The organism is Pantoea sp. LMR881 (assembly GCF_027157825.1).
Taxonomy (GTDB): Bacteria; Pseudomonadota; Gammaproteobacteria; order Enterobacterales; family Enterobacteriaceae; genus Pantoea; species Pantoea haifensis.
The window spans coordinates 1-111,256 of sequence record NZ_JAPVOK010000001.1 but is presented as its reverse complement, the minus strand read 5'-3'; the positions used below and the strand labels follow the sequence as shown (position 1 = coordinate 111,256).

General features: G+C 50.3%; 121 protein-coding genes, 27 pseudogenes and 1 riboswitch (1 of these 149 cut by a window edge). Of the genes and pseudogenes, 77 read left to right on the top strand and 71 right to left on the bottom strand.

Annotation, left to right across the window (positions count from 1 at the left end; genetic code table 11):
* From O3W44_RS00720 to O3W44_RS00705, 4 genes are all read right to left on the bottom strand, one after another.
* Positions 1-656, bottom strand: partial view of a Gfo/Idh/MocA family protein gene (locus tag O3W44_RS00720; protein WP_269291592.1) — the 5' portion only. The gene continues 490 nt to the left of window position 1, outside the view; 656 of the gene's 1,146 nt are visible here — the first part of the coding sequence; the start codon lies at positions 654-656; its stop codon lies off the left edge, out of view.
* Between the two features lies 1 nt (position 657).
* Positions 658-1,722 (bottom strand): sugar phosphate isomerase/epimerase family protein, encoded by a 1,065-nt coding sequence (locus O3W44_RS00715; RefSeq protein ID WP_269291591.1) that lies wholly within the window; start codon positions 1,720-1,722, stop codon positions 658-660.
* Positions 1,723-1,747: 25 nt separating this feature from the next.
* Positions 1,748-2,977: an MFS transporter gene (locus O3W44_RS00710; protein ID WP_269291590.1), complete on the bottom strand. Its 1,230-nt coding sequence runs from the start codon at positions 2,975-2,977 to the stop codon at positions 1,748-1,750.
* 187 nt (positions 2,978-3,164) lie between these two features.
* Positions 3,165-4,058: a LysR family transcriptional regulator gene (locus tag O3W44_RS00705; protein WP_269291726.1), complete on the bottom strand. Its 894-nt coding sequence runs from the start codon at positions 4,056-4,058 to the stop codon at positions 3,165-3,167.
* 302 nt (positions 4,059-4,360) lie between these two features.
* Here O3W44_RS00705 and O3W44_RS00700 point away from each other — a divergent pair.
* Positions 4,361-4,755 (top strand): annotated as a pseudogene (locus O3W44_RS00700) ((R)-mandelonitrile lyase).
* Between the two features lie 53 nt (positions 4,756-4,808).
* On the opposite strand, the gene O3W44_RS00695 reads toward O3W44_RS00700, so the two are convergent.
* Complete coding sequence (locus O3W44_RS00695) at positions 4,809-5,693, bottom strand: LysR family transcriptional regulator (protein WP_269291589.1); 885 nt, start codon at positions 5,691-5,693, stop codon at positions 4,809-4,811.
* Positions 5,694-5,792: 99 nt separating this feature from the next.
* On the opposite strand from O3W44_RS00695, the gene O3W44_RS00690 reads away from it, so the two are divergent.
* On the top strand, positions 5,793-6,518 hold the full coding sequence (locus tag O3W44_RS00690) for an SDR family oxidoreductase (protein ID WP_269291587.1): 726 nt from the start codon (positions 5,793-5,795) through the stop codon (positions 6,516-6,518).
* Between the two features lie 18 nt (positions 6,519-6,536).
* Here the strand turns inward: O3W44_RS00690 and O3W44_RS00685 are convergent, their stop codons facing one another.
* On the bottom strand, positions 6,537-6,935 hold the full coding sequence (locus O3W44_RS00685) for a VOC family protein (protein ID WP_269291586.1): 399 nt from the start codon (positions 6,933-6,935) through the stop codon (positions 6,537-6,539).
* A gap of 120 nt (positions 6,936-7,055) precedes the next feature.
* Here O3W44_RS00685 and O3W44_RS00680 point away from each other — a divergent pair, with 120 nt between their 5' ends.
* The 3 genes from O3W44_RS00680 (at position 7,056) to O3W44_RS00670 (ending at position 9,839) form a co-directional block, all read left to right on the top strand.
* On the top strand, positions 7,056-8,276 hold the full coding sequence (locus tag O3W44_RS00680; protein ID WP_269291585.1) for a diguanylate phosphodiesterase: 1,221 nt from the start codon (positions 7,056-7,058) through the stop codon (positions 8,274-8,276).
* Positions 8,277-8,382: 106 nt separating this feature from the next.
* Positions 8,383-9,123, top strand: a complete 741-nt coding sequence (locus tag O3W44_RS00675; RefSeq protein ID WP_269291583.1) for a nitroreductase family protein — start codon at positions 8,383-8,385, stop codon at positions 9,121-9,123.
* 86 nt (positions 9,124-9,209) lie between these two features.
* Positions 9,210-9,839, top strand: coding sequence for an alanyl-tRNA editing protein (locus tag O3W44_RS00670; protein ID WP_269291582.1), 630 nt, complete (start codon positions 9,210-9,212; stop codon positions 9,837-9,839).
* Positions 9,840-9,885: 46 nt separating this feature from the next.
* On the opposite strand, the gene O3W44_RS00665 is transcribed toward O3W44_RS00670, so the two are convergent.
* The 10 genes and pseudogenes from O3W44_RS00665 to O3W44_RS00620 form a co-directional block, all read right to left on the bottom strand.
* Positions 9,886-11,412: a sodium:solute symporter family protein gene (locus O3W44_RS00665; RefSeq protein WP_269291581.1), complete on the bottom strand. Its 1,527-nt coding sequence runs from the start codon at positions 11,410-11,412 to the stop codon at positions 9,886-9,888.
* Positions 11,409-11,678, bottom strand: coding sequence for a hypothetical protein (locus tag O3W44_RS00660; protein ID WP_269291580.1), 270 nt, complete (start codon positions 11,676-11,678; stop codon positions 11,409-11,411). Before O3W44_RS00660 ends, O3W44_RS00665 begins: the two co-directional genes overlap by 4 nt.
* Before the next feature lie 170 nt (positions 11,679-11,848).
* Positions 11,849-12,712: a choline kinase family protein gene (locus O3W44_RS00655; protein ID WP_269291579.1), complete on the bottom strand. Its 864-nt coding sequence runs from the start codon at positions 12,710-12,712 to the stop codon at positions 11,849-11,851.
* Positions 12,713-12,782: 70 nt separating this feature from the next.
* Entirely contained in the window at positions 12,783-13,712 is a 930-nt protein-coding gene (locus O3W44_RS00650; RefSeq protein WP_269291577.1) for an aminoglycoside phosphotransferase family protein, read from the bottom strand.
* A 55-nt stretch (positions 13,713-13,767) separates the two neighbouring features.
* Positions 13,768-15,000 carry a M20 family metallo-hydrolase gene (locus tag O3W44_RS00645; protein WP_269291576.1) on the bottom strand — a complete coding sequence of 411 codons (1,233 nt, stop codon included), beginning with the start codon at positions 14,998-15,000 and terminating at the stop codon, positions 13,768-13,770.
* The gene (locus tag O3W44_RS00640) at positions 14,939-15,736 is read right to left on the bottom strand and encodes a DeoR/GlpR family DNA-binding transcription regulator (protein WP_269291575.1); all 798 of its coding nucleotides are present in this window, start codon (positions 15,734-15,736) and stop codon (positions 14,939-14,941) included. Before O3W44_RS00640 ends, O3W44_RS00645 begins: the two co-directional genes overlap by 62 nt.
* Positions 15,737-15,781: 45 nt before the next feature.
* Positions 15,782-17,212, bottom strand: coding sequence for an amidase (locus O3W44_RS00635; RefSeq protein WP_269291574.1), 1,431 nt, complete (start codon positions 17,210-17,212; stop codon positions 15,782-15,784).
* Positions 17,213-17,588: 376 nt separating this feature from the next.
* Positions 17,589-19,852 (bottom strand): annotated as a pseudogene (gene katE / locus O3W44_RS00630) (catalase HPII).
* A 287-nt stretch (positions 19,853-20,139) separates the two neighbouring features.
* Positions 20,140-21,696, bottom strand: a complete 1,557-nt coding sequence (locus tag O3W44_RS00625) for a UbiD family decarboxylase (RefSeq protein WP_269291573.1) — start codon at positions 21,694-21,696, stop codon at positions 20,140-20,142.
* An 11-nt stretch (positions 21,697-21,707) separates the two neighbouring features.
* Positions 21,708-22,109 (bottom strand): SRPBCC family protein, encoded by a 402-nt coding sequence (locus O3W44_RS00620; protein ID WP_269291572.1) that lies wholly within the window; start codon positions 22,107-22,109, stop codon positions 21,708-21,710.
* Positions 22,110-22,523: 414 nt separating this feature from the next.
* Between O3W44_RS00620 and O3W44_RS00615 the strand changes: the two genes are divergently transcribed.
* Entirely contained in the window at positions 22,524-22,688 is a 165-nt protein-coding gene (locus O3W44_RS00615; RefSeq protein WP_269291571.1) for a general stress protein, read from the top strand.
* Positions 22,689-22,893: 205 nt separating this feature from the next.
* Here O3W44_RS00615 and O3W44_RS00610 read toward each other — a convergent pair whose 3' ends face one another.
* The 3 genes and pseudogenes from O3W44_RS00610 to O3W44_RS00600 form a co-directional block, all read right to left on the bottom strand.
* Positions 22,894-23,625: a YoaK family protein gene (locus O3W44_RS00610; protein WP_269291570.1), complete on the bottom strand. Its 732-nt coding sequence runs from the start codon at positions 23,623-23,625 to the stop codon at positions 22,894-22,896.
* 262 nt (positions 23,626-23,887) lie between these two features.
* Positions 23,888-24,217, bottom strand: coding sequence for a DHCW motif cupin fold protein (locus O3W44_RS00605; RefSeq protein ID WP_269291569.1), 330 nt, complete (start codon positions 24,215-24,217; stop codon positions 23,888-23,890).
* Positions 24,217-24,917: pseudogene (locus O3W44_RS00600) on the bottom strand (aspartate/glutamate racemase family protein). The gene O3W44_RS00605 and the pseudogene O3W44_RS00600 overlap by 1 nt, the downstream one beginning before the upstream one ends.
* Before the next feature lie 528 nt (positions 24,918-25,445).
* On the opposite strand from O3W44_RS00600, the gene O3W44_RS00595 reads away from it, so the two are divergent.
* Positions 25,446-25,925, top strand: a complete 480-nt coding sequence (locus tag O3W44_RS00595; protein ID WP_269291568.1) for a (R)-mandelonitrile lyase — start codon at positions 25,446-25,448, stop codon at positions 25,923-25,925.
* Positions 25,903-26,649, top strand: a complete 747-nt coding sequence (locus tag O3W44_RS00590) for a carboxymuconolactone decarboxylase family protein (protein WP_269291567.1) — start codon at positions 25,903-25,905, stop codon at positions 26,647-26,649. The genes O3W44_RS00595 and O3W44_RS00590 overlap by 23 nt, the downstream gene beginning before the upstream one ends.
* Before the next feature lie 41 nt (positions 26,650-26,690).
* On the opposite strand, the gene O3W44_RS00585 is transcribed toward O3W44_RS00590, so the two are convergent.
* Both O3W44_RS00585 and O3W44_RS00580 read right to left on the bottom strand, forming a co-directional pair.
* Positions 26,691-27,704: an ABC transporter substrate-binding protein gene (locus O3W44_RS00585; protein ID WP_269291565.1), complete on the bottom strand. Its 1,014-nt coding sequence runs from the start codon at positions 27,702-27,704 to the stop codon at positions 26,691-26,693.
* Between the two features lie 10 nt (positions 27,705-27,714).
* Positions 27,715-29,825, bottom strand: a pseudogene (locus O3W44_RS00580) (TonB-dependent receptor).
* A 613-nt stretch (positions 29,826-30,438) separates the two neighbouring features.
* Here O3W44_RS00580 and O3W44_RS00575 point away from each other — a divergent pair.
* The 3 genes and pseudogenes from O3W44_RS00575 (at position 30,439) to O3W44_RS00565 (ending at position 31,760) form a co-directional block, all read left to right on the top strand.
* Positions 30,439-30,564, top strand: coding sequence for a hypothetical protein (locus tag O3W44_RS00575; protein ID WP_269291724.1), 126 nt, complete (start codon positions 30,439-30,441; stop codon positions 30,562-30,564).
* Positions 30,565-30,617: 53 nt separating this feature from the next.
* Positions 30,618-30,839 carry a hypothetical protein gene (locus O3W44_RS00570; RefSeq protein ID WP_269291564.1) on the top strand — a complete coding sequence of 74 codons (222 nt, stop codon included), beginning with the start codon at positions 30,618-30,620 and terminating at the stop codon, positions 30,837-30,839.
* A gap of 59 nt (positions 30,840-30,898) precedes the next feature.
* Positions 30,899-31,760: pseudogene (locus O3W44_RS00565) on the top strand (oxidoreductase).
* A gap of 201 nt (positions 31,761-31,961) precedes the next feature.
* Here the strand turns inward: O3W44_RS00565 and O3W44_RS00560 are convergent.
* The 5 genes and pseudogenes from O3W44_RS00560 to O3W44_RS00540 form a co-directional block, all read right to left on the bottom strand.
* Positions 31,962-32,309, bottom strand: a complete 348-nt coding sequence (locus O3W44_RS00560; RefSeq protein ID WP_269291563.1) for a hypothetical protein — start codon at positions 32,307-32,309, stop codon at positions 31,962-31,964.
* Between the two features lie 44 nt (positions 32,310-32,353).
* A complete protein-coding gene (locus O3W44_RS00555) occupies positions 32,354-32,521 on the bottom strand; it encodes a hypothetical protein (protein ID WP_269291562.1) in 168 nt (55 codons plus the stop codon).
* Between the two features lie 169 nt (positions 32,522-32,690).
* Positions 32,691-34,141 (bottom strand): annotated as a pseudogene (locus tag O3W44_RS00550) (sugar porter family MFS transporter).
* A gap of 162 nt (positions 34,142-34,303) precedes the next feature.
* Positions 34,304-34,975, bottom strand: coding sequence for a LysR substrate-binding domain-containing protein (locus O3W44_RS00545; RefSeq protein ID WP_269291723.1), 672 nt, complete (start codon positions 34,973-34,975; stop codon positions 34,304-34,306).
* Positions 34,976-35,014: 39 nt separating this feature from the next.
* A pseudogene (locus tag O3W44_RS00540) lies at positions 35,015-35,212 on the bottom strand (helix-turn-helix domain-containing protein); the annotation flags it as partial.
* 221 nt (positions 35,213-35,433) lie between these two features.
* Here O3W44_RS00540 and O3W44_RS00535 point away from each other — a divergent pair.
* The 4 genes and pseudogenes from O3W44_RS00535 to O3W44_RS00520 all read left to right on the top strand — a co-directional run bounded on the left by O3W44_RS00535 (position 35,434) and on the right by O3W44_RS00520 (position 39,396).
* Positions 35,434-36,158 (top strand): annotated as a pseudogene (locus tag O3W44_RS00535) (SDR family NAD(P)-dependent oxidoreductase).
* 64 nt (positions 36,159-36,222) lie between these two features.
* A pseudogene (locus tag O3W44_RS00530) lies at positions 36,223-37,520 on the top strand (MFS transporter).
* Positions 37,521-37,532: 12 nt separating this feature from the next.
* Positions 37,533-38,384, top strand: a complete 852-nt coding sequence (locus O3W44_RS00525) for a transketolase (RefSeq protein WP_269291561.1) — start codon at positions 37,533-37,535, stop codon at positions 38,382-38,384.
* Positions 38,377-39,396 (top strand): transketolase family protein, encoded by a 1,020-nt coding sequence (locus O3W44_RS00520; RefSeq protein ID WP_442954580.1) that lies wholly within the window; start codon positions 38,377-38,379, stop codon positions 39,394-39,396. The genes O3W44_RS00525 and O3W44_RS00520 overlap by 8 nt, the downstream gene beginning before the upstream one ends.
* Positions 39,397-40,025: 629 nt before the next feature.
* Here O3W44_RS00520 and O3W44_RS00515 read toward each other — a convergent pair.
* The 3 genes and pseudogenes from O3W44_RS00515 to O3W44_RS00505 all read right to left on the bottom strand — a co-directional run bounded on the left by O3W44_RS00515 (position 40,026) and on the right by O3W44_RS00505 (position 44,762).
* The gene (locus O3W44_RS00515; protein WP_269291560.1) at positions 40,026-40,997 is read right to left on the bottom strand and encodes a ParB family protein; all 972 of its coding nucleotides are present in this window, start codon (positions 40,995-40,997) and stop codon (positions 40,026-40,028) included.
* Positions 40,998-41,004: 7 nt separating this feature from the next.
* Positions 41,005-42,203: pseudogene (locus O3W44_RS00510) on the bottom strand (AAA family ATPase).
* A gap of 1,629 nt (positions 42,204-43,832) precedes the next feature.
* Positions 43,833-44,762, bottom strand: coding sequence for a RepB family plasmid replication initiator protein (locus tag O3W44_RS00505; RefSeq protein ID WP_269291559.1), 930 nt, complete (start codon positions 44,760-44,762; stop codon positions 43,833-43,835).
* A 443-nt stretch (positions 44,763-45,205) separates the two neighbouring features.
* Between O3W44_RS00505 and O3W44_RS00500 the strand changes: the two genes are divergently transcribed.
* Entirely contained in the window at positions 45,206-46,573 is a 1,368-nt protein-coding gene (locus tag O3W44_RS00500) for an aldehyde dehydrogenase family protein (protein WP_442954579.1), read from the top strand.
* Here O3W44_RS00500 and O3W44_RS24830 read toward each other — a convergent pair whose 3' ends face one another.
* The 4 genes from O3W44_RS24830 to O3W44_RS00485 form a co-directional block, all read right to left on the bottom strand.
* Positions 46,574-46,786, bottom strand: coding sequence for a hypothetical protein (locus tag O3W44_RS24830; protein ID WP_442954578.1), 213 nt, complete (start codon positions 46,784-46,786; stop codon positions 46,574-46,576).
* Positions 46,787-46,827: 41 nt separating this feature from the next.
* The gene (locus O3W44_RS00495; protein WP_442954577.1) at positions 46,828-47,754 is read right to left on the bottom strand and encodes an NAD(P)/FAD-dependent oxidoreductase; all 927 of its coding nucleotides are present in this window, start codon (positions 47,752-47,754) and stop codon (positions 46,828-46,830) included.
* A gap of 105 nt (positions 47,755-47,859) precedes the next feature.
* Entirely contained in the window at positions 47,860-49,092 is a 1,233-nt protein-coding gene (gene zigA, locus O3W44_RS00490; protein ID WP_269291558.1) for a zinc metallochaperone GTPase ZigA, read from the bottom strand.
* Between the two features lie 88 nt (positions 49,093-49,180).
* Complete coding sequence (locus tag O3W44_RS00485) at positions 49,181-49,729, bottom strand: helix-turn-helix domain-containing protein (RefSeq protein ID WP_269291557.1); 549 nt, start codon at positions 49,727-49,729, stop codon at positions 49,181-49,183.
* A gap of 137 nt (positions 49,730-49,866) precedes the next feature.
* Here O3W44_RS00485 and O3W44_RS00480 point away from each other — a divergent pair, with 137 nt between their 5' ends.
* The 14 genes and pseudogenes from O3W44_RS00480 (at position 49,867) to O3W44_RS00415 (ending at position 59,085) form a co-directional block, all read left to right on the top strand.
* Entirely contained in the window at positions 49,867-50,496 is a 630-nt protein-coding gene (locus tag O3W44_RS00480) for an AzlC family ABC transporter permease (RefSeq protein WP_269291720.1), read from the top strand.
* Complete coding sequence (locus O3W44_RS00475; protein ID WP_269291556.1) at positions 50,493-50,816, top strand: AzlD domain-containing protein; 324 nt, start codon at positions 50,493-50,495, stop codon at positions 50,814-50,816. The genes O3W44_RS00480 and O3W44_RS00475 overlap by 4 nt, the downstream gene beginning before the upstream one ends.
* Before the next feature lie 93 nt (positions 50,817-50,909).
* Positions 50,910-51,620 carry an alpha/beta hydrolase gene (locus tag O3W44_RS00470; RefSeq protein WP_269291555.1) on the top strand — a complete coding sequence of 237 codons (711 nt, stop codon included), beginning with the start codon at positions 50,910-50,912 and terminating at the stop codon, positions 51,618-51,620.
* Positions 51,621-51,634: 14 nt separating this feature from the next.
* A complete protein-coding gene (locus tag O3W44_RS00465) occupies positions 51,635-51,817 on the top strand; it encodes a hypothetical protein (protein WP_269291554.1) in 183 nt (60 codons plus the stop codon).
* A gap of 87 nt (positions 51,818-51,904) precedes the next feature.
* Positions 51,905-52,504 (top strand): TetR/AcrR family transcriptional regulator, encoded by a 600-nt coding sequence (locus O3W44_RS00460; RefSeq protein ID WP_269291553.1) that lies wholly within the window; start codon positions 51,905-51,907, stop codon positions 52,502-52,504.
* A gap of 57 nt (positions 52,505-52,561) precedes the next feature.
* Positions 52,562-53,464 carry an alpha/beta fold hydrolase gene (locus O3W44_RS00455; RefSeq protein ID WP_269291552.1) on the top strand — a complete coding sequence of 301 codons (903 nt, stop codon included), beginning with the start codon at positions 52,562-52,564 and terminating at the stop codon, positions 53,462-53,464.
* 86 nt (positions 53,465-53,550) lie between these two features.
* Positions 53,551-53,670, top strand: a riboswitch (TPP riboswitch).
* Between the two features lie 134 nt (positions 53,671-53,804).
* On the top strand, positions 53,805-54,734 hold the full coding sequence (locus O3W44_RS00450) for an FAD-dependent oxidoreductase (RefSeq protein ID WP_269291551.1): 930 nt from the start codon (positions 53,805-53,807) through the stop codon (positions 54,732-54,734).
* A complete protein-coding gene (gene thiS, locus O3W44_RS00445; protein WP_269291550.1) occupies positions 54,734-54,931 on the top strand; it encodes a sulfur carrier protein ThiS in 198 nt (65 codons plus the stop codon). Before O3W44_RS00450 ends, thiS begins: the two co-directional genes overlap by 1 nt.
* A 2-nt stretch (positions 54,932-54,933) precedes the next feature.
* Positions 54,934-55,692, top strand: a complete 759-nt coding sequence (locus O3W44_RS00440) for a thiazole synthase (RefSeq protein ID WP_269291549.1) — start codon at positions 54,934-54,936, stop codon at positions 55,690-55,692.
* A gap of 8 nt (positions 55,693-55,700) precedes the next feature.
* Positions 55,701-56,668, top strand: a pseudogene (locus tag O3W44_RS00435) (ThiF family adenylyltransferase).
* Position 56,669: 1 nt separating this feature from the next.
* Positions 56,670-57,401 carry an ABC transporter ATP-binding protein gene (locus tag O3W44_RS00430; protein WP_269291548.1) on the top strand — a complete coding sequence of 244 codons (732 nt, stop codon included), beginning with the start codon at positions 56,670-56,672 and terminating at the stop codon, positions 57,399-57,401.
* The gene (locus O3W44_RS00425) at positions 57,391-58,128 is read left to right on the top strand and encodes an ABC transporter permease (protein ID WP_269291547.1); all 738 of its coding nucleotides are present in this window, start codon (positions 57,391-57,393) and stop codon (positions 58,126-58,128) included. Before O3W44_RS00430 ends, O3W44_RS00425 begins: the two co-directional genes overlap by 11 nt.
* 10 nt (positions 58,129-58,138) lie before the next feature.
* Positions 58,139-58,315 (top strand): hypothetical protein, encoded by a 177-nt coding sequence (locus O3W44_RS00420; RefSeq protein ID WP_269291546.1) that lies wholly within the window; start codon positions 58,139-58,141, stop codon positions 58,313-58,315.
* Positions 58,312-59,085: an ABC transporter substrate-binding protein gene (locus O3W44_RS00415; RefSeq protein WP_269291545.1), complete on the top strand. Its 774-nt coding sequence runs from the start codon at positions 58,312-58,314 to the stop codon at positions 59,083-59,085. Before O3W44_RS00420 ends, O3W44_RS00415 begins: the two co-directional genes overlap by 4 nt.
* A 135-nt stretch (positions 59,086-59,220) precedes the next feature.
* On the opposite strand, the pseudogene O3W44_RS00410 reads toward O3W44_RS00415, so the two are convergent.
* Together O3W44_RS00410 and O3W44_RS00405 are read right to left on the bottom strand one after the other, a co-directional pair.
* A pseudogene (locus O3W44_RS00410) lies at positions 59,221-60,008 on the bottom strand (N-acetylmuramoyl-L-alanine amidase-like domain-containing protein); the annotation flags it as partial.
* A gap of 478 nt (positions 60,009-60,486) precedes the next feature.
* On the bottom strand, positions 60,487-60,900 hold the full coding sequence (locus O3W44_RS00405; protein WP_269291543.1) for an ASCH domain-containing protein: 414 nt from the start codon (positions 60,898-60,900) through the stop codon (positions 60,487-60,489).
* Positions 60,901-61,267: 367 nt separating this feature from the next.
* Here O3W44_RS00405 and O3W44_RS00400 point away from each other — a divergent pair, with 367 nt between their 5' ends.
* From O3W44_RS00400 to O3W44_RS00365, 8 genes and pseudogenes are all read left to right on the top strand, one after another.
* Positions 61,268-61,537, top strand: a complete 270-nt coding sequence (locus O3W44_RS00400; RefSeq protein WP_269291542.1) for a hypothetical protein — start codon at positions 61,268-61,270, stop codon at positions 61,535-61,537.
* Between the two features lie 137 nt (positions 61,538-61,674).
* Positions 61,675-62,259, top strand: a complete 585-nt coding sequence (locus tag O3W44_RS00395) for a flavin reductase family protein (protein ID WP_269291540.1) — start codon at positions 61,675-61,677, stop codon at positions 62,257-62,259.
* 13 nt (positions 62,260-62,272) lie between these two features.
* Entirely contained in the window at positions 62,273-63,289 is a 1,017-nt protein-coding gene (ahr, locus tag O3W44_RS00390) for an NADPH-dependent aldehyde reductase Ahr (protein ID WP_269291538.1), read from the top strand.
* A gap of 259 nt (positions 63,290-63,548) precedes the next feature.
* A pseudogene (locus O3W44_RS00385) lies at positions 63,549-64,033 on the top strand (Hcp family type VI secretion system effector).
* 79 nt (positions 64,034-64,112) lie between these two features.
* Positions 64,113-64,454 carry a polymorphic toxin type 44 domain-containing protein gene (locus tag O3W44_RS00380; RefSeq protein WP_269291537.1) on the top strand — a complete coding sequence of 114 codons (342 nt, stop codon included), beginning with the start codon at positions 64,113-64,115 and terminating at the stop codon, positions 64,452-64,454.
* The gene (locus O3W44_RS00375; protein ID WP_269291536.1) at positions 64,432-64,734 is read left to right on the top strand and encodes a hypothetical protein; all 303 of its coding nucleotides are present in this window, start codon (positions 64,432-64,434) and stop codon (positions 64,732-64,734) included. Before O3W44_RS00380 ends, O3W44_RS00375 begins: the two co-directional genes overlap by 23 nt.
* A gap of 148 nt (positions 64,735-64,882) precedes the next feature.
* Positions 64,883-64,981, top strand: a pseudogene (locus O3W44_RS00370) (cinnamyl alcohol dehydrogenase); the annotation flags it as partial.
* A gap of 113 nt (positions 64,982-65,094) precedes the next feature.
* Positions 65,095-65,613, top strand: coding sequence for a sterol desaturase family protein (locus O3W44_RS00365; protein WP_269291535.1), 519 nt, complete (start codon positions 65,095-65,097; stop codon positions 65,611-65,613).
* On the opposite strand, the gene crtB is transcribed toward O3W44_RS00365, so the two are convergent.
* From crtB to O3W44_RS00335, 7 genes are all read right to left on the bottom strand, one after another.
* The gene (crtB, locus tag O3W44_RS00360) at positions 65,567-66,496 is read right to left on the bottom strand and encodes a 15-cis-phytoene synthase CrtB (RefSeq protein ID WP_269291534.1); all 930 of its coding nucleotides are present in this window, start codon (positions 66,494-66,496) and stop codon (positions 65,567-65,569) included. The genes O3W44_RS00365 and crtB overlap by 47 nt on opposite strands.
* Positions 66,493-67,971, bottom strand: a complete 1,479-nt coding sequence (locus O3W44_RS00355; protein WP_269291533.1) for a phytoene desaturase — start codon at positions 67,969-67,971, stop codon at positions 66,493-66,495. The genes crtB and O3W44_RS00355 overlap by 4 nt, the downstream gene beginning before the upstream one ends.
* Positions 67,968-68,240, bottom strand: a complete 273-nt coding sequence (locus O3W44_RS24825; protein WP_442954576.1) for a lycopene cyclase family protein — start codon at positions 68,238-68,240, stop codon at positions 67,968-67,970. The genes O3W44_RS00355 and O3W44_RS24825 overlap by 4 nt, the downstream gene beginning before the upstream one ends.
* The gene (crtY, locus tag O3W44_RS00350; RefSeq protein WP_442954575.1) at positions 68,237-69,133 is read right to left on the bottom strand and encodes a lycopene beta-cyclase CrtY; all 897 of its coding nucleotides are present in this window, start codon (positions 69,131-69,133) and stop codon (positions 68,237-68,239) included. Before crtY ends, O3W44_RS24825 begins: the two co-directional genes overlap by 4 nt.
* On the bottom strand, positions 69,117-70,412 hold the full coding sequence (locus O3W44_RS00345; protein WP_269291532.1) for a glycosyltransferase: 1,296 nt from the start codon (positions 70,410-70,412) through the stop codon (positions 69,117-69,119). The genes crtY and O3W44_RS00345 overlap by 17 nt, the downstream gene beginning before the upstream one ends.
* Positions 70,413-70,421: 9 nt before the next feature.
* Positions 70,422-71,330 (bottom strand): polyprenyl synthetase family protein, encoded by a 909-nt coding sequence (locus tag O3W44_RS00340; protein ID WP_269291531.1) that lies wholly within the window; start codon positions 71,328-71,330, stop codon positions 70,422-70,424.
* Between the two features lie 228 nt (positions 71,331-71,558).
* Complete coding sequence (locus tag O3W44_RS00335) at positions 71,559-72,107, bottom strand: YtfJ family protein (protein ID WP_269291530.1); 549 nt, start codon at positions 72,105-72,107, stop codon at positions 71,559-71,561.
* Positions 72,108-72,257: 150 nt separating this feature from the next.
* Here O3W44_RS00335 and O3W44_RS00330 point away from each other — a divergent pair, with 150 nt between their 5' ends.
* Positions 72,258-72,488 (top strand): hypothetical protein, encoded by a 231-nt coding sequence (locus O3W44_RS00330; RefSeq protein WP_269291529.1) that lies wholly within the window; start codon positions 72,258-72,260, stop codon positions 72,486-72,488.
* A 40-nt stretch (positions 72,489-72,528) separates the two neighbouring features.
* Here the strand turns inward: O3W44_RS00330 and O3W44_RS00325 are convergent, their stop codons facing one another.
* The 3 genes and pseudogenes from O3W44_RS00325 to O3W44_RS00315 all read right to left on the bottom strand — a co-directional run bounded on the left by O3W44_RS00325 (position 72,529) and on the right by O3W44_RS00315 (position 75,563).
* The gene (locus tag O3W44_RS00325) at positions 72,529-73,221 is read right to left on the bottom strand and encodes a pirin family protein (RefSeq protein ID WP_269291528.1); all 693 of its coding nucleotides are present in this window, start codon (positions 73,219-73,221) and stop codon (positions 72,529-72,531) included.
* A 137-nt stretch (positions 73,222-73,358) separates the two neighbouring features.
* Positions 73,359-75,085, bottom strand: a pseudogene (locus tag O3W44_RS00320) (DUF2534 family protein).
* 64 nt (positions 75,086-75,149) lie between these two features.
* Entirely contained in the window at positions 75,150-75,563 is a 414-nt protein-coding gene (locus O3W44_RS00315; RefSeq protein ID WP_269291526.1) for a DUF2946 domain-containing protein, read from the bottom strand.
* A gap of 213 nt (positions 75,564-75,776) precedes the next feature.
* Here O3W44_RS00315 and O3W44_RS00310 point away from each other — a divergent pair, with 213 nt between their 5' ends.
* Positions 75,777-76,730, top strand: coding sequence for a D-2-hydroxyacid dehydrogenase (locus tag O3W44_RS00310; RefSeq protein ID WP_269291524.1), 954 nt, complete (start codon positions 75,777-75,779; stop codon positions 76,728-76,730).
* Here the strand turns inward: O3W44_RS00310 and O3W44_RS00305 are convergent.
* The 24 genes and pseudogenes from O3W44_RS00305 to O3W44_RS00195 all read right to left on the bottom strand — a co-directional run.
* Positions 76,719-77,060: pseudogene (locus O3W44_RS00305) on the bottom strand (glutaminase); the annotation flags it as partial. The gene O3W44_RS00310 and the pseudogene O3W44_RS00305 overlap by 12 nt on opposite strands.
* A gap of 38 nt (positions 77,061-77,098) precedes the next feature.
* Positions 77,099-78,379: a site-specific integrase gene (locus O3W44_RS00300; RefSeq protein WP_269291521.1), complete on the bottom strand. Its 1,281-nt coding sequence runs from the start codon at positions 78,377-78,379 to the stop codon at positions 77,099-77,101.
* A gap of 31 nt (positions 78,380-78,410) precedes the next feature.
* Positions 78,411-78,659, bottom strand: coding sequence for an excisionase family protein (gene xisR, locus O3W44_RS00295; protein WP_269291520.1), 249 nt, complete (start codon positions 78,657-78,659; stop codon positions 78,411-78,413).
* Between the two features lie 93 nt (positions 78,660-78,752).
* Positions 78,753-79,418 carry an MT-A70 family methyltransferase gene (locus O3W44_RS00290; protein ID WP_269291519.1) on the bottom strand — a complete coding sequence of 222 codons (666 nt, stop codon included), beginning with the start codon at positions 79,416-79,418 and terminating at the stop codon, positions 78,753-78,755.
* 46 nt (positions 79,419-79,464) lie between these two features.
* Positions 79,465-79,794, bottom strand: coding sequence for a hypothetical protein (locus tag O3W44_RS00285; protein WP_269291518.1), 330 nt, complete (start codon positions 79,792-79,794; stop codon positions 79,465-79,467).
* Positions 79,781-80,002 (bottom strand): hypothetical protein, encoded by a 222-nt coding sequence (locus O3W44_RS00280; RefSeq protein ID WP_269291516.1) that lies wholly within the window; start codon positions 80,000-80,002, stop codon positions 79,781-79,783. The genes O3W44_RS00285 and O3W44_RS00280 overlap by 14 nt, the downstream gene beginning before the upstream one ends.
* The gene (locus tag O3W44_RS00275) at positions 79,999-80,268 is read right to left on the bottom strand and encodes a DUF5405 family protein (protein WP_269291515.1); all 270 of its coding nucleotides are present in this window, start codon (positions 80,266-80,268) and stop codon (positions 79,999-80,001) included. The genes O3W44_RS00280 and O3W44_RS00275 overlap by 4 nt, the downstream gene beginning before the upstream one ends.
* Before the next feature lie 266 nt (positions 80,269-80,534).
* Positions 80,535-80,990, bottom strand: a complete 456-nt coding sequence (locus tag O3W44_RS00270) for a hypothetical protein (protein WP_269291513.1) — start codon at positions 80,988-80,990, stop codon at positions 80,535-80,537.
* Entirely contained in the window at positions 80,974-81,105 is a 132-nt protein-coding gene (locus tag O3W44_RS00265) for an anticodon nuclease activator Stp (RefSeq protein ID WP_269291511.1), read from the bottom strand. Before O3W44_RS00265 ends, O3W44_RS00270 begins: the two co-directional genes overlap by 17 nt.
* 47 nt (positions 81,106-81,152) lie before the next feature.
* A complete protein-coding gene (locus tag O3W44_RS00260; RefSeq protein WP_269291509.1) occupies positions 81,153-81,461 on the bottom strand; it encodes a hypothetical protein in 309 nt (102 codons plus the stop codon).
* Positions 81,462-81,483: 22 nt separating this feature from the next.
* A pseudogene (locus O3W44_RS00255) lies at positions 81,484-82,031 on the bottom strand (3'-5' exonuclease).
* Between the two features lie 8 nt (positions 82,032-82,039).
* Positions 82,040-82,516 carry a single-stranded DNA-binding protein gene (ssb, locus tag O3W44_RS00250; RefSeq protein WP_269291507.1) on the bottom strand — a complete coding sequence of 159 codons (477 nt, stop codon included), beginning with the start codon at positions 82,514-82,516 and terminating at the stop codon, positions 82,040-82,042.
* On the bottom strand, positions 82,517-83,236 hold the full coding sequence (locus tag O3W44_RS00245) for a Rad52/Rad22 family DNA repair protein (RefSeq protein WP_269291505.1): 720 nt from the start codon (positions 83,234-83,236) through the stop codon (positions 82,517-82,519).
* A gap of 2 nt (positions 83,237-83,238) precedes the next feature.
* A complete protein-coding gene (locus O3W44_RS00240; RefSeq protein ID WP_269291503.1) occupies positions 83,239-83,382 on the bottom strand; it encodes a hypothetical protein in 144 nt (47 codons plus the stop codon).
* Positions 83,372-83,560 carry a DUF5444 family protein gene (locus tag O3W44_RS00235; RefSeq protein ID WP_269291502.1) on the bottom strand — a complete coding sequence of 63 codons (189 nt, stop codon included), beginning with the start codon at positions 83,558-83,560 and terminating at the stop codon, positions 83,372-83,374. Before O3W44_RS00235 ends, O3W44_RS00240 begins: the two co-directional genes overlap by 11 nt.
* Positions 83,557-83,691 (bottom strand): protease FtsH-inhibitory lysogeny factor CIII, encoded by a 135-nt coding sequence (locus O3W44_RS00230; RefSeq protein ID WP_269291501.1) that lies wholly within the window; start codon positions 83,689-83,691, stop codon positions 83,557-83,559. The genes O3W44_RS00235 and O3W44_RS00230 overlap by 4 nt, the downstream gene beginning before the upstream one ends.
* A gap of 32 nt (positions 83,692-83,723) precedes the next feature.
* Complete coding sequence (locus tag O3W44_RS00225) at positions 83,724-84,725, bottom strand: hypothetical protein (protein ID WP_269291500.1); 1,002 nt, start codon at positions 84,723-84,725, stop codon at positions 83,724-83,726.
* Positions 84,726-84,866: 141 nt separating this feature from the next.
* Positions 84,867-85,088, bottom strand: coding sequence for a hypothetical protein (locus tag O3W44_RS00220; RefSeq protein WP_269291499.1), 222 nt, complete (start codon positions 85,086-85,088; stop codon positions 84,867-84,869).
* 20 nt (positions 85,089-85,108) lie between these two features.
* Complete coding sequence (locus O3W44_RS00215; RefSeq protein WP_269291498.1) at positions 85,109-85,354, bottom strand: hypothetical protein; 246 nt, start codon at positions 85,352-85,354, stop codon at positions 85,109-85,111.
* A gap of 118 nt (positions 85,355-85,472) precedes the next feature.
* Positions 85,473-86,714, bottom strand: coding sequence for a phosphoadenosine phosphosulfate reductase family protein (locus tag O3W44_RS00210; RefSeq protein ID WP_442954574.1), 1,242 nt, complete (start codon positions 86,712-86,714; stop codon positions 85,473-85,475).
* 141 nt (positions 86,715-86,855) lie between these two features.
* Positions 86,856-86,981, bottom strand: a complete 126-nt coding sequence (locus tag O3W44_RS24820; protein WP_442954587.1) for a transcriptional antitermination N peptide — start codon at positions 86,979-86,981, stop codon at positions 86,856-86,858.
* 43 nt (positions 86,982-87,024) lie between these two features.
* Entirely contained in the window at positions 87,025-87,246 is a 222-nt protein-coding gene (locus O3W44_RS00205) for a hypothetical protein (RefSeq protein ID WP_269291496.1), read from the bottom strand.
* 78 nt (positions 87,247-87,324) lie between these two features.
* Positions 87,325-87,651: a transcriptional antitermination N peptide gene (locus O3W44_RS00200; RefSeq protein WP_269291493.1), complete on the bottom strand. Its 327-nt coding sequence runs from the start codon at positions 87,649-87,651 to the stop codon at positions 87,325-87,327.
* Between the two features lie 383 nt (positions 87,652-88,034).
* A complete protein-coding gene (locus O3W44_RS00195; RefSeq protein ID WP_269291492.1) occupies positions 88,035-88,667 on the bottom strand; it encodes a LexA family protein in 633 nt (210 codons plus the stop codon).
* 100 nt (positions 88,668-88,767) lie between these two features.
* On the opposite strand from O3W44_RS00195, the gene O3W44_RS00190 reads away from it, so the two are divergent.
* The 24 genes and pseudogenes from O3W44_RS00190 (at position 88,768) to O3W44_RS00075 (ending at position 100,617) form a co-directional block, all read left to right on the top strand.
* On the top strand, positions 88,768-88,983 hold the full coding sequence (locus O3W44_RS00190) for a helix-turn-helix domain-containing protein (RefSeq protein ID WP_269291490.1): 216 nt from the start codon (positions 88,768-88,770) through the stop codon (positions 88,981-88,983).
* A 139-nt stretch (positions 88,984-89,122) separates the two neighbouring features.
* Positions 89,123-89,422, top strand: a complete 300-nt coding sequence (locus tag O3W44_RS00185) for a CII family transcriptional regulator (RefSeq protein ID WP_269291487.1) — start codon at positions 89,123-89,125, stop codon at positions 89,420-89,422.
* Between the two features lie 20 nt (positions 89,423-89,442).
* A complete protein-coding gene (locus O3W44_RS00180; protein WP_269291485.1) occupies positions 89,443-90,180 on the top strand; it encodes a GIY-YIG nuclease family protein in 738 nt (245 codons plus the stop codon).
* Complete coding sequence (locus tag O3W44_RS00175) at positions 90,181-91,107, top strand: replication protein (protein ID WP_442954573.1); 927 nt, start codon at positions 90,181-90,183, stop codon at positions 91,105-91,107.
* Positions 91,104-91,796 (top strand): replication protein P, encoded by a 693-nt coding sequence (locus O3W44_RS00170; RefSeq protein ID WP_269291483.1) that lies wholly within the window; start codon positions 91,104-91,106, stop codon positions 91,794-91,796. The genes O3W44_RS00175 and O3W44_RS00170 overlap by 4 nt, the downstream gene beginning before the upstream one ends.
* A 2-nt stretch (positions 91,797-91,798) precedes the next feature.
* A complete protein-coding gene (locus O3W44_RS00165) occupies positions 91,799-91,951 on the top strand; it encodes a hypothetical protein (RefSeq protein WP_269291482.1) in 153 nt (50 codons plus the stop codon).
* The gene (locus tag O3W44_RS00160; protein ID WP_269291481.1) at positions 91,948-92,154 is read left to right on the top strand and encodes a hypothetical protein; all 207 of its coding nucleotides are present in this window, start codon (positions 91,948-91,950) and stop codon (positions 92,152-92,154) included. Before O3W44_RS00165 ends, O3W44_RS00160 begins: the two co-directional genes overlap by 4 nt.
* Before the next feature lie 183 nt (positions 92,155-92,337).
* Positions 92,338-92,550: a hypothetical protein gene (locus tag O3W44_RS00155; protein WP_269291479.1), complete on the top strand. Its 213-nt coding sequence runs from the start codon at positions 92,338-92,340 to the stop codon at positions 92,548-92,550.
* Position 92,551: 1 nt separating this feature from the next.
* A complete protein-coding gene (locus O3W44_RS00150; RefSeq protein WP_269291478.1) occupies positions 92,552-92,749 on the top strand; it encodes a hypothetical protein in 198 nt (65 codons plus the stop codon).
* On the top strand, positions 92,749-93,012 hold the full coding sequence (locus O3W44_RS00145; RefSeq protein WP_269291477.1) for a hypothetical protein: 264 nt from the start codon (positions 92,749-92,751) through the stop codon (positions 93,010-93,012). The genes O3W44_RS00150 and O3W44_RS00145 overlap by 1 nt, the downstream gene beginning before the upstream one ends.
* 178 nt (positions 93,013-93,190) lie before the next feature.
* Positions 93,191-93,625 (top strand): recombination protein NinB, encoded by a 435-nt coding sequence (locus O3W44_RS00140; protein WP_269291476.1) that lies wholly within the window; start codon positions 93,191-93,193, stop codon positions 93,623-93,625.
* Positions 93,622-93,837, top strand: a complete 216-nt coding sequence (locus O3W44_RS00135; protein WP_269291475.1) for a hypothetical protein — start codon at positions 93,622-93,624, stop codon at positions 93,835-93,837. Before O3W44_RS00140 ends, O3W44_RS00135 begins: the two co-directional genes overlap by 4 nt.
* Entirely contained in the window at positions 93,821-94,009 is a 189-nt protein-coding gene (locus O3W44_RS00130; protein ID WP_269291474.1) for a NinE family protein, read from the top strand. Before O3W44_RS00135 ends, O3W44_RS00130 begins: the two co-directional genes overlap by 17 nt.
* On the top strand, positions 94,006-94,260 hold the full coding sequence (locus O3W44_RS00125; RefSeq protein WP_269291473.1) for a hypothetical protein: 255 nt from the start codon (positions 94,006-94,008) through the stop codon (positions 94,258-94,260). Before O3W44_RS00130 ends, O3W44_RS00125 begins: the two co-directional genes overlap by 4 nt.
* Positions 94,253-94,531 (top strand): hypothetical protein, encoded by a 279-nt coding sequence (locus O3W44_RS00120; protein WP_269291472.1) that lies wholly within the window; start codon positions 94,253-94,255, stop codon positions 94,529-94,531. The genes O3W44_RS00125 and O3W44_RS00120 overlap by 8 nt, the downstream gene beginning before the upstream one ends.
* A 79-nt stretch (positions 94,532-94,610) precedes the next feature.
* On the top strand, positions 94,611-95,219 hold the full coding sequence (locus O3W44_RS00115; RefSeq protein WP_442954572.1) for a recombination protein NinG: 609 nt from the start codon (positions 94,611-94,613) through the stop codon (positions 95,217-95,219).
* A gap of 276 nt (positions 95,220-95,495) precedes the next feature.
* Positions 95,496-96,305 (top strand): antitermination protein Q, encoded by an 810-nt coding sequence (locus O3W44_RS00110; protein ID WP_269291718.1) that lies wholly within the window; start codon positions 95,496-95,498, stop codon positions 96,303-96,305.
* A 346-nt stretch (positions 96,306-96,651) separates the two neighbouring features.
* Positions 96,652-96,828: a type II toxin-antitoxin system HicA family toxin gene (locus O3W44_RS00105; RefSeq protein WP_269291469.1), complete on the top strand. Its 177-nt coding sequence runs from the start codon at positions 96,652-96,654 to the stop codon at positions 96,826-96,828.
* Positions 96,829-96,876: 48 nt separating this feature from the next.
* Positions 96,877-97,285, top strand: a pseudogene (locus O3W44_RS00100) (type II toxin-antitoxin system HicB family antitoxin).
* A 154-nt stretch (positions 97,286-97,439) separates the two neighbouring features.
* Positions 97,440-97,682 carry a phage holin gene (locus O3W44_RS00095; RefSeq protein WP_269291467.1) on the top strand — a complete coding sequence of 81 codons (243 nt, stop codon included), beginning with the start codon at positions 97,440-97,442 and terminating at the stop codon, positions 97,680-97,682.
* A gap of 2 nt (positions 97,683-97,684) precedes the next feature.
* Positions 97,685-98,197, top strand: coding sequence for a lysozyme (locus O3W44_RS00090; RefSeq protein WP_269291465.1), 513 nt, complete (start codon positions 97,685-97,687; stop codon positions 98,195-98,197).
* Complete coding sequence (locus tag O3W44_RS00085; RefSeq protein WP_269291464.1) at positions 98,178-98,627, top strand: lysis protein; 450 nt, start codon at positions 98,178-98,180, stop codon at positions 98,625-98,627. The genes O3W44_RS00090 and O3W44_RS00085 overlap by 20 nt, the downstream gene beginning before the upstream one ends.
* Positions 98,628-98,848: 221 nt before the next feature.
* Positions 98,849-99,604, top strand: a complete 756-nt coding sequence (locus O3W44_RS00080) for a KilA-N domain-containing protein (protein ID WP_331283427.1) — start codon at positions 98,849-98,851, stop codon at positions 99,602-99,604.
* 200 nt (positions 99,605-99,804) lie between these two features.
* Complete coding sequence (locus tag O3W44_RS00075) at positions 99,805-100,617, top strand: cell envelope biogenesis protein OmpA (RefSeq protein WP_269291461.1); 813 nt, start codon at positions 99,805-99,807, stop codon at positions 100,615-100,617.
* A 640-nt stretch (positions 100,618-101,257) separates the two neighbouring features.
* Here O3W44_RS00075 and O3W44_RS00070 read toward each other — a convergent pair.
* Entirely contained in the window at positions 101,258-101,596 is a 339-nt protein-coding gene (locus O3W44_RS00070; RefSeq protein WP_269291458.1) for a hypothetical protein, read from the bottom strand.
* A 35-nt stretch (positions 101,597-101,631) separates the two neighbouring features.
* Between O3W44_RS00070 and O3W44_RS00065 the strand changes: the two genes are divergently transcribed.
* The 13 genes and pseudogenes from O3W44_RS00065 (at position 101,632) to O3W44_RS00010 (ending at position 111,022) form a co-directional block, all read left to right on the top strand.
* Complete coding sequence (locus O3W44_RS00065; RefSeq protein WP_269291456.1) at positions 101,632-102,210, top strand: terminase small subunit; 579 nt, start codon at positions 101,632-101,634, stop codon at positions 102,208-102,210.
* Positions 102,197-103,658 (top strand): annotated as a pseudogene (locus O3W44_RS00060) (phage terminase large subunit family protein). Before O3W44_RS00065 ends, O3W44_RS00060 begins: the two are co-directional and overlap by 14 nt.
* An 11-nt stretch (positions 103,659-103,669) precedes the next feature.
* A pseudogene (locus O3W44_RS00055) lies at positions 103,670-105,099 on the top strand (DUF1073 domain-containing protein).
* A gap of 37 nt (positions 105,100-105,136) precedes the next feature.
* Positions 105,137-106,031 (top strand): annotated as a pseudogene (locus O3W44_RS00050) (phage minor head protein).
* Positions 106,032-106,072: 41 nt separating this feature from the next.
* Positions 106,073-107,474: pseudogene (locus O3W44_RS00045) on the top strand (DUF2213 domain-containing protein).
* Between the two features lie 3 nt (positions 107,475-107,477).
* Positions 107,478-107,911, top strand: a pseudogene (locus tag O3W44_RS00040) (hypothetical protein).
* Positions 107,912-107,922: 11 nt separating this feature from the next.
* Positions 107,923-109,009, top strand: a pseudogene (locus O3W44_RS00035) (major capsid protein).
* A gap of 231 nt (positions 109,010-109,240) precedes the next feature.
* A complete protein-coding gene (locus O3W44_RS00030) occupies positions 109,241-109,396 on the top strand; it encodes a hypothetical protein (RefSeq protein WP_269291455.1) in 156 nt (51 codons plus the stop codon).
* 2 nt (positions 109,397-109,398) lie between these two features.
* Positions 109,399-109,470, top strand: a pseudogene (locus O3W44_RS24815) (DUF7370 family protein); the annotation flags it as partial.
* Positions 109,471-109,565: 95 nt separating this feature from the next.
* Positions 109,566-109,778: a DUF7370 family protein gene (locus O3W44_RS00025; protein WP_269291453.1), complete on the top strand. Its 213-nt coding sequence runs from the start codon at positions 109,566-109,568 to the stop codon at positions 109,776-109,778.
* Positions 109,779-109,942: 164 nt separating this feature from the next.
* Positions 109,943-110,300 (top strand): annotated as a pseudogene (locus tag O3W44_RS00020) (hypothetical protein).
* Positions 110,301-110,321: 21 nt separating this feature from the next.
* Positions 110,322-110,655, top strand: a pseudogene (locus O3W44_RS00015) (HK97 gp10 family phage protein); the annotation flags it as partial.
* A gap of 124 nt (positions 110,656-110,779) precedes the next feature.
* Complete coding sequence (locus O3W44_RS00010) at positions 110,780-111,022, top strand: hypothetical protein (RefSeq protein ID WP_269291452.1); 243 nt, start codon at positions 110,780-110,782, stop codon at positions 111,020-111,022.
* 53 nt (positions 111,023-111,075) lie between these two features.
* Here O3W44_RS00010 and O3W44_RS00005 read toward each other — a convergent pair.
* The coding region (locus tag O3W44_RS00005) for a hypothetical protein (RefSeq protein ID WP_269291451.1) at positions 111,076-111,256 on the bottom strand (181 nt) is incomplete at its 5' end.

The following is a 111,256-nucleotide window of genomic DNA, read 5'->3' as shown; positions in this document are numbered from 1 at the left end:
GTCGATGAGCCGGTAACGCTGGCTCGACGTGTTGGCCAGACAATTGAGAGATCGGCCATCACTTCCACGATTTTTCTGCCGGTAACAAACTGGATAGTGTCGCACCAGTGCGAGCCAATATCGGCCATTGCGCGTGATGCCCCGCCCCTGTTTGCCTCGACGCGCCAGTTGTAATCCGTCTCTTCCAGCATCCAGTCTTGCAAGTAGCTGCCCTGAACAGAAAAGATGCGCCCCACTTCACCTTGCCGCAGCATGCTTGCCGCCTGTTGCACCATCGCGAACTGGCGATAAACAAAGCTGACGCCGTGCACCACGCCAGTCCGCTCTGCCAGCGCCACCAGTTCATCCGCTTCCGCCATCGTCATACACAGCGGTTTTTCTGAGAACAGATGTTTACCCGCCAGCAAAACCTGGCGGTTGATTTCAGCGTGTAGATGGTTAGGGGTACAGTTATGCACGACATCCAGCTCCTCATGCTGCAAAAAGGACGCCACATCACTGTAGGCGTGGGGAACCGATAATTGCTGCGCATGCGCGCGTGCGGACTGTGGTGAGGAATCACAAATCGCGACCACCGCCACATTCCCCAGGCGACGCAGTGCTTCAATATGTGCCGGACCAATAAAGCCGGTCCCGATAACACCAACGTTAATCATCTCAGGCTCCTTTATCCAGACCGAGCTGTGCACGTATGCTGGCGTGCTGATCGCCCTGCACGGCAAAATCATCAAAGGCCCGATCGGCTACCGGAATGATGTGACGCTGAATAAATTCTGCACCTTCCCGTGCGCCCGTATCGCCGTCTTTCAGGCAGCACTCCCATTCCAGTACCGCCCAGCCCGCATAGTCATATTGCGTTAATTTGCTGAAAATGCCTTTGAAATCAATTTGCCCGTCACCAGGTGAACGAAAGCGCCCTGCCCGATCAATCCATGACTGATAGCCCCCGTAAACGCCGCTGCGCCCGTCAGGCAGGTATTCGGCATCTTTGACATGAAACGCTTTTATGCGGCTGTGATAGATATCAATGAACTGTAGATAATCGATGTGCTGTAAATGTAAGTGACTGGGATCAAACAGGATGTTACAGCGCGGATGATTTTTCACCTGTGCCAGAAAACGTTCGAAGGTCACGCCATCGTGCAGATCTTCGCCTGGATGAATTTCGTAGCATACATCCACCCCGTGCCGATCAAACTCATCCAGCACCGGCCCCCAGCGGCGCCCCAGCTCAGCAAAAGCTTCGCTAAACAGTTGTGCGTTATGAGGCGGCCACGGATAAAAATAGGGCCAGGCCAGCGAACCTGAAAACGTGGCGTGCGCTTGTAGTCCCAGGTTTGCCGACGCGGCAGCCGCCTGCCTGACCTTATTGATTGCCCATTCGCTGCGGCGGACATTATTGCCACGCACTTCAGCGGGCGCAAAACCATCAAAAGCTACATCATGCGCCGGATGTACCGCAATCAGTTGCCCTTCCAGATGCGTCGAAAGCTCGCTTATCACCAGGCCATGCTGTGACAGCAAACCGGCAATGTCATCACAATAGGTCTGACTTGTTGCCGCCTGCTCCACATCGAAAATGTGCGGATGATTGCAAGGAATTTGCAGGGCTTTATATCCTAAAGCTGCCGCCCATTGCGCTAATCCTTCCAGCGAATGAAAGGGAGCCTGCTGACCAATAAATTGCGACAGAAAAATACCCGGTCCTTTTAACGTTTTCACATTACCCTCCCGTTAGTAAAACTTCTCAGTCTCGGTATTTGAAAGAGAAGAAGAAAACGACAGCGATGACCGCTGCTGCAACAGCAGGGATCCACCAAAAAAGTGCCCAGCTTTGAGCTGAAACCTGACCAGCAACCAGATTATTGTAAAGTGCGCCAGAAATTTGCGAACCAAGCAGCATGCCAATGCCGTAGGTAAACATCACCACCATACTTTGTGCCTGACCTTTCACCTTTTCTCCGGCGATGCGATCGGTATAGATAAAACCCACCACAAAGAAGAAGTCATAACAGACACCGTGCAGCAAAATGCCGAGATAGATCAGGGTGCGTGTTTCATCATTCATACCCATAGCAAACAGTGCATAACGTACGAACCAGGCAAACATGCCGATCAGCAGCATGTATTTCACACCCAGGCGGCGAAACAGCAGCGGGATCACCAGCATGAAAAAGATCTCGGACATCTGTCCGAAGGACATAATGGTGCTGACATTTTGTACCCCCGCATCCGCTAACCATGACGCGGTAAAGGCGTAATAAGTGCCAAGTGGAATGGAAATCAGCGTGGCGCAGAGTGAAAAGACAAAGAAATGGCGCGTTTTTAACAGGGCAAAGGCGTCGGCGCAAAACAGGTCGCGCACTTTGAAGGGCAGTTCTTTTGCCGGTGCGGGCGTATGGGGTAGCGTCAGGCTATAGATGGCCAGCGCAACAGAACAAATCGCCGCCACAGTGAAAATTGACACACTGGCCGACACACCGGTGACACCAATAAAAATACCCGCCACGATCCAGCCGATGGTGCCAAATACCCGAACTATCGGAAAACTTTTTTCACTGCTTGCCAGACTGTGAAAAGCGATATTGTTAGTTAATGCCAGCGTTGGCATGTAACACAACGTGTAGCCAAACAGTAATGCAATCAATAGCGTGCCGTTTTCAGCAATCATGGCTTGCGGTACAAACCAAAGGATAACCGCACCCGCCAGATGCATCACTGCCAGGACCTTTTGTGACGGGAAGAAGCGATCCACCAGCATACCCAGCACAAAAGGGGACAGGATCGAAGCGATAGGTCCCGCTGAAAACGCATCACCAATCAGCAAAGACATGTTGTGCTGCGTCATTACCAGCCCGAGCGTAACGGACCAGCTTCCCCAGATAAAAAACTGCATAAACATCATGAGCGACAGGCGCGGAACAAGCATTCGCTGCTGTACCGCTGTACTTTGAGAACCTTGCGTTGTGGACACCATAATGGACCTCGCGGGGTTAAAGTAATCGATTACATTCATCACGATCGGAAAGTAATCGATTACAAAATAAGGTTCTCACGAGTTGATCACATTTCATTCACACCAAATGAGAGCCGCGTCGCTGTTCTGTTATCAGGTCATGACGCAGGTAACCCGAACAGGCAAAACCGACCACTGCAATGTTCTTTTAGCCTTTGTATCTCACCGCTTCGATCAGTTTTGCGAACGCGGCAGTGTGTTGTTTACGGCTGGGATAATAGAGATAGTAACCCGCAAACGGATCGCACCAGTCAACCAGTACCTGCATTAACCTGCCTTGCTCAACCAGATCTGTTACGCAGTCTTCCGGCACATAAGCCACGCCCATGCCAGACAACGCCGCTTCAATGCGCGAGGCAAGATGATTAAAAATGAGTTGTCCTTCTACTTTGACGCGAATTTCTTTGCCTTGCTTATTAAATTCCCAGCTATAAACGCCGCCCCGCGTCGGCAAACGCATGTTGATACAGTTGTGGTTTTGCAACTCGTAAGGCGTTTCGGGCACGCCATAACGGGCGAAATAATCAGGCGTTGCGACCACGGTCATGCGCCAGTCCGGGCCGATGCGCACTGCAACCATATCCTTTTCAACCTGCTCACCAAGTCTGACACCAGCATCGAACCGGCCGCTAACAATGTCTGTCAGCGTATTATCAACCGACAGCTCAACATTGACCTCAGGCCAGGCCTGCAAAAAGGGTTTAAGCAGCGGCCAGAGCGTTGAGGAGAGTGCATGCTCGCCCGCTGTAATACGAATATTACCGGAGGTCTTGCCGGTATTCTCCGACAGGTTAATGAGTTCTTTCTCGATATCTGAAAACAGGGGCGCGATGTTTTCAATCAGACGTTCACCCGCGTCGGTGGGCGCAACACTGCGCGTGGTGCGGGTGAGCAATCGCGTCTTTAAACGCTCTTCTAACGCTCTGATTGCATGGCTCAACGCAGATTGTGAAACGCCCAGCTTTGCTGCTGCGCGAGTAAAGCTCCGCTCCTTTGCCACCATCACCAAATAGATCAGATCGCTGAAATTCTCTTTTAGCATCTTTTCACTCATTAATATCTACCGTTACAGGCTGCCAGCAGGCTGCACGCCAACGTCATGTCTTTAAAAATAGCGTTGTTATAACGGTCTTTTTCTAAAATAACTTCACCTTTTGACGGAATACGCCTGATTCGATCCTTCTGCGTGATGTCAGCGTGCGCGTCAGTCTCTGTGCTGTTTGTCTGAGTTAACAGACTTTTATTAATGAACGCTACTCATAGAACTATTCTGCTTTATTACGCTGATAATCATTAAACAGGTTTGCTAAGGTTTAACGCATTACACGCAAACAGGAGTAAAAAATGAAAATTATCACCAACGGTTCTCAGCCTTCACGTAAAGGCCCGGACGAGTATTTTACCGGTACGGTACGACTTGATGCGCCTTTTCAGGCTACCGGGCCTGCGCGTGTCGGGGGGCGACGGTGACGTTTGAGCCAGGCGCACGCACCGCATGGCATACGCATCCGCTTGGCCAGACCCTGATTGTTATTCACGGGCAGGGCTGGATTCAGTGTGAAGGCGAAGAAATCCGCGTAATTAATCAGGGCGACATCGTCTGGATCCCGGAAGAGGTTAAACACTGGCATGGCGCAACCCCGGATACCGCCATGACGCACATTGCCATTGCAGAATCGCTGAATGGCAGCCCGGTAGACTGGATGGAAAAAGTCAGCGACGAGCAATATCAAAAATAGTCCCTGCCACTGACGCCGCGGTTATCGCTGCGTCAGAAAATGACGCTTTCGTTTCACATCCGGACATGATCAATCAACGCCCGAAGCTTTGGCGCAAGTTGCTTTCGGCTGGGAAAGTAGAGGTAAAAGCCCGCAAAGGTCGGTAACCAGCTATCCAGTAAAGACACAAGTTCACCACGATCAAGATAAGGCCGGAAGGTTTCTTCCATACCAAAGGTAATGCCTCCCCCTGCACAGGCGGTACGTATCATCACTCTCATGTCATTGGTCGTGAGCTGGGGGTTGACTGCCACATCAAACTCACGTCCCTGATCGGCGAACTCCCAGCGATAGGGTGACAGCCCAGGCATTTTGCGCCAGCCGATACAGCGATGATGGATTAGTTCGTTTGGATGCTGCGGTGTGCCATAGCGCGCCAGGTAAGCGGGAGCAGCCACAGCAATTTGCCGCTGGGGTGAAGACACGGGCACTGCAATCATATCCTGCGCGATGATCTCACCCAGCCGCACACCTGCGTCATAGCCTTGCGCCACAATATCAAACTCATCATCAGTGATAGTGATATCCAGTTCAATGTGGGGAAACTGCCCGATAAAGGATGCCAGCAATTCACCGTTCATGATCCGCTCCGCAATTGACGAAACCGCCAGCCGCAGTTGCCCGCGCGGTTCTCCCGACAGCTCAGTAATATCCACAACAGCGCGATTAAGCTGAGCAATCGCTGGAGCCACTTCTGCATACAGCCGCTCACCCGCTTCCGTCAGGCTGATACTGCGCGTCGTGCGGCGCATTAAGGCGATATTGAGCCTCTCTTCGAGTCGGCGCAGCGCCTGGCTGACCGCTGGCCGCGTCACACCTAATTTTTCTGCCGCGAGGCGGAAATTACGGGTTTCGGCTACCGTGACAAACACATCGAGCGCATTTTTATCCAGCTGCATTGGTTAGTTTCCGTTACCAGTACATTAATTATTGAGTGGGTTATCTTTAGAGTCTAACGCGCCTAAGATCGTTTTGAACATCTGAACAGGAGCGTATTTATGAATAACAAAGTGATTTTAATTACCGGCGCGTCGAGCGGTATCGGCGCAGGCATCGCACGGGAACTGGCAACGCCGGGTAACCGATTATTGTTAGGTGCACGGCGTGTAGAACGTTTGCAAACGCTGGCTGATGAGCTGCGTTTTAATGGCGCAGAAGTAGAAATTCAGTCACTCGACGTTACCCGGCGCGAGTCGGTCCAGCAGTTTGCCGATAACGCATTACAAAAATGGGGCCGCATCGACGTTATGATCAATAACGCGGGCATTATGCCGCTTTCACCGCTGAAATCGCTAAAAGTGGACGAGTGGGATCAGATGATCGATGTGAACATCAAAGGCGTGCTGTATGGTATTGCTGCGGTGTTGCCCACAATGCTGGCGCGGGAAACGGGCCACATCATCAATATTGCTTCGATTGGTGCGCTGGCCGTCACGCCTGGGGCTGCTGTGTATTGCGCCACCAAGTTTGCCGTCCGGGCAATCTCAGACGGATTACGTCAGGAAAACACCCAGTTGCGCGTAACCTGCGTACATCCTGGCGTGGTAGAAAGTGAACTCGCCAATACCATTACTGATAAAACGGCTGCGGACGCGATGGCAAGCTACCGTGCCATTGCGTTACAGCCCGATGCCATTGGCCGTGCGATCCGCTATGTCATAACACAACCGGATGATGTGGATGTCAATGAGATCGTGGTACGTCCCACCCGAACCACGCAGTAAAAGTCATCACTTGCGCTGTTATTCAGCATTACAAAACAGCGCAAGCTTGTTTCCCGCCGGATCGCGCAGATAAGCCACGTAGAAATGACAACTGTATCGCTCTCGCACGCCGGGAGCGCCTTCGTCTGTACCACCAGCGCATAAACCTGCCCGATAAGCTTCATCCACGAGTCGACGGCTTTTCACCCGAAACCCCGGCATCATGCCATTTGCGGGCACAGCCTCGTTGCCATCCCAGGGTCGCGCAATAAAAACAGCACCCGGCCCATTCACTCTGTCCGGGATGTCAGGAAGCGAGAAAACCAGCCTGCCGTCATCGTTCTCCTTTATATAACCGAGCGGCAGCAAGACGGCTTCATAAAAACGGCCAGAAAGATCAACATCATTTGCACCGATAAAGAGATAGCTCAGCATCATGATTCCTGTTTATTGGCGAAAATCTGACAATTACAGCACAAATTGAAAGCATAACCAGACAAACCTGTAATCGCTTCTGCTAATCTATGCCAGGTAAAGGTAGAGAATCCGAGACCCCCTATGCTGTCGACCCTGATTTACCGTAGCCGTCTGTCTGTAGAGGTTGCATTAGACGTGCTTGAGCAAGTCGTTGCCCGTGCAAAAGTTAATAATGAAAAGATTAACGTCACCGGCATTTTACTGTTCGATGGCGAACATTTTTTTCAAGTATTAGAAGGATCTGTTGAAAGCGTAAATGCGGTTTATGACCGTATCAGTAAGGATACCCGACATTATAACCTTGTCGAACTTTTACGCGATTACGCCCCTTCACGCCGGTTCGGTAATGCAGGGATGGAGCTGTTTGATCTCAGATGCTACGACAAAGCGTCAGTTTTGCAGGCTGTGCTGGCCAAGGGGACATCGCAATATGCTTTGACCTATGATGACCGGGTGCTGAAATTTATCCGCACCTTTGTCGCCGGTAATAATAAAGAGGCTTTTATTAATACAGGTTCATCAAGCCGCTGGGATTTAATTCAACAGCCCGCTGTTGCGCCTCAAAAATCGCGCTTTATGCAGAAAGATCAGGCGTGTCAGTTTGCATTGCAACCCATTGTTGATGTCGCCAACCGAGAGATTATCTCATTTGAAGCACTGATCCGTAGCGCAGAAGGTGGCTCTCCGGCCACCTACTTCGCTTCATTAAGCAAAGATCAACTCTACCAGGCGGATGTTGAATCAAAGCGCACCGCTTTCGCACTTGCTAAGCATATTGGTCTGGTTAATCAGACCCTTTCGGTTAATTTGCTTCCTATGTCGCTGGTCATGAACAAAGGAGCCGTTGATTTTTTACTTGAAGAGATTAAATTTCATGGGCTTGTGCCGGAACAGGTGGTGGTAGAAGTTACCGAAGATGAAGTGATATCCCGTTTTGATGAATTTGAGATTGCCATTAATCAGTTGCGTTCAGCTGGCATTGGACTTGCCATAGACGATTTTGGTGCAGGGTTTGCCGGGCTTTCATTACTGGCACAGTTCCAGCCTGAAAAAATTAAAATAGATCGCAATATAATCTGTGATGTTCATAAGAGCGGGCCGAAGCAGGCTATCGTTCAGGCAATGATTAAATGTTGCTCACTGCTGGAGATTTCTGTCATCGCTGAAGGTGTCGAGAAAATTGAAGAGTGGTTATGGCTTGAAGCCGCAGGTATACGCTATTTTCAGGGATTTTTATTTGCCCGGCCTCAGCTTAATGGTTTACCCGCCGTCAACTGGCCTGAAAAGAAAAAACGTGCGTAATGGATTATTACGATTGTCATGGCGCTATTTTCTCGTGACGGCATGTGATGTTAAACGCCTGAATTACAGTGTCGTATAGTCTCCAGCGTTTATAACTGGAGGCAAAATGAACCCTGTTTTTGATGTGCTTACAGCGCATAAAAGTGAACGTAGTTTTACCGCGCAGCCAATTGATGAAGCGGTCATCGATCGCATTATTACCTCAGCCTACCGCGCGCCCACTTCTGTTAATTCACAACAGGTTTCGGTGGTCGTAACACGCCATGCTGAAACGCGGGCACAGATCGCTGCTATTGCCGGTGGACAACCCTGGATAGCAAAAGCGCCGCTGTTTATTACCTTTGTGCTGGATATGCATAAATCGCGTCTGGCGATGTCGGCTATCGATAAAGAACAGATCGCCCAGCAGAGCATCGAAAGTATTGTTTCTGGCTCAACCGACGTCGGTATTGCCCTCGGCGCGGTCATGGCAGCAGCTCGCGCGGAAGGCCTGGGCATCGTGCCAATTGGCGGCATTCGACGTGATTCTGAAGCCATGATTAACCTGCTTAACCTGCCGGAATATACCTTCCCGGTCGTGGGTATCGCTATCGGTTATGTGGACGAACCGGCGCACCAAAAACCGCGCCTGCCAATGAGCACCTTCCGTCACGAAGAGACGTATCAGACTGCGGGTCTGGAAGAGAAAATTGCCGGTTACAATCACGAGATGGTGACGCACTGGCAAAATATCGGTCGCACTGATGGTGAAAGCTGGAGCGAAAGCGTCAGCGGCTATTATGAAAAGATTTACTTCCCGGATGTACTCTCTGCGCTGCTGAAGCAGGGATTCGGTAAAGATAAATAAGTTCAGTACGTTCCCACTGCGTAGACCTCGCGCAGTGGGAGATCCGCGCGTTAATCGCGTTCCGCAGATTCTTTTCAGGTGTGACAATGACCCTCAGGCGTTATCTGGACAGTGATGATTTAAAAATGAATACCGCGGTTATAGCCTGTGAACCCATTGAAGAGGGCCGTTACCATGTCTTACTGGAGGCGACCCTGTTTCACCCACAAGGCGGCGGACAGCCTGCGGATATTGGCACCATCGGTGATGCACAGGTTCTCAACGTTTTTCAGGATGAAAGCGGCATTGTTCATATAACCGATCGTCCTGTAAACAGAGGCATGGCCGCAATTGCTGTGGAAGCGGAAAACCGGCAGACGAATACGCGCATGCACTCTGCCGGGCATCTTATTGGCTATGTTGGTGAGCAGGCAGGATGGAAAGCGATTAAAGCCAATCATCGCCCCGGTGAAGGACGTGTGGTTTTTGACGCAGCGGATAACGGCACGCCGCTCACCGTCACAGACTTTAATGCACAAGTGAATCGCCTGGTAAACAGCAAACTTTTACGTCACCAGTATATGGAAGGCGAAACGCGAAAGGTAACCTGGGGCGATTTGCCGCCTTATGCATGCGGCGGCACACACGTTGCGTCAACCGAAGAAACCGGAACCGTAGAAATAACCGCAGTAAAATTAAAGAAAGGGGCGCTGTCTGTTTCTTATACGCTGAGCTAAGTGAAGCCTCCCCGTTATTCGGGGAGACTTAAACAGATCGCAGAGATTAATTTAATACGGGTTTTCCTGCAGGCTGCGCCGGACGCTCAGCTAGCGCAAATAACGCCTCTACCCGCGCTTTTTCCGCTGCATCGACCTTAATCATGACGCCACAGACGATGAAGACCAGTACGTTTCCTGCCAGTCCCACTATGCCGCTGGTAAGCGAACCCAGCGCCGGAATATCATCCGGATAAAAGACCGTAAGCACGATAGCAATCACAATACCGGTCAGCATGCCCGTCAGTGCGCCCTGTTTATTGCCGAATCGACTGAAAATGCCGAAGAACAGCGGGACGGCCAGTTGAATAATGCCCTGATAGGAAATTTGTGCCAGCAACTGCAAACGTGCGTAGTCAAAGGTCAGATAGGCCAGCAGCGCGGCAGCAATGATAAACACTGCCATGCCGGACTTCGCCAGCAGTGTCAGTTGGCGATCGCTGCGTGGTTTGCTCCAGGTGGCAAGATCGTTCGCGAATTGTGTACCACATACCTGAACACAGCCATCGACATGCCCAATACTGGCTGCCAACACAATCACTAATGCAAGCGCCAACAGCCACGGCCCACCTTGATCGAACAGCGCGGTAAAGAAACCGTTCTGCGGATTCGCCTGTACGCCAGGATCCTGACTTACCGCCGTCGCGAACAGCATCAAAATGGCGTAGAAACCGCCCACCAGCAAGATTGTCAGTAGCGTGCCTTTCTTCACCGAGCGAATACCGCTTGCCGTGTAAATACGCTGAAAGCTCATCGGCCAGCACATTGATCCCACCACACCGGTGAAAATCAGGCTGAACATATACCAGTTGCCATAATGGCTGCCTTCGGCGCCCGGAACCTGCAACATCGCTGGCGGTAAGCCTGAAAGCTGGCTGTAACCATGATCGCCGGTAAACAGTAAAATGATGCATACCAGCGCGCCCAGCCCATAAGCGATGATGCCCTGATACATATCGGTCATGATTAAGCCGCGCATTCCCATGCTGACCGTCCAGTACTGGCGTATCAGAATCAACAGAACGCCCGCCATCAAACAGGTCGTCACGCTCCAGCGACCAAAGCTGGCAAACTCTACCAGCAGTGCTAATGCCTGGATTCCCATAACTACCCACGGAAATACACAGATGATGCCAATAACAGAGGCCACGCGCTTCACGGCCGGGCTGTTGAAGCGCATCCCCAACAAATCAGGTTGAGTAGTCAGGTTGAAATGCTGTCCCCATTTCCAGGCACGACGGGCCATTAAATACATAGCCGTCACGCCGAGGGTAGAATAAACAGCCCCGTAAAATCCAATCACACCGCTTACCGATAAGGCAAAGAAAGCGGTGAACGTCGCACCCGGCCACCAGGAGTTGGTATAACTCATCGCGATATACCAGGGACCATAAGATCGCCCCCCTACAGCATAATCGGTAAATGAGGTGCTCTTACGGTTGGTAGCATATAAAACAGCAATCATAACCGCTAAAAATAAGCCGATCATGCCGAAGGTAATAAAATAGTGTGGTTCAGCAGCAGAGATATTCATGACTGTTCCTCATCTTCGGGTATTTCCCCAAATGCACACTCGGCGAGATACATCACCCAAAGACCAATGCCAAGAAAAACGGCAATTGATAACCAGTAAATAATAGGTAATGGCACGCCCATAATTAAATGTGTACTACCGCTGACGCTTAAATAAAGCGGCGGAAAAAGAGCAAAAAAGAGTAATACTGACAGATAAAGGGCAAAAACTTTATTTTTTAAACTGATTCTTGCGCGCATATTGTGCGCCATAATCATAGAGCTCATGGCCACCTCCAGACAGAGTTGATAGTAGGTTCGCACTCCCTTACCTGCTGAAACTCACCCCTTCCCTGTAATGAACGGGTATAAACGACATGCAACAATGACTCCCCAGTCACAATGTGGATACCGATAACCGTTTTATTTAAATAAAAATTAAATTCCCAGACGGGTCATTAAACCGCGCGTAACCAATTTTCCCAGTCAGGATGATTAAGCACGCTACGCGCCCGCATGGCTTTCCATGCACCATATTTGGAAAAATCGAATGCGATATCCGCCAACTTATGTTGTATGATTGCCCAGGTTGACCACTTCATATCGGCAAGATATTTATAAATTTGTATGCGGGCAAAACAGGCGTTATCGACTTTGCCAAAATAGTCTTCTAATAATTCGCGTTCAATTTCTGGCGTAAAAAACATTTCACCAAACCAGAGCGCCAGTTCATAACAGCGATCGTTATTCGATGCATATTCGAAATCCACTAAACGAATATCTTGATGTTGATTCAACATGAAATTGCCAGCCAGCGTATCATTCATGCAGGGAACCAAATCCAGACCACTCGCCTGTAACGCATTACGCGCACGCGCGCTCTGTTTATGTAACCAACCTGCATCAGCCGATAACGGTGCGCCAAGAGCGTTGACCTGTTCCCTGTGCTCATCAAGCATATCGAACACCGTCTTGGTTTGGGTAAGTAATGGCTGATCGTTAAAGCTCTTCAACGCTTTTAATGCGCAATAACGTATTTCACGTTGTTGAAAATCCTGATTAGAAGAAGCACGCCAGCCCTCCATAAATTCAAATATTTCCACACCCAGCTCGCGTAGATAAGCCACAACCTGAGCACCATAGCCTGTTGCCGCTGCTTTGAGACTGGCTTCATGTGCCGTATCCCGATTGATGAAACGCTCAGTGCCTTCACCAGGGATTTTGACAAAGTAGCTGACTGATGAGCCCGCGACTTCCACATGCCAGTTGGCATTTGAAATTCCCCGCTCACTGGGCGATACACAATATCGCACGCCTGCCATTCAGGCATGGCCGCAATGGCTTGCTCCAGCCGCTGCTCCTGCCAGGTCACAGCCTCTCCCGGACGCTTACTCATGCTGCACTCCCCGCCACAAGGGCTAACCATCGTTCAAGACGTGGATCGCGGGCGCTTTGGCGACAGCGCAACAGCGTCCACTGACCGACCTTTGCAAACTCCAGTCCCCGTGGGCTGGTATGACTGTTGTAATATCCCCACAGCGTCCAGTAATAGTCATCGATCAGCGCATATAAACGACAGCGTGCATAATCAACCTCGCTGCACTCGCCCCGCCAGGCCGTTATTGCTTCACGCCACTGATCGTCGAATGGCATGCGCTCATTCAGCAATACCGCAACATCGAACCAGGGATCACCCTGTGAGGCATAATCAAAGTCCAGCAATTGCCATTCACCGCGATCGCTGACCAGCCAGTTGCTGGCGATAGGATCGCCATGGATGAGTACCGGGGAGTTGGTTTGTGCCGTTAACGCTGCCCATGCCAGATCAACACATTCGGCCAGCCAAACCATTTCGTCCGGTAACGTGACGCCCGCTTTCTGACAACGCTGACGCAGCAGCTGCATATCATCCTGCCGCGTTTGCAAAGGCAACGTAACGGTATGCAGGCGATCAAGCATCTGCGTTAACCGACTAAAGTGTTGCGGCTGCATCAGCTGGTCTAGCGTTGCCCAGCGCCAGCTGTGATCCAGCGCGACATAAATCACTACGCCCTGCTCAATGTCCGCGTGCACCAGTTGCGGCGACAAGCCTTGCTCCGCAGCTGCACGTCCGGCGGCTACGCTACGCGCAACGTCAATCAATGCCCTTTGATCATCGTAAAGCACTTTGGCATACAGGTTCTGTGTGGCGCTTTTAACCTTAAATCCCGCCCATTCAGTCGCGACGCGATGTGGCGATGCCACACCCGGTGTGCCGGACTCTGTTGACCACGCGGTTGTGGGTTGCCACGCGCTGAGTACCTGCTGTAAGCGATCTATCATGACACCCCTCCCGCCGGAGCCGGTGGTTGCACACAGAGATCGGCCAGCAGCGCCATCAATAAATCCATCCCCGGTATAAGTCGTCTGAGGCGGTGAATTCTTGCTCGTTATGCGATATTCCCCGATGGCTTGGCACAAACAGCAAGCAACTTGGGCAGCGATAGCTCAGGCTGATGGCATCATGTCCGGCTACCGTGCGCATCGGCATGGCGCTTATGCCCCGTTGCGCCGCCTGTGCCAGAGCGCGTTGTGCCAGTGAAGGATCCATTTTCTGACGCGGTCTGAACTGAGAATGCGTTAAGCTGACATCGGTAGACGTTGACTGCGCAATAGCCTGAAGTACCTGAGCAAAGCGTTCCCCGGTGGCCTGTAACAGCACTTCATCTGCGGAGCGAAATTCAATAAAGAGTGTGGCTTCTCGCGTGACGACATTGGGCGAATTTGGCGCAGTTTCCAGGCGCCCTACTGAGGTATGCAGCGCCAGCCCCTGTTTATCTGCCTCTTCGCGCACAGCAATAATGGTTTTAGCCGCCGCCAGCAAAGCATCACGGCGACTCGCCATTAATGACGGACCGGTATGATTTTGCTCACCGCGAAAAGTCACCTGCCATTTAATTGCCGCCCAGGTTTCTGTTACTACCCCGAGCTGCGTCCGCTGCTGTTCCAGATGCGGACCCTGCTCAACATGGATTTCTACATAGGCCGCCAGCGGCAGTTCCGGCAGCGGTTTACCCCGGTATCCAATGCTGCTCAGTGCATCACCAAGCGTTATCCCTTCGGCATCCTGGCAGGCCAGCGCGGCTTCCAGCCTCATGGCACCGGTAAATACTGCGCTGCCAGTCAGGCTGGGTTGAAAGCGCGCGCCCTCTTCATTGGTCCAGTTGACCACGGCAAGATTAAGCTGTGCCTCATCAGGCCGCTGTTTCATCTGTCGCGCCAGGCTGGCAAGCGTAACAGCACCGGCAGTCACGCCAAATGCACCATCAAAACGACCGCCATCAGGCTGGCTGTCAAGATGGGAACCACACAGCAGCCAGGGCGCTCCGGGACGAAGCGTCAGTAAGCCAAAAATATTGCCGATTTCATCAACATGAACCGTAAAGCCTCGCTCACGCAGCCAGTGACAAAACGCATCGCGCATCGCGCCATCTTCGGCGCTGGCTGTCAGACGATGCAGTCCGCCACCCGCAGTTGCCCCGATGGCACTGCTTTGCGCAAACAACGCATCAAAGGCCTGATAATCGCCTGGCATCATCCGCGGCAGCACCGGGATGGAGGATATTGACATGGGCTTTCTCCAGACTTGTTATAAAATTTTCCGCTGGCAGCACGTTTGTGATCAACACATCAACGGCAGTAAACGGCAAGGTGTTTACAAACGTTCGCAGACCAAATTTTCCTTCATCGGCCAGAATGACGCTCTGGCGGCAGTGTAAGCTCAGCACCCGGCGCAATAACGCTTCAGGCTCTTCGTAATCCATAAAACCGTTTTGCAGATCGATTGCCCCAATCCCCATAAAGGCAATGTCGTAATGAAACTGTTGAGCAAATGCCAGCGTGTGCGGGCCAGTCAAGGCGTTATCGTTTCGCCGTACCCGACCAGGCGTTAATGTCACGGCGTTGTCACTCTGCTGCGTCAGCAGGTTGGCAATATCAAGTGAATTGGTGATCACTTTTAATCGTGAAAACTGCGTCAACTGATGGGCCAGCGCCAGCGTTGAGGTGCCGGTATCCAGAAACAACGCCATGCCCTCTTCAATTAACGTACTGGCAAGTTGAGCGATACGTCCTTTTGCGCGTGGTTTAATACGGCTGCGAATTTGCAGTGGCTGCTCTTCACTGGGGACCGGTAAGATGGCACCGCCATGTACGCGGCGCAGCACGCCCTGCTCTTCCAGATATTTTAAATCGCGGCGGATGGTCTCTTCAGACACCACAAAACGCTGTGCTAATCCGCTAACGCGAACGCGTTTGTCGCTGCTGATTACCCGTTTGATTTCATCCAGACGCGGCTGATTAATCATCTTTTTCTCTCACTATCTGCTGTAAACACCGCAGTATAACCATGCCTACGTAAGGACTGGCGGCAGATGCTGATCCCAGGGCATTAATGCTTCCAGCGCAGCGCAGAATTGCAGCACATCACCCTCGGCATAACGGCGTCCAACCACCTGTAATCCCACCGGTAAACCCTCGGGAGTGAAACCACAGGGTAAGGTGGCAGCGGGATTGCCGCTGAGATTGAAGGGCCAGGTAAAGGGTGTCCAGCGCGCCCACTCAACACCACTCTCTCCTTCCGGTTGATCAACGGGGGTATGTCGGTCTGCCGCGAAAGGTAAGATCGGTAAAGTGGGAGTAATTAACAGATCAACATCGTCAAACAGCGCATGCACCTGATTAGCAAAAGCAGCTCGCTGTTTCTGGGCAGCAAGATAATCGGCCAGACTGATGTTAGCCGAACGAGTAATCAGGTCAGCAAAACCGGGATCCAGTTGATCAAGCTGATTAGCCAGCGCCGCACCATAGGCAATACCACGTCCACCGGTCCATAACGTATTGAACGTTTCAAACGGGCTTTGCCACGTCAGCGTCTCGGTGCGAATTTCTACCGGTAAGGCGTGCGCGAGCAGATTTACTGCCTGTTTCACTCGCGAGGCGATGGCTGGTGAAACCGGTGTATCAAACAGGGTCGGGCTAAAATGTACACGTAGCGGTTTGAGCGGTTGGTTGCAGCGGGCCAGATAAGATTCGCCTTTGTCAGGGAGCGCCTGATGATCGCGTGCATCGGGTCCCGAAAGAATATCGAACAGCAGTGCGCTGTCCCGTACAGTGCGTGTCATCGGACCGGCATGACTCAGCATTTCAGTTGCGGACCAGGGCCAGGTTGGAATGCGGCCAAGAGAACCTTTTAAAGCGAAAATGCCACAGAAAGCGCCGGGAATACGCACCGAGCCGCCACCATCTGACCCCAGCGCGGCGGGTACCATGCGTGCGGCAACGCTAATAGCCGAGCCAGAGCTGGAGCCGCCACTGGTTAAGGTGGGGTTCCAGGGATTGCGTCCGTGACCGAAAAGACGCGAAAAACTTGAGCCGGTCCAGCCAAACTCCGTGGTTGCCGTTTTGCCTAAAATAATCCCGCCTGCCGCTTTTAACCGCGTTATCACCGGCGCATCGCTGTCGGGAATAACATCAACCGAGCTGAGCGAACCTTTTGTGGTGCGCAGACCTGCGGTTGAAAACAGATCCTTAATACCAAAAGGAACACCATGCAGTGGACCGCGTGAAATTCCCTGCGCAGTTTCACGATCGCAGGCTTCAGCTTCACAAAGCGCCGCGTCAGCATAAACATCACCAAAGGCATTAAGTGTGGGATTGTGGCTTTCAATGGAACGAAGACACCGCGTTACCAGCGCCACACTGGTGAGTTTTTGCTGCTTAATTAATCTTGCCGCAGTCACCAAATCAGGCATTAGCCCCGGTGTATTTTCGCTGTTACCCATTTTTTCTGCTCTGCTCTCGCTAAGTCATCTTGAAATGATATTGACGTTAGCGCAGAGAAGGCGCAAGACCGATTTTTGTTGTCAATGTGGGATATGTGGTTTTATTTAGCAAGGAGTGATAGGTTTTTGTGATAATCGCAGGCAGATTAAAATCTTTTCATAGCGTTTTAATGCAGCATGAAAAGTTATTGCTTTACCCCTGTCGCCTATAACTAACCTTTAGCTGACAGGTAGCAGGTTAAACCTGATCACGAGGAGGAATGCGCGTTCTGGCACGCGCGGTGCTTAGGGTGATAGTAAAATCGTATAAATAAAAAACAGCCAGGGATTTCAACCTGGCTGTTTGTACCTTCCGGTTTAAGGACGTGCAAGCGCATTACGCTGGTACAGAGAGGGCCTTTTGGCTGCGTGACCAGACGCGGTGTAACGCCATCGCAGCCAGGAAGTCATCCATAAAGGTACCTTCGGCTTTGCTGTCCTCAATCAGCCCTTCTTCTGCTTCATCATCCTCTAAGCCGAACTGCGCTTTAAAGCGGCGCGCATCCCCGCTGAGGCCAATAACTTTAAGGTGCTTATAGGCTTCAAGCAGGAAGTAGCGGGCATCTCCGCTTAACAACAGGGCATCAATATTGCCGTCGGGGACAATTACCGCATCGAAAGTAAGCGATGGCAAACCGCTGAACGTGGCATCAACAGGTAAAACAGAACCATCATCGGCACGCACTTGCCCCATATGGGCAGCCAGCAATTTTGCGTGAACGCCCTGCGCTCGCAATCCTTGCAGGATCACCAGCACATCTGCGGATTTAACGCCGTCACTTAACAGCAACGCAACCTGACGGCCTTTTATCTGGCCGCTGTTAACGGCATACAGGCTGAGGCTGGGATCTTTGCTCAAACCATTTACCTCTTTTGCCGGTGCCGTTTGCAGTTTTTCATCAGACAAGCCAATGCCGAGATTGTCCGCTACGCCCTGCGCGAGTGAGACATCAATATTTAACAGATGATCGACCACCCGTTCACGAATATAAGCACGGGCCACTTTACTCAGCTCGAATGAGAAAGCACCGATAATATGCTGTTGCTCGACGGGGGTCTGGCTCTGCCAGAACAGACGCGGATGTGAATAATATTCGCCAAATGACGGGCTGCGCTCACGCACTTTATGCCCCTCAATCCGCTCCTGATAGCTCTCGAAACCGCCACCTTTGGCTGCGGGTGGAGTTTCACGCGGCCAGTTGTCATTAATGGAATTCGGCTCGTAGTTAGCAGGATTGGTATCAATTTCCATCCGGTGCATGCCCTGACGCTGGAAATTATGGTACGGGCAAACGGGACGGTTAATGGGGATTTCGTGGAAGTTTGGCCCACCAAGACGGCTGATTTGCGTATCGGTATAGGAAAAGAGACGGCCCTGTAACAAGGGATCGTTGGTGAAATCGAGGCCGGGAACAATATGACCAGGATGGAATGCCACCTGCTCTGTTTCAGCAAAAAAGTTATCCGGATTACGGTTAAGCACCATTTTTCCCACTAACTGAACGGGAACTAACTCTTCGGGGATCAGTTTGGTGGCATCAAGGATATCGAAATCAAATTTGAATTCATCTTCTTCCGGGATCAGTTGCAGACCAAGTTCATACTCCGGATAGTCACCCGCTTCGATCGCTTCCCACAGGTCACGGCGATGGAAGTCGGGATCGCGTCCCGTTAGCTTCTGTGACTCATCCCAAAGCAGCGATGCTTTACCTGCCACCGGTTTCCAGTGAAAGCGTACAAAGGTCGCCTTACCCTCGGCATTGATCAGGCGGAATGTATGAATGCCAAAGCCTTCCATGGTGCGATAGCTACGGGGAATACCCCGATCTGACATCGCCCAGATGACGTTATGCAGCGTTTCCGGTTGCAGTGAAACATAGTCCCAGAAGGTGTCGTGCGCACTCTGTCCCTGTGGAATTTCGTTATGCGGTTCCGGTTTAACCGCATGGACAAAATCAGGAAATTTATGCGCGTCCTGGATAAAGAACACTGGCGTGTTGTTACCCACTAAATCGAACACGCCTTCATCGGTATAGAATTTGGTAGCGAAACCGCGAATATCACGCACGGTGTCCGCTGAGCCAGCCCCGCCCTGTACGGTCGAAAACCTGACAAACACCGGCGTAGTTTTCTCAGGATCGCTGAGAAAATCGGCTTTTGTCAGATCCTGAAGTGAACGGTATGGCTGAAAGTAACCATGCGCAGCTGAGCCACGCGCATGAACAATACGCTCCGGAATACGCTCATGGTCAAAATGCGTAATCTTTTCACGCATGATGAAATCTTCAAGCAGCGTCGGTCCACGTGTACCGGCACGAAGCGAATTTTGATCATTGGCAATACGCGTACCCTGATTGGTGGTCAGCGCAGCATTTTCACCATTTTTACGGTTCTGTTCGAGCTGGTCTAATTTCGCGTTATGAATAGCAGGTGATTTAAGACTGCCCGGTGCGGTAGGTTCTTTGCCTGGTGAGGTCGGATGCGAAGACGGGGTATGTGACCCGTCGCCTGGCGCCAAAGACCCCAGCCCCGGTTTGGCAGTTTCAGGGCCTTTATGAGGGGCGTTGTGGCTAAGTTCTTTTTATCTTTCTCTTTAGACATTGCTCATTGCTCCTGTAAATATCGCGATAACAGCCTAATAAATGTAGAACAATCTCCCGAGTACGCTGAAAATCAGCAGGGATTTACGTGCAGGGTTTGAGGCAGGACAAACAATGCGGCTGTCAGGTCACCATAAATCGTCATGAAAAGCGTTGGGGAAAAGCTGTTCGAAGCCGCACCCTGCGCAGTTTATCCATGAGCAGGCAGAGAGTTGATGTAATGCGGCAGGTAGGGTTATGAACACCGCCTGTCACAGCGGTGTATATATTTCATAACAAAAAATGGCTTTAACTGGCGTTTTTATTAAACAGTGAAGGTACCCAAAGGCTCGGATCCACTTCTTTGAAGCGGGCGCGAACAAAGTGTTCTTTTAAGTGGTAAGGCACCGTACAGTCAAAAATGGTTTTGGTCGTGGTGCCTTTTGCAGTGATACGTGGGTCATAAAACGGTGCCTGAGAAGGATCAAGCACGTGTCCGGCAATGCCGGGAACAAAAATAGTGTCTGAATCACCGATAAAACGGGTTTGCATCGCCCAGAGCACATCATCGGTATCGAACAAATCCACATCTTCATCGACCAAAATGACATTTTTCAGCTCGCGATAAACCGCAAGTGCAATTAGTGCAGCCTGACGCGTCATGCCATCATCACCGGCATTGCGTTTCGCAACCTGCAGCACGGCCAGAAATTTTCCGCCTCCCGCACTGTGGGCATAGACGTTTTTTACCAGGCCTGGCAGGGCATCATTGCACTGGATATGAATACTGGCTTCGGTAGGAATACCGGCAAGACTGACATGCTCTTCACCCGGCCCCACCAGGGTTTGCAAGACAGGCTGTTTGCGGGTAGTAATCGCTTTGACCTTTATTACCGGTAGCGAGGGGTTGGCTTCGCCGGTATAACCAGGAAATTCTGGCATAGCTTTGCCTGTGCCACTGTTTTGATCTTCCGCGACGCGGGTATGGGGCAGGATCTCACCTTCAATAACGATTTCAGCACGGGCAATTGCGCGCTGTTTTACGGTAAGGCAATCCACCAGTTCAACCGGCTGACCACGTAAACCGCCCGCGACACACAACTCGTTAAACCCAAAAGGCGTGACAGGCGCTTCGAATTCGGCACCAATATAAATCGCCGGATCCAGTCCCATGTTGATCGACACGGCTAAAGGTTTACCCGCAGCTTCGGCCTTTTGGCGGAAGGCGTCAATGTGGCGGCCCGGCGCAAAGAAAATCGACAATTCATCTTTGCTCTGTACGCACAAGCGATGAATTGTCACATCCGTGTTGTCCTGATTATCAGGATCGCTGCCGAGCACCAGCCCAAGACAAAAATAGGGACCGGCATCCTCCGTGGTGTTTGTAGGGGCAGGCAAAATTTTTCTTAAATCGAAGCCTTCATCATCAGCCCGATAAACCACTTCCTGGCAGGGAGCGTCTTGTGGCTTGACCATCACAGGCGGCGTCACGTTTTTCCGCGCTTCAGCCATTTGAATACCCAGCTCGCGCACCGGTGCGCCCAGCAAAGCACTGACACGTTCCCGACTCGCCATCATTCCCACTAAAACACGGGAATCTGGAAAGCCTTTAATAGTGTTGAAAGTCATGGCCGGGCCGGTTTGGGTGGGTCTCATTACCGTGCCGCCCGCACCGACATAGCGGTAAACACCGGCAAGCTCAGCGATGGGATCAACCTCGCGATCGGTTTCGATATACTGGCCCGGTAGCGTTTTAAGCAGCGCGATAGCCGATCGTAAATCGTTGACCGGGGGAACATTCCAGCCTTGCGGATGGGGCTCGCCGGGCTTGACGACACGGTAGTTTTCAGGACGTTTTTGTGGCATGACGCTTCTCCTCACGCTTTTTCAGCGTACAATTTCAGCTGATGAAGTACTTCGCCCCACCAGGTATTGCAAAAAGGTAAATGTGGATCCTGTTCTGACCACTCACCGTGGCTGAGTTTCACCAGCGTTTGGCCATCATCAAGATCGGAAAGGATAAATGTCAGCCTCTTACCCGCATGGCTGTCAGTTTCCTGCACCGAGGTCTGCTCAATTTTGCTGTCCGGCTCCAGTACTTCAGTGCGCCAGCTAAAGTGAGTTCCCGGTTTTGGATGAAGCGTCAGGATTTTTCCCAGAGCAATTTCTCCTTCAACCTCGCCGACATGCCATTTTGACATGGTGATGACATCAGCAAGAGCAAGGAAAACCATACTGCGCGGAGCAGCAATTTTAATGGCGTGGTGAAGCGTAATCATATTCGAGTCTCCTGAAAAAAGAGGCAACTGCGTAATAATGAATAAGTATTGCCTTAAATGAGGCGATCAAAGTATATAACCGACAGATGATTACGCCTGCCTTGTAACCTCTTTTTTTTAATATCATAAGCCATTATTTCTTACTGAAAAAAACAGAAATAAAAGCTGATTAAAACCTTTCACTTTTCATATAATTTTTCGTCAATTGATAAACAGCGGCACATAATGAAACATACAGTAATAACACTGCGTTAATAACCTGCGCTGTTCTCATCATTAAAAAACAGCGACAGCAAAAATAATTTTCGCGCTACGCTTGCACAGATAACACGCCTGGCTATTATTAATGCTGAACGACGCGCATAACTTAACGAAATAAGTTATGTAATTTAAAACTCTTGAGGAGAACATAATATGACTCAGCACAGAGGCGGTTCAGGTAATTTTGCAGATGACCGCGAGAAAGCAAGCTCAGCCGGTAAAAAAGGCGGCCAGCACAGCGGTGGCAACTTTAAAAATGACCGCGAAAAAGCGTCCGAAGCAGGGAAGAAAGGTGGCCAGAACAGTCGCCGCAGCTGACAGGCTATAAGGTAGATGCGCTTGTTATCGGAGGCAATGGATTGCCTCGCCCTGCCAGAAAACAGAAGCCTTTCTTTTCCCCTGCTTTCACGCTGTTAAACCTAAAATATGCTAATCCTTTTCTTTTTAATTATTCATTCAAATGAGCGACTTTCTGCACCCTATAAAAAATCGTGCAAAAAGCCGCACCGTGAAATAGTTCCTGTTAATACAGCCGTTTTCTCGCGGTTTGTAAGGTTATAGCGATAGCACTGAGCGCCACGACAGTGAGCAAAATACCTAAACCAATCATCGAGTAGAAACCAAAAGATTTAAAGAGCAGCAATCCGGCAATACAGCCGCTTAAAAATGAAAAAATAGTGGTCAGGTGAGTATGAAGCTGCTTCTGATAAAAACGCCGTTCGTCAGAATGAGAGCGGGAAATAAATGAAGTTACAAATGAACCAAATGCGATACCGGCATCAGTCAGCGTGCCGGTAATATGCGTAGAGCGAACGCGACCGTTAGAAAGCTGGGTTGATGTTGAGTTATGCACACCCATCAAATATCCCAGCAATACCAGTATTTCACCGTTGTAGCCAGGCGAGTAATATACCGTTTCAAAAAGGGAGGCTGCCGTAAGTGCCAGCCCTTCAACCAGGATGATTAGACAAAAAATTGTTCTGATTTTACGCTGCAGGCCTGCAATGACAGCGAAACGCGCTGTGGTACAACCTAATACAAACGCAGTTATCAGCACAGCCAAAAATAACAAGCTGTGCATATTAGAGCTGGATATTTCGCTGGAAATTTGAGAGGCATTACCCGTCATGTGGGACGGAAAAAAGCCAAATGCCCCCAGTGCCATTGCATTCAGGATCCCTGCCGTAGTGGCTAATACCAGCGCCAGATAACGGTCTTCGGTATGCGATCGGACTCGCTTCTTTTTTATCAGCACATTAATTCCTCATAACTGTCAGCGATAGGAAGGAAACAACAAATGTGTTGTATGGAAAATAAAGCATACAACCTGACAGAAGAATAGCGAGAGAACACAGATAATTCTGACAAATTAACACGTTGATTTCGATATATTTATAAATTACATTCAGCTAATTCATAGTAATGTAAATTCATAATGGACTTTAGTTTCCAGCTAATTTTTTTAATTAATTAAAAAGCGTGGCTTATTACGCTGAGCCACGCTTCAGGCGAGATCATCAGTCGACAATAAATAGTTTTGCACCGGTTGCGGTAGAAGAACGATGAGCTTCCGCGTTATCCGCTACTTGATAGCTGGTGCCCGGCGTAAGAACAAAAGTGCGGCCATCTTCGAGCTCCGTCTGCAGTTCGCCTTCAAGACAAAACAGAATATGCCCTTTAACACACCAGTGATCGGCAAGATAACCCGGCGAATAGTCAACAATACGCACGCGTATATCATTAAACTGCGCGGTACGCCACGTGGCACTGCCCTGTTCTCCTGGATGAATGTCGGGTTCAATGTCATTCCAGTGCGTTATGCCAAATGGCAAATTTTCTATGTTCATCAATGCTCCTGTTGCAGCGCCTGAGTTACTGCGTCCTGCGCATGAATTAATGTGGTATCAAACAGCGGGACGCTGGCATCACTGATCTCTACCAGTAAGGTGATTTCGGTGCAGCCCAGGATAATGGCCTCAGCGCCCTGCTCTTCGAGCTTCTGCATAATCTGCCGATAGCGTATACGCGATTCTGGTTTAACCTCCCCAGACACAACTCCTGATAAATAACATCGTGTACAAAGATACGATCCTGCTCGTCTGGCGTTATGACCTCAATGTTGAAATTATTTTGTAGCCGTCCACGATAAAAATCCTGCTCCATGGTAAAGCGCGTCGCCAGTAAACCCACTTTGCGCAAGCCCGCTTGCTGAATACGCTGCGCGGTCGCATCGGCGATATGCAGCAACGGAACCGTCACCGCATCCGTGATCTGCTGCGCCACTTTGTGCATGGTGTTCGTGCAAAGCACGATGAAACTGGCCCCTGCGCGCTGAAGGTTGCGTGCCGCGTCCGCCAAAATGGCTCCCGCTTTTTCCCACTCGCCCGATACCTGTAATTGCTCAATTTGTTGAAAATCGACGCTATACAGCACCAGCTTAGCCGAGTGCAATCCGCCTAAACGCTGCTTCACTTCCTGGTTAATGATGCGGTAATAGAGCGCAGTCGATTCCCACGACATACCGCCAATCAAGCCGATAACATTCACTTTTGCTCCTTATCGTTAAGCCGGGTTTATTGCTCTTGAGAATGAACAGGCTTTTCATTTTCAGCAACGATTTTTCTGTCACTAAAAGCGCAACGATGTGACTCACCATGCAAGGAAATGAATGCGTTGCAGGAAGCGGGTTGAGTTTAAAGTTTCTCAGCCTGCGCAGCAGCATTAGAGGGCTGAGAAAGCGCCGCATGCTGCCGGTTGCGCCATCCCTGTGCGTCACGGCCAGGTTTACTTGATCAATCCCGACGCTCTGCTCATTACTGGCTACTGAAACATCGTCAATCCGTTCGCTTACCTGACGAATGCGATTGATGATTTAGGGTATTTAAAAAACAGAAAAGCGTCTGTGAATTTTGCTCATAACGGCTATTAATCTGACGTAATTATCTCTTTGTCATTGTTCGCTATTCTGCAGACAGTTGTTTTACAAACCTGCTGAAAAAAATCATCGCCTTCCTCTGTCAGCCTGTTATCGACACAGCGTTATCTGTGGGATCCTTTACACACTAAGGTATTCATATGATGAAAAAAACTGGCTTTTTAGCAATTCTCCTGCCTCTGGTTTCTTTAACCTCATTTGCTCAGCAAGAAAACGTTTCTGTGTATATCGCGCCCGCCGGAAGCCAGAACGCAGTTTCCGGCCCCGCAGAAAATTTTACCGGGCGGGTTCGCGTGGATCCCTTGTTCCCGGCGGATAAGACCATCAATGCTTCCGGTGCTTATGTCACCTTCGAACCGGGCGCACGCTCAGCCTGGCATACCCACCCGGCAGGCCAGCGGCTTATTGTCACCACTGGCGTTGGCCTGACCCAGCAGGAAGGTCAGCCAGTACAGATTATTCGCGCCGGTGACGTTGTATCGTGCCCACCGGGCGTCAAACACTGGCATGGTGCGACACCTGGCAGTGCCATGACGCATCTGGCAATAACCGGCACTGTGGCAGGCAAATCGGTTGAATGGATGGAGAAAGTGACAGATGAACAATACCACGCGCATTAAACAATTCACGGCAGCATGCTTAATCATGGCCAGTTTCAGCCCGGCTTTATATGCCGCGCCGGTTAAAGAGGGAGCAACAAAGATGCAAAACAGATCCGAGACTTTATCTGAACGTCAGCAGTCCATTCCACTGATTGCGTCATATATGGCAACAAGCAGTATGGCAAAACTGAACAGCGCGCTTAATCAGGGGCTGGATGCCGGATTAACGGTGAACGAAGCCAAAGAAATTCTGGTTCAGCTTTATGCCTATACCGGTTTCCCTCGCAGTCTTAATGCACTGAATGAATTAATGAAGGTGGTTGAAGAACGTAAACAGCGCGGTATTCACGATGATCAGGGCAAGGAGCCGGTGAGTGCTGTTCCCGTCGGCGAAGAGTTGCGCCAGATCGGTATCGCGAACCAGACCAGAATATCTGGTGCGCCGGTGCAGGGGCCGCTTTTTGATTTTGCGCCCGTGATTAATCAGTTTCTTCAGACGCATTTATTTGGCGATATTTTTGCCCGAGACAACCTCGACTGGCAAAGCAGAGAACTGGCAACCGTGGGTGCATTAGCCGCTACACCGGGCGCAGAGGCACAGTTGTTGTCTCATCTGCGCGCCAGCCTGCGAGTCGGGTTGAGCAGTGCACAGCTGCGTCAGCTTGCGCAGTTACTTCTTGAAAATGGAGAAACGGATGCCGCTATGCGTGTTGAAAACGCCTTGCGGGATTTTCCAGCGTAAAACCCACCCGGCCTGGCGCATCACGCAACAGGCCAAACCGTTTATTCCGGCGGTTGTGCAGCGATAATGCGTTCAGCGTCTTTCTGGCTTAATGAAAAATCAAAAAACTGCTGATAGAAATCCTGCGTGGCTCGAATCATGTCCAGGGTTGGAAACAGTTCAGGATGCAGTTGCTTCGCTGCCCACTGAATTTGCAGCGCCGCTTCCGTCCCGTAACGATCCCATGGAAATACGCCAGCCGGGTTTTGCCAGACTCGATGCTGCTTTACCGCCCTGAGGCTGGCAAATAATGCCGCATAGGGGGAATCGGTCAGTGTTCCCGCGCCTGCTCCGACAATAATGATATCAGGATCCCACATGATCACATCTTCAGGCGACACTTCATGCATGTTGCCCTTGATCTGCCCGGCCACGTTTTGCCCGCCAGCCAGTGTAATCCAGGTATCAATGAGCGTGTCGCAACCATCAACCTTTAACGGATGGAGCGACTGAATATGCAAAACGCGCGGACGTTGCTCGTGACTCAGATGCGCCGTTTTTTGTGAAATAAATGCAATTTGCCGATCAAGGTAGTGGTTGTACGCTTGCGCGCGCGTCATCGCCGTTGAGGTACCGATAACTTCAGCCGTGGTTAACAACGATTGCTTCATACTGGCAAAATCATTAAATCCCATCATCAGGGCAGGAAGACCCGCCTGGCGATAAGCGGCTGCCTGCGGATCGTTTTTCGGGACGAAAACCGCATCCACATTGCGCGCCACCAAAGCCTCACTGGAAAAATCTTTACCGTGCACCTGTAAAGCCTGATTCAGAGAAGGCTGCACTTTAAACATCCAGGGCCGATCAGCGGCATGATTGACCGTGGCGACAATGCGATCGCCTGCCCCAAGCGTCATTAATAATGAGTGATGCGCATACCAGGCGTCTGCGATGCGCAACGCCGGTTTATCAATAACAACCTGATTTCCCGCATCGTCAGTCACTGTTTTCGCCAACGTGGTGAAGCTGGCGAGCGGCAGTGTCAGGCAGAGGGCGAGTAGTGATCTTTTGAACATACTATTCCTGTCAGAAGTTAAGCTGCATTGAGAGTTGCATCATGCGCGGCTCGCCAGGTTGAGCACTGGCATAGCCTGCCCCGCTATAGCCGTTTAATCCCCCGGCACGATATTGGCCCAGTAATGGCGATTCGTCAGGTTAGTTACATCAAAACGAAACGTCGTAGCGGTATTAAATAGCTGAGTGTGATAAGCCGCACCCGCATCCAGCGTGGTATAGCTGCTCACCCAACTCGCGTTGCTGTTATCCGTTGCGCGCCGTCCTGCGTAGTGAATACCCGCATGAACGTCCGTCCCGCTGAATACCGGCAGGTCCCAGGCGACAAACAGACTGGCTGTGTATTTAGGTAAACCCACGATTTGTTTATCGGTTGTGGTTGCGCTGGCCGTACTGAGCAAACGGGCATCCAGCCAGGTCATGCCGCCATAGAGATGCAGGTGCGGCGTAACATCACCATATGCCATCAGTTCGACGCCACGATTACGCTGTTTGCCATCCTGCGCATAATTGCCATCAGTCTGGGTATAGGCAAAGGGGCGCGTGATTTGGAATACTGCGGCAGTAAGCAGCATGTCGCCAACCGCCAGTTTGCTGCCAGCTTCAATCTGCTTACTGCGGTAAGGCGTCAGTATTTCTCCGGCATTGTTACTGCCCGCCGGCGCAGTATCGCCCTGCTGTAAACTGTCGGCACAGGTGATATAGAGCGTTAGCGGATCGATCGGCTTGTACATCAGACTGGCCGAACCGCTAAAACCCCGGTTTGAGGAGGCGCTGCTGCGTACGCCGCTTTGCGTATAATTAGCCGTGCTGAGCAAACTTTCGCTGCCCGCCAGTAACAGGCTCCACTGCGGATTGAAAGAGAGATTATCGCTCAGTAAAAAAGCATGTTGCGTCGCCGTAGCCGAATGGTAACGATGGGTGAAATCAGGATAATCAGGCTCAGCAAAAGCTACCGGATCCGCCAGTGAGGCGCTGCCCAGCGTCTGCGTGCCCCCGTCGAGCGGGTTCATGTTTTTCCAGACAAAACCACGCAATCCTGCGGAAATATGGTGTTGTAGCCAGCCGGTCTCCACATCGCCATTTATATTAGCCATATAGCTATTGATGGTGAAACGACTGGCAGTGGCAGATGACGTTGTGGTGGTGTAATGTCCGCTGTTGTCAGTAAAGGTGTTGGTAACGGCGGTTGATTCACGATCGGCAATCTGACGCAATACACCGATTTCACCTTGCCAGTTGCCATCAAAATCGTGCTTCAAATGCAGGCTTGCGGTAAGCGTATGATTATTGTTGCCGGCATAATATTGTCCGTAGCCTGCCTTTTCAGGATCGGGCGCAGAGGGAAAAGAGAGGCCTTTGCTTAGCGCAAATTTCCCCGGCAAGCCTTTTTCATAAAAGTGGTAATAGCTGACATTAGTTTCCAGCACGGTTTTATCAGACAGGCTGGCATCAAGCGCCAGACTGATAAGCTGTCGGCGTTTTTTGCTGCCGCTGGCATAGCCGTTTCCCTCATCGTCCAGCACATTGAGTCGATAGCGCAGACGATCATTATCATCTAACGGCCCGCTGAAATCGCCAGACAAAAGGCGACTGATCCCCGTACCCGCACCAGCCGTAAGCGTGTTCTGTGGCAAATCCGTTGCCCGCTTAGCCACAAAATTAAACAGCCCAGCAGGGTTGGCCGGGCCATAAAGCGAACCGGCCAGGCCATTCAGGACCTCAATATGATCAAATTGCTCAGTTGCGTAATCGGTCGTTGAAACCACATTCAAACCATCGATCATGCTGTTTTGCACCACGCTTCCCTGCATACCGCGTGTTTGGGGCCGTGTGCCCTCTCCCTGGACGGAAGGCATATAGCGATAGAGATCGCTGACGCTCTTCAATTGCTGTTTCTGCATTAATTCAGGTGAAACGGTCTGAACCGACCAGGGTGTGTTGCGTATTTCTTGCTGCCCGAGATTTCCTAACGTGACCTGTTTGCTGGCAGTGCTCGTATTATCAGGCGCAGCGGTGACGACTAACGTCTCTTTATTTTGTTCAGCATGCGCATTTATTGCACTTAATATCGCAATGCTGAGCGAACCAATCGTATAAAACTTACCAGGAATAAAATACATTTTTGCTTATTGTCGAAAAGGTCAGGCAAATAATTACCGGTCGTAATTAAATGCGTTAAGTAATTAATTATATAACGATAAGGCTGATTATTAGAAGCGCAGCCGCGATTTTGCACAAAATAGCCAGGCCCGAATCAATTACTCTTTTTTCACTTCCGACTAACATTCCTTTGTGCAGTGGTGATAACTCATCAGGAAATAATTTCTGGCCTTTACCAGAGACTTTTAGGGGTGATGACATCGCCTGGTTAACGCTGTGAATAGTGGAAGCTGCCTCAGAAAAAACAGGCATCAACCGGATCGGCTAAAACGCTGGCCGCTTTTCTCAGTGCTATCGGCAGGCTCATTCAGGAACGTGCCGCCCAGGAAAAACGGTTAAAAGAAACCACAACGCGCATTTTTACATTTCGCCGGTTAAAGCCCTTGCCGCTGATGTACGGCGCAATTTAACGCTCCCGCTGGCAGGCGTTTATGCTGAGCGACAGGCACTGGGTGAACCCAATATTATGCTTAATGTCGGGGTGCGCTCTGGCGATACTTCGTCAGCGGATCGCGCCAGATTAGTGCATCATCCCCCGATAATTTGATCACTACGCCAGAATCACTGTTTTTGATGCTGACCTCAAAAGCCCGAGAAACATTATCTGGCGTTACCATAATTATTATTGATGAAGTGCATGCGGTGGCAGGTTCAAAGCGCGGATCGCAACTGGCTGTCAGCCTGAAACGTTTAGATTGATTGCTGCCCTCCCCGGCGCAACGTATTGGCCTCTCCGCCCCATCGAACATATCGTGCGCTATCTCGGCGGCACGCAGGAAACCTGGATTGTTAATCCCACGTCAGCACGCACACTGAAGATACAACTCATTGTGCCGGTTGAAGATATGACGGACATTGCGGGCAGTACTATTGACACAGCGGCAGCCGGTTCAATTTGGCCCTCAATTGAGAGCACGATTTTAGAAAAGGTGATGCAACACCGGTCAACGCTGTTTTCAATTTTCTGGTGCTGACAAAAAATTGTCGCCAGTCTGAAGATACACTCAAAAGAGACCCCCTACTGGAGATTGCCATGTTTCGACCCACTCTGACTTACCGCCTCGGCGATCGTGACGTTAATCGTTTAGGTTATGGTGCCATGCAGCTTGCCGGTCCCGGCGTGTTTGGCCCGGTGAAAGATGAAACGCGAGCAGCAGAAGTGCTACGCAATGCCGTTGCCGCTGGCGTTAATCATATCGATACCAGTGATTTTTATGGTCCTCATGAAACCAATAAGCTGATCAAAAAGGTGCTGCATCCCTATCCCGACGATCTCTGTATTGTGACTAAAGTTGGTGCACAGCGTGATGCAAAAGGCGGATGGCTACCCGCTTTCACACCCGAGGCAATTACCCGCGCAGTGGAAGACAATTTGCGACATCTTGGGCTTGAAAGTATGGACGTCGTCAATCTCCGTAGCATGCTTGACGTCAATCAGCCCAAGGAAGGTTCGCTTGAACCGCAGCTTGAGGCGCTAACAGAGCTAAAAAATCGTGGTTTGATTCGGCACATCGGACTGAGCAATATCACCGCAAAGCAGATCGCTGATGCACAAAAAATAACGCCGGTGGTGTGCGTACAGAATATGTATAACCTGGCGCATCGTCGCGACGATGCGCTAATTGATACGCTGGCGCAGCAGGGTATCGCCTATGTGCCCTTCTTTCCGTTAGGGGTTTTCACCCTTGCAGTCATCGCAGCTTGAACAGGTTGCCGCCTATGTCAATGCCACCACTATGCAGGTTGCGCTGGCCTGGCTGTTGCGTCGCTCACCTAATATCTTGCTGATCCCCGGTACCTCTTCACCCCAACATTTACAGGAAAATCTGGCAAGTAAGGACCTCGATTTACCCGCCGAGGCGATGGTAAAACTGAATGAAATGGGGAAACAGTAAAGTCAGCACGTTGAAGATCTGACCTGTATCCTGAAAACAGATCAGATGCAGGCCTGCTCAGTTGTCGGGGCCATTGTTTCGCGCAACACAGATTCATCAAACCCTGTTTGGTTTGCCACAGATAAGAGGGCATCACTCTATGCTTCGCATGCCCTTGCTGTGGCCTGACATTTGATCTCTTCCATGAGATGTTGCGAAAGCTTAGCGCACCGACTCCTCATCGTTGTCGTTTAGCTCATGCAGCTGAATTTGACGCGAAGGTGCGGACTCAAGCTGATCGCCATATTCGTCGCTAACGTCCGGTAAGCTGGTGAACTGACCATCCACAAACAAAAAGCTTAAATGCTGTCCGACATCACGCAACACCTCTTCAGCCGATTCAGCCTGGTCGCCGTGTTCGTCGTTACCGTCCAGTTGCCAGGTAAAGCTCTCCCCTTCCTGAGTCACGCTGCCAATATCCACAAGGTGACCATCAATATTCTGGATCAGCAAACGTGACTGACAACAGAACAGCATATAAGGCATTAAATCACGGTTAGTTTCTGACATTTTTCCTCCTGATACCCTGTTATAGCCTGCACTGGACACATCTGTTAAAGATAGTGGCGCACGCCATAGATCGCCCAAAAGATGGCGTTTGCCGCTAAATAAGCCCAGCAGCCCCAATAGGCTACGGGTTCACGCTGTGTTCTCAGTTTGGGCAGAAAGGCCATCAAATAACCAGCTGATGCAATAAGCGAAACGAAATAGAAAAATTTCATCAAATTCTCCTGAATAAATATCCTTAACTCTCCTAAGAATAGACAGGCTTTTAAACTCTCGCCCAGGAAATGTGCGAGCTTAAATCAATCGTTACGCTTTCATTTACAAGATGTTTCTGTCTCAGGTAACCGGCAGACTGAAACGCTTTTCCTCAGTCTGCCGGGTTAATCAGTAAGCGTTTGCCGCTTCACTGTTCTTACCAAATTTATCTTTCATATGCGCTTCGATCTCTTCGAGACTTTTGCCACGGGTTTCAGGCAGCATCATGGCTACGAAAATCAGCGAACCTATATTGATAACAGCAAAAATAAAGAAGGTGGTACTGCCGGCATACGCCATCACTGGCGGGAAACCAAATGCCACAACGGCATTAAAGATCCACTGTAGCGAAACAGCGGCACCGGTCAGCACCCCGCGAAGCTGCATCGGGAACAATTCAGACATAAGCAACCAGTAAACCGGTGCAATGAACATCTGCATAAAGAACAGGAAGAGGAGTATGCAGGCCAGTGCCAGATAGCTTTGTGTCAGATCCGACGGCATAAAAGTGAGCACCGCGCCTAACGAAACCTGAGCAGCAATGACAAAACTCAAACCAGTCATCAACATCTTACGGCGTGCAAAGCGGCTCACGGCCCAAATGCCTGCGATCGAAGCCAGCACTGAGACGACGCCGTTGCCTATGGTTGCTGCAATTGAGGCGCTGGTTCCCATACCGGTTGATTTCAATATGATCGGCGTGTAGTACATAAAACCGTTTACACCGGTAAACTGAATGACGAAGCCTAATCCCGCGCCAATCACCATGAGCCGTAAAACCCATTTTTCCCGGATGAGTGTCATCGCACCCGGCCCACGTTCAGCTGCTTTGGCCTGTTTCTTCATTTCTGCCATCTCATGGCGAACTTCGCGAGGTGTTTCGCGCAGATATTTAAGGATCTTTTTTGCCTCTTTTAACCGCCCTTCTGCCACTAACCAGTGCGGTGAGGCTGGCACAAAAAATGTGCCAATAAACAGTAACAAGCCAGGAACCATGGCGATGGCCAACATATAACGCCAGAGATGTTCATCGTGCAATAAATAGCTGAGCAAGGTACTCGCCACATAAGCTATCAGCTGACCAGTCACGATCATCAGTTCGTTACGGCTGACCAGTGGCGCACGTAATCTGGGTCCGGCAATCTCAGCGATAAATACCGGTACTGTCGACGAGCCGCCCCCGACAGCAATGCCCAACAGAAAGCGCATCGCTACCATAACGGGTACGTCAGGCGCTAATGCGGTGCCAAGCGACCCCAGAACAAACAATACCGCCAGGCTGCGCAACGTGACACGCCGTCCAAAGCGGTCTGAAAAAAACCACTCAAAAATGAACCAATCGCGGCGCCAAACACCAGTGAAGAGGCAACCAGCCCTTCCGTAAAGGCGTTAAGACCCAGACCACCCTGATCGGGAGGAGAGGTCATATAGGGTAACGCGCCTGAAATAATCCCGGTATCGTAACCAAAAGCCAGCGCCCCCATAGTGGCAACCAACACCACTAAAAAAATGCGCTGACGCACAGTATCAGCCGGGGTAGAGCCACCCGATTCGGCAGAATTTGACATATTGGCGCTCATAATAGCCCTGTAATCAAAAGGTTAAACATTTGTATGATTAAATTTCATACACAATGAAAGTGAAACATTTTTACCGCTTGGGTAAAGAAGTGTAGACGGGATTTAAAAAAGAGGGGGAACTGTGAATAACAACGCAGGTTACCGGGCAGGAGACGCAAGCGTCTATTTTGTTTTTATTGTCTCAAGCTCATCATTGATCCATTTTAAAAAATGACTGACACGCGGAAACTGCGCAAATCCTCGCGGATAAACCAGATGATGTGCGCTAACCGGCAGGCTGAAATCAGCAGAGAATACGTTGACCAGTTTGCCGCTGCGTAAATACTCCTCAGCAAGCAATTCACTTTCAAAAATAATACCGTGCCCTAACATCGCTGCCTCAAGGCTCATATATGAGCGATCGAAACGGAATAGCCAGTCTTTGTCAGGCTGTGGCAATTGCTGTGCGGCGAACCACTGAGGCCACTGTAGAAGTGGAGACTCAGAAAGTATAAGCGCGTGTTGTTTTAATTCTTCAGGCTTATTAACAGGATATTTAGCTAAATAGGCAGGCGCAGCTAACACTGACATTTTTTCATGTCGAATCGTTTTTATTTCAAATGACTTCCAGTCAGGAAAACCATGCCGCACAGCAATATCAATATTGTCCCGGCTGAACGATAAATTTTCGTAAGAACATGACAATGTAAGCTGAAACTCTGGATATTTTTCACGGAATTTATGAACCCGTGGCAGCAACCACAATAAACCAAAGCTCGGTGCGCAGTGGATACGCAATGCACTGCGGGCCTTTTCATCGCTGATATTCGCGGTGGCCTGCGCCAGTCCTAACATTAATGGACTGATTTCATTAAGATAATGTTCACCTGCCAGCGTTAAGGTTACGCCCTTAGCAGAACGATTGAACAGAATGCAACCGAGCTGCTTTTCCAGCTTTGCTAACTGATGACTGGCCGCTGAAGGGGTAATATTTAGCTCTTCTGCAGCCCGCGCCACATTATTGAAATGCGCAACTTCTTCAAAAACTCTAATCGCTTTTAATGACGGAAGATGATCGGGGTGCTTATTCATAACCTCTCCGTTGAATGGATTTTGTGATCTGTGCCCGTTTCATTCATGCAAATTTGTTAACTGCATCAAATCAACAAATTCGTTCAGCATCAAATGAATTTTTTTGCATTGCCAATTTTACCCGTTTTACCAATTCTGATTTGGACCCTGCCGGTAGAGATACCGAACCACTAAAAATATTATTCTGGAGTGGACCATGTTACTAAAAAAATAAAGTTGCCATTATTACAGGTGCAGCCTCACAACGCGGAATCGGACGTGCAACGGCGAGCTGTTTCGCTCAGCAAGGTGCCAGAGTGGTGGTGCTGGATTTAGATGAACAGGCAGCTCAGCGCACGGCGCAGCAGTTAGGAGAAGAACATCTGGGCCTGGCGGTTAACGTTACCGATCCTGAAGCTATTCATCGCGCGGTTAGCAGGGTGATTAGCGAAATGGGACGTATTGATGTGTTAGTTAACAATGCAGGTATTACCCAACCGGTGAAGACACTGGAAATAGGCATTGAAGATTACAACCGGATTTTAGACGTTAATTTGCGCGGCACATTATTGATGTCGCAAGCTGTTATCCCAACCATGCAGCAGCAAGGCGGCGGCAGTATTATCTGTTTGTCATCCGTGTCTGCTCAACGTGGCGGCGGCATCTTTGGGGGCCCCATTACAGCGCGGCCAAAGCGGGCGTGCTCGGGCTGGCGAAAGCCATGGCGCGGGAATTTGGCCCCGATCAAATACGCGTCAACGCTATTACGCCAGGTTTAATCCACACCGATATTACCGGCGGCCTGATGCAGGATGAGCGACGTCACGCCATTATCGATGGCATTCCTCTGGGACGTTTAGGCGCAGCGGAAGATGTCGCTAACGCTGCACTGTTTCTTGCCAGCGATCTCTCCGGTTATCTGACAGGCATCACGCTGGATGTGAATGGCGGCATGCTGATCCACTGATCAGGTTATCTTCCTTACCCGCGCCTGCCTGGCAGGTAACGGGCTCACTCCGGGAGTGAATGTCATGACAACGCTTAATCTCAGTGCGGCTTCTGCTGCGCGCGATATTGCTTACCGCAAAATCGCCTGGCGTTTGATGCCGTTTTTAATGCTCTGCTATCTCTGTGCTTACCTTGATCGCGTAAATGTGGGGTTTGCTAAGTTACAAATGATGGATGATTTGGCGCTTAGCGAAACCGTTTATGGTCTTGGCGCAGGCATTTTCTTTATCGGCTATTTCTTTTTTGAAGTACCCAGCAATTTGATCCTGCATCGCGTTGGTGCCCGGCGCTGGATCGCTCGTATCATGATTACCTGGGGCATTATTTCCGGACTGTTTGCTTTTGTCGAAACAGCCTGGCAATTCTACCTGCTGCGTTTTTTACTTGGCGTCGCCGAAGCCGGTCTTGCACCCGGTTTACTGCTCTATCTCACTTACTGGTTTCCTTCACACCGGCGCGCGCGTATGACCGTACTCTGGTTTGTCGCTATTCCGCTTTCGGGTATGTTGGGTGGGCCGCTTTCTGGCTGGATCATGGAATCATTTGCCGGTTTTCATGGCTGGGCAGGTTGGCAATGGATGTTTGTACTGGAAGCCATTCCAACCGTGTTAATGGGCTTTGTTGTACTGACAGTGCTAAAAGATCGCGTCGAGCAGGCCCCTGGCTGGATGAAAATGAAAAGCGTATGGTTCGCGCCGATCTGGAGGAGGACAATCAACACAAAGCCTGTCATGGCACGATAAAGGCGTTTGTTGCCGACAGACGTCTTTGGCTCCTGGCACTCATCTACTTTTGTGTGGTGATGGGACAATATGCGCTGACCTTCTGGCTACCAACGCTAATCAGAAATTCAGGCATCCGCGAGCCGCTGCACATTGGGTTACTGACCAGCCTTCCCTATCTTTGCGCCATTATTTTTATGCTTATCGCAGGCCGCAGTGGCGACCGCCACCAGGAACGACGCTGGCACCTGATTATTCCCATGCTTGTCGGCATGGCGGGCTTGTCCCTGGCAACCTCACTCGGACACAGCGTGGCGGTTTCGCTCTTTTTCCTCTGCCTTGCGGCAGCTGGGATCCTTTCTGCTTCGTCACTCTTTTGGATGCTGCCCACCAATTTGCTTGGGGGTGTTTCTGCCGCTGCGGGTATTGCCGCCGTGAACTGTATAGCCAACCTGGCGGGGTTTTTTTCGCCCTGGCTCATCGGCTCGATCACCACCACTACCGGCTCGCCTGCTTCTGGCATGTATTTTATCGCTGCGGTGCTGCTGCTTGGTGCGCTTTGCGTACTCCGAATCCGCGCATCCGATGTTAATCGTTAATCAGGAGGTAAGATGAACGCCGTTCCTCAACTGTCGTCTGCGCTGTCGCTACATCAGCGAGCGACTCGTATCCGCCGCCATGCTTTATTAATGGGCCAGGTTCAGGGCCAGGGCTATATCGGGCAGGCTTTAGGTGCTGCCGATTTGCTGGCTGTCAGCTATTTTCATGCGCTTAATTACCGACATGATGATCCTGAGTGGGAAGGCCGCGATCGCTTTTACCTTTCGATTGGGCATTATGCTATCGCCCTTTATGCCGCTCTGCTGGAAGCCGGCATTATTCCTGAAGCCGAGCGCGAAACCTACGGCACAGATGAAAGCCGCCTGCCGATGTCTGGCATGGCGGCATATACACCAGGCATGGAGATCACTGGCGGTTCACTTGGCCATGGCTTAGGCATTGCTATCGGTGCCTGTCTTGGATTGAAACGCAAATCCTCAAAATCATTTGTTTATAACCTGCTCTCTGATGGTGAACTCAATGAGGGTTCCACCTGGGAAGCCGTGATGTCTGCGTCACACTGGCAACTGGATAACCTCATCGCCATCATTGATGTCAATAATCAACAGGCCGATGGACACAGTTCCGATATTCTGGCTTTCGAACCGATCGTTGATCGCTGGCAGGCATTTGGCTGGTACACCCAGCGCGTTAACGGCAATGACATCGCGGCCCTGACCGAGGCTTTTGATGCAGCACGTTCCTGGTCAAAGCCTCAGCCGCGCGTCATCATTTGCGACACCAAAATGGGTAAAGGTGTGCCTTTCCTCGAGCGTCGTGAAAAAACACATTTTATTCGCGTCGATGCCAACGAATGGGATCAGGCGCTCAGCGCACTGGAACAAGGAAATTCACATGAGTGAAAATTTGACGCAGACCGTGAAAAAACGCCTGACCACCTCAGCAATGATTGCCTCTATTGCCGCAGAAGGTCAGCCCACACAAGCTGCCCCCTTTGGTCATGCGTTAGTTGAGCTGGCCCGACAGCGTGACGATATCGTCGGCATGACCGCCGACCTGAGCAAATATACTGATCTGCATTTGTTTGCCGAGGCATTCCCGGAACGGTTTTTTCAGATGGGTATGGCAGAGCAACTTCTTATGAGCGCCGCCGCTGGCATGGCCCGTGAAGGTTTTACACCTTTTGTGACGACTTACGCCGTTTTCGCTTCACGTCGGGCTTATGACTTTATCTGCATGGCAATTGCTGAAGAAAATCTCAATGTGAAAATAGCCTGTGCCCTGCCAGGCCTGACCACGGGATATGGTCCAAGCCATCAGGCTACCGACGATATTGCTATTTTTCGTGGTATGCCCAATTTAATGATTATCGATCCTTGCGACGCACTGGAAATCAGTCAGGTTGTACCGGCTATGGCTGAACATAAAGGCCCGGTCTATATGCGTCTGCTACGGGGCAAAGTTCCTCTGGTGCTCGATAAGTATGGTTATCGCTATCGGCATGGCAAAGCGCAGCGCCTGCGCGCGGGTAAACACGCGATCATTATCAGTAGCGGCTTAATGACAATGCGTGCGCTAGAGGCGGCTGAAGCTCTGGAAAAACAGGGCATAGAAGTAGGCGTGGTTCATTCACCGGTTATCAAGCCGCTGGATGAACAAACTATCTTACAGGAAGCAGGTGAAGCGGTAGATCATCAGCGATTAGTTATTACCGCAGAAAATCACTCAATCACGGGTGGCTTAGGCGAAGCGGTAGCAGCAACCTTAATGCGCCACGGCGTAACACCCCGCTTTCAGCAAATCGCACTGCCCGATGCTTTTTTGGCCGCTGGCGCTCTGCCGACGCTCCATGACCGTTATGGAATCTCAACAGAAGCGATGGTGAAACAAATCAAGGTGTGGCTTCAGGCATAAAGTATCAAAACTGAGAAGCTTAAAAAAATCAGCAGGGGCCGCTTTCAATGCAGCGGCCCCTCTTTCATTGAGTTCTGTCATTATGTTTCGGCTGCTACGGATTTTTGCGAGAAGTTATCCACTTTTTCTGTGGATAACTCAGGGATAGTCTCTGCGTATCTTTAATGATGTGAATTTGCGCGTCATTTGTGACCACGTTTGTTTTTCTTCTTTAACCTGAATTCATTTCACTCCAACAGCGGTCCTTATGGCGATTTCAGGCTGAAATCCTTTTATTTCAAAAGGTTAAATTTTTAGTTTTCGGTGGTTTTGCTCAATTTCAGAAAAGATAACTAAAGATGGCATCCTGAAATAAAAACGCGGCTTTTGCGAATGAAATTTACCCTAAAATTTTGGCGAAAAAACCGCGTTCAATAAAATATAAACACATAAAAAACATTCACTTAAATAAGAAAACAGATGTATTTCTTTGGCGATTTCAGCCTGAAATTTCAGCGAAACAGGCTATTCGTTCTGTCAATATCGACTCTGGAGGCAATGTTGATACGACTTCTACGAAAAAAAACTCAGGGCATAAAAAAAGCCCGAATGCGGAAGCTCACGGGCTGGGATATTTCTAATCTTTGCTTTTAGCGATCTAAATGCTTACGTAGCGTTTCCGCAATAACCTTGTCTAACTCTTCCTGCAACTCTTTTGACTGACGGTTAAATTCATAAGTAAACATACGTCCGCGCGTTTTTTTACGTGCAAAACGGTCTTTGTCAGCAAAAGTCCACAAGCTGGTTGAAAGGGTTTTCTCTTTCTCCGGCTCCTGAATAAGGGTTTGACTGCCGTTACGGACTAAACGCAGAATACCATTCTTCAGTTCATCTTCCGCTAAACCTTCTCGTGCACAGAGAACCTCAACTTCCTTTGCGATAGCATCGATAAGCCTGTCAACAGCCTTACCGGTTTCCTGCAGTTTTTCGGCTGCCTGAAGCAACGCTTTGTAATCCGGATAGGTGAGTTCAGCGTGATTAGGAAAGAGCGTGATTAACTCAGCGGGTACACTTGCGGCCTGAAGTGCTCTCGTCACTTTAGCCTGGGATAGCCCTTGATTTTCAGCAATCTCTTTTTGTGAAAGGCCGCCGTTTTTTAACGCCAGTAAACGCATCCCTACTTCACGTAAGTTATGTTCACGTGCTGTTTGTATATCCTGAGCCAGTTTGCGTGCTTCTTCAGCAGTAATGACAGCATCGGTAACAAGAACATCCAGGCCAGTCTGACAGTAGATCGCCGCCGCACGGCGTCGGGAACCATCCAGGATTTCAATTTTATCGCCTTGCATGACACCAATGGCCGGAAAAAACTGCTGTAGTTTTATGGTTCGGATAATATCCCGCAATGAATCAGGCGTTAAACCCGCCTGATCGCGCCCATTGGTTTCCATCACGACAAACGTTTTGTCTTCTACTTTGTTTGCCGGTATACGCTCTGCACGGAACAGGGCGCGTTTGCCCGTTGCAAGGACAAAAGTTTGCGAATAGGTTTCTGCAGTATCTTCTGTTTTCAAAGGCGTCTGGCTGAAGGTTCTGCCAATCGTTATTCTTTTCGCGCTCATAATAACCTCAGTTCAGACGAATAAATTCAATACGGTCAAATACCGCTTTAGCAAAATCCTCAGCGGCTGAGCGCGCATTTTTAATGCTTCGCTGCTGCCTACGTAAGTTGAAGGATTAGCCGAAATGACAGTATCGAAAGACTCTCCACACCGTTCAAAGCCATCAAGGCGCGGCAGGGCAGCATCTAACATATCGCCGCCAAAAATTTCTTTAGCAAGACTATGACAGAGTTTGTGATCGGCCTTATTTGACAGCTTAGACATAAAGCCAATGTTGCCCTGCAAGCGACAGGTCGCACCCGATTCTTCGATAATACCGACGAGTTCAGGCAGGCGTGTTAAATACTTCAGCGTAGAGTGGAAATCAACCTGAGCCGGTGGAACGGGGGTCATCAGTAAATCAGAGGCAGCGATCGCGTTTTTCAGAAAAGCGTCGAGATGCGGACCACTATCAATGAAAATAAAATCGTAGTCCTTTTTGAGCTTTGAAATCACATTGTCGTACAACACAGAGTGCACGTTTTGTCCCGGCAGATGTTCTGCACAAAGTTCGTCCCAGCGGGAAGCAATAAAGGCATCATCAATTGAAGCCGGCAGCACATCGACACCGGGAATAATTGAAGGAACAATAAATTCTTGTATCAGCTCATCCCGACTGACATTTTGAAGCATCGCCTGTGCTGCGGTAGCCTCAACCAAGCCGACAGAGCGTTCATGATTCAGAAACATTGTGGCTGAAGATTGCGGGTCAAGATCGATAACCAAAATACGCAAGTCTTCAAAAAGTAGATGAGGATGGGCGCGCAAAGCGTGCGCTAAAGAGACTGTCGAAACGGTTTTAGAAACACCGCCTTTAAGGTTTCCTACAAACAACGTGTAGGCCTCAGGATGACGGTCGCGATATTTTGCTACGCCACGGTGGTGATAAATATCAATAATATTTTCAATCGACATTGCATACTTAACGGAAGAACCCGCTGCACGTTTATCAAACTGATAGCCGTTTTCCTCCATCTCGTTCACTGCATAATCTACACTGGCGCGTGTTAGCTTTGGTAGCTTTGCGAGGGCTGCTTTTGCATAAACCTGATAATAGGTGTTTTCGTGCAATTCCTGTTTTTGCGCCTGAATTTGTTCAGTGAGGCTTAAAAGCATACGCTCTGAACGCTGAGCAACTTTCATTACCTGTTTATCGTCGTTAGCCATTCCTGCTCCACACATGTAGGATTTGTGACTTTATACCGAAATCCTGCATATGAGGCAATTAATTATCTGATCACCTAAAGAATCTGCATCAAGGTAATCTCTTTTAAACAGGGCTGTTACACACCACAACTGAACAGCGTGAACCTTTGTACAGATTCTGCTCTGTCAGCCTGTTGCGTTGACTGTAATCAGTAGTGCGAACCTTTCCTGTTTACTGTGAGCAGCCATAACTCCGCACTTAACTTTATCGGTCATGCTGTAAATCGCTCATTTCTGGTTAAATAGCCCCAAAGATTCACTGTCAGCAGTCTCCTTTTCAGCGTCTCTCTTCTAAAACATTCACTGTAATCAGTACAGCTTTAGCAGTCACTGCACACGCTTCAAACGTTCACTGTAATCAGCAAGGCTCCTGTTACGACTCATCATCAGAAAGAGATTCACTGTAATCAGTAAATGATCATTGCCTGATGGCTGTATGAACGGAGCGGGTGTAAGTATTCACTGTAATCAGCACATCATGCGGGTTTTTGTATTTTTGCCCAATCGATAAGGAAGTGACTCTTCGCTATGGAGTGCAACAGCGAGAACGGCGGGCTAAAGAAACAGAGGAGCATACGATCAGCGAAGAAGATTCACGGATAAGATTCACTGTAATCAGTAAGGCGCGTCGGCCAAGGAATAAGATTCACTGTAATCAGTACAAACGTCATCGGCAGGGAGAACATTCACTATAGTCAGTAATCAGTAGCCAGTAGCCAGTCAGCACAGTAAACCCGACGTATTTATCTCATCAGCAACATTCCTTCGGACTCAATGCTGCATAAAACAGAAGGTTCACTGTAATCAGTAAGCGTTACGTTGCCGGACATCACCAGAATGAACGACGTTGAAAAGGTTGTTGAGTGTTAACGTTCACTGTAATCAGCAATGTTAAGAGGTAAGATCCGAAGGGAAGGGCAGTCTACGAGGCCCGCTAAAGGTAAACAGCCTTATCGGGTTTATCAGAACAGTCAATTAGCATTCACTGTAATCAGCAGAAGGTGAGAGCCGTATCTCAAGGTTGATACAAAGTTCGTCTCTTAATATTGACTATAATCAGCAAGTTGTAAAAATACATTCACTGTAATCAGTAAACCTACTTCAGCCATTCACTGTGATCTGTAACGCGCCAAAATCCTGCCACCGTTTTCATTCTGAACGAATACACTCTCACTCTGTTTTCTTAATCACCTGATGTAATGGCTTCTATTTCATTAAAATTCAAAAGGTTAAATTCTACCATTCACTATAATCAGCTATTAATACAAATGTAAGTGTTCACTATAATCAGATACGCGCACAGCTTGCAAAACGGGCTTCGGCGTTCACTGTAATCAGTGATGAAGGAGTCGACAGGATGTTACAACCTGAGCTTGTATGAAAAGTAAGTGCTCACTATCAATACAAAGGTTGTTTAGGGGTTTTATCATGGCAGGGAAAGCAAAGGAAAAAGCTAATGGAATATGATCTCTACTGAATACAGTGAATGTTACTGATTACAGTGAACGTCTTCCCGGAATGGCACTGTCACATTTACAGATAAAGTGACAGTGCAACGTAAAAACCGCTGATTACAGTGAACGTTGTGAGTTAATCCTCAAAATCAATCTCATCCAGCGCATCGATACTTTCCAGATTGCTGATGCCGTCAAGTTTTGGTGTCCGGCTATGAATAAGGAAAAACACTGAACGGCCACGTTTGACTTCCGAATAATCGAGATAACCAATTTCTTTTAACTGCTCCATTGCACGACGAACAACATGATTTTGCGTCGTGGTTTTAGAGCCCAGGTTCAGGCGCATACGCAAGCGGGCAAGAGAGATTGGAGCAGGGTTCGTGGGCAGGCTTTCAAGGAAGGTATAGAGCGCCTGAGCGGATTCTTTACGCTTAAGCCGCGATATAGCCCTGAGCTGGAGTAAGACTTTATGGTCGAAATTGTACAACTCAAATAATTTTGGATCAGCCTGGATTCTGACAATATCTTTTTCACGATCGTAATAAGCAGACTGTACCAGATGCGTGTGATAGGCCTTGCCATTGCCTTCAAACGATAGCGTATTGGTTGCTATGCGTCGTAAAGAGGCATCCAGACGCTTACGCAGCGCCGCTGAAGAGTTTGCCGAGGGGATCCCACACATCTTCACGAAATCAATGAAAGGTAACGTAACGGTATCGCCCTTGGTTGGGTAGCGTGAAAAAGACTGAATGATGCCAGCCCAGGTTTTGAAATCGTTATCCATATCCAGTCGTGCACCGGTAATGGTAATCTTTTCATAACCTTCGGCTTTCACCAGCGACAGATTTTTCAATTCTTTTGTTGCGTCGGTAGATGCCATCGCTCCCGATTTGCCGCGTGCAGTCGATTTTAGCGTTGGAACAAACAGTCCTAATCGCATTAATGCTACGGGTTGGACGGTATTATTCTTGTTGGGATGAAGCTGAATAACTTCACCACTGTTTTTGGTCACCGACAGAAAAGGTTCAAGTAACGCTTTGTTTTCACTCTCTTTATCTGCCATAGCATGAGATCTTCATTCTGTGGATGAAAGGGATCGTTCTCTGATTACAGTGAACATTAGCACTGATTATAGTGAACATTCTACTGTGTACAGTGAATAAAGTACTGATTACAGTAAACACTTTACTGATTACAGTGAACATGAACACCCTCTCAGCCCTTGACTGGTGCGGCCTGCGGCGATCGGGGATCTCTTTGGATCTATAGAGGATCTCTTTATGATCGTTATATTGGATCTGTTCACTGTATAAGTGGATAAAATGACATAACTGCTTATTTATCGTCAGTGCCTGCTGGAAAAACTGAGCGCGTTATGCTGTACCAACCTGATCTTTAGTCTTTCTTAATTCGTAAACAACTTAATCTTTATTATTCATTTTTCATCACAAACTACAGGGCGTATGGTGAGTCATATCATTTACTCATCCTGTAACGAGGTCTCTGATGAATTTTGCTATTTCCCAAAATCCTACAACCGGTGAGATTCTGGCACGTTATCCCATGCAATCTGCCGCTGAGCTGGAGCAGGCACTGGCACTAAGCGCACAAGCCTACAGCGAATGGCGTTACAGCAGCATGGAAACCCGCGTTGCCGTGTTACGTCAGCTGGGTGAACAGCTCCGTCAGCGTGAAGCAGAGCTGTCGCGCATGATTACGCTGGAAATGGGCAAGCCCATTGCTCAGGCGCGGGGAGAAATTCTTAAATGCGCAAACCTGTGTGACTGGTACGCAGAAAATGGCCCAGCAATGCTGGCCGATCAACCGACTCAAATTCCCGAAGCATGGCAGACATTTCGTCCCGTTGGCGTGATCCTCGCCGTCATGCCGTGGAACTTCCCATTTTGGCAGGTTCTGCGCGGCGCTGTGAGTATGTTGCTGGCAGGGAATACCTACTTGCTAAAACATGCACCAAACGTCATGGGGTGCGCCACACTGATGACAGAGCTATTTGATGCAACCGATCTTCCAAAAGGGGGATTCAATCTTATCAATGTCGATAATGCTGGTGTGTCAACAGCGATTAAAGATAATCGGGTAGCTGCTGTTGCAGTGACAGGGAGCGTACGTGCGGGTGCAGCCATCGCATCACAAGCGGGTGCAGCCCTGAAGAAAACCGTACTTGAACTGGGCGGCTCAGATCCTTTTATCGTTCTCGCCGATGCAGATTTGGACGAAGCCGTAAAATCAGCAGTAATTGGCCGTTTTCAAAACACCGGGCAAGTCTGTATGGCGGCTAAGCGTTTTATCGTTGAAGAATCCATTGCTGAAGCGTTTGAGTCTCGTTTTACCGCTGCTGTCAAAGCACTGACAATGGGCGATCCTTCAGATGAAAATACCTTTTTGGGACCGATGGCGCGCACTGATTTACGTGATGAGCTGGACGAACAAGTTAAATCCACACTTCGTGAAGGTGCACGTTTGGTTCTGGGTGGCGAAAAGCTGGCAGGGCAGGGGAACTATTATGCTCCCACTATTTTATCCGACGTCACAACAGAAATGACCGCCTTTAAACAGGAGCTTTTCGGCCCGGTCGCTGCAATTGCCGTGGCGCGAAATCCTGAACACGCTCTGGCGATTGCCAACCACAGTGAGTTTGGACTTAGCGCAACGGTCTGGACCCGCGATAACGCTATCGCCGAGCGGATGAGTGAGCAGCTTGAAGTGGGCGCCGTGTTTATCAATGGTAACGGCGCCTCTGACCCGCGCGTGACAATCGGCGGAGTTAAGAAAAGTGGCTACGGTCGTGAATTATCCCATTTCGGCGTTCACGAATTCTGTAACGTGCAGACTGTCTGGAAGAACCGCCGTTAATTACTGAGCCGCAGGTAAATAAGCAGCAACAGACGAAACGTTATCTGCGTTAAACGGACTCAGCAATCGATCCGGCGCAAACTCGCGAAGCATATCTGAGCGCGCGCCGGTGATCAGTTCATCCGCCACTAATCTGCCTGCAAGTGGTGCCAGCGTCATGCCGCTATGGGTTGCCATCAAATAGATGCGCTGAGCGGCTGTCACATAGCCCATCGCAGGCAAACCATCAGCGGGTCGTGAACGTTGTCCAACGTCTATTCGCTCAATCCGCGCACCTTGTGTATTACAAAAAGACGACGTAACCTTCTCAACATCTCCTGACCAATCATGCCATCAACATGGGCGGGACGTGCAGGATCGGCATGATGATCCAGATCGAGTGCCTGTAACATCAGTCTACCTCCGCCATCAGGACGCACATTTAACTCAGGCGTAATGATGTTGCTGTTAAGCTGAATCGGCAATGGATTAGTGTGCGCCAAAAAACTGCACGCAGTCTTATCTGCCCGACTGGCATCGGTCATTGCCAGTTCCCAACCGAGTTGCTTCATCAGCTCGGGCGACCAGCGACCTGTTGCCAGCACAATGCTGTCTCCGCGCCACTCAGTACCATTAGCCAGTATCAGACTGGCAGCGTTGTCACTTTCATTAAGCGCAATGACTTCACTGTTAGTCTGTGTTTCGACAGCATGCTCGCGCAGATCGGCAAGCAAACGCGCAATCAGCAAGCTGGGATAGATCAAACATTCAGAATAAAAATGCCAGGCTTGCGTAACGCGAGGATCAAGCTGCAGTTCCGGCAAGTTTTTAAGTAAGGCATCACGATCCACCTGACGAAACGGATACTGCAACGCAGCCAGTTTTTTTGCTCGTTTTTCCAGTTGTCTTAGAGTCGCGGCATCAGCAGCCCATTCCCAGGTGCCGGTTTCGAGCAACCAGGGAGCCAGAGAGGCAGATTCACGTTGCAACTGCTTATGTTCTTCAATTGCTAAAGCATTAAGCTGATGATAGCTCTCCGGACTTTTGCCATTCGCGTTTACCCAGGCAAAGCTAATCTGGCTGGTGCCGCTGCCTGGCAAATTTTTATCGAATACTGTGACGTTCGCGCCTTTTATTGCCAGCGAACGTGCCACTGATAAACCAATTACGCCTGCACCAACAACAGCAATACGCTGTGACATTATTGATATTCTCCCGGCTGAGAAACGGCGGCACTGGGCCGCCAGCAAGAAGTTAAGATCAATCATGATGTCAGCCGCGTCAACCAGAGGAGACATACGACAATTTTATGCTTCAGCTTCTTCAAACCAGGCTGGAACAGGATCAGGTAACGTTATCCAGTATTCTGGACCGGCGGCCATTTCTTCTGGCGTCAGGAGTGCAGCGTCAAGTGCTGCGCATACCTGTTCATTATTCATTTCGATACCAATGAACACTAATTCCTGCCGTGCATCGCCGACGTCCTCAAGCCACTGTTCTGCGATAAAATTGAGCGATTCGACATCCTGCGGCCAGCTGTCCCGGGGAATACTTGCCCACCAGCGTCCTGCATAACCCTGCTGCGCCACTGCGCCCGCCTGTGACCACATTGCGGCATATTCCGGGCGACTCGCCAGCCAAAAATAGCCTTTGGACCGGATTACGCCGCTGAGTTGATGGTTAACGGCGTACCAGAAACGTTGTGGATGGAAAGGGCGGCGAGCGCGATAAACAAAGCTACGAATACCATACTCTTCTGATTCTGGCTGATGCTCACCACGCAGCTCCTGAAGCCATCCTGGCGCCTGTGCAGCCTGATCAAAATCAAATGATCCGGTATTCAAAACCTGATCGAGGGCGACGTTGCCGAAGGCGGTGTGAATAATTTGCGCGCGTGGATTGAGTGAATACAATATTGCCTTGAGATGATGCAACTCACTCCCGGTAATAAGATCGGTTTTATTCACTACCAGCACGTCGCAGAATTCAATTTGGTCGACTAACAAATCCACTAACGATCGTGCATCTCCTTCACCCAGTGATTCGCCACGCGCTTGTAATGAATCAACCGACTGGTAATCGCGCAAAAAATTATAACCATCTACCACGGTAACCATGGTATCAAGCCGCGCAATGTGTGAGAGGCTGACACCATCATCATCTGCGAAAGTGAACGTTTCTGCGACGGGCAGCGGTTCTGATATACCTGTTGATTCAATGACTAGCTGGTCAAAGCGACCTTCCTGCGCTAAACGCTTAACCTCAAGCAGCAAATCTTCACGCAAGGTGCAGCAAATACAACCGTTGCTCATCTCTACCAGCTTTTCATCGGTGCGGGAGAGTTCAGCCCCACCATTTTTGATCAGCGAGGCATCAATATTAATCTCGGACATATCGTTAACGATCACCGCGATACGTCGTCCTTCACGGTTATGAAGAATATGATTAAGCAGCGTCGTTTTGCCCGCACCAAGAAAACCGGAGAGGACGGTAACGGGCAGTCGATGACCCTGTAATGATGCAGCAGAAGTGAATGACATAGCGGTTCCTGTAAAGAATGATTAATTTGTTATGTTATAACATAACAAAATTAGCCTTAATTTCAATACAGTTTGTACGCCTGAAGGTTTAAATATGTTCCATCACTAATACCGCTAAGGTATCGGGTTCCAGAGCCCGAAAAATGTGCTCTTTGTCAGCCGGATAACGGATGTAATCGCCCGGATTAAGTTCTACTGGTGAGCCAGCTGGCCCAGTCAAGGCCCGTCCTTGCGTTAAAATGAGATGCTCTACCGTATTAGGCGAATGCGGCTGTGACCGGCGTTCAGAACCTGGCTGCGTATGCAACAGATAAATATCACGACGCGCACCGGGCGGACAGGTTGCCAGCAACACTGCCTGATAATCAGCTAACTCTGCGGTGACCGTAGGCCCCTCTCCGCGACGGATCACTTGCATCTGGTTCGCTTCAGGCTCCATTAAACGCGCGAAGGGAATATTTAACGCCACGCACAGCGACCACAATGTTTCTATGCTGGGATTACCGTTGCCTGCTTCCAGCTGAGAAAGCGTTGATTTGGCGATACCCGCCCGATGCGCCACCTCTGTCAGCGATAAACCGGCGCGCTGGCGTTCGCGAACCAGGGCATGGGCAATAATGCTAATAGGTGTAATCAAAGCGACTCCTGTTTTTTAAATCGAACATAATGTTCGTCTTGTAATGCAATGCGGTGCGGTTCATTATAATGAATAATTCGTTCGTTATGAGATGAAATTGTTATGTTGCCACAAAAGGGAAGCCAGAAAAAGAGGTCATAAAAGCCATTTTTCTGGTCTGTATTGCTGATGGCATTGTTGGCTTGTCTTATGGCTCGCTGGCGACGGCTGATGGGTTTCCGTTATGGGTGCCACTGGCATTGTCTACGCTGGTACTGGCGGGCGCGTCTGAATTTTTATTCATTGGCATTGTGGCCAGTGGCGGCAGTCCCTTTACGGCCGCAGCAGCAGGATTATTAGTGAATGCACGCCATTTGCCGTTTGGTATTGCGGTTAAAGACCTGGTCGGCCGGGGCGCGCGTGGACTGTTAGGTTGCCATATCATGAATGATGAAAGCGTCGTGTTTGGCATATCCCAACCGCAGCCTGAACAACGGCGTACCGCATTCTGGATTTGCGGCATCGGGATTGGTTTCATCTGGCCGGTGAGTGTGATGACCGGTGCCGCTATTGGCCAGTTTATCCCTGATATCTCTGTAATCGGCCTCGACGCCGTCTTCCCTGCCATTTTAATTGCCTTGATTTTCCCGGCCCTGCGCCAGCGCCGTACCCGTATTCCCGCCTCTGTGGGGGCACTACTTTCACTGATTGCTACCCCCTTTGTGCCTGCGGGCATGCCCGTGCTGTTTTCGTTACTGGGTTTGCTGACATGGAGAGGGCGCAAATGAATCAACAGGGTATGATTATCGCCGGCATCGCCTTACTCGCGGTGGGAACCTATTTGATGCGCTTTATGGGGGTTAAACTTGGCAATCGTTTACCGATCACCGAACGCACACAGAGCCTGTTGTCCGATGCTGCAACCATCCTGTTATTCGCCGTGGCAGCAACCACCACGCTTTTTGAAGGGCAGCACTTTGCCGGAATGGCGCGCGTTATGGGTGTTTTATTCGCACTGTTTTTGGCCTGGCGCAAAGCGCCATTGATCGTGATTATCCTTGGCGCAGCGGTGATGACGGCAATACTGCGCTCTTTCGGTGTCGCCTGAACAGTCGGGATACCCTTAAAAAAGCCGGGATTTTATCCCGGCGGTAATTTGTTAGGATTCAGGCTAACGAACCCCTTTCAGGTATCTTACTTTATGCGCAATACCCGTTTTTCACCGCCTCTGGTTATCTCTCTGCTTTTCACACTGGCCCTGCTTTTCTCACCTGCCACGCTTTTAGCCAGACCTGATCTCAAACCTCTGGGGAAAAATATTGCTGACACCGGCTCGGCGTACTATCAGTTTGAAACGCATTTTTTTAATTCAGCGGCGGGTGAGCGGCGCTACAAAGTCTGGATCGGTATTCCTGAGAAAGCGGCTCCTTCAACGGGCTATCCGGTGCTGTACATGCTGGACGGTAACGCGGCGATGGCACACTTATCGGAGCCGCTGTTAAAGCAGATGTTTGAAGATCAGCCTCCGGTGCTGGTAGCGGTAGGTTATGACACGAATCTGCCATTCGATGTGATTGCGCGCAGCTATGATTACACGCCCACCTCTGTCGATCCTGCGGTGAAACAACCGCTTGTTCAGGGCCGCAAAACGGGAGGAAGCCAGGAGTTTCGCCAGTTTTTACTCACACAGATCATCCCTTACGTTGAAAAACGTGCGCCCAGCGATCCATCAAAACGTGCGATATGGGGGCACTCCTTCGGCGGGCTGTTTGTTCTTGACACCTTCTACAACGCAACATGGTTCCATGACTTTTTTGCGGCCGCACCGTCATTAGGTTGGGGCGATCAGCGTATCGTAAAACTGGCAAAGAGAGCAACCCCCGCCACCTGCAAAACAGATCGCTTTACCTGATGGAAGGCGATGGCGTGACTGAGCAGCGTAAAGGCCACTCTGTTGACCTCAAGCGGGAGGAAGGCCAGTTAATCAAAATTCTTATGCAAAAAGGGGTTGATTTACATTTGTCGCGCTATCCAGGTCAGACGCACGGACAAATTTTTCCCTCATCGTTAATGGATACGCTGCACATCATGTCGGGATCGGAAAAATAAAAACCCTTTGTGCTTCGCTTCCCTGGTGCATTTCTTCGGTTAACCTAAAGGGAATGATCATTTCCTAATTGAGGTCAGTGGATTTCTGTGCAAAACATCATTAAAGAACGAGGCCGGCCACGCGAATTCGTGCCTGAAGACGCCCTTGATCGCGCCATGCTGGTGTTTCGTGAAAAAGGTTTTAACGCTGCGTCGATTGGCGATCTCAGCAGTGCCATGCAGTTAACCACGGGAAGCATTTACAAAGCCTTCAACGATAAACGCACCCTGTTTTCCCAGGTTTTTGCGCGTTATCTCTCGCTGCGAAACCAGGAGCTGCGCACACGACTGGAAAAGTGCGCCACGGGAATTTTACGTCTGGAAGCGTTGCTGCATTTCTATGTTGATTCAGTCCAGGATATTGAAGGGCAACGTGGTTGTCTGGTGGCGGGAAGCGCCGTTGAAGTACAGACCCTGGATCAAGAACTTGCCGAGGCGGTAAGCGAAGCGATGAGGCGAAACTTGCGAACCATCACCTCCCTCATTCAGCAAGGCCAGCAGGACGGTTCAGTTAATGCAGAGATCGACGCGGACGCTGCGGCGTCACTCATGTTATGCATTGTTCTGGGGATGCGCGTAGCAGGGAAAATAGCGTCTACGCGGCCTGATCAAAGCATTGTTCCGCTGGCATTGAAAACGCTCAGTTAAAAATTTTTCAACAATTAGGAAATGACCATTTCCTTAATTATGGATCGGGAGATTTCAATGAGTAATGAAGGTTATCAGCACAATTTCGCTTTAATTAACCAGCAGCGCCTGCACTATTTAAGCGCAGGTGATCCTGAAGCAGAGACGATAGTGTTATTGGCGGGTTTTCCACAAAGCAGTTTTGCATGGCGATTCGTTATTCCCCAACTGGCAACAAAATTTCACGTCATTGCGCCCGATTTGCCGGGGCAGGGGGATTCCGATATGCCCGAGAGCGGCTACGATACCGACACTATTGCACAGCAAATAATGGCGCTAATGGCGCATCTCAACGTTACGCATTTCAATCTGGTCGGGCACGACGTTGGCGCATGGGTTGCCTTTCCGCTGGCCGCGCAGTTTCCTGATAACGTCATTAAGCTGGCATTACTGGATGCAGGCATTCCGGGCATCACACTGTCAGACAGGTTGCCGGTGACACCGGATAAGGCCTGGAGAACCTGGCACTTTGCCTTTCATACAGTTAGCGATTTACCTGAAGCCCTTATCAGTGGGCGCGAGGAGATTTATCTCGACTGGTTTTTGAAACGCAAAGCAGCTAATCCCTACATTTTTGATGACGAAGCGATGAAAGAATACTTGCGTATCTTTCGCCGCCCGGGCGCTTTACGTGCTGGTCTGGCGTTTTATCGCGCCGTGGCGCAATCAGCCAGGCAGAACTGTGAGCGTCTCTCTCAGGGAAAACTTGCTCTTCCCGTACTCGCAGTCAGTGCCGATCAGGGGTCTGTTCCTGATATGGCTTCACCGTTACGCACCTTTGCTCATCAGGTTGAAGGCGTAACGGTGGCCCATAGCGGGCATTTTATTCCTGAAGAGCAGCCGGAGAAGTTAGCGCAGCTTCTGACGACCTTTTTGCCGCTTAAGTTGTTATTCAACCGTGTGAACTTAATCATGGGCTGAAGGGGAATAACGATCGTCTGCCAAAATATGATTAGGGTTAAATCGTTACCTCATGCTTGACGAATCATCGCCCTTAAAATACAAATAGAACCTGTCAGGGGAGTCTCGCCCAAGAGACTGAGAGGCTAATAGCGCAACGCGCGGCTTAGCGACCCTTCGAACCTGACCCAGTTGATACTGGCGTAGGAAGACTTGTACCTCATGTCTGATGAGATACATGCCGCAAGAGCCGGTTTCGCATTGCTCTCGCCTTTTTCCCTTTCCTGTATCACGGGTCTTCGTTGTTAAACGACAAGGCCAACGTGATGAAATTCTTCTTTCAACAACGGGTACGTCCGTCATGAGCCGCTGGTCGGTGCTGGGCAGCGGTGTCGCTGGACTCTGTGTTGCGACACTGCTGGCGGAGCATGGCGAATCAATTGAAGTCATTTCTGATGATGATTGCCGCCCGGCATCCCACTGGGCGGGCGGTATGCTTGCGCCCTGGTGCGAAGCGGAAAGCGCCCCAGCAGAAGTGATCGCCTGGGGACAACACGCCGCCGCGTGGTGGGCAAAGCGTATTGATGGCGTTGCCCATAACGGCACGCTGGTTATTGCACCACCGCGTGACAGCCAGGAGCTGATCCGCTTCGCCAGTATGACTTCCGGGCATCAATGGATCACACCCAGCGAGATCGAACCGGCGCTTGAGAATCGTTTTGCACGCGGCTTGTTTTTCGCCGGTGAAGCACATCTTGATCCCCGGGTGGCGATGCAACAGCTACGCCATGATCTCCAGCAGGCTGATGTCAAATTTCATAACGGTAAACCCAGCGGGCAAATTATTGATTGTCGTGGCATTCACGCAGCAGATGCACAACCTGAACTGCGCGCCGTGCGCGGTGAAATGCTTATTCTGCACAGTGATGAAGTGCACCTTTCACGTCCGGTGCGTCTGCTTCATCCCCGTTTTCCCTGCTATCTGGTGCCGCGCGCTTCCGGTCGTTTCATGCTTGGTGCGACGATGGTGGAGAGTCACGACGACAGCCCGATCAGCGCACGTGCAATGATGGAGCTGCTCAGCGCAGCTTATACCCTCCATCCGGCGCTGGCAGAAGCCCGCGTGCTGGAAAGCGGCACGGGATTGCGTCCCGCCTACCGGCACAACCTGCCTGAAGTGCGCTATGAACAGGGCATTTTTTCATTGAACGGGCTGTATCGCCATGGCTTTTTGCTGGCACCGATAATGGCCGAGAAACTGCTACAGCTACTGACACAGGAGACGATGTAATGCGTATTCAGCTCAATGGCCGCGCCATTGATACCGAAGCCAGTACCCTGGCTGACCTGCTGCGTGAGCAAAACATTGACGCAGGTTGCGTCGCCAGCGCCATTAACGGCGAGTTTGTGCCGCGCTCGCGCTATGAGACGCAGCACATTGAAGCGGGTTGCCAGCTGGAAGTGCTGTCTCCGATGCAGGGAGGATAATCATGTTTTACGACTTTCAACCCCAGTCACGCTTTTTGCTTGGCACGGCCGGTTATCCCTCGCCAGAAATTTTGCAGCAGGCGATTTGCGCGTCAGGTGCGGAAATTATTACCGTCAGCCTGCGTCGCGAAGGCAGTCAGGGCGGCGCATTCCGTGAATTACTCAGGCAACTCGACAAGCGCGTTTTACCGAACACGGCCGGGTGTCATACGGTAAAAGAAGCCGTAACGACCGCGCAAATGGCACGCGAATTATTTAATACCCCCTGGATCAAATTAGAAGTCATTGGCCATGCCGATACGCTGCAACCCGATCCGTTTGCACTGGTTGAAGCGGCACGCATTCTTTGCGCCGACGGGTTTAAGGTTTTCCCCTATACCACAGAAGATCTGATCCTCGGTGAGAAACTGCTGGAAGCGGGATGCGAACTGCTGATGCCGTGGGGAGCACCCATCGGTTCCGGACAGGGATTACGCAATACAGAAGGGTTACGTACCATGCGAGCCTGGTTCAAAGATGTGCCGCTAATCATTGATGCGGGCATCGGTGCGCCGAGCCAGGCCACACAGGCTATGGAACTGGGATTTGATGGCATCCTGCTTAATACCGCGGTTGCCAAAGCGCGCGATCCGGTGCGCATGGCGGGTGCATTTGCGTCAGCTATTCACGCCGGGTATGAAGCGCAGCAGGCAGGAATGATGGAGCGGCGCGATATGGCGGCAGCGTCTACGCCTGTTTTTGGTCTGGCTCAGTTCAGCTAAGGATCTCTATGAGTCGTTATCAGCGGCAAGCTGTGCTGCCGGAAATTGGCGAAGCCGGTCAGCAACGTTTAACTGCCGCGCGGGTTTTGGTGGTTGGTGCAGGCGGCTTAGGTTCCACGCTGCTGCCTTTGCTGGCAGGCGCGGGGGTCGGCTATATCCGGCTTTATGATGGTGATTGCGTAGAGTTGCATAATCTGCACAGGCAAACGCTGTATGAGATGGCAGATACAGGCAAACCGAAAGCCCTTTGTGCCCAGCGCGCCTTAGCGAAGCGCAATCCTGAATGCACGGTGGAAGCGATCCCCAGGCCCTGAGCGCCAGCCTGTTAGAAGAGGCATTAGCTGATATCGATCTGGTGATCGACGCTGCGGATAATTTTGCCATTACGTATCAACTCTCCGATTTCTGTTATCCACGACAGCTTCCCCTGGTTTGCGCCTCAGTGCTTGGTCGCCAGGGCTATGTCGGCTGTTTTTGCGGCGGCGGTCCTGGCTACCGGGCGTTGTTTCCGCAATTGCCAGCCGCGTCCGCTAACTGCAACACCGCAGGTGTGATGGGGCCAGCAGTGGCGACGCTGGGGGCTTTACAGGCGCAAATGGCGCTCAGCCTGCTGTTAAACCTGACACCTTCACCGCTCGGCTGCATGATTAACTGCGACTTCGCTAACTGGCATTTTCGTCAGTTTCGTTTCGAACAGGCAGAGGAGCCTGAGAAATCCCCTGTGGCGTTTATCGACAGCCAGCTTCTGGACGAAGATGACTGTATTGTCGAGTTACGCAGCGTGGAGGAAGCACCCGCCAGTATCACCGACGCGGTGATACGTGTGCTGCCAGAGCAAATTGCACACTGGCAACCACCCGTTGATCAACGCATCGTGCTGGTCTGCGCCAGCGGTATTCGCGCCGCCCAGGCAGCACGAACGCTGGAAGGTCGCGGATTTACCCGGCTGGCAATCATTGCCGCCAACAGGAACTAAGATGCAGCCCGGACCGGATATCAGCTTTGAAAAAGTGGGTTTTTCCTGGGAAGAATGTTGTCTCTTTCACGATTTTGAACTGCATCTGCAGGGTGGAAAAACCACCGTTTTTCTCGGGCGCAGCGGCATTGGCAAAAGTACCTTATTGAGATTAGTTGCGGGTTTGCTTACGCCTGATCGCGGCAAGATTATCAGCAGCAATTCATGTCCGTTGAAACAGCAGATCGCATGGATGGGCCAGCAGGATCTGCTCTATCCCTGGCTGACCGTGCGCGAAAACATCATGCTCGGCTCACGTTTGCAGGGAGAAAAACCCAACATTTCGCGTGCCAGTGTATTGCTGGAGCAGGTTCAGCTCGCCGGGTACGCGCATGCACTGCCTGCTGCGTTATCCGGTGGAATGCGTCAGCGTGTGGCACTGGCGCGCACGCTCTACCTTGATCGTCCCGTTGTGTTAATGGACGAGCCTTTCGCGACGCTGGATGTGATGACCAAACTCAGCCTGCAAACCCTCACCGCGAACGTGCTAAGAGGAAAAACCGTTCTGCTCATCACCCACGATCCTCTGGAAGCCTGCCGCATGGCGCATGAAATTTGCCTGTTAAGTGAAACACCTTTGCGCGTTGACCGTTTCGCTGTACCCAATGGTGAACCGCCACGCGCAGTAGAAGATACAGCGTTGTTACAAACGCAAGGCGAGCTTTTTCACAGGCTGAATAGCGATGAGAAATAACCTTTTTAGCTTTATCTATCTGCTGGTGGTGCTGGGCTGCGGCTGGCAGGTGGCTCGCCATGCAGGCGTGCCCGCTTTTCTCTTGCCCGCACCGCTGGCGGTACTGCAAGCTGCTCAGCAGCAGGCTGGACTGCTGTGGCACCATTTCTTATTTACACTGGCAGAAATCGCGCTGGCGCTGTTGCTGGGCGTCGGTAGTGGGATCGTGCTCGCGATAGCGATGTCAGCCAGCCAACTGTTACGACGGCTGCTTTTTCCGCTGATTACAGCCAGCCAGGCGATACCGGTTTTCGCGCTGGCTCCTTTACTGGTTTTGTGGCTCGGCTTTGGTATCGCATCCAAAGTTGTTATTGCTGCCTTAATCATCTTTTTCCCGCTTTGCCTGTCACTGTTTGAGGGGCTGTGCCGCACGCCGCCTGGATGGCTTGAACTGGCGCAAACCATTAACACCTCGCGATTTCGTCACTTTTATCATGTGAGCTGGCCCGCTGCGCTGCCGCAGTTTTTCTCTGGTTTGCAAATGGCCGTGATCCTCGCGCCAATTGGCGTTGTGATAGGGGAATGGGTCGGGGCCAGCGAAGGGCTGGGGTATCTGATGATGCATGCCAATGCGCGACTGGAAACTGCACTGAGTTTTGCCGCGCTGGCGATTTTACTGTTACTGGCGCTGCTGCTTTCTGGCGCAGTCAGCTTATTACGCCGCCAGTTCCTCTGGACTTCTGTTTAAGGACATTATTTTGAATAAATTCGCAGCTCTGTTTACGTCGCTGTTGTTATTAAGTTGCTCTGTCACTGCACAGGCTAATGTAAAAGTGCGCTTGCTGCTCGACTGGTTTGTTAATCCTAACCATGCGGCCCTTTTGCTGCGCAATCCAGCGGCGCGTTTGCTCGTCAGGGTCTGGATGTTGAGATGATAGCACCTGCCGATTCTGCTTCAGTGCCGTTGCTGCTGGCTGCGGGTAAAGCAGACCTGGCCGTAAGCTATCAACCGCAGCTTAATACGCTGGTGGATAAAGATGTCCCTGTGATACGTGTCGGTACACTCATTGATCGGCCGCTCAATACGCTGACCACACTGGATAGTGAACATATCCATTCGCTAAAAGATTTCGCGGGGAAAACCCTGGGTTACGCTATCCCCGGTTTCGAAGATGTTGCGATGCGAAATATGCTGCAATCGGCTGGCGTGGATCCTGATTCGGTAAAGCTGATCAATTTAAATATGGACGCGGCATCGGCGCTGTTGAGCCATAAAATTGACGGGGCCATGACAATCTACCGCAACTATGAACTACTGGAATTGCAGCAGCAGGGAGCAAAGCCGCAGGTATTTAAACCCGAAGAGCACGGTGTTCCGGCTTATGATGAGTTGATTCTGTTGGCTAACCAGAAAACAGCGGCAAGCGATGTGCGGATGTCAAAATTTATTCAGGGATTGAATGAAGGCGTCGCCTGGTTGCGGGCACATCCCGAGGAGGTCTGGCAGGCATTTATCAAAGCCTATCCTGAACTCAATACGCCCTTAAATCATCAGGCCTGGCAGGCAACGTTGCCCTTTTTTACCAGCGATGCGGGTAAATTTGATCGCCAAAAATATCAGGCATTTGCAGATTATATGGTTAAAAATAAATTGATAAGTAAAGCAGCGCCGCTGGAACGTTATTCGCTGTTGGAAACAAATTGACCGTTTTAAAATAACAGGGTGAATTAAGTGACGGGTCAGGTTATTCCCTGACCCGGTTACACACTGGATTCACTTCAGTGATTTTCTGTTAATAAGTGAGCTAACCAGCGTACAGCACACCATTAATAATGTTTGTTTTGCGTGTAAAACGATAATGCCGGGCTTGTTGCTCATAAATACCGTAAAAGGCGTATCAATCACTTTTATATTACCGGACAGAGAAGAGGCATTCCTGTACCAGACTTTTCCGTTCTCCTTTATTACAATTCCGACATGCGTAACATCGGGCCCTTGCAGGTCTGAATAGACGCCGATGTAATCGCTGCTTTTAAGATTGCCGATGACCTGTTCATTAATGGCGCTGGCTGGAATATAGCTGATTTTGCGAGACGGGATACCCAGTCCGGGTATGTATTCACCATCAGCTTTGCTGTTTAATTGCCTGGTAACAGTAATGGCGTCAGGACTGACAGCCTGGGTTACATCCATTGCGTTACGAGGAAAAGTAGCAAACCAATCAGAAAAGAAGTGTTTTCTGTTAAAGAGCGTAACGTTTTCTTTAACATAGCGGGTTTTGGCAAAACTGTTTAAGAATGTTTTTCGATTGGTAGCCCGGTTGAGGGCCTCAACATAATCGATAAAAGCAAAATAATCCACGCCGTTAAAATTCACGACAAGCATTTCGTCTCTGTTTGGAGAACCAATAAGGGTTTCACCTTGATAGGGCGTGCCCAAAAAAGAAGCTGCTACTTTATTTAACAGGTCGCTTCGTTCAGCATTTTTTTCCGGTATGACGATGGCTTGAATAATCTTGTCTTTTTTTCTGCAGTGAGCGTATCCATGACGGTTCGATATTTTTTATCATCTGTTGATGAACAGGATGCAAGAAAATAGGTGGTAAACAGAAAAAATGCCGTTTTCATTTTGTTCTCGAAAAGATTGGCTTTTTTATTTATCTTTTTTTAGCCGCTGATTGCCATTAAAAATAAAGTTTGACTTATGATTTATTTATCTTATGCGTTATCAGCCGTTTTTTATTGCGCTTTATAAGAAAATCCTTTGAATAAGTAATGGCGTGAAAACACTTTTATTTATTATTAACTATCTGGCGTGCCATTTCTTTTTCATAAATAATGTTATTTTTATGCGCTAACAATATTAGCTTTTTTTCTGATGCATATTTTTGGTTTAACTCTCGGGAAAGGGGTTTTTTAACAGGCTTATTTGACACAGCCCTAAAAAACCGGCGAGTGCTGATTGAGACAATTGATATCGTGTAGATGTTAACCTTTTTTAAGGTAAAAACTGAGGATGCGTTTTACCTCTCTAAAAGCAGAGCAGGCCCGCTGTTATGGCAAGCCACTCTTTTATCTGAATAATGAAATTGCGACGCAGCGCAAACTAAATCACTTCTGCCAACTGGAATGTCTCGAACACCAGTTCCATCTCAGGATGAAAAGTGCCTTCTCGTTGAAAAAAACGCTGATGTTCTTGTTTCCAGTGATCAAGACTGAGGTCGCCTTCGCCTTCAAGCATGGCCATTTCTGGCGTAACGCGATCAAAGCGCGTTAAAAACAATCCAGTAGTACGAATAACACAAACAGGACGGTTGTCACCGTTAAGAATAATGCTGTAGCCGCCTGGCTGTGGCTTACTCGCTTCTGCATTCCACGTCAGTAACGCGCCACAGGTAGCCACTTTTTTTCCGGCAATAACCAGCGTAGAAAGTTGACTGGCTAATTCAGGCGAATCACCAAATGACCAGGCAAGTGCATCGGGGTATTTACTGCGTAATTGGTCCAGTGTTAAAGCCATAACAGAATCCTTATGTCGTGCCGCCTGACAGGCAGCGTCATGGTAATGCGTGACTGGTTTTGGCAGAGAGAAACAATAATAATCTCTATAAAATCATAATTATCAATAACATAAAATTTATTTTTGACTATTGCAACCCACCAGGCACTGCAATACTCTGTGCTAATTCGTTGTTAAAGCACGACAAATGACGGCAAAAATCGTTAAAATCGGCGGCTTTAAATTTATGTAGGTATCTCCCGGCGACAGCAGGCAGAAGCGACTATAGTTATTGCCATATTTCTCTGCCTTTGCGTTGCAGGCTTTGCTGCGACGGTTTTTTGATATTCATTTGCCCGGAGCCAAGAAGCATTAAAAGAGGTTAATTTTGCACACAGATCTGTCCTGGAAAACACTCCATCAAATAATCAATCAGACCATTGCTGACATGTTGGACGAACATCAAACGCTTAATGTGCTGTCGTTACGCGCACGTCTACGTGAGCTGGCAGAAAGCGAAGATGATGAAATGATGGTGCTGTGTTACTGGCAGGCGAGCAAAATTTTAATGCGCTTACCAACCACGGTGACGGCCAGCCAGTTAATGAATGCCGCACGCCACGCATTCCGTACACCCTTAAATCACGACCTGTTATAACTTTTTCCGCACCGGGGCACGATGCGGCAAGTGAATACGGCAGAAAAGCCGATAAAGTGACTGAGTTACAGCAGCTTATAGTTTTATTTTCAGGCTATGCTTAAATCGTTTCGCTTTTCGGCCTCAAAGGATTATTCATGTCGCATTTTCTCCCGGTTGCGTTACAGCACGCCAGCCGTCTGCTTAATCACGGTCCTGTCATCCTTATTACCAGTCAAGATCCTCAATCACAGCGACGAAATGTTATGGCTGCGGCCTGGTCAACGCCCGTTGAATTCACGCCGCCACGTATCGCTATTGTGGTAGATAAAGCAACCTGGTCGCGTGAACTGATTGAGTCCAGCGGCACATTTGGTATCTGTGTTCCTGCAGCCGCCTTCGTTGATCTTACCTATGCTGTGGGCAGTATGTCGGGTCGCGATAAAGACAAATTTGAAGCCTTAAATATTCAGGCAATTCGCGGCCGCGAGCTCGGTGTGCCCTTGCTTGAAGCATCCTGTGTCGCCTGGCTTGAGTGTCGTTTGCTGCCTGAAACTGAAGCACAACAGGATTACGACACATTGTTCGGCGAAGTTGTCTCGGCCGCTGCGGACAGTCGGGTTTTTTATGACGGACGCTGGCATTTTGATGCGAACAACCGCGATTTACATACCTTACACCATCTGGGTGGAGGTCAATTTGTGACGGTTGCCAATACACTAACCGCAAAAGCCGTAATTTAAACAGAGGTGAATAATGACAGTTAAAAGTTATGCCGCAATGCAGGCCGGGCAGGCCTTAGAACGTTACGATTACGATCCTGGCCCGCTGGACGCTGAGGATGTTGAGGTTGAGGTGGACTATTGCGGCGTGTGTCACTCCGATTTATCCATGATCGATAACGAATGGGGAGGATCAACCTATCCACTGGTCGCTGGTCATGAAGTTATTGGCCGTGTGGTCGCATTAGGCGATAGCGCAAAAAATAAAGGGCTGAAGCTGGGGCAGCGCGTGGGTATTGGCTGGACAGCAAAAAGTTGCCAACACTGCGATGCATGTATTAATGGCCAGCAGGTGAACTGCGAGCAAGGCAAAGTGACGACTATCAATAATCATGGTGGTTTCGCGAATAAACTGCGCGCCAACTGGCAATGGGCGATTCCATTACCTGAAAAGTTAGATGTTGCTTCTGCCGGTCCGCTGTTGTGTGGTGGCATTACCGTTTTTAAGCCGCTGTTAATGCATAATATTTCTGTGTCCAGCCGGGTTGGTGTGATCGGTATTGGCGGGTTAGGTCACATTGCGATCAAAATCCTGCGCGCTATCGGTGCAGAGGTGACAGCATTCAGTTCGTCAGCCAGTAAAACGCAAGCCATTCTTGATATGGGTGCAGACCATGTGGTGAACAGCCGCGATCCCGAAGCGTTGAAGGCGTTAGCTGGACAGTTTGATCTGATTATCAGCACCGTTGCTGTTGATCTTGACTGGCAACCTTACTTCAACGCACTGGCACCACAAGGTAAGTTTCATACGGTCGGTGCAGTGATGAAGCCCTTTGAAGTTCCTGCCTTTAGCCTGATTGTAGGCGATCGTGCGGTTACGGGTTCATCAACCGGCTCGCCTGGCCAGTTGCGCGCTTTGCTCAAGCTGGCTGCACGCACCGACATCGCACCCACAGTGGAATACTTTCCAATGTCGAAAATCAATGACGCACTCGATCACTTACGTGCTGGTAAAGCAAATTACCGCATCGTTTTGAAAGCAGATTTCTGACCGCAGGCGCGCCCATCGGGTGCGCTTCTTCCTCAGTCGTTAATGATTCCTTTAATAGCGAATGAGGATAATGTTACATATTTTATTCCCATTGTCGGTATTACTAATAGTTAATACATATTATTCATATCTTTTAATTAAATTGATACAGAACAAGAAAGTCTATCCATCTTAATTAAGGTAAAAGATTTTTTTTGAATGCCATAAAAGATTTTTATATGTTTTAATCTCGCCTCATTAAATTATAGAGGCGTTATTAATGGCAATTCCAGCTTACTTATGGCTCAAGGATGATGGTGATCAGATTATCAAAGGTTCCGTTGATGTTAACGGTAGAGATGGGAGTATTGAAGTAAATGGCTTTTCTCATAACGTAACCGTACCCACTGATGCAATCACGGGGAAAATCACAGGGGTCAGAAAGCACTCTGGGATTATCTTTATGAAAGAGTTCGATACATCAAGCCCCTATTTATATAAGGCTTCCTGTACAGGGCAGATGTTAAAAAGCGCAGAATTTAAGTAGTACCATATTAATGATGCAGGCCAGGAGGTTGAATATTTCACTATAAAGCTTCAGGAAGTACATGTTGTTGGGATTTCGCCTGTAATGCATGATACAAAAGATCCTTCTAAACAAAAACACAACCATCTGGAATGCATCGAATTGCGCTATGAAAAAATCACATGGAAACATTGTGATGGCAATATAATTTTTCCGATAGCTGGAAAGAAAGGACATAACTGAATGAGATATCCAACTTTAGCTGCCTCACCTCATCCTCCTTGTGACATATCTTCTTTCTCTCCACCTGGAGTCTCGTTGATTGACAATATGATGTTAGCAAGGTTTCATAAAGGCCCTTCAGCGTTAACTTATTATTGGTTCTATAGGCAGGTTAAAAATCGTGGCCCCTGGGATTATAAAAATAACTCGGGAAGAAAATATGAAAATTTTAGCAATTTTCATTATGGTGCAATAGGTACGGCAGCAGGAATTTCCTCAGAAGCGTTATTACGTGCCGCTGGATTAGCACAGAGAATTGCAGGAACAAGCAATGATGATTTTTTAAGTTATTTTGGCCCTGAATCGCACGGAGATGACCCTAAAGATCAAACATGGATAAGAGCCGGGATTGATTATGCAGTACGCGCTGGGTTTTAAAAAAAGATATATTTTATTGGCTCTCCTTATTTTTCTCTTAATATATGTTTTATGGCAAGTGGTGAGATTTTCCCCTTTTGAAGAGTCAATCATTCGCAGGGAGAACATTAACCCATCAACCGATTTATATATTACTCAAGGAAGTGCAGGGGCAACGACTAAGAATGTTTATCAATATTATCTGGTTCCCACAAATATTACCGACGAAGATTTTTATAAGAGAGTTGGAGGTAAATATCGATCTTTTTATCAACATCTGATGAGTCTGCTCAACTTATGATTAAAGCAAGTGCGGTACATATAACCACTAAAGGGGATGTGTACCGCTTTAACAATTTGACAAGCACCACATTTATCTACCTTAATGCTTCTGCTTTTTAAAGTTAGACACAGCTAAAAATGTTATGGGATGCACCGACATCTCATCCACAGTGGAATACTTTCCAGTGTCGAAAATCAATGACGCACTCGATCACTTACGTGCTGGTAAAGCAAATTACCGCATCGTTTTGAAAGCGGATTTCTGACCGCAGGCGCGCCCATCGGGTGCGCCAGTTTCTTCACAGCCCACTGCTTTGGCTAATCTCTGTTAAAATTGAATACTCATGCCATCTTGCAGGAAGCACCTACTGGAGAAACTATGCTGTGGATTTGGAATGCCTTGATTGTTCTGGTTACCGTCATTGGCATGGAAGTTGTCGCCGCGCTGGCTCATAAATATATTATGCATGGCTGGGGGTGGGGCTGGCATCTTTCACACCACGAGCCGCATTCGGGCTGGTTTGAGCTCAACGATCTCTATGCCGTGCTGTTTGCCGCGCTGGCCATTTTATTGATCTATCTGGGCAGTGAAGGGATCTGGCCGTTGCAATGGATAGGCGCGGGCATGACGTTATACGGCATACTCTATTTTATGGTGCATGATGGCCTTGTGCACCAACGCTGGCCTTTCCGCTATATTCCCCGTCGTGGTTATTTTAAACGGTTATATATGGCGCATCGCATGCATCACGCTGTACGCGGTAAAGAGGGTTGTGTTTCTTTTGGTTTTCTCTATGCGCCGCCGCTGTCAAAATTGCAGGCGACGCTGAGAAAACGTCACGGCGCTGCGGTTAATGCGGACGCTGCCAAAGATGAGAAGGACGTGGCGAAGAGGTAACCATTCGGGACCTAAGTGCCTGACCAGACGCTGACACCAGCAAGGCCAGTTTTTCAGGCTTGCTGGTGGACTGACGACGATCCCACGCTTTCTGACCCGCCAGATCAACTTTTACGCCAATTTTGCGATACACCCCTTTAGCGGTGGCAATCGCCCATGCCGATCGCAGCGGCAATCCCGTTAATCCCGCTTCTGCGGATCGATAATAAGGCTCAGCTTCATGCACCAGCCGTTTGGCAACGCGGCTTAGTGCCTGACGATTTTCAGGCGCAGCAAAATTGATGCTGTTTAAACCCTCCTGTTTTAGCCACTGTTCCGGCAAGTAACAGCGGCCAACCTGAGCATCATCGACAATATCGCGGGCGATATTTGTCAGCTGAAATGCCAGGCCCAGATCGCAGGCGCGATCCAGAATGGCCTGGTCGCGAACCCCCATAATCTGCGCCATCATTAATCCGACCACCCCCGCCACGTGATAGCAGTAGCGTAAGGTGTCATCAATGGTTTGATAACGGGCTTCATGCACATCCATTGCGAAGCCTTCAAGATGATCGAAAGCGTAAGCGGGTAAAATATCATGCGCCATCGCCACTTCCTGGAAGGCAGCAAAAGCGGGTTCATGCATTTGCGTACCGGCATAAGCCTGCCGCGTTTTGATCTCCAGCTGCGTCAGGCGCTGCTCAGGCGTTTGAAATGAGACAACGTCTGAAGCGAAGCCAAACTGCTGATCGTCAATCACATCATCACAGTGACGGCACCATGAGTAGAGCATTAATACGCTGCGACGCGTTTTAGCATCGAACAGCCTGGATGCCGTGGCAAAACTCTTTGAACCGACTTCCATCGTTTCGACAGCATGATCAAGCAAGGACGGATTATTCAAGCCAGATCCTCCAGCATCAAACCTGCGGTTGCTTTAGCGGAACCAATGACACCAGGAATACCAGCACCTGGGTGAGTGCCAGCGCCGACCAGGTATAAGTTTTGAATATGTTTGTCACGATTGTGAGGGCGGAACCAGGCACTCTGCGTGAGGATCGGCTCAACTGAAAATGCCGAGCCTTGATACGCATTTAACTCATCGCGAAAATCAAAAGGGGTAAACATGCGATGAGTGACTAACTGGCTACGCAGCCCTGGCATGTAATGTTGCTCAAGATAATCAAAAATACGCTCACGCAGGCGCGGCCCTTCCACTGACCAGTCGAGGCTGGCTGTTCCCAGATGCGGTACGGGTGCCAGTACGTAATAACTGCCGCAACCAGGCGGTGCCAGCGACGGGTCAGTTACGCAAGGCGCATGCAGGTAAAGCGAAAAATCGTCCGCCAGGCCATCGTGATTAAAAATCTCATCGATTAATTCCCGGTAGCGTGGGCCAAAACAGACCGTATGATGCGCCAGCTGATCGTGATGGTGATTCAGCCCAAAATAGAGCACAAACAGTGAGTTGCTCATGCGCTTGCCTTTGAGCGAACGCGCCTGCGCGGTTGAACCCGCATGATGACTGAGGAGATCATTGTAGGTATGAACCACGTCGGCATTTGATGCCACAGCACGGGTTGGAAATACGCGTCCATCCTGTAAATGCACCGCATTAATCTGTTCGCCTGCTGTTTCAAGTCGACTGACTTTGGCATTCAACGCCACTTCGCCGCCTAAATCCTCAAACAGTTTCACCATCCCGTTAACCAATGCGCCAGTGCCGCCGCGCGGGAACCAGACGCCCCATTCGCGTTCCAGCGCATGGATCAGGGTATAGATGGAGGAGGTGGCAAACGGATTACCACCCACTAACAGCGAATGAAAGGAAAAAGCCTGACGCAGATGTTCGTCTTCGATATAACTCGCCACTTTACTGTATACGCTACGCCAGGCCTGAAGCCGCGTCAGCTGCGGCGCGGCGCGCACCATGTCACGAAAGGATAAAAACGGCACGGTGCCGAGCTTCAGATACCCCTCTTTAAACACCGCTCGTGAATAGTCTAAAAACCGGCGATAGCCTTCAACGTCACGCGGGTTAAACTGTGCAATTTGCCGCTCAAGCTGATGCTGGTCGTTGTCATAGTTAAACACCTGACCGTTTTCCCAACATAAACGATAAAACGGGGTTACCGGCAACAGCTCAACATAATCTTCCTTTTTTTTACCCGCCAGTGTAAACAGCTCTTCTATGGCGCTGGGATCGGTAATGACTGTCGGGCCAGCATCAAATGTAAACCCTTGATCCTGATAAACATAAGCCCGGCCGCCGGGCTTGTCGCGCTGTTCAAGTAATAACGTGGGAATACCTGCCGCCTGAAGGCGAATTGCCAGCGCCAGGCCACCAAAACCTGCGCCAATCACTGTGGTTCTTTTCATCGCATCGCTCGTAGCCGGGAAGGATTAGTCAAAACAGCCTGCAATGCCGCCATCACCGGAACCGGCGGCTTGCCGCTAAGAATGCGTGCCATATCGGGCAACGTCAGTTTTCCCGCGTAGAAGCGGGCAATCAGGCTCTCTGGCAAACCATAAAAACGCTGCATCACTTTCCAGCGTTGGTCAGCCGGTCCGGCCAAAAAAAGCATGCGATTTAACATGCGAAAGAAGCCCTGTCGCCGCCAGGCGTCGGTCGCAAAGCGTTTAATCACCTCATGAAGTTGAGAAAAGACGCTGGCGCGCTGTCAGCGATGTGTTCGGCCAGCGCCACAGCCAGCGGCAGCGAATAGCCGGTCGTGGGGTGGAAAAGCCCGGCACGCAATCCTGAACAGGCCAACTGACGATGCTGCCAAAATCTCTTATGTTCGCCTGCTAAGGTAATGGGCAGCGCACCCTGCTCTTCACGAATTAACTGCTCCAGTTGCCAGCCGTGCTGCGCAGCATAGGCGCTGATATGCTGCCGCGCTTGCTGCGCCTCTAACAGGGCGTTGTCAATGTAATGGGTATCTTCAATTAAAAGCGTGGTCGCTGAAAGCGGCAGAGTGTAAACAAAACGATAGCCATTTTGCTGGTCAACCGTAGCGTCCATGATGATCGGTGCGGTTAAACCGTGCGGCTGTTGCAGTTGCCACTCCTGACCAACAAACGCCTGGAAGCCAGTCAGCAGGGCACCATCGGGTAAATAGCCGCGCCCGTCGATAACTGCCGTCGCCGAGAAGGTTCGGCCATCAGCGAGTCGCACGGTTTCTGGCGTCATGTGCGAAACCTGCGCCTGCGTAATCAGTCGTGCGCCAAAGCGATCCGTCAGTAGATCAGCGAACCGCTGAGAGGTTACACAAAAATAGCCACTGTTGAGTTGACGCCTGCGCTGTGGAAACCGCACATAATAATGACTCCAGCGATGCACGATGAGCGGCGCAATCCAGCGATGCTGTTCAGGGGATAAATCCTCTTCATGAAATGACCAGGTATGATTACCGCCCGCCTGCGCGTCAGATTCAATCAGCAGCAAAGCGAGATCCGGGTGCTGTTGTTGTAAGCGCAGTGCAATTAAGCCATTCGCCAGTCCAGCGCCAACCAGGATCAGATCATAATGCTGTTGCATACTGGCTTCCTTTAACGACAGGACGGCGCGTAATCATTGCCTGTTCGATGATGGCGGCGGCGGTTTCACTGCCACCGGCGTGTTGCAGCGCCTGTTGCAGTCTGATCATACGCTGACGGTATTCATCATTATTTAGCAGCGAACGAAGCTGGCTCGCCAGCGCATGGCTGGTAGTGAAGCGTGACGCACGTCGGCCAATGCCATGATAAACAATGCGGGAGGCGACGCCGGGTTGATCAAAGGCGAGTGGCAAGGCCAGCAGCGGCGTTAAACAGTTCACCGCATCCAGCACAGTATTAAGTCCGCCATGCGTAATTGCGACCTGCGCTTGCGCTAAAGCCGCAGCCTGATCGGCAAATTCCACTACATGCGTCTGGCCTGAGCGGGCCAGTTTTTCAGCCTGAAACGGCGACAGTCTGCCGCAGTGTGCCAGCAACAGTTCACCGTCAATTTCCTGACAGGCGCGAACAATTGTTTTGAATAAGCCATATCGATGACCCTGCAATGTACCCAGCGAGGCAAAAATGCGTGGCTTGTCTGTTGCGTGAAAGTAGGTATCGTGAGAGGAGACAGGCTGCTGAGGCGCACGTAATGGGCCAACGGCATGAAAATGATCGGGCAATGCCTGACGCGGAAAATCTAATGCAGGGATCAGCTGACTGATCTGCGCCAGCGGCGAAAAACACTCATGCAGTTTATTTCGCGGCGTTAGCCCAAATTCCTGCGCATGGCGGGCAATAACCCGATCGTGACGCCGCATCAACCAGTCGTAAATTTTCTCACTGGCGGCATAGCGTTCTTTGGCTCGCGCATCGCTGGCGTAATCGAAAGGCATGACGGCTAAGGGTAGATCCGCTTCGCGATTGAGCGGTAATGCACAAGCGACAGAAACACAGGGAAGGCCCAACGCTTCAGCGACCAGCGCGCCAGCCGGTTCCATCTGATCCACAATGACGCCGTCAATTGCCAGTCTGTTCATGGCCGCAGGTAATTCACGGCAAAGCATATCGGTGGTACGCGCCATCTCGGTGATCAGACGTAACATCGAAGGGCCAAGAGGATGAGCCGTAAGCCGCAAAGTCTGTGCCAGGCTACCTGAAGGGTGACTTTCTGTTCCTGCCTTTTGAAAATGAATACGGGGATCGTTGATTAACGCGGCCACATCCGTTTGGTTAATAAAGGTGACACGATGGCCGCGCGCAATCAGCGCCTGAGAGAGGTGCTGTAAAGCGCGAACATGACTGAAGAAGGGCGGGGAAACCACCGCAAAGTGACTCATGCAGCATCCTTAGCTGACAGCGGCGAGTTTTTTCTCGAACCAGCTTTGAATAAAATGTTGCGTAGATAATCCGTTATCACAGGCCGAGGCGAGATGCTGGCTGGCACGATACAGATGATCGCGTAGCCGTTTTTCCACGGCCTGTGCGCCAAGTAAATTCACCAGCGTTGATTTGCCTGCATCTTTATTACAGTCTTTGCCGGTGTCCGTCATGCCATCAGCCAAATCGTCGAGCAGCTGAAATGCCTGACCCAGATCGAGTGAAAAACACTGCAGCTTTTCCCGCGCTTCAGTAGTGGCATTAGCGGCAATCGATGCCATTTGCATCGACGCGCAAAACAGCGTGCTGGTTTTAAACTGATTGGTCATCAGAATTGAGTCGGCACTGCGGGGCTTATCCCCTTCGGAAAGATCTTTGTACTGACCTTGCACCAGACCCTGCACGCCCACGGCATGTGACAATTCCGCTACTGCCTGATTTTTCGCCGTTGCGGAAAGGCCCTCAGCCGCCGCAATAACGCCAAAAGCTTTGCTGAGCAGCGCCACCGCCGCCAAAATCGCCACATGTTCGCCAAACTGACAGTGAATCGTGGGGCGTCCACGCCGCATCTGTGCATCGTCCATGCAGGGCATGTCATCCAGAATCAGTGAGGCGGCATGCACCATTTCAACGGCGCAGGCCAGATCAAGTAATCCGCGCTGGCTGGTGGTGCAGCCTAAATCGCGTGCCGCTAACATCAGGAGCATGGGGCGGATGCGTTTACCTGGCGCTAAGGCACCTTCTCGCATTGCCGCACCGACACAATCACGTTCGCCCTCTAGCGGTAATAATTGATCGAGACGCAGTTCTATCTCGCTTAAAAGCACTGAAATATCACCGTGAGTTAAATTGACGTGTTTTTCTGCACAAGCCGTCATTAAGGCTGTCCTTATTAGCAGATGAATGCACAGCAAGTCGAAACAAAATCGATGCCATATTCATAGTATGTTTACTGCCGCAGTATGGTTGGCAGGTATGCAAGGCACGGTGGTCAAAACCACATTGTTAATACTAGTTGAGGATTGATAAAAGGTGGGGAATTCAGAAACATTCAGCGTTTCTTTATTGGTTTTTTAACCTGAATCACTTTGTTAAAAAACGCACTTTTATCCGAGCATGGCACGTAATTCAGCCATCACTTGTGTCACTTCCTGAGATGTTAAGGCACCATCTTTTGCGAAACGAACCACGCCCTGTTGATCGATGACCACAACCGTAGAACCTTCGGGCTTAAGCTGCCAGACATGCTGCGCCACACCGCTGTCATCAATAATAAATTGTTGCCACGGCGCAGATTTTTTACTGGATTCGATGCTGTGCACCACAAATATCCCACTGCCGGGTAGCGCATCATCGGTATTGACGATGGTGGTTGTCTGGAAGGCATTTTGCGGCAGCGCCGCCTGTTGAATAGCATTAATCAGGCCTGCTGTCTGATCTTTGGCCGATAGCCTGCCCGCGACATGAATGAGTACGCGGACTTTACCGGTTAACGCCCGGCTACTCCATTTCTGGTAATCCAGTTCTCCTTTTTCCATAACCATTTCGCCTTTATCAGCGATAAATACCGATGGCACCGGCTGGCCCGTAACAAAATTGTGGGCACCAACGAAAGGTGAAAACAGGGTGAGGGTTATCAATCCAAAGCGCAGCAAAATTTCCTCTCTTTTTCAAAAAGTTGTTGGTTAACAGCGTAGCAAGATTTCAGGTAAAGAGAGTGTTTTCGCTTAACAATGTTTCAAATCAATAAATCTATAAAAAAACGGTTCAAAATTACCCTAAAATTAATTGATCGGGAGGTCAAAATGAAAAGTAAGCTGATGACATTAACTGAAATGGCACGCTATCTGGGCGTTTCTCCGCGTCAATTAGCGCGTGCATTTTGTAACCGAGGCTCGCTGGCAGATATCCCTCTGCCGGAAGCACTGGAAGCCGCGCCTTTGACCGAAAGGCACTGGCTGCGTGATGATGTCCGGCAATTCAAACGTGCTTTACAACTCGCGCGGTCGGCACATCCAGAAAAAGTCACTTTGTGATAAGGCGGGAGCGGGAGGGCGGTTACGCCTTCCCGTTACTTTACTGGGATAAACCCGCGGGTGGTGCATCCGCTTTTACTAAAAAACAGACCAGCCTGGCCTCGCGTTCTGCTTTTAATAGGGCGTTGCCTGCAACAGCACTGACGGCATCACCTTTTCCAAATCGCTGTTCAGCAATACTGATAACCCCATCCAGTACGGTTATCCATGCTTCATAACCATCCAGAGCGGGAGGCGGTAACGCATGGCCTTTTTCCAGCCGCGCATCGTAAATCAATATGTCCTGATCCAGCGTCATCGGCGCAGCAGACATGTCAGGCCCGGCCAGTAACGTCCAGACATTCTGCTCCGTTCCTTCTGCTCGTTCCAGCAGTTGAATATCGCTTGCGCCGCCCGCAACGCGTGGTTGCATCACTGCCTGTAATACCTCAGCCTGTACCAGCGGCACGGATTGTTCGTAACGCAGGCCTTCACCAGCAGTGATCAGCATGACACGTTTGGCCGAGAGAGAAGTACGCTCGCCGTGGGCATTTTGATATTGCAGCGAGCCGCGCCAGACGTAAGTGAATATCAGCGCATTCTGCTGCTGTTGCATCGGAATATGCGCATCCAGCTTTAACGTCATCTGATCAACATAAGTTAACGGTTTAAATGCCGAACCGGGACGCTGACGTCGCACAGTAAAAGGACCATATTCAAACAGCTGTTCAGCATTGGCTTTCATGATGTTCATGGCAGTTTTCCAGCGAAGGAGAGATAGCCACGATCATAAGCCGTGCAGCGATAATGAAAAGCAGGCGGGTTTGCTGAGGCAAATCAGTTTTTTTGAAGAAGAAGACGCCCGTCAGAATAACGGGCGTTTCAGACCTTTTATTTTCCTTGTTCGTCGCTTTCGCCGAGGAAGAAATACCACAGCGGGATAGAGAGCAGGCCAGTGAAAACCGTTGAGTAGAGCAGTATCATCATCGCCTGTGTGAGATACATCATGACTGACCAGTCACTAAACGGAATCTGATATTGCTCAATCACGCCACTGATCATGGCGCGCGCCATCACCGTGCCCACAATCAAGGCCAGAACCGCCACGCTACGCAGGAAATAACGCATCTCTTTGCGCTTAACTGCAAATCGTGACTGAATAATCGCCAGCGGCGACTGCTTATCCAGCGGGGTTTCACTCTTCGGCTGCGCTGCGCGCTGGGCCTTACGCCAGCGTTGATAATCGAACAGCACAAAAGCCAGCAAACTCATACCCATTACCGGCAGCGCATAACCCAACGCCAGCACCAGAATCAGGCTGGTACTTTGCGCATATAATGGCAGTGCAAGCCACGCGGAGGAGAGCGTCTGTGCCGGATTACGCTGCGGCACCGCCGGGCGACGTAACCACCACATGCGATAACCCAGCACAATCATGCTACATAAACCGATACCGAACAGGGCCAGAATAAGCTGGTTTGGTAGTCCAAACAGCACCCCCATATGCGCATCCACGCCCCAACGGGTCAGTTTCGCCACCAGCGGGAAGTGGGCAAACTCAACGTGGTCGATAATGCTGAAGTTGTCTGGATTCACCGACACGGCATCGACCTGGCTGGGCCAGCGGCGGTCAACTTCGGTAACGGTCCACGCCTGATCGGCCGCTTTAGGCTGGCGCAACTCCACCTTAGCTGCCTGTATGCCTGCGCCACGCGCAGCGTTTAACACGCGATCCCAGTCGATATCGGGCTGATTCACTGCACGCAGTGGCGTAGATTTAGCAGGCAGCATGCCAGACATATCCATACCGTCCATCGTGCCGTGATGCTCAGCATGGGGATCGGCAGGCATCGCGGGTGCGTTACTGTTAAGTGATGTCATTACCTGCGGCGTCAACCAGTTAAGGTCGCTACGCATTTTGTTGATGTTGTTGCCAGCCCATTGCGACCAGGTCAGGCCGGTGACCGAAAAGAACAACAGCCCCAGCGATAACACTAAACCGAGCGTTACGTGCCAGTGACGGGTCAGTGCGAAGCCGCGTTTTGTCTTTTGCCCTGGCGACCCGGACGTGTACCCAGCCATAACACGATGCCACCCAGCGCCGCCACCCACAGCCAGGAGGCAGCCAGTTCGCTGTAGTTGCGGCCCATATCCCCTAACAGCAGGCTGCTGTGCATTTGATCAATCCACATACGCAATGGTAATACGCCGCTGGTGCCATAAACGGTCATATCCCCTTTAACTTGCAGGGTATAGGGATCGATAAATACCGAGCGTGATTCAGACGGCCCCAGTCCTGCCTGGGAAAATTGCACTCGCGTGGTCTCATCAGGCTCAGGCGCTGGACGCACCGCGTAGATACGTGCCTGCTGACCAGCGTGAAGCCGCGCTGCGGCAATTTGTTCTGATAACGGTTTTGCCACACCCTGTGGTTGCGTGGTTAACGCATCACTGTAAATAAAATCTTCCAGCTGAGGCGTAAGAACATACAGGGTGCCGGTTAGCGCCGCGACAAAGATAAAAGGCGCAATAAACAGGCCGATATAAAAATGCAGGCGACGAAACAGATTCAACACCGCGCCACGCGGTGCAGGAGAAATTTCCCGTGATAACGACATAGCCATTCCACACTATAAAAAAGAACACACCTTCTCAGGCAGCGTGTGCGCAAGAAGGACAGGTTTAACCAGACAGCAACGCAGAATGTGGCGGTGCGCGTGGGCGATGAATACGGGTTTCACGCCGTTGCAGCAAAGGTTTAATAACGGGAACAGGCGGGGCGCGCGAGATAACCAGTATCAGCCAGATGAAGGGGATGAATACCCACAGCAGGAGCGGTACATGTACCAGTAAATCACAATATCCGCAGGCTAAGCCCTCATCCGGCATGATGTTGTGATCGGCCATCGCGCTATCGCTGTGATGATGCATCATCGACATACTGGCGCTCATTGCCGTCATGTTATGCATCATCGCGCTGTTATGATGACGTTCGGCCAGATTTTTCGACACGATGGGTGCCACAAACAACAGCAGTACAGCCAGTATCGCAATACAGGCTGTCATTCGTTGTAGCAGGCGAGTCGAAAACGTCATGGGATCGCATTACTGGTCTAAAACAGGAAGGCCGCAGTTTAACGCGTCAGGATCTGAAGGTTAAAAAAAGTCGCGATTTTTCTGAAAAAATTCGCATTTTTTGAATATATTCACGTTATTGCCTGCATCATTTAACCTGATTTTTACGCACAAAACACATATAAATAACATCAACCTGCACGTAAATTGTGGATTACGCTAAAAGGAAAAAAGATGAAAATCGTTACCCTTGATGGTGAAACCTTGCCGGTACAGCCGGAAAAACCCAGCTGGTGCCGCGACTGGCAGTTTCGCAGCAAAACGGCCGACAACGAGATTGTTCAGGCACTGCAAGGTGCGACTATTGCCATCACCAATAAAGTCCCGTTACGCGCTGACAGCCTGGCACAGTTGCCGGCGCTTCGTTATATCTGCGTGGCAGCCACCGGCTATGACTGCATCGATCTCGATGCCTGTCGTGAAAGCGGTATCGTGGTCAGTAACGTGCCTGGTTACTCAACGCAAAGCGTTTCAGAAGGGGTGATTGGTGCACTCTTTGCGCTGCGTCGGCAACTGGTCGACTACGTTAATCACACGCCTGCCCAGTGGCCAGACTCACCGCATTTTTGCCTTCATCGTCGGCCTGTTCAGGATATCGCCGGATCGACATTAGGCATTGTGGGTAAAGGTGACATTGGCAAGGCGGTGGGGCAACTGGCTTCGGCGCTGGGTATGAACGTACTCTTTGCTGAACGTAAAGGCAGCACCACTCTCCGCGAAGGCTACGTCAGTTTTGATGACGTACTGACTAACAGTGATGTGATTTCGCTTCATTGTCCGTTAAGCGAGCAGACGCGCCAGCTCATCGATCGCCAGGCGTTGAGTAAAATGAAACCGCAGGCGTTGCTCATCAATACGGCCCGCGGCGGATTAATCAACGAAGCGGATTTAGCAACGGCTCTCCGCGAGGGCTCCATAGGCGGTGCGGCGCTTGACGTACTCAGCAGCGAACCCCCTTCGCGCGACAACCCCCTGCTTCAGGCCGATCTGCCTAATTTGTTGCTCACACCGCATATCGCCTGGGCGAGTCAAAGCGGTGTGCATAATCTGCTTAACGGCATTGCGGCTAATCTGGCCGCTTTTGCGCGTCACGCGCCGGTTAACGTAGTGAGCCCGTTAAAAAACTGAGCGACCCAGTTTATCAGTGAGTAACTCAAGCGCGGCGGTACCGGCCAGTGAATTACCGGCGTTGTCCAGGCCAGGCGACCAGACAGCAATACTCATCTCGCCAGGGATAAACGCAATGATACCGCCGCCAACGCCCGATTTAGCGGGCATACCTACGCGCCAGGCAAATTCACCCGCGCCATCATACATGCCGCTGGTCATCATTAAGGCGTTAATTTGCCGTGCCTGACGCGGTGAAATCAGCTGCGTGTTATCCAGTGTTTTTCCCTGATTAGCCAGATAGACAAAGCTGCGCGCCAGTTCTACGCAACTCATCGAAAGCGAGCAGAATTGATGTGGAAAGTTGTAATAAATACAGGATGTTGCGATTAAGAGATTTTCTTGTGGGGCATGGGTGGGGCATTTTGCGAAAAATCAGCGTTCAGGATAGCGACCTGATCGTGATTATTCTCGGTCATCCATTTACCGTAAACGTTGTAAAGCATTTGCGCCGAAGAGTGGCCCATCTGGTGAGCAACAAAGTTAGGGTTGGCCCCTGCCGCAAGTGCCCAGCACGCAAAAGTATGCCTCGTCTCATATGACTTCCTCATCCTGACACCTGCCTTCCTGAGTATCGTTCGCCAGGCAGAGTTTATTGTCCCTGATGTGTACCAGTCTGCTGTTCCTCCGTTGCGGGTTGTAATCCTCGGGGAGAACACGAAAGTACACAAGTCAGTTCGCGTAGTCTCCTTCTGCCGTAGATGAATCGTGACCTCATGCTGTTGACCTATTCTCGTCAGCGCCATCTGTGACTTCAGCGCCTCAATGGCAGGGGCAGTCAGCTGAATGGTCCTGATGCCGGAGTCTGTTTTAGGCGGGTTGAAGTAATTTGTCATCGACTGCCCGCGCACTATTTTCACCGTCCAGTCCATAGTATCGATATCTTCCCATGCCAGAGAGATTATCTCTCCATGCCTCATTCCGGTATTAACAGCAAAGATGATGAGATTGGTCATCTGCTCGGTGGGAGAGGCGGCGATAACCCTTGCGTACTCATCACGGGTCAGCGGGTCAGGGTCTGGTCTGGATTTTCTCAGCGGCGCAAAAGACTCCATCGGGTTTCTCTGCACATAGCCATTGGCCGCGGCGAACGAAAACATTCCCTTCAGACAGGCGAAGTATGAATTCACCGTTGGAACCGTTCTGCCTCTTCCGGTTGGTGCCGGGTTTCTTCCTCGCGGCCGCTGTATTCCCGTCAGCATCTCCTTTCTTGCAATCAGGATGTCTTCCTGTGTCACCGAGTCAGCCATCTTTTCATGGCCGATCACCTCCAGGCATGAACCGATATATGATCTGTAATGTCTGAGTGCGTTTGCGGTAAGGTCCATTTCCTTCACTGAAAGCCATTTGTTTGCCAGCTCCGCCAGTGTCACCAGCCTTCTCTGTACACCATATTTTCCGGCGTTTGGGGAGCCAGGAAACTGATCCGGGTAGCTGAAGTTGCCGGTTTTTACCTGATAACAAACTGAGGCTCTCAGCTCTCCTGCTGCCTTCCTGTTCTTTGGGGTATCAGGCAACCCCAGACTCTCCCTGACTCGTTTCCCTTTATAGATGAACCATATGCGCAGAAACCCTCCGTGGTTTTCTACGCCTGTGGGGTATTTAGCCATCACTGCTCCTCGTTGTTGAAAGGGAGTCCATTTAAGCAGAAATGCGGCGGCGGATCGCCGGACGCTGTTTCTCAATCCATTTATTTATTTCTGGCAGACAGTACATGATCGGGCTGTTTTCTTTCGGCGCGAGGTCGGGAGCTACGTGGCGATACTCCTTCCCCTCAAGCCAGGTTGACCGGCGCGCATGCTGAATCATGTGCTTGGTCATGCCGGTTACCGTGGTAAGAACGGCCTCGGAAACCCATTTATTGGGAGTCAGCTGAACAACGTTTTCCATATCTACTCCTTTGGCGGCCATAGCCAGGCCAGAATTACAGCAATAAAAGGGCCAGGTTAACCCAGCCCGAGTCGGCTTCTTCACAGGTGGAGGTCATGCTGCTTCGTCCGAACGCGCTCCCGGCAGGATCGCTACGCCGGGCAATAGCTCAATATCATTGCGAGGATTTTCATTTCCCCAGTGGTGCCAGCCAGCAGCGTCGCCGCGGCTAAACAATTCAATGCGAGGCACATCACCGTAAAGCAGCTCCAGCCGGTTGCGAGCCTCCCATGGCTTCGCGCTGTGCTCACCAAGTGGGCTGTAAATAACCTGCTTAACCGACGCGTTGACTCTCTCAATTCCTGCGCCACGCACCGCGATCAGCATGTCTTCCGAGTTGGCCCGGGTGTAGTTGCCGCCGTTCATTCTGGTTTGCGTGTTCAGCAAGCTCAACAGATCATAGAAATCCTCAACTTCTCCGGCAGCCAGTGCCTTATTGATGTGCTGCTCCGCCAGTTGGTTCAGTTTCACCCAAGTAAAACCTTTCATCGTCCTGACCTTGAATCCCCATGCTTCGGCGAGCTGAACGGCTTCGGCGTTATGGGTGCCGGTGTACCACATCGCCAACACTGCATCGTCGGCCGCAATGTCCCAAACCGGCAGTCGTATGATATCGGCGATCGCCATCGTTGAGTAATGGTCGGCTGCGGCCCCATTACTTATTGTGTTGCTATACGCCCACGGCGGATCGCAATAGATGAGTCGATACTTCTCAGACATAACAACTCCTCACGCAGAGCGCGATAGTGAATAGGGTGGGTGGGGGTTAGATGTACTGCGCCGAATCGGCCGCGAGAAGTGTGATGGCTTTGCGTAATGCCTCAACGCGCCGATTAAGCTGATATTCAACGGTGCGGGATTGTGCGCCTGCTGGCTCACTTACCAACACAACTCGATCGCCGAAGCAAATATTCATATCCATCAGGGCTGCAAGATGCATGGCCTGCTCGGTATACTTGATGGGGTTCCAGTCTTTACCGGCAACAACTGATAGGTCGATTTTCTCCAGCAGCGACGTGGACCAGTAACTGGCTGCAGCGCGAGAGAGGCGGCATAATTCATCGTCGGCAAGCTGCTTCACATCATCCTGCGTCATGCCACGCTCCTCTGCTTCTGCGCCCACTGCACGCGTTCATGGTCCTCGCGACAGCCTGCATCGCAGTAATGCCCTTGCTTATCGTCTCCTCGCAGTAGTGACACTTGCCGGTGAATGTCATGGTTGGTTTGGGACGATTTAGCAGGGCGAGGTCAATCAGCTGCTGCTCGCGTTCTGCTGCTTCGTCGAGAAAATCAGCGTGTGTCATGCTGCTTCCTCCTTAAATGCTTCCTCACACCACATTGATATTCGGGTAATCTGCTGCTGGATTTCCTGCAATGTTTGCGCTTCGCCTGTGCGGATTTCGTGATTAATCAGGGCGCGGATGAGGTGCTCGATTTTCGAGTAGTATCCAATGCGCTGCTTTGTTTCCTGTCCTGCCGTCTTACCGTGCTTAACAGTGTTCTTCACGTACAAAATGAAGTCACTGGCACCGCCTTCGACTGTGTATTTGTCGCCGATTTCGATATGCATTTCGGTTTCCTGTAGGCAATAAAAAACCGCCTCATCGGGCGGTCATGCGTTGCTGATCAGTGGGTTCGTAGCTTTTCAATCAATCACCTGCATTAGCTCGACAATTATGTCTTTCTCGTGCATCTCACTGAGGTGCCTTTGCTTACAAACTGTAGCGGTTATCACGTTATGGACATCAACCGGAGTCCAGCCCGGAAGTGCATCAATGACACCTGATGACCTCTTTCCGTCAAAGGCGGCTACATAGTGAACATATCTGCCGACTTTCATTCATCCCCCTCCACCGGATAACCAGCGGCGCGGATCTGGTGTTTAACATCAAAGGCGCTGAGCCACAGTCCTTTGTCCGACGGTATCATGACAATTGCGTCTTCGGCAGATCCGACACCCCGCCCTAACCGGGAAACGTAATGCTGCGGCAACTTAACCGGCTTCATCGCCGGCACAGGCGGCGCGGAGTAGAGATTGAATGTGTCTTTTGCGAATCCGTCAGACTGAATAATGAAATCTGTCTTATCTCCATCCTCATCTTCATAATATTCAAATGACCCCACAGGCTCCGCCGTCAGGGATGCAAGAGCGAGCTTGAATAATGAGATTTCCATTTCCTCTTCTCCGCTTAGGCCGAAAGGAATTTCATCCCGCACTAAATCAGATTGCTTTAAACATTCTTGTGCGTACTCAATCAGCACATCACGCTCTTGCTCAGTTAGATTCATCATTGCCTCCGTCACCTGACTGGCTTACCGGTTTATTCTTGGCGACAAACTCAAAGTGTCGCTTCTTCAGGGTCTCCCAGTGCCAGCGCATAACGTGCTCGTTATGGAAGTTGCTCATCTCATCCCCTTATGCCGCTGTCAGGCTCAATGCTGCGGCGAAAATAGTTAGTCCTGCACCACGGCACCGAAACGACCGCGAATCTCACTGGCGTAATCCATCAACACAACATCCGGCCGCGTAACCACAATCCGTGGGCGCTGCGGATAGAATGCTGCCTGCCTTGCATATTCCTTTGTGGCGCGCTCCTTGCGCCTGCTGTCGAGCGTCTCTTTCGTCCTTGGCTCAAGTCTGAACCGCTCACCGTACTTCGCTCTTATCTGCTGCGAGGCATCCTGCATAGCCTTCCTGTGGCATTGCTGTGATTCCGTTTCGTCAGGGCGTGCAGAAGCCGCCGAAGTATCGGTGAGGGTCATTTGGTTGCCTTAGTGGTTGGTGTTATTTAACGAGGCGTTGCCAGATAGCTGACACGTATTTTGCCTGGTGGATGGCGTCGGCTAATGCGTTGTGACGAGTGCCTTCGAATGGCATATCGCGCTTAGGATCGAAGCCGATAGCTTTGCCCATCTCAACGATGGTTCTAACGTCGCGGTCATTCCACCATTGCCACGGCGCTTCGATGCCTGCCAGCGCGTAGCTATTTCGAAGAATTACACAGTCAAACGAGGCTCCATTCCCCAAACCTGAACAAAGCGAGGGTTTGTGTGCTTGCTTATGAACGCGCTGAGCCATGTCAGGGCATCAGGCAGGGAAGCTGTTTCAGCTGTTAACGACTCGCGCGCATCGGCGCTTTGCTCCATCCACCACAGGATTGTTGATGCGTCCGGTCTGGCTCGGTATCGCATCGATGATTCAAGAGACACATTAACTGAGAAGTCTTCACCGATAGCGCCTGTCTTTGGCTCGAAGAACGTGGCGCCGATGGAGATAACAGGGGCGTATGGACCGTTACCCATTGTTTCGAGGTCTAGCATCAGGTTATTCATATTCATCCTTAAAATGGAATGTCGTCATCAAAATCCATCGGTGGCTCATTGCTTGCCTGTGGAGTAGATTGCCCAGCCTGCTGCTGCGGACGCTGTTGCGGATTTTGCTGCGGTCGGTTTCCCGTTCCACCTTCCTGCTTACCGCCCAGCATTTGCATGGTGCCGTTAACGCTCACCACAATTTCCGTTGTGTAGCGATCAATTCCCTGCTGGTCCTGCCATTTGCGAGTTCGTAGCTGACCTTCGATATAGACTTGCGAGCCTTTTCGCAGATATTCCCCTGCAACCTCTGCAACTTTGCCGAACAAAATTACGCGATGCCACTCAGTAACCTCCTTGTTTTGACCCGTTTGCTTATCCCGCCACGACTCCGATGTGGCAATAGTCAGATTGGCAACTGCGCCGCCAGATGGTTGGTAGCGCACCTCGGGGTCTTTCCCAAGGTTGCCGATTAAAATCACACGATTAATGCCTTTGCTTGCCATTTATGCCGCCTTCTTTAGTTCTGATTTACGAATTCTCATGACTTCAACGCACTTATCCTGCTGCTCTTTATGACCTTCCAGCGCATTCCAGGTTGCTTTATACAAAGCAAGAAGGCTCTGCTCATCATGTTCACTGCTCGCCATTTCAGTGAATTCACTGAGGATGTCATCTGGAGATCGTAAAGTTTCCTGATGCTGATTCGCTACTTGCTGAGGTGAGCTTCCCGGCTTCGGTAATGCCCAGACTGGTAGGGTGGGATGCTGCCACCAGAGTTCTTTAAACTGCTGAGTCTTCTTGTCCTTGAATGAGGCACGATTCCATCCCTGACGCTTCTCTGCGGATGCCTCAGCAAAGTTCTCTTCCAGACCATACAGATAGCGACCGATTCCCCACTGAACTGCAGATCGCTTCATAGAGCCAGACATTCCGCCTTTAACGGCTTCAACCTGTGTTTTTTCAGCTCCATCCCACTTCGTAATCCACTCATCTCCTACGCGAATCGAGATGCCGCACATCACGCCACCATCAGGTCCGGGCAGGAACTCGTTTTTCCAGTTCTCTTTGCCGCATACGTCATCAAGGCGCTTCATGATCGCCCGGTTCGTTACATAAGCCAGAACCATCGCCCAAGCCTTGCCACTATCAGCTATGCCGCATTGCTGAACGCGCCACTCAATATCTTCCGGCGGAAACGGCTCATCTAAACGTGAAAGTTCCACAATTAACCCTCCATCCTCGCTGCCTGCTGCTCCGTTCTGTAATCAGCAATCGCATCCTTTGCGGCTTGCTCATATGTCATTGGATCGCTCAGTTCCCCAAGCGCACCTTTCATCATCGATACAAATTCTTCTTCGCTATGCTGCATGATGCTTCTCCCAGTCTTTGTCCTGGCAGTCATGCCAGCCGAGGGCGATAATTGCTGCCCAGTCATAAGCCTTTTTCACGCCTTCGTTCGTGTCCGGGAAAGAGGCTTCGTACAGCTTGTTAAATTCACGATTTCCTTGCGTGACGTAGATAGTTCCGGCTACCGGTACAATGGTCATAGCGGGTCACCTTTTTCACATAGGGTTTTGGCAATACGGATAAGCAGGTCAATCAGAGGGTTGCGTTTGATTTCTTTGTCTACATCAGAGCAGCCAGCAACGGGCCACCCTGCAACGGCGTAAAGTTGCATGGCTATTCCTTGGTGTTGTTTAAGTTGGAAAATCAGTAGGTGATGCGGATTGCCGTCACTTCGCCTTTAGCAATTGCGGTGATGGCTAATTTGGCTTGTTCTTCTGTCAGGCCAGCGGCTACGAAATCAGCCAGAGCCTTGTTATTGACTGCCTTGCGGTGCTCTTTATCTGCTTCACGCGCGGCCTGTTCATCGGCTATGCGCTTTGCCTCAGCCAGTCTTGCTGCCTCGGCCTGTTCAGCTTTGCGCCGCTCTGCTGCGATAGCCTCCCGCTTTTCACGCTCAGCCTGCTCACGCGCCTCTTGCGCCAGTTTTGCAGTGCGCTCCTGTGCTTCTCTTGCCTCGCGCTCAGCACGTTCTTGTGCAGCTCTGGCGTCTGCCTCAGCCTTCTCTTTAGCGGCTTTCAGTTCAGCTTCTCGCTTAGCGGCTGCTTCACGCTCACGCGCAGTGGCCTGTTCCGCTTCAATGCGTGCTTTCTCAACTGCCTGACGCTGTAGCTCTTCTTCGTAGGCAATGCGTTTGCGCTCTGCTTCTGCCTTTGCCTCAGCGGCGTCGCGGTCGAACTTTTCATTAAGGAGTAGGGCGTAATCGTGATCGGCTTCAATCTGTTTTTTCAGAGACTCTTCAGCGGCGCGTTGCTCAGCCTCGATACGCTGGCGCTCTTCTTCTGCTGCCTTCTCAGTTGCGATGCGTTCTTGCTCGGCTTCCCATTCAGTCAGTGGGCGGCGGACTTCATCGCGAAGGGCATCACAGCTATCGACGAATCGCTTAATTTCTCCCTCAGCAGGCTTCACCGCTTCTTTCAGCCGCTTCAGATACTCGCGTCCCGGCTTTTCAATTGCCGTCTTGCTGCGCGATACCTGAGCCGCTAATGAAGCCACCCGGGCGCGGCCCTTTGCAGTGCTGAGGTCTGGCACCTCATTAACCTGCTGGCGAATCTGCTCAAGGTAGGCATCAAGGCCGTTTGGTACATACAGCGCCGGAGCTTGTTCAGGTTTAATCTCCAGCACTGCTAAGTCAGTGGTCTCACTCATCGTTCACTCCTGAAATTTAGGTATAAAAAAGGCCCGGACATTCCTGTCGGGCCAATAGGTGTGTCTCAGTTATCTCGCACCGAAGTGCGCTAGTGCGAATGCACCTCAAAGCCGTCTGAGTAGGCGGCTTTACGGTGTCACTCAATCCCAATAGCTCATCTCTTCCATGACCTGCCACTCAGCATCCGCATAGTTTTCGAATGGCTCTGTCATACCTTCACGCTGCGATTCAAGTGTTGCCCCGGCGTTTTCTCGGCAGAACGCTTTCCACGCTCGCTTGGTTTGAAATGCACGTTGCCAGCCATACCGCTTGGTCAGATTTCTCCAGGCCCTGTTGGCTAACTGCATCTGCGTTTTTGCCATCCTCTTCTCTCCGTCAGTGGTTACTGGCCCCGGGCGCGGAGCATTGCGTCGGCCATTTTGTATGCGCATTCGGCGTAGTAATCGAAATCACCAGGCTTCTCTTCACAAGTAACCGTCCCATTAAGAGACCCAATTACTGCGGGCATCAGTTTTGCTGCGAAGTAATCTCGCAGCGTCATGCCTGGCTCAAAGCTATCGTTCCAGCGCCCATCCTGTGTCTCATGCTGCTCACACGGAAATGCTGCTCCACCTGTTTCTTTACTCACTTCAACCTCCTGCTATAAACCCCAGCCCCATCAACACACCAATAACCAGCCAGCCGAAAATGTAATTACCAGTGCTTATCATGGAGCCTCCAATAAAAAAGGCCGCCTAAGCGACCTTTTATTCACATAAACCGTATCTGGATGAGCAAACTTCAGTATCAATGCTTGCTTTAACGAGGTCATAAACCTTTCCTCCTCGCCCCGTTTTAGCCCATTCCACAACTTCATCAACTGAAGGGGCACCCATGCCGCCCCGTGTTCCATAGAATGCCGACCAGTCAAGGTTTTGAACTGCTGGTTTCTTTCCATAGAGCTGCACTGAACGCCCAAGAGGCAATGAATATTGGCGCATCCATGATTGGCTGAAAGTTCCTACGCTCATCCAGTGAACCCAGCGACTAACAAGCCTGACCTTTTGCTCCCAGTCCCTGTGCTTATCTATATGCTGTGGGTACCTGGCTGCTGTTTGGGCGATCTCTTCTTTGTTGCATAGCACGCAGTTCATGCAGCCGACGCGTGCAGCACCTTCCAGATAAAGCGGGTTAGGCTTTATGCCGAAGTATTTATGAAGCGCGAATACGTCTGAGGCAGTCCATTTGTGGATTGGAAGGAAGTTGTACAGAAAGCTGCTATCGCGGCGGTCCGCTTCAAATCTGGGATATGAAGCCCGCTTGCTTGATTCATCACCTCGCACCCCGGACCACTGCACGACAACCTCTCCTTCATCCAGCAAAGGATTGATGGCCTGATCGAAAGCTGCATTAATCTTTAATTCGTCCGTGCAAAACCGATCACGAAGCATCGGGAATTTGCCGTGCAGAAGGGCTGCGTCAAGGAAACTATTACCGCTTGGTTTCAGGACTGAAAGAGCGGCATCCAGCGGTGTATCGAAATCAACACCCCAGCGTTTGGCTGATTTCCGCCAGGCATCAGCGAACTTCGTATCGGAAGCTGCAAGGGAAGGCATTATCACGCCACGATAAGACCCCATGCGTATAGCCTGTCTTTTAGGCCAGTTTTTTTGTATTGATGCGCGGCGCTTTGCAAAGTCTTGCTCGGTATAGACACGCTTCACCATCTGAACGGGTCGGCACCCTATTTGCAGGTGAATATTTTTAGCGTACTCAATAGTGTATTCATGCTCGTTATCTGTGTCCGCCATGACATTTCTGGCTTTATCGCCAAACAGGTGATGGGCAATGGCCAGCGTTGCAGTTGAATCCTTGCCGCCAGAGTAATTAACGACAATGACGTGGTCTGAAGGGATGCGGAATTTTTTGACGTAGTCCGCGTACGCAGTCTCAATCTCTTTAATCATCGCAGAAATATCGGTAGGGATGATTAGCATTGGAGCAGTCATCAGCTTCCTCCTGATTCGCGTATATCTCCGCCAGCCATCATCAGGTTGCCATCGTTATCAGTGAGAGCCTTGTGCGCTAACTCCCATGTGACGCCATATGCCTCAATCAAGTAGTTAACCTTTTCATAAAATTTCATGCCGTTATCTCGCCGTTACGATGTCTTTTGAGTTGCGATAGCCGGCTGCAAAAATGGCTATCTCTGGTAAGCACTGTGATGTGCTCTCATGCCTGTCACGCAGAGAAGGGGAGGTGACAGCCTTCTCGATGCGGGGTTATAGGCAATAAAAAACCCGCACTTGGCGGGTTGCTTTATGACCATTTCTTTCGGGGGTCTCGTTGATGCGCGTGGTTTACCGCATGATAAATGGCATCATCCTTCTTTTCAGCAGGGAGAACGAGATCATCACGTAACGCTTCGCCTCTTAATGCGCTATTTATGCGTGGAGAAGCTCCGGTTAAAGCTGTTTCAATGGCTTGCTCAAGTGATTTTCTTTCATTTAACGCATCTATGCTTTTTTTAGCCCGGGTCATTTTCCTGCGGGCTTTCGCATTAAGCGTTTTTTTGCGCTCTCACCGCAATATCCATATTTTATCTCAGCCATATCAACCTCAAATCAGGGGGATAGATTTGCCTTTCATTTTCTGGCGACCCACAGCCATAAAACCATATTCTGACTTCGGCTTCGAGTTGAATACTGATTTAGATGGTGAAACGTACTTCTCCGCGCCCGCCAGAATCTGCTTGTGATACTCGGTGTCGGTATCAACAGCCTTGCTCACCACATCTACCGGCTTGCGTTTGCACTGCAGCACAACGCGGCTAGGCGTAGGGCGATGCAATGCTTCCGAACTGTTACTGACGTCACTCTGAAGGTGAGCACGGCGCTCACGGCGACGACCAGCTGATGAACCTGCAAATGCTGTTCTGCGTGTCATAAATACCTCCTGAATGAATTTTGGTGATTGGATGACCGGTGCTGATCTCCGGCATTTGCAGAAACCCCATCCGGCGTGTGTGGACACCTTCAGGAGTTCAGCACATCAGCCTGTGCATCCATCCAATCCCAAAACTCACGCTTTGGTATAAATTGGCTTTTCAGCCACGTAGGTGATCCGTCACCGTTGTAAAAGAGCGTGCTATCCGTTTCGTTGTTCGCCAGCGTCCTGCTGATGGGATAAATATACAGATAAAACTGTATTATCGTCAACAGATAAAACTGTAAAAGTTAAAAATAATCTGTACGTGTCTGTTGTCATTACAAATTTAATTTGATTTAGGCGAAAAAAACCGCCTTTCGGCGGCCTCTGGGGGAAGGGTTTTATCTCTTGCGGCGATAGATTCGATGCTCGACCATGGTGCCGATTATTTGGATATGACGCTCTGCACTGTTCATTGTGGGGTAATCATTGTTAAGAGGGATTAATTCAAAATGCTGAGTCCCCTCTTGAGTCACAAAAGTAGGGCGGTACTTTTTGAATGTCGCTTCATGCTCTCCGTTTTTTGCCACAACAAACTCGCCTGGCACCGGTTCAATCTCTGGATCGACAATAATCACATCACCTTCTTTGAAATCAGGCTCCATAGAATCGCCTGAAATTCGCAAAGCAAAGGTGTATTGCGACCAATCCATGTCAGTCATGACGTATTCAAAGCTGCCATCAAAGGCTTCTATAGGGCTTTTGTGCGCAAGTGCGCCAGCCTGGACATAGCTGATCAATGGAATCCTCCTTGTATTGACCTCGCTGACTGGAAGGATAACACCACCATTCATAAGCCATGCAGGGTCGCAATTTAAGGCCTCGGCAATGCCAACGATATTACGAGGCTTGAGAGTTTTACCATCTTCAATACTAGCCCAAGACTGTTGTTTGATGCCCGCTTTTTCTGCTGCTTCTGATTGTGTTAGTCGCAGCTCACTTCTTCGTTTTTTTACTCGATCTGCAAGGCTCATAAGTTCCTCTCCATTTGTCCTTAATGCTCACAGGCAAACCTGTATTTGACAAACAGAAGTAACTGTTAGAGAATACAGATAAAACTGTGGAGGTGAATGAATGAACACGTTTTCTGAACGCCTCAAACAGAAGCGCCTGGAGTTGAATATGACCCAGACGCAATTAGCTGAAATGGTTGGCATGAAACAGCAATCCATTCAGTCGATTGAAGCTGGCACTACCAAGCGAACCCGCTATCTGTTTGAACTGGCAACCGCGCTTCAGTGCGAACCTACATGGTTAATGTACGGAAGCAAGCCAAACCAAGCCGCTTAAGGCTTACCGCTCTTCAAAAACGGACATGAAGTCCTACGTCACTGAAAAGTGAAATTCAAACGAAACAACAAAACGTTCGTGGCAATAGCTGCGGCTTTGTCACGTCTAAGCACTTAACCAACAAAAGGAATTTTAAAAAATGTTCGATGCAAACTACAGCAAACCAACGGAAAGAGAACTGAACCGAACCGAGAGTGAATTGCTGATGCTTCTCGCTCAGATGAGCAACAGAAAGTTCGCAGAGCTGGCTGATGTTCACGAAAGCAAAATCAGTCGTACTGACTGGCGCTTTATCGCAAAGGTTATCTGTATCGCAGGGATGGCTGCTGAAGTGAGTCCATTAGGAAGGGCGTTGCAGGATTTGTACAAAGCGATTGGATATAAAAAAGTCCCAACTGCGCTAACAGTTGAGACTTCTCAAATAACTTTAGAATTCTAAGCAAATTCTTAGGAGTGATTATGCCAGGAACATTACACCTTGTAAACGATTCACCTTATAGCTTCATAAGAGATGAAATCCTCCGACTTGAGACTAAGCACTCAATTCCAATTGAGGTGGGAGGGCCAGTACCAAAGTCAATTAATTCAAAAGGATGGGTTTACATATTGTCGAACCCTTACATGCCGGGCCTACTGAAGGTTGGGATGACAACCATATCGCCAGAAGTCAGAGCCAAGGAGTTGTCCTCCGGTACTGGCGTCCCGGCGAAATTTAATGTTGAGGCATCTTATTTTTCCGATGACCCGCGTGGCGATGAAGCTCGAATCCATACCGATTTAGCAAAATACCGCGTTAATAACGGGCGGGAGTTCTTTCAGTGCTCAGTTGCTACGGCTAATGAGGTGTGTCGCGCCTATTGCTTATGTGAGTCGCGATCTTCACTGGAAGAGCTGGCAAATGAATACGTTGCGATATGCGTTGATAAGCCAATAAAAGTCGAACTGCATCAATGGTTTGAAGAGTTCAATATTCCTTCCATAGGATGCAAGGCAAACGTTGCCAGGATTATTTTTGAGCTTGGCTGCATGAGACTGGATGAAATTAACAATGATGGAATATCCCTGTTAATCGAGGATGGTCAGTTGTGCGGAGTCATGACAGAAGCTCATCAAAACTTCCTGGCATACCTAGAGGAATGCCACGACAGAGATAAAGCTACGGGCATCTATGGCCCACTAGAACCGGTGGGCTTCTAAATGAATAACATTCAAAGAATAGATTTTGTAAATAAAACCGTTCTACCAGACAAGTCAGGAGGTCACATGGCCGACCTGTCCAATGGGTACACCAAGGTCGCCAATGAGATTCAGAAGCTCAAACCGCGCCTGAGATTATCAGGCCGCGAGTGGCAATGTTTTGAAGCGGTGATATGGCTCACCTACGGATGGAATAAAAAACAGGACAGGGTGACGAATACAGTGATTGCTGAGCTTACAGGCTTGAGTGACACGCACGTATCGGACGCTATCAAATCACTGGCAGAGAGAAAAATCATCTTCAGTCAGAAGCAGGGAATGATGAAATTAGTAGGTGTAAATACTGAGATTTCAGCCTGGATTTTGAATAAACCGGAATCGGGAAGAGAATTCCCGAAAACGGGAAAATCCTTCCCGAAAGCGGGTAAAAGCTTCCCGGAAACGGTAGACACCCAATACAAGAACAAGAACAGTAATAAAAACACTACGTCTGAGAATTCTAACGAATCCTCAGACTCGCCTCTTAAGAAGCTTCCTTTAATTCGTTCTGATGCAGCAATTCAGTCACCCAAGGGCGATAAGTGGGGAACGGCTGATGATCTGAAGGCAGCCGAATGGATATTCAGCAAAATACAAATCGTCGCACCAACTGCACAGCAACCTAACTGGCCCTCCTGGTCAAACGATATTCGCCTGATGCGCAATGCACTGGAAGTAACCCATCACGACATCTGCGAATTATTCAAGTGGGCCAACGCCGATCACTTCTGGCAAACCAATATCATGAGCCCTGCAAAGCTTCGCGAGAAGTGGGACACCCTCAAGGCTCAGATGAATCAACCTGGTCGCAAGCAATTACCAGCTCAGGCGCAGCAGCCAGCTATGCACTGGAATGACCGCAAGGCATGGGAGAACGAATTCTTATGAGAAATCTTGTAGCAGCAATTCAGAATCGTGATGCCGGTGCACTGGCTCGCATAGCAGGTGATGGCCCTCAGCCGGTTGATCGCGGCGTGCATGAAGACGTTGAACGACTGGTTGACGCGCTGTTCTCAAACCTCAAGCAGGTGTTCCCTGCATCGGTGAGTACTGCATGGCGCAATCCAAACGACGAAGCAGCCGCAAAGCGTCAGTGGATTGCAGCATTCGCTGAGAACGGCATCCACAATAAGCAGCAACTGTCGGCAGGCATGAAGTTGGCTCGTGCAAGTGGGTCACCATTCCTTCCATCACCGGGGCAGTTCATCGAATGGTGCAAAGAGGGTGAGCATCGCTCGGCTGGCCTGCCAAGCGATGAGCAGCTTTACGAAATGTTCCGCCTGTACTGCCGAGACCGGGGAATTTACGACAGCAGCGAAGAATACCCATGGGAAAGCCCGGCCTGTTTCCACATGGTTACGGCGGTCTACAACCAGATGCGGTCTTTCAACCTGTCAGATGCTGAGTGCCGCAAGCGCCTGGCTGATGAGCAGCGGAAGATGTCGCGCCGCATTGAGTCTGGCGAAATCATTCCGCCACCGCGCAAGCAGATACCGCACCTTCACATCCCGCTTAGTAACGACAAAGGCCTAGACCGTATCGCCGAAATCCGCCGCAAGCATGGGTTGAGGAATTAATCATGAGTGAAAGTATTCGCAGTCGATTCGAGCGTCTTTACCGCAGTATTCATGGCAATAAATTCAGCCTGGTTCGCACACACCTAGGCTATCAGGATGCCGTTGTAGACCGGGCATTCTTCTTCTGGCTTGAGGGCAGGGAGAGCGCAGCATGACTCAGGTAACACAGCTAATCATCAAGCCATCAGGAAGCCAGCAAACGCGAAATCTTGTGCTGGCAATCATCGACATCGCCAAGAAGCGAGAAGCGTCAGCGGAAACAATGCGCCACATTCAGGCGCTTGCAGCCGAGGCTATTGCCATGATGGACGACTCACGCCAGCAGTCGGGCAAAGGAACTAAGCGGAGGGGGTTTTGAGATGCCAGTTGTCAAATGGATTCTTTGGCGTCGATGGCAGTTCAGGCGCTGGGTGGCAGGAAGTAAGCCAGAACTCCTAATAATTAACCTTTTGAAAACAAACTTCGGTAGCTGCAAAACCTATCCATTTATCTATCGCGATATGCTTCGCCTCATAGCAAAAGCGCAAACAAGGAGTCGTCAATGAACAAGCTAACCGCTGATAAGTGTCATGAGCTTTTCGTCGAATTTGCTACTCACCGATATGGTGAAGAGTGGATGAAAAAAGATGAAGAAATCGAAGGTAATTATGCTGTTGAGTGTGTGAATGATGAATGGGATGCGTGGCAAGAAGCGTGGCGTCTTCGTGGGCTGCTGGAGCAGGAGCAGCCCACCAATCAGAACGGAGAGCAGTGATATGGATTGGCATACTGCATTAAAAGGCTCAATAGCCTTTGTTTTGGGCGTCCCGGCAATGTTCGCCATTATGTCATTTGTAGTCTGGCAGAACGGATTCAAGATGCTGGGCTGGAAATACATAGCCAGGTTAACGCTGGTTATGGCTACCTTCCCGTGGATATTCGAAGCAATCGACGCATATAAGGCGACCAACTGATGACAAACAACGATGAGCTGGAAAGGCGAAAGTTTGAAGCGTGGCTTAACGAAAATATTCGCGAACATTTAGAAATCCTTCATCTGCCAGCACTTGAACGCAGAAGGATTGAACAAGTTGGTTGGCGAGCATGGAAAGCATCACGCGAGTCCATCGAAATCGAACTTCCTGAATATGCAGATGCTGAAGATAAAGCAGAAATGCTTGAGATGTGTCGGCAGTCTGTGCATTACGCAGGCTTAAAAGTTAAAGGTGAATCATGAGCAACGTCGTTCAGTTCAAGCCTAAGCATCAGCCCCTCAAAGACTCACACTCAGCAATACTGACAGCCCTCAAGATGCTACGTGAAGGCGGACACAGTACGCAGAGCATTGACCTGTTATTGAGTGCTGCCGCTGACAACATTCATGACTATGTGGAGACGAAAGAAGGGAGGTAACAGTGGAGACGAAACGTTATCTACTGAGAAGCAGCGACATCCGACGAAACTGCATTGAAGCCATCCAGAAACTACCCGCCAATCCAGAAAAGCCTCTACAAGTAACCATCCAGGAAGACACCCGCAGCCTTGCGCAGAACCGCATGCTTTGGGCTTGCCTGCATGACGTATCAAGTCAGGTGGTCTGGTACGGGAAGAAACTCGACTCCGAGAGCTGGAAACACATCTTCAGCGCCAGCCTCAAAGGGCAAGAGACGGTGCCGGGAATCGACGGTGGCTTTGTGGTGCTGGGGCAGTCAACCAGCAAAATGCGCGTCAGTGAGATGAGAGATTTAATCACATTAATCCATGCCTTCGGTGCAGAGCATAACGTCAGATTCAGCGATGAATCGGCACTGGCTGCTGAGTGGGCAGGAAGATTTGGGAGAGCAGCATGAGAAATACATGGAGCCGCGAGCATCTCGACATTCTGGCTCGCGATTACGCAAACGCATCAACAGAGCTGCTGGCAATCATGTTCGACAAGCCACGGCAACAGGTAACGAACAAGGCCCGCGAGATGGGACTGAAGAAATCACCTGAGTTTTTGGAAGTAGTCCGGGCAGCAACCGGCGCGATGAGGTGGAGAAATCATGCGAGAGTCCACTAATTACGCCAGGCGAAAATCACTCTGGCAGGCATACGAGAATCACGCCATCTACAACGTCAAATCACCCCGCAAGAAACGCAAGCCAATCCCCGCAGCAAGTCAGGTGTCTACATTCGATTATGTAGGCAGCTTATTGCAGGCTAAATGGAATCGACTGAGGACGGCCCGATGAAAATAATCTGGAATGCGTTGTTGCACCTGTCTGCCTACGCTGCGCAAAAGCTTTACGGAGAGCGGGTAGCACAAGTGGATGTCTGGCTTGAAAGTGGCAAGCAACTAATGCTGATGGACCGTGATGAATCAGAGAAGTTAGTTCGCGTTTCTCGGCAGTTGCGGGATGAGTGGACAGAGCAGGAAAAGGAAGATTTACGCCTGGCTATTCATAGGATTCGCGAGCACGAAAAGGAGCAACCCAATGCGTGAACGCTGCTGCCGCTGCCACACTATCCTGACAAGCGAAGACAAGTATCACTACGGCGCTAACTGCGAATCCTGCGAGGTTGATTACCGCTATGAAGAAGCCGAAAGAAACCAGCTCATTAAATCAGCCCACTGGCGCTGGCGTGCATTCTGCTTTGCCGTGCGCTACCTGTGGTGTGGTGCTGGAGCGACAAGAGAATTGCTCATGCGATCTTTGCGACGAGTGCGCGGCGTATTACGAAATGACAGACCCGCACGCAAACATGTGGAGTGATGACGATGAATGACGCCGACTGGATAGCAGTCTTTGTAATCAGCATTGTCATTGCAGGAATTATGCGAAGGAGGAAGTGATGCGCAAGGTAAGGCGACGGTGCAAAAACCCGGACTGCCGCGAATGGTTCAATCCAGCCTTTCAGAATCAAACGTGGTGCTCACCAGAATGCGGAAATGTAATTGCACTAGCCAAAAGAGAGAAAGACCGACAGAAAGCGATACAGGAAGCAGAGCGACGAAGAAAGAACGAAGCACAGCAGGAAAGACGAAGCACCAAAATCCGCAAGTTAGCAGTACAACCTCTCAGTTACTTCCATAAACAAGCCCAGTCAGCCTTCAATGAGTTCATCCGCACCCGTGATATGGGTAACAGCTGCATCAGCTGTGGACGCAATACTGGCGCCAAGATGAATGCGGGGCACTACCGGACGGTTGGAGCAAGCAAAGAAACCCGTTACGACGAATCCAACTGCCACCTCCAGTGTGAGCATTGCAATTCGTATCTCTCGGGAAACATCGGCGAATACAAACCCCGACTCATCGAGAAGATTGGTCAGGAAGCTTTCGATCGCCTGATGGGTCCACATGAGCTGAAAAAGTGGACGCGGGAAGAGTTGCAGGAGCTGGCAGCACATTACCGGCAGAAAACCAGAGAGCTAAACAAACAACGTCAGGAGGCTGCATGACAGTAGATTTCACTATTCATTTGCTAGCGGCGATAGGCCTTTTTGCCTCGGTTCTGTTCGGTTTCGTATGGATGTGCATGGCAACGAGGGTTTTCTGGATTTATTCCAACTGGTGCCTTCGAAAAGCATTAAAGGCGAGAAGGCTTGCTAGAAAAATTAGCAGAGAAATTAAATGACCTGGCTAACCAAATTAATCGATCGCTTCAAACCATTCCACCTTGTTATCCAGCCCACGCACGTTCAGTCATGGGATGCAAATCCGAAGCGGAGGAAGAAATGAGTTTAGAAGCAACAGCAAAATATCATTACGCGAAGACACAGAATTTTAGCGGCATGGCCCCGCAGACTTCTCCAGATGCACTTACAGGCACTGACTATATCGCAGCAATGGGAATGACCATGTCTCGCGCCGTCATGGGCTATTGCGCTTTCATGGGAAAGATTGGGATAAGTGAGAACGACGCCGCCCGCGCCGTCTCGCTCTTAACTGAATATGCATTACAAACCTGCGATAAGGTTGCAGCCTTACGCAAACTCGATACAGATATTAAGCCAGCGGTTATGCAAACGCTCGCAACTTATGCCTACATGGATTACTGCCGGAGTGCTGCCAGCAAGAAGCCATGTGATTGCTGCCATGCCACTGGGTTTATTGACGCTGACGTATTCACCACTAAGTCAACAATGGTTCGCCTTCCAGAATGGGCGCGAGATGCAACGCCAACGAAAACTATGGAGAGGCAGCGGGAGGTGAAGGAGGTTGTCAGAGTCCTGTGCCCGGAATGCAAAGGAAAATGCGTTGTCTCGACGGCCTGTCGTGACTGTAACGGCCGAGGCAGGGCTGTCTTGCGCAAAGAAACGCAGAATCAGGGAGTGCCTGTCATGGGTGATTGCAAGCAGTGTGGAGGTAGAGGATTTGAGCGCATCCCATCCACCGAAGCCTACCGTGCCATTACCAGCATGACAGACGTGATTAGCCTGGCTACATGGGAAAAGAGCGGAAAGGCATTCTACGAACAACTGATCGGCAAGCTGGAGATTGAGGAGTCGTGGGCAAACGCCGCCCTAAATAAAGTCACTGCATAGCACAATAGGAAATAGCTCATTAATTTATCGTGGGCTATTTACTTTTCCGGAAGTCAGGGATATGATTCCCAACAGTTGAAGTTGCGCGCTGTTGTTTAACGCGCTAAAAACTCAGTTGCATAAATGTGGATGCCAAATGGCCTCGTAGCCTTACCAGCTGGCGAGGCTTTTTTAATGGCTTCACCTCAAGAATTCTCAAATTAAGGCAATTTTGCGATTGCCAGCGATAACAAATTCAAAGGTCAGCTACAGAACTGGATTGTATAAACAAAAATGTTCATCTTCCTGTTGACGATATAAACAAAAATGTTTATATTTATTTCAACTTAAACAGACAGGAGGAGAAGTGAAGCAAAGCGAGTTCAGACGTTGGCTTGCTGGTCAGGGAGCGGAGTTTAAAGATGGAACAAACCATCTGAAAATCTTCCTCAACGGCAGGCAAACAATAATGCCGAGGCATCCGGGGAAAGAAATACCGGAGCCGCTGAGAAAAGCGATTCTCAAGCAACTCGGATTGAAATGAAAACCAGCCCTTCGGGGCTGTTACTCGCAGAGGTTCACTTAATCATTTATGCGATATCCAGTAACGTTCGACTGTGATGAAACGGGGTGTGCAGTATTTTTTTCCTGACATCCCTGAAGCGATGACCGGTGGCGATACCAGAGAGGAAGCGTTAGCACTGGCGCAGGATGCTCTGGTAACGGCGTTTGATTTCTACTTTGAAGATCGCCGGGAAGTGCCGCCGCCATCATCGGAGGGTGAGGCATTTATTGAAGTGCCTGCCAGTGTGGCCGCTAAGTTACTTTTGCTTAATGCTGTAGTTCAGGCAGGAGTTACTAACGCCGAACTGGCGCGAATGATTGAAACGCGACCACAGGAAGTAACACGCATTCTCGATCTGCACCACTCAACTAAAATCGACACGATTCAAAAGGCGCTTTCTGCGCTGGGTAAGCGGCTTGAAATAGTCGCCGCCTGATAAAATTCAGCACTCAATTTCAAAGGCTCACTTCGGTGGGCCTTTTCTGTTTAGCGACCTCCCGAATCCAAATCGTTTATCCCTGGCTGTGTAGGGGAGGATCGCTCTTTTCTTCTGGCTACAGACAGCACCGACCGTAATCACGGAGGTGTGTATGAGTATCGATATGAGCAAACTGGCATCAGGCGCGGCATACGGCGCATCTGCCGGGACAATTGCTAATGGTCTGTTGACCAGGCTAAGTCCCGATGAATGGAGTGCTGTAGGCGTGCTGGCCGGTATTCTGGTCGCGCTATTCACGCTCGGCATCAACTGGTATTACAAACGAAAAGCTACTCTGGCACAGATTAAGGCTCTACAACGCTGGCCTACCACGCCCGACCTCACCGAGGAATAACCATGGCAATGTCAAACTCACTGCGCAACAAACTGATTGCTGCGGCAGGCGGCGGAGCCATGCTTATCGCTACGATATTCCTTGGTGGAAAGGATGGGGTAGAGGGAAGGATATACGAGCCTTACAAAGATGTGGCAGGAGTCTGGACTGTCTGTGATGGGCATACTGGCACCGATATTGTGAAGGGCAAGACATATACCGACCGCGAATGTGATCGCCTGATGTGGAACGACCTGCAGCCCGTGAAAAAAGCGGTAGATGGAATGGTAAAAGTTCCTCTGGGCGAATATCAGCGGGCGGCACTCTACAGCTTCACATATAACGTTGGCACGTCTGCGTTCTCAAAATCAACGCTCCTGAAAAAGCTTAACGCTGGTGATGTGGATGGTGCCTGTGAAGAGTTGCGTCGCTGGATTTACGCAGGCGGCCAGAAATGGCGCGGACTGATGAACCGTCGAGATATGGAACGCACCATGTGCCTGGCGGAGAGTGTTGATGATCTGGCTGGCAAATAACTGGCGTGTTCTGCTGTGGTTCCTGCTTTGCCTCGGCATTGCGGCGTTTGCTTCGGTAGCTAACTACTACCACAGCAAATACGAATCAGCATCCAGCCTGGCGGAAACGCGACAGGAAACAATCAATGATATGCAGCGCCGCCAGCAAAGCGTTGCCGCGCTCGATGCCAAATATACACAGGAGCTAGCTGATGCTAAAGCCACTATCGACCAGCTGCATGATGATGTTGCTACTGGCAAGCGTCGGTTGCAGCTCAACGCAACCTGCACGAAGCAACCCACCGGCCCCTCCGGCATGGATGATGCAGCCAGCGCCCGACTTACTGACGCCGCTCAACGGGATTATTTCACCCTCTCAGAGCGAATCGAAACAGCCGGAAAGCAAATAGCCGGTTTGCAGCAGTACATCATTGAGCAATGCCTGAAATAAAAAATATTACTTGACGGCACTTTGCAAATTACAAAGTCCGTTTAATACGCCTCGCATTCGCGGGGCTTTTTATGTCCGCAGTAAAGCGCGCCATGCCCGGCGCATTCAAATAACACAGAGCCTTCTGGAAACAAGCCTCGGAGAAACGCCGTTATAGGTGGTGACCTTCTCTGTGGGCGTCGTTTCTGGGCAACGAGGCTTGCTTCCAAAAGGAATACATGATGAGCAATATCATTCCGATGAGTTTTGACGATCACCAGTTCCCGTTTACAGCTAATGGCTGGCTTAATGCTACCGATGCAGCAAAACATCATAATAAGCGTGCCCTGGACTGGCTCAGGCTGGATTCAACGAAAGATTACGCAAGAGAAATTGGCGAAGAGCTTGAGATATCAGCGACTAATGATAAAGGTGAGATTTCTCACCTTTTAGTAGATGTCCGTTCTGGTCGAAAAGGTGGTACCTGGATTCATCCTGAGCTGATCATTGAATTTGCCCGCTGGCTTTCCCCGAAATTTGCGCGTGCATGTGATCGTCACATCAAGAATTTACTTCTGAGCAAAAACTTCCAGCTTACAGAAGAACAGATTGTTGGCCTGATGGTTTATCAGCAGCCCACGTCATGGGAGAAACGATTCAAAGAGCCTTTCTATCAGTCACTGGCGAAGATGTCCGGTCTCCCATACTTCGGTCACGTTGGTGGATGTCCTGCGCTGTTCGGGCAAATAACCGCCCGGTGGGTATATGGAGTGGCATTGCCGGACTTTGTTTATCAGTCAGCAAAAGAGGCTGCAGGCGAAAGCGGTGAGAAAATTCACCAGCACCTTAAACCTGATGCGATGACTAAGGTTGAGCTGCAGTTGATAGCAGTAACGAATATCGCTAACTGCAGCATCGACACGAAGGATTTCGAGGCCTGTTGCATGTCCGCATTTCCGGTTAAAGGGCAGATGAAGCTGCTTTATGCTGCGGCGTAACCAACTTCACTCACATCTGAGTGATGTAACCGAGAGCCTCTTTCACAACGGCTCTCTCTTCACTCTGAACTCAATTACCTTCAGCCTTGCATATTGCGAGGCTATTTAGGCCCTCAGCGGGCTTTTTAAATCACAACGGCCACACGGATTGCTTCTCATAAGGAAGCGATGTTTACCCTCCATACTCTTAAGGATGATAAATGAAAAAGTTAATCTTAATGTTGGCCTGTGCGTTTTCTGTTTCTGCCATGGCGGAGACTTATACGACCTATAAACCCATTCCGGAAATTACCACCGGATACGCTAACAGTGTTGTGCAATACAACCCTGGTGAAGGCGCATCTGGTATCGGTGTTGTGACTGAGAACATTCTGGGCGCGCCAGATGATCCCAACACAGGCTCTAATGCTCCCTTCAAGTTCCTGTCTTTAGGTAAGGGCGGGAATGTGATTGTTGAAATGGGCGTTGCCCTTCAGGCTGACGGCACTTCAGCCAAAGAGCTTTATGTGTTTGAGTCCCGCACATATGAGACCTTCGACGTCTATATTTCAAATGACCAGACTTCCTGGACGAAACTGGCAGTTTCCGGTTCGGCTATTCAGGATGGAGCAGGTTCATGGGTTGGCTTCAATCTGGATGGGCAGGTTCCGGTAGGTCAGTCTTACCGCTATGTACGCATTGTCGATACTGGAAATCAAGGCAGTGCCTTAGCAGGAACCTATGGTTCTGACATTGATGCGGTCATTTCTACTGCGGCTTTGCCTTCCCAGGCCAGCTATAAATACATCGATACCGATTCCCGCAATGGGAAGGTCTATGACCTTTATCAAAATGTAGGAACGGGCGCTATCGGCGTGAAAATCATCGATAAGGACAACAAGGTTACCTACATCCCGTTCTCCACGGACGGTAGCCTTGATGCTGTAGCATTATCCCTGCAGGGCGATTTCAATTGTGACGACGAGAAGGACATCAACGTGCTTGCCACACGTAAAGCTGACAGCGTCAACTGAACATCATCAAGCAGCAAGATGGCACAGCTATCAAAACTATCGACAACAGCGTGACCAAATAATCATCACAAGGCGCATTTACGAGTGCGCCTGATGATGAAATCAAAAACACCCTCTGAAGATGGAAATCCGGAATCTTCAGAGGGATGCAAACATCATTCGGTACCTATTGAAAGTTACCAGAATGCACAGCTTAGTATTTTGATTGAGAGCAAGGGATAACGGTTAGCCACGCTGTGAAGCGTTGCGAAGCTAAAGGGGAAATTCTGAAAAGACCCCGGCGCTTTTATAAGTGACCTTTTATGCGGCAGTGGTTAATCTGAAAATTCCAAAAGAGGAGAAAAAAATGTTTGACTATACAGGTTTCAAAAAGATCCGAGTAATAATGGCTGGGTGAAGGGTTGGATCGTTTTTGATAATGACAGAACTGCTTTTGAGACAATTTTCAAAACAGAAGAAGAAGCTAGAAAAAAACTGAAGAACTTGGCAAGCCTTACGCCTATTCTTATGGTTCGCATAGAGCCAATTCTGATGATTACATTCTTGACGACTACCAAGCGTAAAAAGCCCAAAATGCAACATGCCGCCTCCGGGCGGTTTTTTATTGCCATTACAAAGCTCATCAATCGGTGGGCAACGATTAGGAGCGGTAAAAACACTGCAAGGCCCATTCATGGATCGTTATGTGCAATGGCTCATGAAATACCGCGTCAGTACTTTTAATGAAATGAATCATAGATTCAATGCTGCTATCCGTTTCAATGAAAGCAACAGATACAGGGTCGTCATCATCTGCCAAAATGTGTTCAAGCATGACCATTTGTTTGCCTTGGTAAATGACGTCTGAAATTGTCAGTTCATATGATCCGCTTAAGTCGCACCTAATTTTAAAGTTACCTTTAACCTCAATTGTCAAAGGGTAAAAATAAAGCGAATCATCTTTATCCAGACGCCGTTCCCAGTCGTAGCTATTACTCATAACCAATATGACTTCTTTTTCTGAAGAGAATTTAAATGGCACTCACCGACAAACAAGAAATGTTCTGTCGCGAGTACCTCATCGATTTGAACGCCACGCAAGCGGCTATTCGGGCGGGGTACAGCGAAAAGACAGCTAATCGCACCGCATCCGAAAACCTGTCAAAACCTGACATTCAAAACAGAATTGCCGATTTAAAATCACAACGCAATGAGCAAGTTAACATTGATGCGAGCTACGTACTGCGCCGATTGGTTGAGATAGACCAAATGGATGTGCTTGATATCGTTCGAGACGACTTATCACTTAAGCCTGTTACTGATTGGCCTGCATCGTGGCGGCGATACATTTCCGGGTTCGATCTAGCAGAGATGTTCGAATACACCGGCGAAGATGGCGGAAAAGAACTGGCTGGCATACTCAAGAAGATTAAGTGGCCGGATAAGGTAAAAAACCTTGAGCTGCTTGGTAAGCACATCAGCGTCATGGCGTTCAAAGAGCAGGCTGCACACGAGCACACTGGCAAGAACGGCGGCCCAATTGAAGTGGCAACGCTGACCAAAGACGAATACAAAGCTGCGCGACGGGAGATGCTGGAGGATGACGACTGCTGAGCAGAAGAACTATGCGCGTCGATTAGAGTGTGAAGAGGATGGGCTGTATTACGCTCGTTACTTCTTCAAGCAGCGCACCGGCGGCAAGATGATTGTCGCGCCACACCACAAAGTTATTCAGCAAACGCTTGATCGCGTAATCGACGGCGAAATAAACCGTCTGATAATCAACGTTCCGCCTGGCTACACAAAACCGAGCTGGCTACCATCAACATGATGGGCAGGGGCTGGCACTAAATAACCGCTCCCGCTTCATGCATCTGTCGTACTCGCACAACCTGGCGCTGCTCAACTCATCTACCGCACGCGGCATGATTAAGTCGAAGGCTTACCAAAGCATGTGGCCGATGGAGCTACGCGATGATGCTGATAGCAAGGCTATGTGGTGGAATGAGTTTGGCGGCGGTGTGTACGCATCATCCGCTGCTGGTCAGGTTACGGGATTTCGTGCCGGGCATATGGAGTCAGGCTGGCAGGGCGCGCTGATTATTGATGATCCGGTCAAGCCGGACGACGCCTACAGCGAAACCGTTCGTGACGGTGTGAACAACCGCTTTAACGAAACTATCAAATCACGACTGGCGATTGAAACAACGCCGATGATAGTGATTATGCAGCGTATCCACTACCACGACCTGAGCGGCTATTTGCTGCGGGGTGGCAGTGGTGAGAAGTGGCACCATCTGAATCTTCCTGTCCTGATTGATAACAGCCAAGGTTACTCTGAGCAGTACCCGGACAACACCCACGCTATGCCGATTGATCACGGCCTGCCTGATGGCTGGTTGTGGCCTTTCAAGCACAACGAATCGCACCGGGTATCACTGTTCTCTCATCGCCGCACTGCTGAAGCGCAGTACATGCAAAACCCTCGCAGGTTTAACGCTGAGGGTGCGCTTTGGACTGAGGATATGATTGCCGCTGCACGATCACTCAATATCAGCGAGACGCTTTCGAGAACGGTTATCGCAATCGACCCGCAGGCAACTAACAGTGCAGAAAGCGATGAAACAGGCATTGTGGCCGCAAGTGCGTATGGTATGGGTGAACGCAAGCAATACTCAGCTGATGGTGATTACAGTGGAAAATACTCTCCCAATGGCTGGGCAACACGCGCCATGGACGCTTACCAGCAGCATGATGCCGATGCCATAGTGATTGAAACCAACCAGGGCGGCGACATGGCCGAAGAAACGCTGCGCAATGCAGGCTTCCGTGACCGCATCATTCGCGTACATGCCAGCAAGGGTAAGTTTGCCCGCGCCGAACCAATATCGGCCCTCTACGCTCAGGGCCGTGTCGCGCATCGCGGCAATCTCTATCAACTGGAAAATCAGCAGATGGAATACGTTCCAACCACTGCAAAGAAATCGCCTGACCGTCTTGATGCGCTTGTCTGGGCGATGACCGAATTAAGCAGTCAGACACCTGGCGCAATCTTCTTCTAAGGAGCTCATCAGTGAGTGAACAAAGCAACGAGGTATCATTCCTCGTTAATGCCCTTGCTGATGCAATAGGGCGGCAGCGCATGCTGTACGCTGGTCAGCCGGGCAATACCAAGCGAACGAAGCTTTGGGATGAGTTTGGTTATCCAAACGACCTTGAGTTTGATCGCTATTACCGTGCCTATGAGCGCAACGCAGTTGGCTATGCCGCCGTGCATAAGCTGCTTGATTCCTGCTGGGTTGATAATCCCGTCATCATTGATGGTGATGAAGACAGGGAGGCAACCGAAACAACCGAATGGGAAAAACGCGTCACCAAATTGCTGAAGCGTCACTGGCCCAAAATCAAAGACGCCGACCGCCGCAACCTGATTGGGCGCTATTCCGCAATCCTGATTCAGTTCAGGGATAGCAGAGACTGGAGCCAGCCGGTTGATCGCACAGTAGTAAGCGGTCTCGCGGATAAGGCAATCGTGAAGCTTATCCCCGCATGGGAATCCCAGGTTAAGCCTGGCAACTTTGATACCGACACACTATCCGAAACCTACGGACAGCCAGTGTCCTACAACTTCAACGAGCAGCCTGTTGGGGATGATGGCACATACGGGCCGGTTCGTGGTGTTACGGTGCATCCTGATCGCGTAATCATCCTGTGTGAAGGCTCGGAAGACGAAAACATGCTGGCTGGCGTGCCTTATCTGCGCGCCGGTTACAATAAGCTTCTCGACCTTGAGAAAGTGTCAGGTGGTAGCGCAGAGGGCTTCCTGAAGAATGCGAGCCGCCAGTTAGGCATTGCCTTCGACAAAGATACCGATATGGCAACACTTAAGGCACAGGCCGTCGCAGCCGGATTTAAAGACCTCGGTGACGCGCTGAACGATAAGATTGCCCGAATGAACCGTGGAACGGATGCAGCACTGGTTATGCAGGCTGGTTCGCCGTCAGTGCTTTCAGTTGCCGCTGCCGACCCGCAGCCAACGTGGAAGTGACTGCTAATGAGTTCGCAGCCTCGATTCAGTGTCCGTTCACCATTCTGTTCGGCCAGCAAACCGGTCGCCTCGCTTCTGATGAGGACAAAACAGACTGGGCGAAGCGTTGTAACGGGCGTCGCTGGGGATTCATGACTTCGGTGATTAAATCGCTTCTGGAACGATTCTGGACGCTTGGCGTTATTGACGAGCCAGCATCTGGCGAGGTGTCTCTCGCTTGGGCCGATTTACTCGCACCAAGCGAGAAAGAGAAGATCGCTAACATGCAGGCACTGGCAACTGTTGCGAAGGACACGCAGTCAGCCTTTGGCACCCCGGCGGTTACAGAAAATGAAATCCGTGCAGCAGGTGAGCTGGAGCCAATTCCAGAAGCTGAGCCGCCAGAAGTGCCACCCGGAGACCCATTAAGTGACGACCCAGAAGCTAATCCGGACTCCGGTAATACCGCGCAATAAAGCTGACCCAACGCAATCATCCCGACCTGTTAACCGGATGTTCCGCGACATAGAAAACCGCTACTACCAGATTAAGGTGGCTTTAAAGCAGCTATTCGATGCGCGCCTAACCGGGCAGGAAAAGGTTAGTAACCAGAAAACGCATGCCGTCCACGGCAATGTGATTTATCAGGTGAATGCCGGAACTTATATCTATGACATGACGGCATCACAGCTTGCTGACCTGCTACAGCGCGTACAAATCATCCTTGATGATTACCTGCTGGAAGGTGGAAGCAATAACCTGTGGGCGCTGAGCTATGTTTCTGATGAGTATGAGCGAGGCACACAGCAGGCATTCACAAACCTGTCGGTGCAGTCGCCCATCTATGAGCAGCAGACCACGCTGGCGCAGTTGCTTGGCAGTCCGGCGTACCAGAATCAAATCGCAGCAGCTTACGTTTCTACCTACAGCGACTGGCTTCTGAGTCCGACCGGGCACGTGGTGACCTGGCTAATGTGATTTCCGATGCGATAGGCCGGGAATTAATCCGCGAGAAACCGCGCGTATCGTCAGTCAGCGCCTTGATGTTTCGATGGCGCGGGCCAAGAACATGGCGCAGACCGAGCAGGTTGGCGCACTGCGAAAGGCCCAATTGCAGGAAGTGGACTGGTCAAGAGAAAGGCTGGGGCTTAACACTGCCGTTCTGTGGCTGTCTGCTCTCAAGCCAACGACGAGATCGTGGCATGCAGCGAGGCATGGAAAGACTTACACCACAGAAGAGGTGGAGGCGTTCTATGCAGTCAACGGTAACCGCTATCACTGCTATTGCGCAAACATCCCAGTGATTCTGGATGAGGATGGAAAGGTAATTAATCCGGGGTTGGTAGATAAGCTAACCAAAGAGCGCCAGCAATGGTCAGGCATCGAACAGAAGAGAGGTCGCACATAGCGGCCTTTTTTGTGCACGAAACTAAGCAATGAGGAACAGCCGTGAAACTTTCGAGTATTCATGTAAAAAGCCTCGCCATCAACGCTGCCAACATCTCAACCGAAACCATTGACGGTGACGAGCATATCGTTATCCGCGGCGTCGTGCCGGTCGTGGATGACGTTGTTATGAATGGCGGCCTGTATCCGGCGGCAGAAATTAACAAAGCATTTCAGACGCTCGAAGGCAATCAAATGCCGTTCGGTCATCCGAAAATCGGCGGCGAGTTCGTCAGCGCCAACAACCCTCGCGCGGTAAATAAGTTTCACATCGGCGCATGGGCGGAAAATGTCCGCAAAGACGGCGATCGCGTCGTCATGGACATGAAGATCAACAAGCGTTACGCATCGGCCACCGATAACGGCAAGCGTGTTCTTGAGCGCATCGAAGAAATGCAGGGCAACGCCGAAACCGATCAATCCACGTTTCTACCGGGCTGTTGTTAAGCCGCGAGCAGAACAAGGGTAAGTCAAAAGGGAAGAACTATTCATGGGTGGCGCGCAACATGCGCTTTGACCATGTGGCGATTCTGCTTGATGAGCCTGGCGCGGCCACTCCTGACGATGGCGTCGGCATCTTCGTGAACGCAGATAACTCCACTGAAGAAGTCGAAACCGAAACAGTAGACCTGACCTCAGCATCCAACTGCACGCAGGAAGGTCTGATCAACAAAACGAAGTTCTTCTTCACCAACGCCTCCAATTTCTCCTTTGACGACATTCAGCGAGCCATTTGCACAAAGCTGCGCGACGGCAAGGGAAGCGATTACTACGCCTGGCCGGAAACGGTATGGCCGGAAAAGTTCATCTATCGCGAAGGCGAAAAGATGTTCCAGCAGAAGTACCTGATCGGCGATGACGGCACCGCTGAATTCGTCGGCGAACCACAAGAAGTCGTGCGCAAACCTACTGAGTACGAAATTAAAACCAACGGAGAAAGTAATCCGATGAAAGAAATGATTATCAATGCGCTGCAAGCCGCTGGTAAGCCGACCGAAGGCAAAACCGAAGCAGAATTGCTCGATGCGTATAACCAGATGACTGCCGAGAAGGCGGGAACCAAAAAACGAAACGCCTGAAGAGAAGGCCGCTCGCGAGAAGAAAGAGGCTGACGACAAGAAAGCCAAAGAAACCGCCACCAACTCTGAAGAAATGCCAGCCTGGGCAAAACTGCTCACCGATCAGGTTTCTGCGCTGAACACTCAGTTCAATGCCAGATTCTGACAAAGAAAAGGGCGAGAAGCGCTGCTGTAAAGCGAAATTCGGTCTTGAAGAAGCAGCCGTTAACGCACTGGAAGGTGCAGCACTGGATGGCCTTTACGCGCAGTGCCAGACCTCTACCGGCCTGAATGGTTCTTTCCGCCAGGCTAACTCAAACCAATCTTTCAGCGAAATGCCGGAGTAAGAAATGGCTAAAGACGGAAAACACGTAATTCACGCCGGTGGTGTGTATCCCAATCCACTACTCAACCGTGAAGGCGGCGCTGCAGCCGTGACTGCACCCGGCACAATCGGCTTTTTCAGCGCAACTGACAAATTCACCGCATCGGTTGATGGTGCTGAATCATCAATCCTGTATGTAGCGAACAAAGACTACCTGCGATGCCTGAGCGTGGATGACAACATTGCCGCTAACGAGTTGGTGGTTGGCATTCATCCTTTGTCTGGCATGTTCCTGAACGTGCGCGCCGCTGCTGGTACTTACACGCAAGAGCGGCCCGTTACCGTGGCTGACGGACAAATCACGGCAGTAGCAGATGGCGCTGCTGTTTTGCTTATGTCGAAGAAGATGTTGCTGTCACTGCGGTGGCGGGTGATCTGATTCGCGTTGTGTTCAAGTAAGGAGCACCTGAATGTTTGTATTTTCCCGTTCTATTGGCGAGCGAACCGGCAACCTAGAAGTCAACCAGTGGCAGTTCAATAACCTGCAGCGTGAGCGTGATGCTTCCGCGCAATCAATGGCTGACTTCCTTGCCCGCACACGCTTTGGTGAGCATGGCTCACTGGATGCAGTTAATGCTGTGGATGATATCCGCCGCCTTTACCGCGCATACGACACCCACTGTTACGCAGCAGTTTGAGCCGAACACCGAGTTCACCTGCTGAATGACCTGATGCCATTGTCCCGCTCAGTGCGCCTGGAGCAGTCTCGTTATGACTATGCGCGTACCGGTGGTCGTGGCTGGGCGCATACTTCAATGTCCGGCCAGATTGGCGCGGCACTGGATGCCAAGTCCTACACCTTCGACGGCACGATGGTTCCGATCCATGATTCGGGCTTCAAGTTCGAATGGCGTGATCCGATTTTCAACAGCCCTTCAGCATTGCAGTCTCAGGCTGATGCGCAGCGCGGATCTGTTGATGATGTGCGACGTCAGTATGTGAACTACATCTTCAACGGCTTCAAAGACAAAGCCGGTAACTGGGCTGTGTTCGACGGCCTGACCTGGAAAGGCCTGCGTGATGATGAGCGCGTGATGCAGATCGATTTGGGCTCAACCGGCCTGAATATTGATTTCAGTTCTGCCTCTGTTTCATCTGCTGACATCCGCAACGGCGCTATCGCGCTGCGTGACCAGATGCGCCGCATTAACAACCAGTATGCAGATCAGACCTGGTACGTATCAGGGGACATCATCTCTAACCTTGAACGCTTCTTCTCTGATAACTACCAGAGCGGCACCATCCTGGCTGAATTGCTGAAACTCACCGGCATCTCCGCAATTAAAGAAGACAGCCAGCTAACCGGTAACGAAATTGTCATCGTTCCGCTGACCGCGCAGGTTATCGCACCAATCGTTGGTCAGGCTGTTGGCACCGTTGCAGAGCCGCGTCCGCACTACAACAGCGATTACATCCTGGCGCACATGGGGTGCAATGGGCCTGATGGTCAAGCAGGACATCAACAGCAAATACTCTGTTATCCACGCCTCTAGCTAAGGAGCAATTATGGCACTGGTAGAAATCACGTCAGGTAGTCTGCATACCGGGTGCCAACCTCCGTAAGCTGGAGGTTGGTGAGATTGTTGAAATTGACGATGCGACCGCAAAACGATGGGTCGATACCGGCAAGGCGAAAGAAACCGACAAGAAGAAGGGCACCAAGCCGACCTCCTTTGAGGTGGCAACGCCGTCATCAGGTGACACGTCGGCACTGCAGGAAAAAACTCGATGATGCGAACGCGCAGATTAAGACACTGGAAAGATGCCGCTGAAACGAAAGAAAAAGAGCACGCAACTGCTCTGGAATCTGAAACCAAGCGTGCTGATGCCGCCGAAGCGAAGGTTGCTGAGTTAACAAAGGCCGAAACAGCTAAGGATAAGTAACTATGGCAGCCCAAATCACGCTGGATGACGTTAAGCCCCTGATGGCTGAATTGGGCTTCACGGTTCCTGATGCTGTCCTTCAGTTGCTCATCGAACAGGTTAACCTCGCGTCTGCCTGCATGGACGGGGGTGGGCTACTCCGAAAGCCTGCAAAAGCTGATGCTCATCTATGCAGCTGCGCGACTGGCCGCCCTGTCCGGTGCCCGCAAAATCTCCCTCTCCGTCTGCTCCGTCTGGCGCGTCACGGTCATTCACCTACGACAGTGCCGGTACCGACTATCTGTACAAGCAGTTGCTGGCGTGGGACCCGAATGGTTGCCTGAGTGGATTACCTTTGTCAGGTGTTTCGGTCGGATTCTTTGATGTGGTCGGAGGGTGTTGATGGAATGGGTTAGTTCATCATCAGCTGCCCAGGCCATTCGAGCGTGTATGGGTGAAGACTTCAAACGGGCGGCAGACAACCGGCTATGTGAACAGCAGCGGTGAGTGGGTGATTAACTGCCCGCGCATTGCTGCTGAGAAGCCCACTGTAATCAGCTGGAGGAAATGACATGTCATCTTTTAGCCAGTTGGTCATACACGGCTCAGGCGACCATCTGGAAGCCTTTTGGGGCTGGATAGTACGGCGACTCTCTTGGCTGGTCTGAACCACTGGTGATTTCCCGCGACTATCAGGGTGGGCTGAGCAAGCGGTTAGGGGCGATAGGCGGCGAGAAGGTGGTAAAGAACACCATATGCGGGTCGGAGTACGCACTGGCAGATACTGGTGATTACATCTTGATTGGTGCTTCGGAGCAATCCTGACCCGATAGCAGCGGGCGCTGATGAGGTGATGCAGGCAATTCGCTATGCAGACACCCCTGAGCGTTTGACTGATGATTATGCAATTCTGACCGGGAGCTAATATGGGAGTAAAGTCCGCGGCATCCGTCAGGCTCAGCAGAACCTCAATGCACTGATTGGCGACATTCAGGGCAGGAAGGCTGTCAGGGCTATTCAGAGCGCATTAATCATTGGCTCATCACAGGCTGCGCTGTACACACACCTATCGATACATCCACGCTCATCAACAGCCAGTATCGAGAGCTCGACATCAAAGGTGCGGGTTAACCGGACGGGTTGGCTACTCGGCTAATTATGCGGTTTATGTTCACGATCCGAATGTACCGCAGACATTCCGCCGGGCGACAGCCCAGAAGGAGTTTTTGACCAAAGGTTTCGAGGATACTCGCGACCTCATCGACCGAACCATTAAAAGGAGATGGGCCGGTAGATCCTCCGATGCTGCATCCAGCGCGTTAAAGAATCATTTGTCGGACTGTGGGACTGACTTTGTGATTGTGGACGATTTTTCTAATTTGAATGTTGTTATTGCCGGTGTTTGTGAAAACGCTGGTTCATCATATTCCGTTTCTTTTTGGCGATCTAAGTGGACCGGATATCAGCTCTGACCATTACGTGCTTATTGGCCCTGATCAAATGCAAGTCCGCAGGCGACTACGCAAAGTCAGAGTCAGCGTACGGACCATCCTCGACTACGTGCAGCAAAACCCTATCAGCGACCCACTGCGTCGGCAATCCCCCTGTATGGGTGGCATACCATCCGCAATCCCGGCAGAGGCGTAGCAGTCTAGCGCCTGCAATTTTACACACCACCACCTGTTCTTACGGCGAGTTAATCAAAGAGGAATTACCCATGGCAGCAAATTTGCCCAACGGACAACACAAAGTTGTTTGGCCGCGCCGTTGTGCTCAGTAGCTAATGGTGCGATGCAGTACCGCAAGTCAGAGTGGAAGGCTCTGGCTGCGAGCACCAGTAAAGGCTTCGACTTCTCGCCCAATGGCAATGACGTCAGATGC

What these genes read in the sequence shown, in the direction of transcription:
- O3W44_RS00710 (WP_269291590.1), bottom strand. Translation starts at nt 2,977, where the DNA reads ATGGTGTCCACAACGCAAGGTTCTCAAAGTACAGCGGTACAGCAGCGA.
- O3W44_RS00705 (WP_269291726.1), bottom strand. Translation starts at nt 4,058, where the DNA reads ATGCTAAAAGAGAATTTCAGCGATCTGATCTATTTGGTGATGGTGGCA.
- O3W44_RS00695 (WP_269291589.1), bottom strand. Translation starts at nt 5,693, where the DNA reads ATGCAGCTGGATAAAAATGCGCTCGATGTGTTTGTCACGGTAGCCGAA.
- O3W44_RS00690 (WP_269291587.1), top strand. Translation starts at nt 5,793, where the DNA reads ATGAATAACAAAGTGATTTTAATTACCGGCGCGTCGAGCGGTATCGGC.
- O3W44_RS00685 (WP_269291586.1), bottom strand. Translation starts at nt 6,935, where the DNA reads ATGATGCTGAGCTATCTCTTTATCGGTGCAAATGATGTTGATCTTTCT.
- O3W44_RS00680 (WP_269291585.1), top strand. Translation starts at nt 7,056, where the DNA reads ATGCTGTCGACCCTGATTTACCGTAGCCGTCTGTCTGTAGAGGTTGCA.
- O3W44_RS00675 (WP_269291583.1), top strand. Translation starts at nt 8,383, where the DNA reads ATGAACCCTGTTTTTGATGTGCTTACAGCGCATAAAAGTGAACGTAGT.
- O3W44_RS00670 (WP_269291582.1), top strand. Translation starts at nt 9,210, where the DNA reads ATGACCCTCAGGCGTTATCTGGACAGTGATGATTTAAAAATGAATACC.
- O3W44_RS00665 (WP_269291581.1), bottom strand. Translation starts at nt 11,412, where the DNA reads ATGAATATCTCTGCTGCTGAACCACACTATTTTATTACCTTCGGCATG.
- O3W44_RS00660 (WP_269291580.1), bottom strand. Translation starts at nt 11,678, where the DNA reads ATGAGCTCTATGATTATGGCGCACAATATGCGCGCAAGAATCAGTTTA.
- O3W44_RS00655 (WP_269291579.1), bottom strand. Translation starts at nt 12,712, where the DNA reads ATGGCAGGCGTGCGATATTGTGTATCGCCCAGTGAGCGGGGAATTTCA.
- O3W44_RS00650 (WP_269291577.1), bottom strand. Translation starts at nt 13,712, where the DNA reads ATGATAGATCGCTTACAGCAGGTACTCAGCGCGTGGCAACCCACAACC.
- O3W44_RS00645 (WP_269291576.1), bottom strand. Translation starts at nt 15,000, where the DNA reads ATGTCAATATCCTCCATCCCGGTGCTGCCGCGGATGATGCCAGGCGAT.
- O3W44_RS00640 (WP_269291575.1), bottom strand. Translation starts at nt 15,736, where the DNA reads ATGATTAATCAGCCGCGTCTGGATGAAATCAAACGGGTAATCAGCAGC.
- O3W44_RS00635 (WP_269291574.1), bottom strand. Translation starts at nt 17,212, where the DNA reads ATGGGTAACAGCGAAAATACACCGGGGCTAATGCCTGATTTGGTGACT.
- O3W44_RS00625 (WP_269291573.1), bottom strand. Translation starts at nt 21,696, where the DNA reads ATGCCACAAAAACGTCCTGAAAACTACCGTGTCGTCAAGCCCGGCGAG.
- O3W44_RS00620 (WP_269291572.1), bottom strand. Translation starts at nt 22,109, where the DNA reads ATGATTACGCTTCACCACGCCATTAAAATTGCTGCTCCGCGCAGTATG.
- O3W44_RS00615 (WP_269291571.1), top strand. Translation starts at nt 22,524, where the DNA reads ATGACTCAGCACAGAGGCGGTTCAGGTAATTTTGCAGATGACCGCGAG.
- O3W44_RS00605 (WP_269291569.1), bottom strand. Translation starts at nt 24,217, where the DNA reads ATGAACATAGAAAATTTGCCATTTGGCATAACGCACTGGAATGACATT.
- O3W44_RS00595 (WP_269291568.1), top strand. Translation starts at nt 25,446, where the DNA reads ATGATGAAAAAAACTGGCTTTTTAGCAATTCTCCTGCCTCTGGTTTCT.
- O3W44_RS00590 (WP_269291567.1), top strand. Translation starts at nt 25,903, where the DNA reads ATGAACAATACCACGCGCATTAAACAATTCACGGCAGCATGCTTAATC.
- O3W44_RS00585 (WP_269291565.1), bottom strand. Translation starts at nt 27,704, where the DNA reads ATGTTCAAAAGATCACTACTCGCCCTCTGCCTGACACTGCCGCTCGCC.
- O3W44_RS00575 (WP_269291724.1), top strand. Translation starts at nt 30,439, where the DNA reads ATGCTGACCTCAAAAGCCCGAGAAACATTATCTGGCGTTACCATAATT.
- O3W44_RS00560 (WP_269291563.1), bottom strand. Translation starts at nt 32,309, where the DNA reads ATGTCAGAAACTAACCGTGATTTAATGCCTTATATGCTGTTCTGTTGT.
- O3W44_RS00555 (WP_269291562.1), bottom strand. Translation starts at nt 32,521, where the DNA reads ATGAAATTTTTCTATTTCGTTTCGCTTATTGCATCAGCTGGTTATTTG.
- O3W44_RS00545 (WP_269291723.1), bottom strand. Translation starts at nt 34,975, where the DNA reads ATGTTAGGACTGGCGCAGGCCACCGCGAATATCAGCGATGAAAAGGCC.
- O3W44_RS00525 (WP_269291561.1), top strand. Translation starts at nt 37,533, where the DNA reads ATGAACGCCGTTCCTCAACTGTCGTCTGCGCTGTCGCTACATCAGCGA.
- O3W44_RS00520 (WP_442954580.1), top strand. Translation starts at nt 38,377, where the DNA reads ATGAGTGAAAATTTGACGCAGACCGTGAAAAAACGCCTGACCACCTCA.
- O3W44_RS00515 (WP_269291560.1), bottom strand. Translation starts at nt 40,997, where the DNA reads ATGAGCGCGAAAAGAATAACGATTGGCAGAACCTTCAGCCAGACGCCT.
- O3W44_RS00505 (WP_269291559.1), bottom strand. Translation starts at nt 44,762, where the DNA reads ATGGCAGATAAAGAGAGTGAAAACAAAGCGTTACTTGAACCTTTTCTG.
- O3W44_RS00500 (WP_442954579.1), top strand. Translation starts at nt 45,206, where the DNA reads ATGAATTTTGCTATTTCCCAAAATCCTACAACCGGTGAGATTCTGGCA.
- O3W44_RS24830 (WP_442954578.1), bottom strand. Translation starts at nt 46,786, where the DNA reads ATGGGCTATGTGACAGCCGCTCAGCGCATCTATTTGATGGCAACCCAT.
- O3W44_RS00495 (WP_442954577.1), bottom strand. Translation starts at nt 47,754, where the DNA reads ATGTCACAGCGTATTGCTGTTGTTGGTGCAGGCGTAATTGGTTTATCA.
- zigA (WP_269291558.1), bottom strand. Translation starts at nt 49,092, where the DNA reads ATGTCATTCACTTCTGCTGCATCATTACAGGGTCATCGACTGCCCGTT.
- O3W44_RS00475 (WP_269291556.1), top strand. Translation starts at nt 50,493, where the DNA reads ATGAATCAACAGGGTATGATTATCGCCGGCATCGCCTTACTCGCGGTG.
- O3W44_RS00470 (WP_269291555.1), top strand. Translation starts at nt 50,910, where the DNA reads ATGCGCAATACCCGTTTTTCACCGCCTCTGGTTATCTCTCTGCTTTTC.
- O3W44_RS00455 (WP_269291552.1), top strand. Translation starts at nt 52,562, where the DNA reads ATGAGTAATGAAGGTTATCAGCACAATTTCGCTTTAATTAACCAGCAG.
- O3W44_RS00450 (WP_269291551.1), top strand. Translation starts at nt 53,805, where the DNA reads ATGAGCCGCTGGTCGGTGCTGGGCAGCGGTGTCGCTGGACTCTGTGTT.
- thiS (WP_269291550.1), top strand. Translation starts at nt 54,734, where the DNA reads ATGCGTATTCAGCTCAATGGCCGCGCCATTGATACCGAAGCCAGTACC.
- O3W44_RS00440 (WP_269291549.1), top strand. Translation starts at nt 54,934, where the DNA reads ATGTTTTACGACTTTCAACCCCAGTCACGCTTTTTGCTTGGCACGGCC.
- O3W44_RS00430 (WP_269291548.1), top strand. Translation starts at nt 56,670, where the DNA reads ATGCAGCCCGGACCGGATATCAGCTTTGAAAAAGTGGGTTTTTCCTGG.
- O3W44_RS00425 (WP_269291547.1), top strand. Translation starts at nt 57,391, where the DNA reads ATGAGAAATAACCTTTTTAGCTTTATCTATCTGCTGGTGGTGCTGGGC.
- O3W44_RS00415 (WP_269291545.1), top strand. Translation starts at nt 58,312, where the DNA reads ATGATAGCACCTGCCGATTCTGCTTCAGTGCCGTTGCTGCTGGCTGCG.
- O3W44_RS00405 (WP_269291543.1), bottom strand. Translation starts at nt 60,900, where the DNA reads ATGGCTTTAACACTGGACCAATTACGCAGTAAATACCCCGATGCACTT.
- O3W44_RS00395 (WP_269291540.1), top strand. Translation starts at nt 61,675, where the DNA reads ATGTCGCATTTTCTCCCGGTTGCGTTACAGCACGCCAGCCGTCTGCTT.
- ahr (WP_269291538.1), top strand. Translation starts at nt 62,273, where the DNA reads ATGACAGTTAAAAGTTATGCCGCAATGCAGGCCGGGCAGGCCTTAGAA.
- O3W44_RS00375 (WP_269291536.1), top strand. Translation starts at nt 64,432, where the DNA reads ATGCAGTACGCGCTGGGTTTTAAAAAAAGATATATTTTATTGGCTCTC.
- O3W44_RS00365 (WP_269291535.1), top strand. Translation starts at nt 65,095, where the DNA reads ATGCTGTGGATTTGGAATGCCTTGATTGTTCTGGTTACCGTCATTGGC.
- O3W44_RS00355 (WP_269291533.1), bottom strand. Translation starts at nt 67,971, where the DNA reads ATGAAAAGAACCACAGTGATTGGCGCAGGTTTTGGTGGCCTGGCGCTG.
- crtY (WP_442954575.1), bottom strand. Translation starts at nt 69,133, where the DNA reads ATGCAACAGCATTATGATCTGATCCTGGTTGGCGCTGGACTGGCGAAT.
- O3W44_RS00345 (WP_269291532.1), bottom strand. Translation starts at nt 70,412, where the DNA reads ATGAGTCACTTTGCGGTGGTTTCCCCGCCCTTCTTCAGTCATGTTCGC.
- O3W44_RS00340 (WP_269291531.1), bottom strand. Translation starts at nt 71,330, where the DNA reads ATGACGGCTTGTGCAGAAAAACACGTCAATTTAACTCACGGTGATATT.
- O3W44_RS00330 (WP_269291529.1), top strand. Translation starts at nt 72,258, where the DNA reads ATGAAAAGTAAGCTGATGACATTAACTGAAATGGCACGCTATCTGGGC.
- O3W44_RS00325 (WP_269291528.1), bottom strand. Translation starts at nt 73,221, where the DNA reads ATGAACATCATGAAAGCCAATGCTGAACAGCTGTTTGAATATGGTCCT.
- O3W44_RS00315 (WP_269291526.1), bottom strand. Translation starts at nt 75,563, where the DNA reads ATGACGTTTTCGACTCGCCTGCTACAACGAATGACAGCCTGTATTGCG.
- O3W44_RS00310 (WP_269291524.1), top strand. Translation starts at nt 75,777, where the DNA reads ATGAAAATCGTTACCCTTGATGGTGAAACCTTGCCGGTACAGCCGGAA.
- O3W44_RS00300 (WP_269291521.1), bottom strand. Translation starts at nt 78,379, where the DNA reads ATGGCTAAATACCCCACAGGCGTAGAAAACCACGGAGGGTTTCTGCGC.
- xisR (WP_269291520.1), bottom strand. Translation starts at nt 78,659, where the DNA reads ATGGAAAACGTTGTTCAGCTGACTCCCAATAAATGGGTTTCCGAGGCC.
- O3W44_RS00290 (WP_269291519.1), bottom strand. Translation starts at nt 79,418, where the DNA reads ATGTCTGAGAAGTATCGACTCATCTATTGCGATCCGCCGTGGGCGTAT.
- O3W44_RS00285 (WP_269291518.1), bottom strand. Translation starts at nt 79,794, where the DNA reads ATGACGCAGGATGATGTGAAGCAGCTTGCCGACGATGAATTATGCCGC.
- O3W44_RS00280 (WP_269291516.1), bottom strand. Translation starts at nt 80,002, where the DNA reads ATGACACACGCTGATTTTCTCGACGAAGCAGCAGAACGCGAGCAGCAG.
- O3W44_RS00275 (WP_269291515.1), bottom strand. Translation starts at nt 80,268, where the DNA reads ATGCATATCGAAATCGGCGACAAATACACAGTCGAAGGCGGTGCCAGT.
- O3W44_RS00270 (WP_269291513.1), bottom strand. Translation starts at nt 80,990, where the DNA reads ATGATGAATCTAACTGAGCAAGAGCGTGATGTGCTGATTGAGTACGCA.
- O3W44_RS00265 (WP_269291511.1), bottom strand. Translation starts at nt 81,105, where the DNA reads ATGAGCAACTTCCATAACGAGCACGTTATGCGCTGGCACTGGGAGACC.
- O3W44_RS00260 (WP_269291509.1), bottom strand. Translation starts at nt 81,461, where the DNA reads ATGACCCTCACCGATACTTCGGCGGCTTCTGCACGCCCTGACGAAACG.
- ssb (WP_269291507.1), bottom strand. Translation starts at nt 82,516, where the DNA reads ATGGCAAGCAAAGGCATTAATCGTGTGATTTTAATCGGCAACCTTGGG.
- O3W44_RS00240 (WP_269291503.1), bottom strand. Translation starts at nt 83,382, where the DNA reads ATGCAGCATAGCGAAGAAGAATTTGTATCGATGATGAAAGGTGCGCTT.
- O3W44_RS00235 (WP_269291502.1), bottom strand. Translation starts at nt 83,560, where the DNA reads ATGACCATTGTACCGGTAGCCGGAACTATCTACGTCACGCAAGGAAAT.
- O3W44_RS00230 (WP_269291501.1), bottom strand. Translation starts at nt 83,691, where the DNA reads ATGCAACTTTACGCCGTTGCAGGGTGGCCCGTTGCTGGCTGCTCTGAT.
- O3W44_RS00225 (WP_269291500.1), bottom strand. Translation starts at nt 84,725, where the DNA reads ATGAGTGAGACCACTGACTTAGCAGTGCTGGAGATTAAACCTGAACAA.
- O3W44_RS00220 (WP_269291499.1), bottom strand. Translation starts at nt 85,088, where the DNA reads ATGGCAAAAACGCAGATGCAGTTAGCCAACAGGGCCTGGAGAAATCTG.
- O3W44_RS00210 (WP_442954574.1), bottom strand. Translation starts at nt 86,714, where the DNA reads ATGACTGCTCCAATGCTAATCATCCCTACCGATATTTCTGCGATGATT.
- O3W44_RS00205 (WP_269291496.1), bottom strand. Translation starts at nt 87,246, where the DNA reads ATGACCCGGGCTAAAAAAAGCATAGATGCGTTAAATGAAAGAAAATCA.
- O3W44_RS00200 (WP_269291493.1), bottom strand. Translation starts at nt 87,651, where the DNA reads ATGACACGCAGAACAGCATTTGCAGGTTCATCAGCTGGTCGTCGCCGT.
- O3W44_RS00195 (WP_269291492.1), bottom strand. Translation starts at nt 88,667, where the DNA reads ATGAGCCTTGCAGATCGAGTAAAAAAACGAAGAAGTGAGCTGCGACTA.
- O3W44_RS00190 (WP_269291490.1), top strand. Translation starts at nt 88,768, where the DNA reads ATGAACACGTTTTCTGAACGCCTCAAACAGAAGCGCCTGGAGTTGAAT.
- O3W44_RS00185 (WP_269291487.1), top strand. Translation starts at nt 89,123, where the DNA reads ATGTTCGATGCAAACTACAGCAAACCAACGGAAAGAGAACTGAACCGA.
- O3W44_RS00180 (WP_269291485.1), top strand. Translation starts at nt 89,443, where the DNA reads ATGCCAGGAACATTACACCTTGTAAACGATTCACCTTATAGCTTCATA.
- O3W44_RS00175 (WP_442954573.1), top strand. Translation starts at nt 90,181, where the DNA reads ATGAATAACATTCAAAGAATAGATTTTGTAAATAAAACCGTTCTACCA.
- O3W44_RS00170 (WP_269291483.1), top strand. Translation starts at nt 91,104, where the DNA reads ATGAGAAATCTTGTAGCAGCAATTCAGAATCGTGATGCCGGTGCACTG.
- O3W44_RS00165 (WP_269291482.1), top strand. Translation starts at nt 91,799, where the DNA reads ATGAGTGAAAGTATTCGCAGTCGATTCGAGCGTCTTTACCGCAGTATT.
- O3W44_RS00160 (WP_269291481.1), top strand. Translation starts at nt 91,948, where the DNA reads ATGACTCAGGTAACACAGCTAATCATCAAGCCATCAGGAAGCCAGCAA.
- O3W44_RS00155 (WP_269291479.1), top strand. Translation starts at nt 92,338, where the DNA reads ATGAACAAGCTAACCGCTGATAAGTGTCATGAGCTTTTCGTCGAATTT.
- O3W44_RS00150 (WP_269291478.1), top strand. Translation starts at nt 92,552, where the DNA reads ATGGATTGGCATACTGCATTAAAAGGCTCAATAGCCTTTGTTTTGGGC.
- O3W44_RS00145 (WP_269291477.1), top strand. Translation starts at nt 92,749, where the DNA reads ATGACAAACAACGATGAGCTGGAAAGGCGAAAGTTTGAAGCGTGGCTT.
- O3W44_RS00135 (WP_269291475.1), top strand. Translation starts at nt 93,622, where the DNA reads ATGAGAAATACATGGAGCCGCGAGCATCTCGACATTCTGGCTCGCGAT.
- O3W44_RS00130 (WP_269291474.1), top strand. Translation starts at nt 93,821, where the DNA reads ATGCGAGAGTCCACTAATTACGCCAGGCGAAAATCACTCTGGCAGGCA.
- O3W44_RS00125 (WP_269291473.1), top strand. Translation starts at nt 94,006, where the DNA reads ATGAAAATAATCTGGAATGCGTTGTTGCACCTGTCTGCCTACGCTGCG.
- O3W44_RS00120 (WP_269291472.1), top strand. Translation starts at nt 94,253, where the DNA reads ATGCGTGAACGCTGCTGCCGCTGCCACACTATCCTGACAAGCGAAGAC.
- O3W44_RS00115 (WP_442954572.1), top strand. Translation starts at nt 94,611, where the DNA reads ATGCGCAAGGTAAGGCGACGGTGCAAAAACCCGGACTGCCGCGAATGG.
- O3W44_RS00110 (WP_269291718.1), top strand. Translation starts at nt 95,496, where the DNA reads ATGAGTTTAGAAGCAACAGCAAAATATCATTACGCGAAGACACAGAAT.
- O3W44_RS00095 (WP_269291467.1), top strand. Translation starts at nt 97,440, where the DNA reads ATGAGTATCGATATGAGCAAACTGGCATCAGGCGCGGCATACGGCGCA.
- O3W44_RS00090 (WP_269291465.1), top strand. Translation starts at nt 97,685, where the DNA reads ATGGCAATGTCAAACTCACTGCGCAACAAACTGATTGCTGCGGCAGGC.
- O3W44_RS00085 (WP_269291464.1), top strand. Translation starts at nt 98,178, where the DNA reads ATGATCTGGCTGGCAAATAACTGGCGTGTTCTGCTGTGGTTCCTGCTT.
- O3W44_RS00080 (WP_331283427.1), top strand. Translation starts at nt 98,849, where the DNA reads ATGAGCAATATCATTCCGATGAGTTTTGACGATCACCAGTTCCCGTTT.
- O3W44_RS00075 (WP_269291461.1), top strand. Translation starts at nt 99,805, where the DNA reads ATGAAAAAGTTAATCTTAATGTTGGCCTGTGCGTTTTCTGTTTCTGCC.
- O3W44_RS00070 (WP_269291458.1), bottom strand. Translation starts at nt 101,596, where the DNA reads ATGAGTAATAGCTACGACTGGGAACGGCGTCTGGATAAAGATGATTCG.
- O3W44_RS00065 (WP_269291456.1), top strand. Translation starts at nt 101,632, where the DNA reads ATGGCACTCACCGACAAACAAGAAATGTTCTGTCGCGAGTACCTCATC.
- O3W44_RS00030 (WP_269291455.1), top strand. Translation starts at nt 109,241, where the DNA reads ATGATGCGAACGCGCAGATTAAGACACTGGAAAGATGCCGCTGAAACG.
- O3W44_RS00025 (WP_269291453.1), top strand. Translation starts at nt 109,566, where the DNA reads ATGCAGCTGCGCGACTGGCCGCCCTGTCCGGTGCCCGCAAAATCTCCC.